The sequence below is a fragment of the Candidatus Limnocylindrales bacterium genome (assembly GCA_035559535.1).
Taxonomy (GTDB): Bacteria; Moduliflexota; Moduliflexia; order Moduliflexales; family JAUQPW01; genus JAUQPW01.
Genome location: DATMBG010000042.1, coordinates 57,672 through 140,062 on the forward strand (window position 1 = coordinate 57,672; position 82,391 = coordinate 140,062).

General features: G+C 48.1%; 73 protein-coding genes, 3 pseudogenes and 1 riboswitch (1 of these 77 only partly in view). Of the genes and pseudogenes, 41 read left to right on the forward strand and 35 right to left on the reverse strand.

The window, feature by feature from the left end:
- The 9 genes from VNM22_15225 to VNM22_15265 form a co-directional block, all read left to right on the forward strand.
- Positions 1-507: the 3' portion of a cytochrome c biogenesis protein CcdA gene (locus tag VNM22_15225; GenBank protein HWP48514.1), read on the forward strand. The gene continues 498 nt to the left of window position 1, outside the view; the window shows 507 of its 1,005 coding nt (coding positions 499-1,005); its start codon lies beyond the left edge, outside the window; it ends in the stop codon at positions 505-507.
- Complete coding sequence (locus VNM22_15230; GenBank protein HWP48515.1) at positions 488-691, forward strand: hypothetical protein; 204 nt, start codon at positions 488-490, stop codon at positions 689-691. The genes VNM22_15225 and VNM22_15230 overlap by 20 nt, the downstream gene beginning before the upstream one ends.
- Positions 688-945, forward strand: coding sequence for a thioredoxin family protein (locus VNM22_15235; protein HWP48516.1), 258 nt, complete (start codon positions 688-690; stop codon positions 943-945). Before VNM22_15230 ends, VNM22_15235 begins: the two co-directional genes overlap by 4 nt.
- The gene (locus tag VNM22_15240; GenBank protein ID HWP48517.1) at positions 942-1,256 is read left to right on the forward strand and encodes a heavy-metal-associated domain-containing protein; all 315 of its coding nucleotides are present in this window, start codon (positions 942-944) and stop codon (positions 1,254-1,256) included. The genes VNM22_15235 and VNM22_15240 overlap by 4 nt, the downstream gene beginning before the upstream one ends.
- Complete coding sequence (locus VNM22_15245) at positions 1,253-1,546, forward strand: hypothetical protein (protein HWP48518.1); 294 nt, start codon at positions 1,253-1,255, stop codon at positions 1,544-1,546. Before VNM22_15240 ends, VNM22_15245 begins: the two co-directional genes overlap by 4 nt.
- Positions 1,547-1,629: 83 nt before the next feature.
- Positions 1,630-2,235 carry a 6-bladed beta-propeller gene (locus VNM22_15250; protein ID HWP48519.1) on the forward strand — a complete coding sequence of 202 codons (606 nt, stop codon included), beginning with the start codon at positions 1,630-1,632 and terminating at the stop codon, positions 2,233-2,235.
- Positions 2,236-2,253: 18 nt separating this feature from the next.
- Positions 2,254-2,943, forward strand: a complete 690-nt coding sequence (locus VNM22_15255) for a cytochrome c biogenesis protein CcdA (GenBank protein ID HWP48520.1) — start codon at positions 2,254-2,256, stop codon at positions 2,941-2,943.
- Positions 2,944-3,417: 474 nt separating this feature from the next.
- Positions 3,418-4,521, forward strand: coding sequence for an ATP-binding protein (locus VNM22_15260; protein HWP48521.1), 1,104 nt, complete (start codon positions 3,418-3,420; stop codon positions 4,519-4,521).
- Positions 4,522-5,266: 745 nt separating this feature from the next.
- Positions 5,267-7,657: an EAL domain-containing protein gene (locus tag VNM22_15265; GenBank protein ID HWP48522.1), complete on the forward strand. Its 2,391-nt coding sequence runs from the start codon at positions 5,267-5,269 to the stop codon at positions 7,655-7,657.
- 10 nt (positions 7,658-7,667) lie between these two features.
- Here the strand turns inward: VNM22_15265 and VNM22_15270 are convergent, their stop codons facing one another.
- Entirely contained in the window at positions 7,668-9,794 is a 2,127-nt protein-coding gene (locus VNM22_15270) for a vitamin B12-dependent ribonucleotide reductase (protein ID HWP48523.1), read from the reverse strand.
- Positions 9,795-9,968: 174 nt separating this feature from the next.
- Positions 9,969-10,055, reverse strand: a riboswitch (cyclic di-GMP riboswitch).
- 685 nt (positions 10,056-10,740) lie between these two features.
- On the opposite strand from VNM22_15270, the gene VNM22_15275 reads away from it, so the two are divergent.
- The 3 genes from VNM22_15275 (at position 10,741) to VNM22_15285 (ending at position 15,019) form a co-directional block, all read left to right on the forward strand.
- Positions 10,741-11,547, forward strand: a complete 807-nt coding sequence (locus VNM22_15275) for a hypothetical protein (GenBank protein ID HWP48524.1) — start codon at positions 10,741-10,743, stop codon at positions 11,545-11,547.
- Positions 11,548-12,094: 547 nt separating this feature from the next.
- A complete protein-coding gene (locus VNM22_15280; GenBank protein ID HWP48525.1) occupies positions 12,095-12,535 on the forward strand; it encodes a glycine zipper 2TM domain-containing protein in 441 nt (146 codons plus the stop codon).
- A gap of 285 nt (positions 12,536-12,820) precedes the next feature.
- Positions 12,821-15,019, forward strand: coding sequence for a M1 family aminopeptidase (locus VNM22_15285; GenBank protein ID HWP48526.1), 2,199 nt, complete (start codon positions 12,821-12,823; stop codon positions 15,017-15,019).
- Between the two features lie 132 nt (positions 15,020-15,151).
- Here the strand turns inward: VNM22_15285 and VNM22_15290 are convergent, their stop codons facing one another.
- The 8 genes from VNM22_15290 to VNM22_15325 all read right to left on the reverse strand — a co-directional run bounded on the left by VNM22_15290 (position 15,152) and on the right by VNM22_15325 (position 23,742).
- Complete coding sequence (locus VNM22_15290) at positions 15,152-16,174, reverse strand: rod shape-determining protein (GenBank protein HWP48527.1); 1,023 nt, start codon at positions 16,172-16,174, stop codon at positions 15,152-15,154.
- Positions 16,175-16,546: 372 nt separating this feature from the next.
- Entirely contained in the window at positions 16,547-16,993 is a 447-nt protein-coding gene (locus tag VNM22_15295) for a response regulator (protein ID HWP48528.1), read from the reverse strand.
- 232 nt (positions 16,994-17,225) lie between these two features.
- Positions 17,226-18,173, reverse strand: coding sequence for an aldo/keto reductase (locus VNM22_15300; GenBank protein ID HWP48529.1), 948 nt, complete (start codon positions 18,171-18,173; stop codon positions 17,226-17,228).
- A gap of 110 nt (positions 18,174-18,283) precedes the next feature.
- The gene (locus VNM22_15305; GenBank protein ID HWP48530.1) at positions 18,284-19,420 is read right to left on the reverse strand and encodes a VWA domain-containing protein; all 1,137 of its coding nucleotides are present in this window, start codon (positions 19,418-19,420) and stop codon (positions 18,284-18,286) included.
- 63 nt (positions 19,421-19,483) lie between these two features.
- Positions 19,484-20,263 (reverse strand): hypothetical protein, encoded by a 780-nt coding sequence (locus VNM22_15310; GenBank protein ID HWP48531.1) that lies wholly within the window; start codon positions 20,261-20,263, stop codon positions 19,484-19,486.
- 93 nt (positions 20,264-20,356) lie between these two features.
- On the reverse strand, positions 20,357-21,646 hold the full coding sequence (locus VNM22_15315; GenBank protein HWP48532.1) for a vWA domain-containing protein: 1,290 nt from the start codon (positions 21,644-21,646) through the stop codon (positions 20,357-20,359).
- 18 nt (positions 21,647-21,664) lie between these two features.
- Positions 21,665-23,332 (reverse strand): hypothetical protein, encoded by a 1,668-nt coding sequence (locus VNM22_15320; GenBank protein ID HWP48533.1) that lies wholly within the window; start codon positions 23,330-23,332, stop codon positions 21,665-21,667.
- Entirely contained in the window at positions 23,329-23,742 is a 414-nt protein-coding gene (locus VNM22_15325; GenBank protein ID HWP48534.1) for a hypothetical protein, read from the reverse strand. The genes VNM22_15320 and VNM22_15325 overlap by 4 nt, the downstream gene beginning before the upstream one ends.
- Positions 23,743-24,051: 309 nt before the next feature.
- Between VNM22_15325 and VNM22_15330 the strand changes: the two genes are divergently transcribed.
- A complete protein-coding gene (locus tag VNM22_15330; GenBank protein ID HWP48535.1) occupies positions 24,052-24,765 on the forward strand; it encodes a PD-(D/E)XK nuclease family protein in 714 nt (237 codons plus the stop codon).
- Between the two features lie 792 nt (positions 24,766-25,557).
- Here VNM22_15330 and VNM22_15335 read toward each other — a convergent pair.
- From VNM22_15335 to tldD, 20 genes are all read right to left on the reverse strand, one after another.
- A complete protein-coding gene (locus tag VNM22_15335; GenBank protein HWP48536.1) occupies positions 25,558-26,688 on the reverse strand; it encodes an XdhC/CoxI family protein in 1,131 nt (376 codons plus the stop codon).
- A gap of 184 nt (positions 26,689-26,872) precedes the next feature.
- Positions 26,873-28,081 carry a nickel pincer cofactor biosynthesis protein LarC gene (gene larC, locus VNM22_15340; protein ID HWP48537.1) on the reverse strand — a complete coding sequence of 403 codons (1,209 nt, stop codon included), beginning with the start codon at positions 28,079-28,081 and terminating at the stop codon, positions 26,873-26,875.
- Positions 28,082-28,129: 48 nt separating this feature from the next.
- On the reverse strand, positions 28,130-28,540 hold the full coding sequence (locus tag VNM22_15345; GenBank protein ID HWP48538.1) for an NUDIX domain-containing protein: 411 nt from the start codon (positions 28,538-28,540) through the stop codon (positions 28,130-28,132).
- Between the two features lie 35 nt (positions 28,541-28,575).
- Complete coding sequence (locus VNM22_15350; GenBank protein ID HWP48539.1) at positions 28,576-29,685, reverse strand: Phenylacetic acid catabolic protein; 1,110 nt, start codon at positions 29,683-29,685, stop codon at positions 28,576-28,578.
- A 111-nt stretch (positions 29,686-29,796) separates the two neighbouring features.
- Positions 29,797-30,585 (reverse strand): enoyl-CoA hydratase-related protein, encoded by a 789-nt coding sequence (locus tag VNM22_15355; protein HWP48540.1) that lies wholly within the window; start codon positions 30,583-30,585, stop codon positions 29,797-29,799.
- Positions 30,586-30,670: 85 nt separating this feature from the next.
- Positions 30,671-31,441: an enoyl-CoA hydratase/isomerase family protein gene (locus VNM22_15360; protein HWP48541.1), complete on the reverse strand. Its 771-nt coding sequence runs from the start codon at positions 31,439-31,441 to the stop codon at positions 30,671-30,673.
- A gap of 153 nt (positions 31,442-31,594) precedes the next feature.
- The gene (locus tag VNM22_15365; GenBank protein HWP48542.1) at positions 31,595-31,948 is read right to left on the reverse strand and encodes an NADH-quinone oxidoreductase subunit A; all 354 of its coding nucleotides are present in this window, start codon (positions 31,946-31,948) and stop codon (positions 31,595-31,597) included.
- A 185-nt stretch (positions 31,949-32,133) separates the two neighbouring features.
- Positions 32,134-32,691 carry a cob(I)yrinic acid a,c-diamide adenosyltransferase gene (locus VNM22_15370; GenBank protein HWP48543.1) on the reverse strand — a complete coding sequence of 186 codons (558 nt, stop codon included), beginning with the start codon at positions 32,689-32,691 and terminating at the stop codon, positions 32,134-32,136.
- Entirely contained in the window at positions 32,688-33,581 is an 894-nt protein-coding gene (gene lipA / locus VNM22_15375) for a lipoyl synthase (protein ID HWP48544.1), read from the reverse strand. Before lipA ends, VNM22_15370 begins: the two co-directional genes overlap by 4 nt.
- 105 nt (positions 33,582-33,686) lie before the next feature.
- Positions 33,687-33,941 (reverse strand): hypothetical protein, encoded by a 255-nt coding sequence (locus VNM22_15380; protein HWP48545.1) that lies wholly within the window; start codon positions 33,939-33,941, stop codon positions 33,687-33,689.
- A gap of 21 nt (positions 33,942-33,962) precedes the next feature.
- Positions 33,963-34,439, reverse strand: coding sequence for a glycine/sarcosine/betaine reductase selenoprotein B family protein (locus VNM22_15385; protein ID HWP48546.1), 477 nt, complete (start codon positions 34,437-34,439; stop codon positions 33,963-33,965).
- 9 nt (positions 34,440-34,448) lie between these two features.
- Entirely contained in the window at positions 34,449-35,270 is an 822-nt protein-coding gene (locus VNM22_15390) for a PHP domain-containing protein (GenBank protein HWP48547.1), read from the reverse strand.
- A gap of 123 nt (positions 35,271-35,393) precedes the next feature.
- On the reverse strand, positions 35,394-36,851 hold the full coding sequence (locus tag VNM22_15395; protein HWP48548.1) for a pyruvate dehydrogenase complex dihydrolipoamide acetyltransferase: 1,458 nt from the start codon (positions 36,849-36,851) through the stop codon (positions 35,394-35,396).
- 83 nt (positions 36,852-36,934) lie between these two features.
- On the reverse strand, positions 36,935-37,966 hold the full coding sequence (locus tag VNM22_15400; protein ID HWP48549.1) for a pyruvate dehydrogenase complex E1 component subunit beta: 1,032 nt from the start codon (positions 37,964-37,966) through the stop codon (positions 36,935-36,937).
- Positions 37,967-37,990: 24 nt separating this feature from the next.
- Positions 37,991-38,944: a pyruvate dehydrogenase (acetyl-transferring) E1 component subunit alpha gene (gene pdhA, locus VNM22_15405; protein HWP48550.1), complete on the reverse strand. Its 954-nt coding sequence runs from the start codon at positions 38,942-38,944 to the stop codon at positions 37,991-37,993.
- Between the two features lie 262 nt (positions 38,945-39,206).
- On the reverse strand, positions 39,207-39,395 hold the full coding sequence (locus VNM22_15410) for a hypothetical protein (protein ID HWP48551.1): 189 nt from the start codon (positions 39,393-39,395) through the stop codon (positions 39,207-39,209).
- 769 nt (positions 39,396-40,164) lie between these two features.
- Positions 40,165-41,034 (reverse strand): RNA polymerase sigma factor RpoD/SigA, encoded by an 870-nt coding sequence (locus VNM22_15415; GenBank protein ID HWP48552.1) that lies wholly within the window; start codon positions 41,032-41,034, stop codon positions 40,165-40,167.
- 597 nt (positions 41,035-41,631) lie between these two features.
- A complete protein-coding gene (locus VNM22_15420) occupies positions 41,632-42,660 on the reverse strand; it encodes an alpha/beta hydrolase family protein (GenBank protein ID HWP48553.1) in 1,029 nt (342 codons plus the stop codon).
- Between the two features lie 81 nt (positions 42,661-42,741).
- Positions 42,742-44,079 (reverse strand): TldD/PmbA family protein, encoded by a 1,338-nt coding sequence (locus VNM22_15425; GenBank protein HWP48554.1) that lies wholly within the window; start codon positions 44,077-44,079, stop codon positions 42,742-42,744.
- 74 nt (positions 44,080-44,153) lie between these two features.
- Entirely contained in the window at positions 44,154-45,563 is a 1,410-nt protein-coding gene (gene tldD / locus VNM22_15430) for a metalloprotease TldD (GenBank protein ID HWP48555.1), read from the reverse strand.
- 303 nt (positions 45,564-45,866) lie between these two features.
- Here tldD and VNM22_15435 point away from each other — a divergent pair, with 303 nt between their 5' ends.
- From VNM22_15435 to murA, 5 genes are all read left to right on the forward strand, one after another.
- Entirely contained in the window at positions 45,867-46,289 is a 423-nt protein-coding gene (locus tag VNM22_15435; GenBank protein HWP48556.1) for a hypothetical protein, read from the forward strand.
- A gap of 146 nt (positions 46,290-46,435) precedes the next feature.
- A complete protein-coding gene (locus tag VNM22_15440; GenBank protein HWP48557.1) occupies positions 46,436-47,314 on the forward strand; it encodes a PD-(D/E)XK nuclease family protein in 879 nt (292 codons plus the stop codon).
- Between the two features lie 119 nt (positions 47,315-47,433).
- Positions 47,434-48,423, forward strand: coding sequence for a peptide chain release factor N(5)-glutamine methyltransferase (gene prmC / locus VNM22_15445; GenBank protein ID HWP48558.1), 990 nt, complete (start codon positions 47,434-47,436; stop codon positions 48,421-48,423).
- A gap of 10 nt (positions 48,424-48,433) precedes the next feature.
- Positions 48,434-49,327: an exonuclease domain-containing protein gene (locus tag VNM22_15450; GenBank protein HWP48559.1), complete on the forward strand. Its 894-nt coding sequence runs from the start codon at positions 48,434-48,436 to the stop codon at positions 49,325-49,327.
- 73 nt (positions 49,328-49,400) lie between these two features.
- The gene (murA, locus tag VNM22_15455) at positions 49,401-50,732 is read left to right on the forward strand and encodes a UDP-N-acetylglucosamine 1-carboxyvinyltransferase (GenBank protein HWP48560.1); all 1,332 of its coding nucleotides are present in this window, start codon (positions 49,401-49,403) and stop codon (positions 50,730-50,732) included.
- 504 nt (positions 50,733-51,236) lie between these two features.
- Here murA and ubiG read toward each other — a convergent pair.
- Positions 51,237-51,938, reverse strand: coding sequence for a bifunctional 2-polyprenyl-6-hydroxyphenol methylase/3-demethylubiquinol 3-O-methyltransferase UbiG (ubiG, locus tag VNM22_15460; GenBank protein HWP48561.1), 702 nt, complete (start codon positions 51,936-51,938; stop codon positions 51,237-51,239).
- 430 nt (positions 51,939-52,368) lie between these two features.
- Here ubiG and VNM22_15465 point away from each other — a divergent pair, with 430 nt between their 5' ends.
- Together VNM22_15465 and VNM22_15470 are read left to right on the forward strand one after the other, a co-directional pair.
- Positions 52,369-53,091, forward strand: coding sequence for a hypothetical protein (locus tag VNM22_15465; GenBank protein HWP48562.1), 723 nt, complete (start codon positions 52,369-52,371; stop codon positions 53,089-53,091).
- Between the two features lie 27 nt (positions 53,092-53,118).
- Positions 53,119-53,925, forward strand: a complete 807-nt coding sequence (locus VNM22_15470) for a class I SAM-dependent methyltransferase (GenBank protein ID HWP48563.1) — start codon at positions 53,119-53,121, stop codon at positions 53,923-53,925.
- Positions 53,926-54,005: 80 nt separating this feature from the next.
- Here VNM22_15470 and VNM22_15475 read toward each other — a convergent pair whose 3' ends face one another.
- Positions 54,006-55,601 carry a long-chain-fatty-acid--CoA ligase gene (locus VNM22_15475; GenBank protein HWP48564.1) on the reverse strand — a complete coding sequence of 532 codons (1,596 nt, stop codon included), beginning with the start codon at positions 55,599-55,601 and terminating at the stop codon, positions 54,006-54,008.
- A gap of 165 nt (positions 55,602-55,766) precedes the next feature.
- Positions 55,767-57,269, reverse strand: a complete 1,503-nt coding sequence (locus tag VNM22_15480; protein ID HWP48565.1) for a long-chain fatty acid--CoA ligase — start codon at positions 57,267-57,269, stop codon at positions 55,767-55,769.
- 269 nt (positions 57,270-57,538) lie between these two features.
- On the opposite strand from VNM22_15480, the gene VNM22_15485 reads away from it, so the two are divergent.
- From VNM22_15485 to VNM22_15540, 12 genes are all read left to right on the forward strand, one after another.
- Positions 57,539-58,495, forward strand: a complete 957-nt coding sequence (locus VNM22_15485) for a hypothetical protein (protein ID HWP48566.1) — start codon at positions 57,539-57,541, stop codon at positions 58,493-58,495.
- A 94-nt stretch (positions 58,496-58,589) separates the two neighbouring features.
- Positions 58,590-59,645, forward strand: a complete 1,056-nt coding sequence (gene waaF, locus VNM22_15490) for a lipopolysaccharide heptosyltransferase II (GenBank protein HWP48567.1) — start codon at positions 58,590-58,592, stop codon at positions 59,643-59,645.
- A 428-nt stretch (positions 59,646-60,073) separates the two neighbouring features.
- Entirely contained in the window at positions 60,074-61,213 is a 1,140-nt protein-coding gene (locus VNM22_15495; GenBank protein HWP48568.1) for a glycosyltransferase, read from the forward strand.
- Between the two features lie 117 nt (positions 61,214-61,330).
- Positions 61,331-62,146, forward strand: coding sequence for a glycosyltransferase family 2 protein (locus VNM22_15500; protein ID HWP48569.1), 816 nt, complete (start codon positions 61,331-61,333; stop codon positions 62,144-62,146).
- A 36-nt stretch (positions 62,147-62,182) separates the two neighbouring features.
- Positions 62,183-63,313: a glycosyltransferase family 4 protein gene (locus tag VNM22_15505; GenBank protein HWP48570.1), complete on the forward strand. Its 1,131-nt coding sequence runs from the start codon at positions 62,183-62,185 to the stop codon at positions 63,311-63,313.
- Positions 63,314-63,330: 17 nt separating this feature from the next.
- Positions 63,331-64,353 (forward strand): glycosyltransferase family 9 protein, encoded by a 1,023-nt coding sequence (locus VNM22_15510; protein ID HWP48571.1) that lies wholly within the window; start codon positions 63,331-63,333, stop codon positions 64,351-64,353.
- Positions 64,354-64,939: 586 nt separating this feature from the next.
- Positions 64,940-65,647 (forward strand): DUF169 domain-containing protein, encoded by a 708-nt coding sequence (locus tag VNM22_15515; protein HWP48572.1) that lies wholly within the window; start codon positions 64,940-64,942, stop codon positions 65,645-65,647.
- 248 nt (positions 65,648-65,895) lie between these two features.
- On the forward strand, positions 65,896-66,912 hold the full coding sequence (locus VNM22_15520; protein ID HWP48573.1) for a GntR family transcriptional regulator: 1,017 nt from the start codon (positions 65,896-65,898) through the stop codon (positions 66,910-66,912).
- Between the two features lie 312 nt (positions 66,913-67,224).
- Complete coding sequence (locus VNM22_15525; GenBank protein ID HWP48574.1) at positions 67,225-67,983, forward strand: EamA family transporter; 759 nt, start codon at positions 67,225-67,227, stop codon at positions 67,981-67,983.
- A 236-nt stretch (positions 67,984-68,219) separates the two neighbouring features.
- The gene (locus tag VNM22_15530; protein ID HWP48575.1) at positions 68,220-68,645 is read left to right on the forward strand and encodes a PaaI family thioesterase; all 426 of its coding nucleotides are present in this window, start codon (positions 68,220-68,222) and stop codon (positions 68,643-68,645) included.
- A 59-nt stretch (positions 68,646-68,704) separates the two neighbouring features.
- A complete protein-coding gene (locus VNM22_15535; protein ID HWP48576.1) occupies positions 68,705-69,490 on the forward strand; it encodes a methyltransferase domain-containing protein in 786 nt (261 codons plus the stop codon).
- 89 nt (positions 69,491-69,579) lie between these two features.
- Positions 69,580-69,858: a hypothetical protein gene (locus tag VNM22_15540; protein ID HWP48577.1), complete on the forward strand. Its 279-nt coding sequence runs from the start codon at positions 69,580-69,582 to the stop codon at positions 69,856-69,858.
- An 82-nt stretch (positions 69,859-69,940) separates the two neighbouring features.
- Here the strand turns inward: VNM22_15540 and VNM22_15545 are convergent, their stop codons facing one another.
- Both VNM22_15545 and VNM22_15550 read right to left on the reverse strand, forming a co-directional pair.
- Positions 69,941-70,228 (reverse strand): twin-arginine translocase TatA/TatE family subunit, encoded by a 288-nt coding sequence (locus VNM22_15545; protein ID HWP48578.1) that lies wholly within the window; start codon positions 70,226-70,228, stop codon positions 69,941-69,943.
- A 105-nt stretch (positions 70,229-70,333) separates the two neighbouring features.
- Entirely contained in the window at positions 70,334-70,699 is a 366-nt protein-coding gene (locus tag VNM22_15550) for a PH domain-containing protein (GenBank protein ID HWP48579.1), read from the reverse strand.
- A gap of 387 nt (positions 70,700-71,086) precedes the next feature.
- Here VNM22_15550 and ileS point away from each other — a divergent pair, with 387 nt between their 5' ends.
- The 5 genes and pseudogenes from ileS to VNM22_15575 all read left to right on the forward strand — a co-directional run bounded on the left by ileS (position 71,087) and on the right by VNM22_15575 (position 75,108).
- Positions 71,087-73,900: an isoleucine--tRNA ligase gene (gene ileS, locus VNM22_15555; GenBank protein ID HWP48580.1), complete on the forward strand. Its 2,814-nt coding sequence runs from the start codon at positions 71,087-71,089 to the stop codon at positions 73,898-73,900.
- Between the two features lie 60 nt (positions 73,901-73,960).
- Positions 73,961-74,431 carry a signal peptidase II gene (gene lspA / locus VNM22_15560; GenBank protein HWP48581.1) on the forward strand — a complete coding sequence of 157 codons (471 nt, stop codon included), beginning with the start codon at positions 73,961-73,963 and terminating at the stop codon, positions 74,429-74,431.
- A 14-nt stretch (positions 74,432-74,445) separates the two neighbouring features.
- Positions 74,446-74,646, forward strand: a complete 201-nt coding sequence (locus VNM22_15565) for a hypothetical protein (protein ID HWP48582.1) — start codon at positions 74,446-74,448, stop codon at positions 74,644-74,646.
- A gap of 21 nt (positions 74,647-74,667) precedes the next feature.
- Positions 74,668-74,919, forward strand: a pseudogene (locus VNM22_15570) (OsmC family protein).
- Between the two features lie 87 nt (positions 74,920-75,006).
- Positions 75,007-75,108: pseudogene (locus VNM22_15575) on the forward strand (integrase).
- 959 nt (positions 75,109-76,067) lie between these two features.
- Here VNM22_15575 and VNM22_15580 read toward each other — a convergent pair.
- Positions 76,068-76,421: a phage integrase N-terminal SAM-like domain-containing protein gene (locus VNM22_15580; protein HWP48583.1), complete on the reverse strand. Its 354-nt coding sequence runs from the start codon at positions 76,419-76,421 to the stop codon at positions 76,068-76,070.
- Positions 76,422-76,810: 389 nt separating this feature from the next.
- Here VNM22_15580 and VNM22_15585 point away from each other — a divergent pair, with 389 nt between their 5' ends.
- The 4 genes and pseudogenes from VNM22_15585 to VNM22_15600 all read left to right on the forward strand — a co-directional run.
- The gene (locus VNM22_15585; protein ID HWP48584.1) at positions 76,811-77,044 is read left to right on the forward strand and encodes a hypothetical protein; all 234 of its coding nucleotides are present in this window, start codon (positions 76,811-76,813) and stop codon (positions 77,042-77,044) included.
- 456 nt (positions 77,045-77,500) lie between these two features.
- A pseudogene (locus tag VNM22_15590) lies at positions 77,501-77,920 on the forward strand (type I restriction-modification system subunit M N-terminal domain-containing protein).
- 121 nt (positions 77,921-78,041) lie between these two features.
- Positions 78,042-81,026: a helicase-related protein gene (locus VNM22_15595; protein ID HWP48585.1), complete on the forward strand. Its 2,985-nt coding sequence runs from the start codon at positions 78,042-78,044 to the stop codon at positions 81,024-81,026.
- Positions 81,023-82,391, forward strand: a 1,369-nt coding sequence (locus VNM22_15600) for a hypothetical protein (protein ID HWP48586.1), incomplete at its 3' end; no start/stop codon positions are given. The genes VNM22_15595 and VNM22_15600, both read left to right, overlap by 4 nt.

Consider the following 82,391-nt stretch of genomic DNA (forward strand, 5'->3'; position numbering starts at 1 on the left):
GGGATCGGCTGCCCCAATCCGGCCTTCTATGTGTTGCTAACCTATATAGCTGGAATAGGAAACCTTATGACAGGAGGGATTCTTGGACTCATTCATGGTCTTGGCCGCGCCACACCTCTCCTGGCCATCTCGATCCTGGCCATTTGGGGAGTCAATTCCATGGGGTGGATCCTTAACAAGAAGGAGGCACTGCAACAACTGGTGGGGTGGGGGCTTATTGGTTTTGCCGCTCTCATCACCCCAAAACCCATCTTCGGCCATGCCTGGTGGGAAGAGTCTATTTTTCATAAAGTTTGGAATAGGGTAGTAATGATTATCGGTGGTGAGCAGATTGCCGAAAGCGCTTATGTGGAAAAGCAACTGGGCGATATGCCAGTTCATGACCCGTTGCTGCTCTATGGCCCCTGGATCTTTCTGGCCCTGCTAATTGTAATTCCAATCCTTTGGGGCTATGCTAAAAACCTTCAAAAGAAGGAGGTAAATAGGTATGTGGAAAAAACCGCTTAAGATTTTGGGTGTGATAGCACTGCTGGTTCTGATGCCGGTTCTGGTGCAGGCTCATGGCGATGACCAGGTAACGGTAAATAGCCTCTTCGGCCCACTCCTAGCCATTTTTACGATTTTCATCCTTGTCCCTCTAGGTAAGGTCGCTATTCGAGGGATCAAGAAGCAGAAGGAGGAGAGAATATGATTCATCTGAAACTACTGACCACCTCTGGTTGTTCTCGTTGCGACCGGGCCAAACAAGTTATCGAGAAGGTCTGGCCTGATTTTCCCGATGTGAAAGTGGAGATCATCAACCTCATAGATCACGCGGAGCTTGCTGTCCAGTATGGTGTCATGGTCTCCCCAGCCCTGGTTATCAATGAGAAGGTGGCCTTTGTGGGTGGAGTCAGCGAGAATCAGTTGAGAGAAAAACTCATGCAAGTCGGAGAGTACCCATGAAAGTCTTTTATGTGTCACTGACGGTGATATTCTTACTTGCCCTTGCTGTGACGATCTTGTTAAGATCGGGCTTCCTTTTGGCAGGAGAGGAAGAGATTATCCTGTCCGTTCCTGGCATCCCTGGCCCCTACTGTGCTTACGGCCTGGAAAAGCGGTTATTAGAGCTGGAGGGGGTTCAAAGGGTGGATTTGCTTTGGAAAGAAGAGAAAATCCGGGTGGTCGTTGCTCTGGGGAAGAGGGTGACTCTTGCCGAGATACGGGAAGCGATCCAGCGAGCTGACTATCCCTATCCTTACACTATCTCACCATGAAAAGATTTGGGATTCTTATAGCTCTGGCGATTGTTCTAGCAGTCCTTTTCTTTAGCCTGTTTCCGATAGATTCGCTTCGCTTACTACAAGTTATATCTCCCAAAGAGACGTATCGGGCTATCTTGCAGTGGGGCCAGGAAGGAGAAGGAGCAGGAAACTTTCGTCACCCTATGGGGCTTGCTTGGGAAGGCGGATTTCTTTACGTGGCTGATGCAGAAAACGGAGCGATTGAAAAGTTCCAAGACGACGGATCCTTTGTGCCCAATGGAAGGGTTTTAAAAGACCGGTAGCTGTAGCAGCGGTAGGAGATTTCGTTTATGTCGCCGATTTTCTCGCCGATCAAATTTCTAAGCTCCATAACGATGGTACCCTAATTGTTCAATGGGGGCAGCATGGAAAAGGCGATGGGGAATTTGACGCCCCTACTGGAGTCGCGGCAGACCACTACGGTCAGGTTTATGTGACCGATTTTTACAATCACCGGGTCCAGAAATTTACCGCTGATGGAAAATTCCTGCTCCAGTGGGGAAGCAACGGCCGTTGGAGTGGGAGATTCCATTACCCTACTGATGTGGCCGTCAATAACCAAGGCGAGGTCTTTGTGGTGGATGCCTACAACCACCGGATCCAGAAATTTACTCGAGATGGACACTATCTTACCAAATGGGGTGGGATCAGTTACGGCCTTTCAGGGAAATGGCCTGGCTGGTTTCGTCTGGCTAAGGCAGTGGCAATTGATCAGGAAGGCTATGTTTATGTGGCAGATGCCTTCAATCATCGGGTGCAGAAGTTTACGGGCCAGGGGAAACTGGTTAGCTGGTGGGGAGGACTTGGCAGTGACCTGGGCCAGATTCACTATGCGGCTGGAGTTGCTGTAGACACGCAGAGATCTGTCTTCGTGAGCGATTTCTTCAACAACCGAATTGAAAAATTTGTCTCAATGGTTCCAAAACAATCGAAAAAGAATATTATTCCTTAATACCTTTAAAGGATCATAATGCACGGAACTCTCATGGAAATCTGGAGCGGAACGTCCGCTGCGGGTAGTATCATACTGCCTTTCTTGCTAGGCCTTTTGGGTTTTATCGAGCCCTGCTCGCTAGGGGCCAATCTCATCTTCCTTCAATACCTGTTACCCTTTACCCAGCGTGCCCGGATCCTTCAAAGCTTGCTTTTTACACTGACCCGAGCACTTTTTTTAAGCCTTATCGGACTGCTTGCGGCTCTCCTAGGCCAACAGTTCATTGGGATTCAAAGCCATTACATCCTCTTTTTGGGCACGTTGTATATGGTTTTCGGTTTGATCATTTTAATGAAAGGCCCTGTATGGAGCTTCACATTACCTTTTCCACGTCTCTCTGAGAGTTCCATGACAACTCTGCTGGGAGGAGCCTTCGGTCTGGCGGTCCCGGCTTGTGCCAGTCCCCTGATCTTGGCCCTGCTTGGGAGGGCAGCTCTCTCGGGCCAGCTCTTGTTTGGGTTTTCAAGCCTCTTTGTCTTTGGTCTGGGACTGTCTCTTCCACTGGTGATAGCCGTCTACTCGGAAAAGGCCTGGGAAACAATGATACGTGTTGCCCGTCGTTATTCCTACAGCACGCAATATCTCATCGGAGGCATATTGGTTTTTGCTGGCTTCTACACCCTCTTCACCCGGAGTGGAAGCCTGCAAGCGATTCTACAAAAATAGGCTTCGTTCACGCGTTCTCAAAATTAGACATGATAAAGACAATAACTACTACCCTGTTACCTTAATTTTAACCTCATAGGGCTGCTTTCACTCCCCAGCTCCCCTCTCCGCCCCCACCCCTTCCCTCCCCGTGGTCGGGGAGGGAGAAGAGGGAGAGGGGCCGGGGGTGAGGACCACTTAAACGTTAAACAAAACTAAGTAAACAGTGTACTACTCACCCAACTGTTTAATTTGGGTTTAATACCAAATCTACTTGAATATTGTGCATTGTCACCCTGAGCGAAATGAAGGGTCTTGCCTCAGCCACGACAAGATTCTTCGCTATCGCTCAGAATGACACATGCAAGGTAATCATCTGAATTTGGTATAACAGACCGCTCCGACTGAACTTGCTACCATCAAGATTTCGGCGTAACGATCTCACAGTTTAAATGACAAATTTAATAAAGAGGAAACAAGTAGGAGGAATTTATTATGGAGATAACTCAAAAAGAAAATCGCGCTCCAAAAAACGAAACAATTGCCTGTGAAATCAAACTCCAGACCCTCTTTGAAGGAATCACGGACGGGCTTTTAATGGTGGGCCAAGATCATACCATTGAAGCGGTTAACCAGGGGTTTCTATCTCTGATGGGCAAGTCTGCCAATGATTTTATCCACCAGGATTGCCACCAACCCTTTCAAGGGGCTGAACCTTCTCAGGAACCATGCCCCGTATGTATAACCTTTGAGTCCGGGAAACCTGTCCACCTGGAACGGGTCGGAATCGCTGAAAAGGGACGGCGAATAGAGATGGAGATTTCCACGTTTCCTTTGAAAAATCCAGATGGAAAGGTCGTTCAAGCTATTGTCTATGTTAAAGATATCACCGAAAAGCGAACCCTTTACCGGCAGGTAGCTGAGGCAGAGCGGTTAACAGCCGTGGAGCAGATCTGTGCTACGGTAGCCCATGAATTGATGAATCCCCTGACTTCTGTCCTGCTCAATATAGAACTGCTGGAAGAGACCTTAACTGCTCCAGAGGTTCAGACCCAAGAGGCGAGGAAGAGTTTAGAAGTTATCAGATCTGAACTGGAACGTTTAGCCAGTATTGTAACCGAGTACCATGAGTTTACCCGGCTGCCGAAAACCAAACTGAAGCGTGGGAATATCAACACAATTTTAATGAAGCTTCTGGAGTTTTTAGCGTTAGAGCTCTATGAGAAAAGGATTTCAGTTCGGAAGGTCTTTGAGGCGGATTTACCAGAAGTACTCATAGATGTCAATCAGCTTCGGCAAGTTTTTCTTAATCTATTTCGAAATGCTATGGAAGCCATGCCCCAGGGAGGGCGGTTAGTTGTGACGACTCGAACGAGAGACGGAAAAGTTGAAATTGAGATAGTCGATACCGGGGTTGGCATTGACAAAGCAAATCTCGAGAGAATCTTTGAGCCCTTTTTTACCACCAAAGCCAAGGGGAGTGGGCTAGGGTTACCCTTGGTTCGGCAGATTCTTAAAGAGCATCGGGGAGAGATTGAGTGTATCAGTGAAAAGGGAGCCGGTACGACCTTTATCGTCTGGCTCCCTATAGCAAGATGAGTATTTTATCCGATAAAGATGGAAGCTATCTTCAGAGCGTTAAGGGGCGACAATGGGTGGTATTTTTCATCTACTCAGGTCAGTTTCATATACAGGGTCCAACCATCATTTAGATCGACTCGAACTACGCCATAATCTCCACAGTCTTTCCCCATTTGCCCTAAACCCCTGGATAAACTCAAGACAGGCTTGTCCACGTGTTTCTTTTCTTCTATAATCCCCTTTAGAATTCCTACCTAAACCCCTGGATAAACTCAAGACAGGCTTGTCCAAGGGTGAACATCGCACCAACCACAGCGTCCGACCAATAACCCATCTCAGTCGGAAATTGGCATCACCTCTTATACCAAATCAGTATTGAAATGGGGTATAAAGTAAGGACCGCCCCTCCCCAGGAGGCAACTTATTCAATCCGAGCTGTTTCAAATCATGGACTCCTTGAGAATTTAAGGTTAGAAAACCCTCTAAAGAGAATGAATCCCCTGGTTTTAGATTAGACAAACATAAATCAAAAAAGTTGAAAATCAATAAAAATTTTCAGGTGATTTTTTGATTGCATCTCTAAGGAATTTAAGATATACAGGTAGAGTTTGAAAGTTAATGAATGTTTTCCAAATTTGTTTGGAAAGGATATAAACCCAGCAATAGGGGAGAGAGTGATTAACCCATCTCAGAGAACAAAAGCTTAAAGGATCCGGGCGCTACCTGGAGAGAAGGATTTAATTCCCAAAATAAAAAAGATTCTATGTTAGAATTTTTGAAAAAGCTCCTGGCATTACCCCTAACCTCGATGGTGAGAACACTTGTTGTTTGGGGTTTTATTGATCTTTCGAAATTAGAAAAAGAGCTGAAAAGTGAACTCATCAAAGGATTGACCCTGATGACCCCGGATAATGCCCAATTGTACCATTCAATCCAGCAAGAGTTGGCCGAGCATAAGCGGACGGAAGAACAGTTACAACAACGCATTGAGCAACTTCAGAGTATTTACCATCTCAACAGTGCCACCAGCCGTGCAGAAGTTCTCGAAGAGATCTACACCGAAGCTCTGAACGCTTTGCAACGTACGTTGAAGGCGGATCGGGCTTCGGTGTTACTATTTGATCCGGATGGCATCATCCGCTTTAAAGCCTGGAGAGGACTTTCCGATAACTACCGAAAAGCTGGAGAAGGTCATTGTCCGTGGTCACGCCACGAAAAGAACCCACAGCCGATCCTGGTTCCTGATGTGGAAAAGGAGCCGAGTTTGCAGTCTCTCCGACCCGCCATTTTAAAGGAGGGCATCCGGGCTCTCGGTTTCATTCCCCTGGTGTATCAAGGTCAGTTGTTAGGGAAATTTATGATTTATTATAACACCCTGCATGAGTTCACCGATGAGGAAGTTCAGTTGGCGCAAACCATCGCCAGTCATATTGCCTTTGCCATAGAGCGCAAGCGGGCGGAGGATGCGTTGCGAGAGAGTGAAGAACGATATGCCCTTGCTGCCCGTGGGGCTAACGATGGACTGTGGGATTGGAATTTGAAAACTGGTGAGATCTATTACTCTCCCCGTTGGAAGTCGATGCTCGGTTATGAGGAAAACGAGATCAAAAATAGCCTCGAGGAGTGGTTTAGCCGGGTGCATCCTGAGGACATTGAAAATTTAAAGGCACGAATCGATTTACATCTGGAAGGCCTCACTCCCTTTGAAAACGAACATCGGATGAAACATAAGGACGGAACTTACCGCTGGATGCTAAGTCGAGGACTTGCAGTTCGAGATGCAGAAGGGAAGGCTTATCGCATGGCCGGTTCTCAGACCGATATTACCGACCGTAAGGTGGCCGAAATGCAACTCTTGCATGATGCGTTTCACGATGCCTTAACAGGCCTACCCAATCGAGCTCTGTTCATGAATCGCCTGGAGCATGCAACCGAGCGTTCAAAACGCCGTCAGAATTATCAGTTTGCGGTCCTCTTTCTGGACCTGGATCGCTTTAAGGTTGTTAATGATAGTCTGGGCCATCTGGCCGGAGATCAGCTCCTTGTTGAGATTGCTCGAAGGTTGGTGGAGTGTTTGCGCCCTGGAGATACCGTTGCCCGTCTGGGGGGAGATGAGTTTGCCATCCTTCTCGATGGGATCGAAAGTCTTAATGATGCCATTCGTGTTTCGGACAGGATCCAAAAAGAACTGATGTCCCCCTTCAATTTAAATGGACAGGAGGTCTGTACAACCACCAGCATAGGGATTGCGCTAAATACCATAGGGTATATCCAACCCGACGATCTTCTACGGGATGCCGATATTGCCATGTATCGGGCCAAAGCGCTGGGTAAGGCAAGGTATGCCGTGTTTGATGCCGGTATGCATACACGGGCTGTGGAACTCTTACACCTGGAGGCCAGCCTTCGACGAGCTATCGAACAGCAGGAGTTTCGACTTTATTACCAACCCATCCTATGTTTGAAAAGTGGTAAGATAACCGGAGTTGAGGCGCTCCTACGCTGGCAACACCCTCAGCGGGGTCTTATCTCTCCAGGGGAGTTTATCCCGGTTGCGGAAGAAACCGGATTGATTGTGGCCATCGGGGAATGGGTAATACAAACGGCATGCACACAAAGTAAAGCCTGGCAAGATATGGGCCTACCCCCACTCTTCGTGGCCATAAACCTGTCGGCTCGCCAGTTTCAGCATCAAAATTTGCTGGAGTTGATCAAAAAGATCCTTAAAGAGACGGGTATGGCTGCTCAAACCCTTAAACTGGAAATTACCGAAAGTATTGCCATGAGAGATCTCGATTTCAGCATCCCGATATTAAAAGAATTGAGTGCCATGGGAGTCCAGATCTTAATAGATGATTTTGGTACCTGTTATTCTTCACTGGGTTATTTAAACCGCTTTCCCATTAACGCCTTAAAAATTGATCAGTCTTTTGTGAAGGATATCCCAAACAATGCGGATAATGCGGCCATTATCAAAGCCATTATTGCCATGGCCCATAGTCTCAAGTTGAAAGTGATCGCCGAGGGAGTGGAAACCGAAGAACAGTTAACCTTTTTACGCTCGCAAGCCTGTGACGAGATCCAAGGTTACTTACTCAGCCACCCACTCCCTGCTGAGGTGTTTGCACGCCTGTACCCCACCTTTTCCCTCTAACCCTGGTTTCTCAACTCACCGAAGTACTCAGGGGTTGAGTCCGTTTGCAGCCATCTCGATATACCGCGACCGCTTTAAGCCCCATCTTCCAGGCCTCCATATATACCTGCCAGATGTCTTCAGGGGTCGCCTCCTGGGGCATATTAATGGTTTTGGACACTCCCCCCGACAAGAAAGGCTGAACGGCCCCTAACATCTTGAGATGACCGCTATAATGGATGGATCGGGTTCCTTTTGAGGGTTTGAACGCACAGTCAAAGACGGCAAGATGCTCCGGTTTTAGCCCCGGGGCTCCTTCAATGGTATCGTTCTGATCGATATACTCAACGATGGCGTGGATCTGCTCTGTAGAATAGCCCAACTTTTTCAAAGCCTCCGGAACCGTCCGGTTGACTATTTTGATTAAACCTCCCCCTGCCAGTTTTTTATATTTAACCAGACTGATATCCGGCTCCACCCCGGTGGTATCACAATCCATGTAAAATCCTATAGTCCCTGTAGGAGCTAAAAGGGTGACCTGGGCATTCCGATACCCATACCGCTGGCCCATGCGATAAGCATCCTCCCAAACCTGTTCGGCCACCTCTATTAAAGATCGAGATATCTCTAGGCGGTCTATTTTAGCCAGATAAGAAATGTGTTTTTTAATGACCTTTAACATGGGTTCCCGATTTACGGCATACTCCTGGAAGGGACCGAGTTCTCTGGCGATCATGGCAGAGGTTTTATAAGCCTGCCCACTCATGAGGGCTGTAATAGCTCCGGCATAAGCCCGGCCGGCATCGCTGTCATAGGGGAGACCCTCCGACATCAGAAGCGCTCCTAAATTGGCATATCCCAACCCCAGGGGACGAAATTTCTGGCTATTTCCCTGGATGGTTTGGGTGGGATAGCCGGAATTACCGACCAGGATCTCCATGGCGATGGTCATGATACTTACCACATGGCAGAACCCTGCTACATCCCAAGAACCTTCATGGCGAAATTTCATTAGGTTTAGAGACCCCAGAATACAGGCCGAATTATCCAAAAACATGAATTCACTACAGGAGTTGGAAGCCTGAATACGACCGGAAGCCGGACAGGTATGCCAGTCATTGATGGTGGTATCGAATTGTAAACCGGGATCCCCACAGATATAGGCTGAATCCACGATCCGCTTCATTAGATCTCGAGCTGAATAGGTATCCACAACCTCGCCGGTAGTCACGGCCCGGGTTTGCCATTTCTTATCCTGTAAGACAGCCCACATAAAATCATCTGTAACCCGAACGCTGTGGTTTGCGTTCTGAAAAGCCACCGTGTCATAGGCTCCACCGGACACATTAAATTCTCCGTTGTACCCGGCTTCGATGAGCGCCCAGGCTTTTTTCTCTTCATTGGCCTTGCAGTCGATAAATTCCAAAATATCCGGGTGATCTATATTCAAAATGGCCATCTTAGCGGCACGGCCTGTACGACCGCCACTTTTTATGATACCCGCCATGGTATCACACCCCCGCATGAAGGAAACCGGTCCACTGGATTTACCACCTCCGGAGAGCTTCTCCTTAGAGGAACGTAAGGTAGAGAAATTGGTCCCGGTACCCGATCCATATTTAAAAAGTATTCCCTCTGTTTTAATGAGATCTAAAACCGACTCCAGAGTATCCTCCACAGAGTTGATAAAAGATCCCGAACATTGGGGATGCTCTTCAATTCCTACGTTGAACCATACTGGGCTATTAAAAGCGGCTTTCTGATGAACTAAAATATGACAGAGTTCGTGGTAGAAGGTTTCGGCATCTTCACAGGAAGTAAAATACCCATCTTTAAGACCCCAATCCGTGATGGTTCGAGCAACACGATTAATCAAACTCTTGACACTCCGCTCTCGCCGGGGAGTTCCTAAAGCTCCATAAAAATATTTTCGTATGACTACATTGGTTGCCGTCTGAGACCAAAATTTCGGAACCTCCACCTCTCTCTGCTCAAAAATCGTTTCACCTTTTTCATCGGTAAAGCTGGCCACCCGGAGTTCCCATTCTACTTCCTCAAAGGGATGCACCTCCGGGGTGGTGTAAAATCTCTTTATCTTTAAGCCCCTGGTTTTCGTTGAAATCGATGGAACTTCTCTATTTTTCATGGTTTTCAACATGCTATGACCCTCCTGTTAAGGGACGGTCTGGGCCCTTCTTCCATTTCGAGAAGGAAAACTCGGACCCACTTATTTGCTAAAAAAATCAGGATCTGCTAAGGAAATTAGGAAGGCCAATAGGAAAGGAACAAGAGAAAGAGAGACGGAAGATCCTATTGTTGCTTCGCTATTTCCTTCGGCAACCCTTCTACCATAGTGTAAATAACACCTTAGGCAGTGGCTTTCCGTCCCGCTCTTTCGAGTGGTTTGGCTTTATCGAGAAATAACGTACGAATCTTGACAAAAACCTTTCCTCTGTCAAGAAACCCTTACAAGGAACCTATACTCAGGAAATGACTTGGTGCTAACGCAAGAACTATACCACATGATAAAATAAGTTTAATTAAGTTATTTTAGCCTCCCTAAGGAGAAAAAACCCAGGAGGTTGTCTTCTAAAAAACTGAAAATTCTTGCGGTTTTAAAACTTTATTTGTGGCAAAGAAACCACCGAATTTCTCCTGGAATCGGAATTAAAGTCCTATGCAGGAGAGGTAACCCCATCTATGAAAATTATTTCAACCTTCTTCAAAACAGGAAGTTAACGGGTCAGACCTACGATTTTAGGCTACAGGACAGGAAATATCATCGCCTCCTCCTCCTTGCCCCACTTTTCAGGGATAGTTTTCTTCTAACCTCCTTTCCTTGCAGGGAAGAGGAATCGAAGGGGTTAGATCCCAAAAGTCTTCCTCCTCTTCCGAAGTTTCTAGATGAAGGAGGGGTGAGATACAGACCGGTCTTTTAAAGTATCTCTGGACCGGTTTCCCTCAGGCTGTTGTACTTGTGACAAAGAACCCTTATATTAACATCAGGTGGGGAAGTTATCCGTTGGGGAATAGAAGGATTATAGGAAATCTGACGGGACTTTACCAACCTTTTAGATGGATCCTCAGGGTCAACAAACTGTTTTATGCAGGTTCATTTTTTAATCGAGAAAGGCTCCGGCCCCCTTAATGAAGATAATCTGGTCATAACCCAAAATATTTTTGGAGTCTTCGATGGCGTAACCAGCCTGGATAATTACAGAGATCCCCACGGGAATACAGGCGGATTGCTTGCTTCCCGTATTGCCAAAAGGGTTTTTGAAAAAGGGGGTAAACCCCTGGTCGATCTGGCCCTGGAAGCAAATTCTCTCCTCAGAGAGGAAATGCTCAAACATGGAATAGATCTTTCTAAAAAGGTCAGTTTATGGGGCACTACCGCAGCCGTGATCCAAATCAACCGGGATACCTTCGATTGGATACAAATCGGGGACAGTCCAATCCTGGTCCTTTACGATAAGAATTCCTACAAACTGCTTGTGGAGGACTACGACCATGATCGGGAGACCCTCATTCTCTGGAAAGAACTGGCAGATAAGAAGATCAAAAATATCCGGGAATTTCTTTTGGAACCCTTACAGAAAGCAAGGGAAAAAGCCAATGTTTCCTACGGTGTCCTTAACGGGGAAAGGGAGATGATCGGGTTCTTAAATCGAGGTACAGAAGATTTAGAAAATGTGAAACATATCCTTGTTTTTACCGATGGGTTGTTTATTCCCCAGGAGAACCCCCGGCATAAAGATCCTTTGGGTCTACTGGTAAGTCTCTTTTTAGAGGGGGGTCTAGAAAGGATAAGAGACTACGTAAGGGAAAGAGAAAAAAGCGATCCAGAATGTTGGAAATATCCGAGGTTTAAGCCCCACGATGATATAGCAGCTGTTTCGATTTCTTTTTAACAGGCTTGGAACGGTAGAACTTTGTCGCTGGTCCCGGTAATAGGTGATAAAAACAGTATTCTGGATGGTATGCTTCGCCGACTTAGAGGAGTCGGAGCCACCCCTTAACCTGGCCCTCTCCACCTGCATATCCCCAACTGATTTAATCAAGCCATCAAGGAATCTTACAGTGTAGCAGGAATGGCCGGCGGTGGAAGACCCTATTTGCTACAACCAGGCCGCCGGGGTTTTTCGGTCATTTAACATTGTCAAGTTAAATACCTTTGTTTCTTTAATGGAGAAACCCTTTAATAGAGAAACTCCAAATAATCCTACGAAAGGGTCATAACCCATTGGGTCGCCACAAGGCATAAAAATCACAAGGCGATTTTCGTTGGGATTCCGAAGATTTTTTCCTTTTCATTCGTATAAATGAGTATAAATAGATATATGGCCTTCAAGGTGAAGGGATCTGAATAGATTGTTTTGTGTATGGACCAACTCCTGGATGCTTATCCAGCTTTATATTCAGGAGGGGGAGTTGGTATCCCATAGGAGGAAAAACGAAATGAGAAAGGCAAGTTTAATTTGGTTAGTTACAGGTGCTTTACTCTGGGCTTCAGGGTGTACCGGATATAGTACCCAAACGGGAGCTGCTATCGGTGCCGGAGCCGGGGCCCTGGCCGGACAGGCCTTAGGTCATAATACCCGGAGTACTTTACTTGGTACAGCCTTAGGGGGGATAACCGGAGCTGTGGTGGGAAATGCCATAGATAAATACAATGAACAGAGGTATGGTCCCCCCCCTCATCCTACCTGGGGTCGCTCTGATTATAATACCGGCTACGGTCATTGGGTAACCGTTCCAGGTCAATGGGTCCAGGGGCAATGGGTTCCAGAACATCAGGTATGGGTTCCAGATTTACCGGGCTGGAATAGTTCTCCACAACTACCTCCGGTCCCCTTAAAGCAAGAGACTGTGATGAATAGATCCGGATACCCGGATTAGTAGAGTATGGCCATCTGCTTGTTAATACCGATTATCAAACGAGGACGTTTAACCTACTGAATCCTTCTTTTTTTCTCCCTTGACAAATTCCGTCCAGAGCAGGATGGTAAAAGTAATCTCCGGGCAGGAAACGAATTTGTTTTCAAAGCAGAAAAGGATTGATAGAGGGAATTACCTCCTCGACGGCAGGTGGTCCTACCCTCCTCCAGGTTAGATAGCAAACCTGCAGGAGAGGTCTGCCACCTGGCCGGGCTGATAAGATACTCGATGGGCTCCGGTTGGGGTATGAATCTTAGGTCTGGCTTCCTCCCAGGAAGGAAACTACGTGGTTTTAGGTCACCGCATAGCTGGATTTTAGACTGGATTCTGTTGTTTATCTTCCTGTTCTTCCCTCCCACTCCCCTCTTTGCCGGGGAGGAAGGGAAAGATGCCATCCCCCTTTTAATCCACCATCTAGAAGTTCGTCTGACTCCTGAGGATCACAGGCTTCAGGTCCAGGATACTCTTCAAGTCCGCATGAATTCCGGCTTGATAAACTCAGATCAAGGGATCCTCTCTTTTTTTATGAATGGGGCGCTGAAAATCCTGGAAATTTATCCAGAGAAGTCAGATCAAACCCTCACCTGGCATAGTTTTCCAAGGGATCATAGATCTCAGGAGATTCGATTGCAGATCCCTGCAGAGGCAAGAGAAACCTTTTCCTTTACCCTTCGTTACGAAGGAATCATCTATGACCCGATTCAGAAATCTCAGGATCTGAGCTTTATTACGGGAGACGAAACCACCGGATTAATCGGAGAAGAAGGAGTTTATTTATCGGAAGATACCCACTGGTATCCGGAAATACCCAAATCTTTATCTCTTTTTAACCTTGTGGTCACCATTCCGGAGCCCTGGGTTGTTGTTACCCAGGGAGAGTTAATCGCACGAGAGACCAGAGAAGGTTTATCTAAAAGTCAATGGCGATCTGAGATTCCTGCAGAAGCCCTTACCCTGGTTGCCGGGAAGTATCGGGTTCAGACCCGGAATTGGAATGGGGTGGTCATGTCGGCTTATTTTTCTCCGGAAAATGAATCTCTGGCCGACAAATTCCTTGGGGCCGCCGGAGAGTATATTCAGTTGTATTCTCAAATCCTGGGCCCCTATCCCTACAAAAAGTTCGATATAGTGGAGAATTTCTTTTCCAGCGGATATGGATTCCCCTCATTTACCCTGTTGGGAAAAGAAGTCATCCGACAAGGAGAACGGGCTTTGCAACCCGGTTATCTGGACCATGAGATCGTCCACTCCTGGCTGGGGAATTACGTATTCTACGATCCGGATAAAGGAAATTGGGTAGAGGCTTTGACTACCTATTGTGCCAATTATTACTATAAGGAGCTTAAACAAGGTGAAGAAGCAGCCTTTAGGTACCGAAAGAGGGCCAGCCAACAGTACAGTATACGGGTTACCCCGGAGAAAGAGTATCCAGTTCGGGCCTTCAAAGGAAAAACCGAAGATTACGAAAATGACATCGGCTATACCAAAGGATCTATGATCTTCCATCAACTCCGTCGATGGATAGGAGATGATTCTTTTTTTCTGGGCTTAAAGGAAATCATCCGACGATATGGTGGACACCGGGCCGACTGGGAAGATTTGCAAAAAGTTTTTGAAGAGATTTCCCACCAACCGCTGGATTGGTTCTTTCGCCAATGGTTAGATTTAAAGGGAGGTCCCGAACTGAAATTGGAAGATGTAAAATTAGAAGCCCTTCCCAAAGGCTATCGGATTACGGGTCAGGTGGTTCAACGCGGAGATGTTTACCGACTTCGACTTCCCATCCAGCTTCGTTTCGAAGAGGAAAGAAGAATTTTGCATCTGGATCTTACCGAGCGGGAGACTCCCTTTATCTATACGGTGGATCGGGCTCCCCTTGCTTTAATCCTGGATCCTGAATACCATGTTTTTCGTAAGATAGCTCCAGAAACTTTGATCCCCTGCCTCAATGCCCTTTTAGAAGATAAAGATAAACTTTTGATCTATCCGACCCAAGGAACAGCCGATGAAATCACTATTTATCGAGGTTTGGCAGAAATGGTCGCGACCCGAAAGGGGGGGAAAGTTCTGGCGGATACCACTCTAACCGGAGATTTATTGACCCAAAACTCTCTCTTTATCCTGGGTGATGCCCGGAAATCAGCCCCTGTCAAGGAATGGCTGACTCATCTTCCAGAAGGTTTTGAGCTAAAAGAAGATGCCTTCAGGCTGGGAGGTAAGGAATATAAAGGAGAAGAAATGGCCCTCCTGATAACCTGGCGCAATCCAAAAAATCCGATGAAATATCTGACCCTCTATTTTGGATTAGCCCCCGGTGCCCTTTCCCGGGCTCGATATCTGTTCTATTACGGTTGGGATAGTTACATAATTTTTGAGAAGGGCTACCCCATTCAACGGGATGATTGGCCGGAAGAGTCTCCCAATACCGTCTATTATTTCCGATAACCGGACAAAGGCGCCTTAAGCTGGCGCCTGTGGAGAATGAGTGAAGGAGAACTCATGGCCGATTTCAATGGGGAATCCGTATCAGGACCCCCTGAAAGGTAAAGGAATAGTGAATTTTTCCCGGGGAAGAGGTTAGCCCACGGATATTCGACTCAATAAGTCCATATTATCCAAAACCTTGCCGGTTCCAAGAGCTACAGAGGTCAGAGGATCCTCGGCCAGGATAATGGGTAAACCGGTTTCTTCCTGAAGTTGGATATCCAGGTTTCGAAGTAGGGAACCCCCTCCGGTTAATACGATCCCTTTGTCAATAATGTCTGCGGATAATTCGGGAGGGATATGCTCCAGGGTTGTTTTCACAGCTTCCACAATAGCCAGTACCGTCTCACTGAGTGCATCTCGGATCTCTTCACTTGAAAGGGTCAGGGTCTTGGGAATCCCTTCTATCAAATCTCGACCTCTAATTTTTGTAATTTCTTCTTTGTCCAGGGGATAAGCAGAACCCCAGGTCATTTTAATATACTCCGCCGTTCTTCCTCCAATGAGTAAACTGTGCTTTTTCTTAATATATTGAATAATCGCTTCATCCATTTCATCCCCGGCCACACGAATGGAACAGCTATGAACAATCCCTGCCATGGAAATAACCGCTACTTCTGTGGTCCCGCCTCCAATGTCCACAATCATATTCCCAGAAGGTTCTTCTATAGGTAAACCTACCCCCATAGCCGCAGCCATAGGCTCTTCAATCAGATAAACTTCGCTGGCCCCGACCTGAAGAATCGAGTCTTTTACGGCTTTTTTTTCGACTTCTGTAATTCCCGATGGAACTGCTACCACAATCCTGGGATGAATAAAGAAGTATTTTCGGTTGTAAACTTTTCTAATGAAGTAATCCAACATTTGTTGGGTAATTCTAAAATCCGAGATAACCCCGTCTTTTAAGGGTCGAATAACACTGACAGATCCCGGAACCTTACCCAGCATTTCTTTAGCTTCCTTACCAACCGCCAGGATTTTATTGGTCTTAAGATCAACCGCCACCACGGAGGGTTCATTGACCACAATGCCCCGTCCCTTCATATAAATCAACGTATTGGCTGTACCTAGATCAATGGCCAGGTCTTTAGAAAACCAACTTAAAGGTGGAATCATAAAGAATTCTCCTACAAAAAAGCCGATAGCAAATGCCTCCCAGAGATTTGCTATGACGACTCCTTCTCATACCCTCTAAAATCATCGGTATCCCTTTACCCTACCCTCTCACCCCACTTCCCGGCTCCTTGCTGGGGTAGGTCTTTTAGACCTAACCCCCTCCGACTCTCCTTCCCTGGGAGGGAAAGAAAGAGTTGGGAGGAAAGGCCATCCCCGAGTTCCCCTTCCCCGCGTTGGGAAGAGGTTAGGGGGTCAGGTGAGAAAAAACTACCCTCGAAAGCCTTCTGACTCCTCTCCGGAGACTTCAGAAAAGAAGGAGAGGCGACAGAGAAGGAAGAATAAGGACTCTGTTCCGAAAATGGCTCTTTTTATTTAACCCTGTTTCCGGCATTTTTGTAAGTGAGCCAATAATTCTTGCAAGATGAGAGGGGCTACAGGCTTTGTAAAGTGATAATCAAATCCTGCTTCCTGAGCTCGACGCCGATCTTCCTCCTGCCCATACCCCGTCACAGCTACCCGTACCGTCTTAGACAATTGGGTATCTTGTCGAAGCCATCGAGCGATTTGATAGCCATCCATTCCCGGTAAATCAATATCCAACAGGACAACTTCGGGTAGATAACTCAGGGCTACCTTCGTGGCTTCTAAACCATCATGGACTACCCGGACCTCATAGCCCCACAACTCCAATAAATCCCCCAGGGCGGTTGCGATATCTACATCATCCTCCACCACCAGTACACGGAAACGTTTCGCAGTGACCCTGGCTTCCTTTTCATTGAGGAGAATCTCTTTTTCGGTAGTTTCTTTTACCATCATAACCGGATCTCCTTTTCTATACCGGTGTCCCAAGCTGTCTGGGACCATCGTATAGAACCTCCTATTTTCAGGCCGGTACACCCCTTCTTCGGGTTTTTCTGTTCTAATTAACGTATGTTACTCTATAGCATAAACTTATTTTATGTCAATATAAAAGTTAATCTTATTGAGGAAATCGGAATCAGAATTGAAAGTCTTGTCTGGCCAAATTCGGCCAGACAAGGCCTCCTATTTAGGCCGGGATTTCTTCCCTGGAGGGAAAGCCATGTTGGATTCTTCCGATGGGACCCTCATGCACCAGGGTGGTCTTATAGAGTTCCAGATGACCATCGGCTGCATAAAGCCGACAGCGTGCCCGAACAGCCTCCATCTCCTCCGGGGTCATCGGCTTGAAACCACAAGCAATTTGCAGATTCTGGTGAAGTATTTCCAAAGAATTTATACCGCTGACCGTGGTGGCAACGGGAAGACTCATGGCATAGCGGAGCGCTTCGGCAACCGAAATGATTTTTTTGACCGCCGGTACGGTAAGTCGCCCGGTAAGGCTTTTCATACCAATGGCTCCGATACCCCGTCGATTGAGTTCCGGCAAAACCTGCTGTTCAAAACTACGAAAAGTTGCATCGAAACAATTAAGCGGGAGCTGACAGGTATCGAAAGGATAATTGTAGGAGAGCATTTTCAAATGGATGGCAGGATTTTTATGGCCTGTAAAGCCGACAAAACGAACTTTACCTTCACGTTTAGCCTGATCGAGGGCTTCGATGACCCCATCCCGAGCGAAATGCAGTTCCGGATCATTTTCATAAACAACCTCATGGATCTGCCACAGATCCAGATAATCCGTTCGGAGTCGGCGTAAAGATTGTTCCAGTTGCTGCAGGGCCGTTTTACGATCCCGTCCATGGGTACACACTTTGGTCATCAGAAAAACTTTATCCCGACGGCCCTGCAGACCTTTACCCATCCATTCTTCACTGCGACCGTCGTTATACTCCCAGGCATTATCCATGAAGGTTACTCCCATATCGACCGCTTCCTGGACGATACGGATAGCTTCTTCTTCGCTCTTTGCGATGCCCAGATGGAAACCCCCTAATCCCAAGGCTGAAACTTGAATCCCTGTCTTTCCTAAAGGTCGGCGAGGAATCTCACCGGAAAGTTTATAAGAACCGGTCATAGGATCATTCTCCTTAATTTTAAGGGTTGAGTTCGAACCATTCGATGCGCCTTAAGCAACCTTTACCTCTATCTTCCCAGGAAAGTCAAGAATTTTATACAGATTTTCTATCAGAGACGCCTGGAACGTCCGATGACTTTCCGAAGGGGAATTAAAATCCATCGACCGTAGCCGGCGAGGCAGGAAAAAACGCCCAGAAGAGGAACAAGAAACCAGGTACGAAGCGGGGTATATTCTTCGTAGGTGTCGTAACGGACTATTTTTCGTTGGGAAAGTATGATGGATTTCAAACTTGTGTAGAAGGTGGAACTCTCTTCCACGTAGTAATATGAACCTCCTCCGGCTACCGCCATCCGACGCAGGATCTCTTCATCCAATGAGGAAGTTTGGATAGAACTGGTAGGGTCGTCGGGGTTTGTTCGGTAGTAACTCACCACACGTCCCTTCTCATCCTGGGTCTTTACCAATAGCACCTCCTCGGCATGACGTACACCCAGGGCGTCTTCTTTTATTTTTCCTATTCCGACCGTATAGAGGAGAATACGAGGATTCTTGGTATGAAGGTCATTTATTCTGCGAATCGCTTCGAGGCGATTTTGCTCCGAACCCCCTTCCTTGCCCCCATCGGAGATTAAAATCCCCACATCCGTGGTATCGGAATCCGCAGGAAATCGCGAAAGAAGATCTTCCCACGCGACGATTGCGGCCTGAAGGCTTGTACCCGGTACATCGATGGTATTTTCGTCTACGGCCTGAATATAGGAGGTAATTTCGTAAGGACTCGTTGAGAAAAGAAAGGAGGTTGGAAATGCCGCACCGGCAAAGGGGATAACGGCCACCTGATAATTGCCACCGATTTCCTCATTGCTCCAGAGGAAATCCACCAGATCTTGAAGGGTTTTTTTGGCAACGGCAAGACGACTTGGCTCCAGATCCCGTGCATAAGCCATGGACAGGGAGGTATCCAGGAGAAAGGTGATACGGATGCCGGTAAAAACAGGTTTCTCCTGAATCTTTTTTTTCATGGGTTCGGCAAGGACCATCAGGAAGAGCAGATAGACTATACAGTATAAGATCCATCGGGTAACGACAACCCTTCTCTTCGGGAGGGTGGAACCTCTGAGATGCATCTGGATCCAGGGGTCTGCTAATACCTGCTCACGCTTCCGGTACGCGTACCAGGCACCCAGAAGAATCAAGGGGATCAGTATACTTCCCCACAGCCATTCAGGTTTTTGGAATATCACGCTCCAGGGCCCTTTTTCCCCGTCCTCCAACCCCGGGAAGGGGGAAAGGAAGCAAGAATTCGATTAATGGGTTCTTCCGGCAGGTACATCATTCATCTGGATTTTCTCATTGGGGCGTTGAGGCAACATTTTCAGGATGATCTGTCGTTGTTGCGTGCTATCTCCTGTGAGGGAACCGGCTTTCTCCAAAGCCTTTTGGTTTTGTTCCAAGAGTTCAAGGGCCGTCTGGGCATTGCGATCTTTTGGTAGGTAAGCGAGGACTTTCTTGAGTTTGCTCCGCGCAACTTCGGTGAAATCGGAGAGTTTGGTGGCATCCTCTCCGGCAAAGATAGATCTTTCCACAGCAAATAAGGCAAACCGGTACAACCACTGCGCGGTTAAGATGGGATCATCGAAAGTTTCAGGAAGAAGCGCTACAACCCCATCTGCTTTTGTTGCCATGTCCATGGCCTCATTTAAATATCTCTTGGCCTCGGGGTGATTTTTGCTGTAAAGGAGGAATTGTTGTGCTCTGGCGACCTTTTTTTCCATTTGGAGCATGTAGCTTTCTGCAAGTTTTGCCATAAGCAGATTCTTGATACGAGCCTGTTCTTTCTCCTCTATCACCCTAGAGAGTTTGGGGAATTGATCTTTCAGGATCGCTTCCCAGGCTTCAGGAGAAGAAGCTTTTTTCATCTCGTCATTTATTTCACGGATTAAGGCCTCTATTTCCTTTTGTTCCTCGACCACACGCCTTTGATATAAGGCTTCTTCACGGGCACGTTTCTGCATCGCCTGTTTTATCCAAAAGCCCTCGCCGAGAAAAAGTATTGTAAGAATGGTATAGATTATTAACCGTCCCATAAAAGGATTGTAATCCTGGGTCAGAAGTCCGGAGCCAGAACTTTCTCTTTCTTTGCTTTGATTTCCGGCTTTTGACCTCCGGCTATAAGGCTGTTATATCTCTCCGGTAAGTGAACGGGCAAAGGTATATTCTGCAATCCCCCAGCAGAGAAAAAAGACGAACCCTGCCAATATAAACCATCGACTATACGAAGCACGTTTTGGGATTTGTATAGTGGTGAAGTGATTGAGATGTTTTTCAAAAATTTCCTTTACTGCCTGTTCCATATTAACCAAGGGGTCGTCCTTTCGTACCAGAAGGAAATCCCCGCCGGTTTCTTGCGCTGCCAATTTAAGTTGGACAAGAAAATTTTCGATGGAGATAAAATAAATGGGAAGCTTTAAATAAGCCGCAAACTCCAATAATTTCCAGAGAGAGGGATCCCGGGTTTCGAAAGACTTCAGGTCGTCATAGACTGCGTCAGTAAAAATCAAGATGGTCCATTCCTGGATTTTCGGTTGGATAGAACTCATTTTTTTGCTAAGTTCAGGAGGAAGTACAAAGTGTCCGCTTTGAGGTCGCAAAGCTTTCCTGAGGAGATTCATTTCATCTTCTGTAAAAATAGATTCCCTGGCTACCCTTAGGGCCTGTTCTAAGCCTGTGGAAGGGACGAACGCGGAGCCTGTAGGAGGAAGAAGTGTTGGATTGGTCGACGGGGTATTTGGCTCTGAGGCATAGCGAAAGATGAGGTTTGAAAGGGCTGCATAGAAAGCGATATGAATGTTGGTGTCTCCTCCCAGAATCACCGGACTCCACTCGAAACGCTCGACCTGATCTCGGAGCCTTCGGTAATCGGTACTTGGAAAAAGAATCACGGCAGGGTCTCGGGCAAAGGCCATAAGGGAGATAAGCGGTTTCTTTTTTTGATAGGGAGAGAGGGCTGCTGCTTCGGTCATATCCACGAATTTCTTAAGGGCACGGCACATCCCTTTCATTCTTGGATATAGCTCGATTTCCTCTTCAGCCAGGCAGGTAATGGGTTTTACTCCGGGATAGACATTCAGGGTCTTGCGCTCAAACATGGAACCTGAGGAATCCACCAGCAGGAGTATGTTGGGAGTTTCCAGTTTTTCTTCAGTCCAGAAATAGCCATGGGTAATCTCCGCAAGGGCCAGGATCACCGATAGGTAGGTCAGGGTCTTAAAAACCGTTGGAAGTACGAAGTGGATCCGACTTTGCCATTGCCTGAGTCGTTCACGGAAGGTCAGGTACTCCGGCTTTACATGGAGGTGTGCTTTTTGAAGCGCATAACGACGTACCCTGAAGAGGAATTCAACCAAAACAACAGGTAAGAGTAATAACCATTCAGGGTGTGAGGCTTCATATCCAAATATTTCAAACATGGCTGGCTTCCTTCAAACCTAGGATCCCATTTTCAGACGCTTCAGGGACATAATCAAGGACTTGACATCGGAGGTTAATCGGGTCAGCGTCTCTTCTTGAAGGGTAAAATTCGGCCGGTAAACCTTCTCTAACTCCCTATAGATTGTTTTAAGGAGGTCACGTTCCTTTTCATCTAACCGACTGCCACAGTTTTCCATCACTTCGCCAAGTCCTGGGTGGGGGCTTAACTCACCGGGAAAGAGGTTTTTCAATGCCAGGGAGAGGGCCTCATAGACCTTTTCATAACTTTCGAGGGAAGGATGTTGCTGGGCTTCATTTAAAAGCTGCATACAGACCTCTTGCCAGGGTTTTTCAAGGGGTCCGCGAGGAATCTGTCGATTCCTCTGTTGCAAGAGGGTTCTCCCCCTTACCAGGCTGGCGATACCGAATAGACCTGCCAGGATAAACGAGGCATAGGAGAGTAAGACAGGTCTAAATGGGAGCTTGGCTATAAAGGGAATAGAATCCAGTCTGGAGGATGAGATAAAAGGAGCAGCGGGAAGGGGAGTAACCTGAATTTCAGGAACAGTCAGCAAAGTTGCCGGAGGAAATGAGGTTACAACTCCTGCAAGATGGGAAATTACAAAGAAGTTGGCAATATTGGTAGTAATCGTCTTTAACTCTCCATTCTCGGTAAAGTTAATAGGAGGCCCAGAAATTACCCACTTTCCAACGGAATCGGTACCTGTAGCCTGTACTTCAAAAAGGCGCAACTTCCAGGTCAGGGTTACGATCTCTCCAGATCCATTACGAACTCTGTTGACCTCGGGTTCTGGAGAAACCTCAAAATATCTGGCCTTACCTCCACTGACAGGTTTAGGAATAAACTCTGCACTTCCCAAAGGGGAAATCAGTTTAGGATCTATCTGAATCCGCTCTGGAGCAAAATTTTGAATGATCAAAGAAACCGTCCTGACCTCATCTAACTGCCCGGTTTCGGGAGTGACCTTAAGTTCCGCAATAACTGGGGGGTGAAGATAATGAAATCTGGGATAGGCACGACGTACCCATGAGTCGGTGGCGGCAAGATTTACAAGGCGTAAAAGCGTTAAGGGGGGTTTAATTTCCGAAAAAGAAATGTGAAAGGTACTGTTCTCGGATACGGTTACGGCTCCAACTGTAAAGTCACCATATTTTTTCAACTCTTGAAGGATATGCTCCTGTAAATCCTGGACTGAAAAGAATTCCTTGGGTTCGATCACCATCCCCGTCATTTCTGCTGCAATCCCATGGACCAGGTAGACGAACTCAGCACGGGCAACCTCAGAGGTGTTGATAAGATTTACAGCCTCTACGATCTTTGCCGGAGGAATCGTTTCCTCAAACTGGACAAACCATCGATTCGTCGGCATATTCCAGTTCATTTCCGGTTTATATTCACGAAGAGGAAACCCTGAAAGGGTTTTTGAGAGAAATTCCTCTTGTTTTTCCGGTAGTGCGTAAGAGAGTGTAAATTGAACAATGATTCTCGGTGCAAGCTCTAATGGCTCCCGCACGTTAACATCCTCGGTGTACGAATACATCTCCCCTAAACTGATGGCAGGATAAGCCTGACATTCCAGCCCGGCAAGCATCCAGAATGTAAACAAACTCAGCAGGCTAAGACCCATGGTGAAAAGAAGAAGGACTTGCTTTGGCATTCTCATGATGATATCTCCTCATGGGATTTTTGACCCTTCTGAGAGAGAGAATTATTTTTAAATCTACTCTCTTCTACGTTGGTGTCAAGGGTCTGACAGAATTTAATCTTATCCCTATTCAAGGACCTGGATTGGACTTTCTCCTTGACCTTCACCCCTATAGAATTTATCCTCTCAGAAAAAGAGATTAAAAGCAAGAGATTTCTTAAAATTTGTAACTGTAACAATTTAGTAGGTGTCACTTTTTCTGTCTGAACACCCCCCTGGCCCCCTCCAGGAGGGACTGATATGGGGTTGCTACTGCTGAAGTCCCCCCCTAGGAGGACCAGGGGAGTGTTTCTTTTTCCATCGGATTTGATCCTTCCGCTTTTGATAAGTTTATGAATCGCCATACGAGTTACATCCTGCAGATCCACCGCTTCTGTGACCTTCCTCAAATCGTCTTGAGATTCCATGAAAAAACGATCTACACCTATAAAGTAGATCAGTCAAGGAAATTTTTCACAAAAGCGCAAGAACGGGGTTGTAGGGGCATCTTCACACCTGCGTAATTTTTTTATTGACGACGCCAGATAAAGGTGTAAAACTCCCTCCTGAATTTTTACCACATATCCTCAGGCGGGTTTAAAACCCGTTCCTACGTTGGACTCAACCTAGACGTTTCTCTGACTCCGAACCCGCGACGGAAAGGACGTCGGGGGAGTCAGTGATACAGGGAGGATCACATGACCGGCCAGATTCGGATTCCGGCCAAGGAACTGGGAGAGCTGACCCTGCCGGATTTCTGCCCCTGCTGCTTCTGGATTAAGCTCCATCTGCCGGAAGGACTACCTTTTCAGATCTTCCCCGGAATTTTTAACTCCATCGATGCCTACACCAAACGCCTCATCCAGAAATGGTTCGACCAGTATGGAAGACCTCCTTCCTGGCTGTCCGATCTGGGAGATATCCACACATATCGGGAACCCCCCCATCATTCAAAGTTTCAGGTTTTTGATCCAGACACTTCCATACTGCTTACCGGAACCCCCGACGCCGTGTTTGTTCAGGCCGATGGATCCTATCTGATTGCAGACTACAAAACGGCCCGGTTTACTGGTACCCAGGATAAACTCTCTTCCAAATACGAGGTACAGCTTAACGCCTATGCCTACATCGGGGAACACTGCGGGCTTTCTCCGGTTTCAGGTCTGGCATTGATTTACCTGGAACCGGTGATCGACGTTAAGGGGGTAGACGAAGAGGATCCTGTAACGCCGGAGGGTTTTATTCTGGAGTTTTCGGCAAAGATTCTCCCGGTTCGGCTGGACTTCCAGAAGATTCCCCTGTTGGTCCGCAAAGTACGGGAGATTTATGATCAGGATCGCCCTCCCCGTGGGGTAGATGGATGTAAGAATTGTGAGTTACTCCGGCACCTGATGACCGTTGCTACAGCCTGATAGGTAGCAGGTTCAGAGATTTTTTAGAAAGATGGGCCATGGGGTGCTTATGTTAAGCGTGGTCAGAGTCCTTATGGGGTTTGGGACATATCAGGAAAGGTAAGGGGGGGTGTGAAGAGTGTTTCCTTAAATTTCCTGCCAAAGTTTATATCCACAGATAAATACCTGTTAATAATTTCCGGGCAAGGGTAACCGGCCGGTTACCCTTATTCAGTAAAATCTTCCAGATCACTTATTTTATCTCAAAAGACCGCATTTCGAAACATCTACGGTAGTACTTACAGAAGAATTGGTCGTTTTGTCGGTTGCTGTTATCTTAACCGGGGTCCTGGCGTATACATCGCAAGTGACCGGTGCCCCTATAAAGGTAAAGGTGCGGATGGACTTGAAGTCTCCCTCTTATAGAGACCGACTCTCCCTCACCCCCTTCCCCCTCTCCTGAAGCTTCAGGAAAGGGGGTGAGGTGGGGAAGGGGGGGGGAAGGCAGACGGTCGCGCTCTCAGCTGAGCCTTATCCGGGCGTGTAGGGAGGCAAGGGAGGAACCGTATTGTTTAGGATAGACTTCAATTTGAAAGCGGTATCCTTTGGAGGGAACTTCCGCAGATAAAAAGCTTCAAATTCCCTGTCGGTTGGGTTATCAAAGCTTCCTCAGAGAATATATACTTCCCCCGGCCCTCCATAACCCTTTGAGGATGGCATTTTTCGTGGATCCAATCCGGGCCTTCCTGATCAATCAATTGGAAAGCCTTCATAACCCTTTGAGAATGGTATTTTTCGTGGACTGTAGCCTTATTATTTAGACTCTTCTACCGTTCGCAGATGGTGGGTTCCACCCCGTCGAACCTGGATGAGTTCGGCGACAATACTCACGGCAATTTCCCCCGGATTATCGGCCCCAATATCAAGGCCAATGGGCGCATGAACTCGATCCAGTAACTCCCTGGGGATCCCTTTTCCTTGAAGTTTGTCCCACATGAGTTTAATTTTTCTTTTACTTCCGATCATTCCAATATATTTGGCCTGACTCCATACCACCTGTTCCATAATCTTTTCATCGTGCTGATGCCCTCGGGTTACAGCAACGATGTAGGAAGATTCATTAAATCCTGGGGTCAATTTTTTAGCTACCGTAGTAAAATCATCGATGATAATCTCATCCGCTTCCGGGAATCGCTCCTTGTTTCCAAACAGGGGGCGATCTTCTATAACGATCAACTTAAAACCGGCTATTTTGGCTACCTTGGCTATCTCCAGGGAAACATGCCCACCTCCGAACAAATATAAAACCGGCTGGGCCAGTAAGGACTCGATGAAAACCCTGAGGACGGTACCTGGGGTTGTATTGAGTTTTTTGGCTTCTTCCTCGGTTAATGTGAAGTTCATGATCTTGAGGATATCCTGACCGAGTATCTTTTGAGCTTCGACCCGTACTTCTTCTTCAATACGACCCCCTCCGAGGGTTCCAACGGTGGAACCATCTTTTCGGATGAGCATCTTGGAATGCTCTTTAACCAGGTCGTAGGTGGTATCGGAAATAATCGTTGCCAGGGCAACCGATTGATTCTCATCTCGAAGCCGTACAATCTCCTCAAAAACCTCATCCATCCGCCCCGGTACGATGGGTTCTGTGAAAAAGTCTACGGTACCTCCACAGTTCAACCCGCTTTCCCCGGCATGTTTTTCAGTTAAAATAAACCGGGAAACTTTGGAAATATCCTGCTTCATGACCTCTTTAGCTTCTGCCCAAACATCTGCCTCCATACATCCTCCACCCACCGTCCCTATGATGGTTCCATCCTGTAAAACCAGCATCTTAGATCGGGGACTCATGGGAAGAGAACCCTTGCTATTGATAATGGTAGAAAGCGCTGCCCGCTCCCCTCTGGCTTTAGCCCTTAAAATTTCCCTGAATACATCTTTCATAATTTACCTCTCTTGACGGGTTGTAAGGAAAAAAAGGTAACCCCCCTCCTTTACCCTCCCCGTGGACGGGGAGAGAAGAGGGTTAGTTCTTTCTCTATTTTTAGAGAATAGGCTCTTCCCAGGGAGGTGTCAAGCATTTTTCCAATTCCAGGTGGACCTCCCAGGGATAAAAAATTCCCTGAGACTATTCCAGACCATCGCCCTTTTTCTGAAGTATAGTGTAACTAATCTCATTATAAATTTCCTTGAGGGATTTTTCTTTATGGACTTCGGCAATCTTTTTACAGTCCTCGTACTCCGGGGTTGCACTAATGATACGGCCATTCCAGCGTGCTACCTTAACCTTTACTTTCCCGTAGGGGGTATTCCAGTCGACCAACTCCCGCTCTGCCTTCATACGCTCCATTTCCTGCCAACGAATCCCCAGAGTTGTGGTTTCTCGAAGGATGAGGGTAGAGATTTCCGGCAGGAGCGATGGAGTACAGATAACGGTTAATAAAGTCCCGGGTCGGCTCTTCTTCATGAGAACCGGAGTCAGATAAACATCCAGAGCTCCTGCTTTAAAGAGTTGGTCCATGACATACTCGTAAAACTGGGGATTCATATCGTCGATGTTCGTTTCAATAACGACCACCCGTTCCTGACTCCTTTCCTCCGGTCCCTCAGGAACTTTCTGCTCTTGCAATTCTCCTATACAAAGCCTTAGCACATTGGGAATCGGAAAATCCTTTGTCCCTGCCCCATATCCAATAGCTTGAAGGGTCATGGCTGGCGGATTTCCGAATTCCGAACCCAGGGTAGTTAAGATGGCTGCTCCGGTAGGCGTAACCAGTTCTCCCTCTATATCTGAAAAGAAAACCGGTTTACCTTTAAGTAAAGCCAGCGTAGCCGGCGCTGGAAGCGGAATACGGCCATGGGCACAATCTACAAAACCTCTTCCCAAGGTGAAACGAGAAACATAAATTTTCTCTATTCCAAGCCTGTATAATCCACAAACCGCTCCGACGATATCCACCATAGAGTCCACGGCACCGATTTCATGGAAGTGTACCTCTTCCACAGGCATTCGATGAATCTCGGCTTCTACCTGGGCAATACGCTGGAAAATTTGCCCGGCCCGATCCTTAAGAAAAGGCGCCAGGGTACTCCGGTTCAGAATCTCTAAAATATCGGATAAATGCCGGTGCTCTGGGTTTTCTTCGGCTTTTACTTCCACATGAGTTCCAGACAATCCCAGTTTCTGGACTTTCTTAACCGAAATTTGGTAACCGGAAAAAGGAAGCTTCTTGAGTTCTGCCTGAAGTTCTTCAAGAGGGAGACCTGCATCTAGAAGGGCTCCTAAAATCATGTTTCCACTGACTCCGGAAAAACAATCAAAATAGGCTATTTTCATAAGTTTTCCCAATATAAGCAAATCTGTTGCGCACGGCGCCTCTATCCCTTATAGGTCATTTTTAATTCGGAGAAAGAATTCTTTATCCTTCGGGTGTGTCAATAAATCCGCTACCTTATCTTTTTCAACCCACCTTGCTTCGGGGTTTTCTGAATCCTGGGGATTTAAAACTTCCTGGTCGGTCCGAAATAAAAACATATGAATTGTTTTAAGTTCGGTCGGATCTTCATCACCATTCAAACCGATCTTATACCGCCGATAACTGCCCAGATCCTTCACCAATTTTAAATTACCAACCCCAGATTCTTCATAAATTTCCCGTTTAGCAGCCGTTAGGGCATCTTCACTGTCTTCAATATGGCCTTTAGGTAAAGACCAGGAAGTTCCGTTCTGATTAACCACCAGGACCTGTCCCTTTGGGTTAATAACCACGCCACCGGCGCTCTGGGTTTGTTTCATAGTCTGACTTTCGGTAAGCACTTTAAAAGCGAAAGTTATTTCCTATCCATCGGGGTTATCCAGTCATTCTCCTTGAAGATTTCCTGGAGTTTTCGTTCATCTTCGGGAGAAGGTAAAACCTTTTGAAGATAAAGGGTATAATCTGCCTCGTTTAAAGGTTCTCCTTTAACAGTGTAAGTTTTCCCGGCGTAACCTCCAATTCTTCGGTTAAACTTCATATCTGGTACATAAAGTTTAGGTTTATCTTCAGGGATGAGTTTGTTGAGGTTATCGACGAGCCAGCTAATTTCCTTATGGAAAAGAGCCCGGGCCGCTTCATTGAGGTTATTCTTATCGGCGGGTTCTTTGGTTTCTCCTTCGTTGTATCGGGCTTTCAATCCAGATACATAGGCCCAGTGGGCTGAAGAAGAATGATCGGTGCCAAAAAGGTCATAAGCTGTTGGGATCCATTTGTTGAAATATTTTTGAATGATTTCTACCGGGATTTTACCCGCCATGAGAATTCTTCGCAACCCGGTATGGCCGGTTCCCAGGTGGTAGGATTCTTCTTTGAGCATGGCTTTGGTGCTCCGACCTAAGGGAGCGAATCCACAACGACTCAACATCTGGAGTTGAAACTTTCCGTCTCGATCGATAAATTCGGTATAGACAAAGAAATCCAGCCAGTTATTGACCTCTTCGTTAAAAGAACCCAGGAGGCGATTCCGTTTAAAGGCCCGCCGTTCCAAAAGTTTTCTGGCTTCCAATTTTCCTGAATCACCGAAATAGTTCACCAACAGATACGACATCTGGTACCCGTGGCGCATTTCTTCGGTCATGACCCGCAGGAGGCTCTGAAGATCTTCGTCGCTGGGTGCAGTCTGAACCAGATGCCGCTGCTGTTCTACCGAGGCAAACTCGGTATCTCCTTGATAGACAATGAGGGTTAGAAGGGCATCCCGAACTTGCTGATTGGGGATCTGAAGGACGGTCTCCCATTTCCGCTGTCCTGCAAAGTCTCCGAATTCAATCTCTGGAGAGTCAACTTCTACAAATTTGGTCTCAAATTTGTAATCTCCGATAAGCTTTGAATCGAACCCGATATCGTTTCGCCATTGGGCGAACATATCGATCCAATCATCGAAGGTAGAGATTTTTTTTATCATTTTTCTCCGGTTCGTTGTCCGTTGTTCCCTTTTTTCTCAAAAATCGGTTAAAACCAACCTTCCAACACTTTTATACCCTGAAAGTAGGGTAAAAAAACAACGGACAAAAACTTATTTCCCTTGAAATTTGGGTATCCGTTTTTCTACATAGGCACTCAATCCTTCCTTAGCATCTTCGGATTGGAAAAGTTGTTGTTGGAGTTCACGCTCCAGAGCCAGGGCTTCGGCAAAGGAAATTTCCAAACCGGATTGAACAGCCCGTTTAATGCGGCCTACTGCTTTACTGGCTTTGTTGGGGGGAACAAACTGTTGGGCATATTCCAGGACCTGCTTGAAGAAGTCTCCTTCTTCGAAAATATAATTAATCAAGCCCATTTCCAGGGCCTCCTCAAAGGAAAAGGTCCGACCTGTTACCATCAACTCTATGGCCCGTGATTTACCGATTAAACGAGCTAATCTTTGAGTTCCTCCGGTTCCGGGCAAAACTCCCAGGTTGATCTCCGGTAATCCGATTTTACCTCCGTCTTTCTTGGCGATCCGAATATCACAGGCCATGGCCACTTCAAGACCACCTCCAACGGTATGGCCATTCAGGGCAGCGATGACCAGTTTCGGTGTATGCTCGAGCCGATTCAATGTTTCATTGGCATGAAGACAGAAATTGTACTTAAATTGAGGCGATACCTCTGAAAGCATCTTAATATTTGCCCCGGCCGAGAAGAACTTTTCCCCTGCCCCACGGATTACCAGAACGTAAACCTGGTCATCAAATCGTGCGGCTAAAATGGCATCATCCAATTGCCGCATCATTTCATAGCTGTAAGTATTTGCCGGAGGATCGTTTAGCTCAATAATGGCTATCCCGTTCTCAACCCGATAATCAATCAATTTTTTTTCCATAAATTAGAAAACAAGAATCAGAAATCAGCATGTAGAGTAGCCCAGGGGTCTCCGACATCTGACTTCTAACCCTTATTTGCAAAGGTTATTGGTTCTTCCATATGGGTCGTCGTTTTTCCAGGAAGGCTTTTAATCCTTCTTCGGCGTCGTGGGTTTTCATCAGAGTATTCAGGTAGAGACCTTCAATGGAAGGTAAAGTTTCTTTCCAGGGAGATATGGCTCCGCACACAAGCGCCCGTTTAGCCAGTTTTAACCCCACAGCACTTTTATCGATTAAACGATTGATAAGATCCGTGGTTGCCTTTTCCAACTCCTCAAAGGGTACCACCTGGTTGATCAGACCTAATTCTCTGGCTTCATAGGCCGAGATAGGGTCTCCGGTCAGAAGTAGTTCGGAAGCTTTTTTATATCCTATTTGGTGGGGCAACAGAGCCGAAGCAACAGGAGCAAAGATCCCCAGTTTGATCTCTGGTTGTCCGAAAACAGCTTCTGAAGCAGCGATGGCCAGGTCACAACAGGCCACCAACTCACAACCACCTCCCAGGGCCATTCCGTTCACAACGGCCAACGTAACGGCCTCCACCTGACTAAGTGTCTCTACCACCCTATGAACCTTCTGGATCATGGCCTCAACTTTGTCGGGGAGGTGGTCCTTGATATCCACTCCTGCCGAAAAGGCTTTATTTCCACTTCCGGTTAAAATCAAAACCTTAAGTTGAGGGTTTCCCCGAGCCAGATCCAACGCGCTATGAAGCTCCTCCAGGGTCATTAAATCCAGAATATGAAGGGGTGGTCGATTCAAGACAATTCGGGCTACAGGAGGTTCTATTTCGAACTGGATACACTTAAAATCCATCTTTGACCTGAAGAACGGAAGAGCCAGAGAAGATAAGATTCTTTCCTTCCCCCCCTACTTCCATACTTCCACACTCCCATACTCCGTATTTACTTCTTGTATGTCGTTATCAAATCCAAAAATCCGAAACTTCCATACTTCCATACTCCGTATTTACTCCCACTCCAGAGCTCCTTTCTTCCAGGCATAAACGAGTCCGGCCACTAACATGAGGAGAAAGACGATCATCTCGACAAAACCAAATACACCCAGTTCACGAAACACCGTTGCCCAGGGAAAAAGGAAAATGATCTCAATATCGAAAAGGATAAAAAGTATGGCTACAATGTAGAATTTAACAGGGATCCGGACCACCGAGGTTTGAAGGGGTTGAACCCCACTTTCAAAGGGTTCCAGTTTGGCCTTGGTGAGTCTTTTGGGTCCTAAGATTGAGGTCAATAACAGAAGTCCTCCGGCAATAAGCGCGGAAAAGAGAGCCAGAATGAGGACAGGAATGTATGTATTCATCAGAAAGAGGTATAGGAGTGTGGAGGTGGGGGATATGGGGGTATGGGAGTGTGGGGGTGGAGGAGTATGGAAGTGTGGAGGCGTGGAAGTATGTGAGAATTTACCTCCATACCCCCTCCCTCCCTACTCCTATGCTCCCATGCTCTCACACTTCCATACCCCCCCACCTCCACACTCTTATTCCCTTAGGGTTCCCAGATCGTTTCCGGTTGACCGGCTCGTTGGTTAACCAGGCGAGCCAGGACGAAAAGCAAATCTGAAAGTCGGTTTAGATACTTAATGATTTCCTTATTGATGTCGTGGTTCTGTGCCAGGGTCACCACGCGACGCTCCGCCCGGCGGGAGACCGTTCTGGCAAAATGGAGGTAGGCCGCGCCGGGAGTCCCACCCGGTAAGATAAAGCGGGTCAAGGGAACCAGTTCCGCTTCGCATTGATCGATCCATTCTTCTAATCGGGTTATCTGTTCCGGTACAATACGGGGTATGGGTTTTCGAGCTTCCAGCTTTGGTTGGTTAAAGGGAGTTGCCAGATCCGCACCTACCTTAAATAGTTCCGATTGAATGTTCTCCAGGATATTTCGAATTTGGGTATCGGTTATAAAGGATACGGCCAGTCCCAAAACCGAATTAAGCTCATCTACGGTTCCGTAGGCTTCCACATAGGGGGAATCTTTCAGAACACGTTCCCCACCGAATAAACCTGTTTCCCCTTTATCTCCGGTTCGTGTGTAGATTTTCATCATGGGATTTTAATGTCCAACAACTCCCGGTGTTGGTTGACCTGCTCATCGGCATGATAGGAGCTTCTAACAAGAGGACCGGATTCCACATGCCGGAATCCCATCTCTTCCCCTCGAGCTTTTAGCATTTTGAACTCATCCGGGTGGTAGTATCGAACAACCGGGAGATGTTGTTGGGAGGGTTGGAGGTATTGACCTAAGGTTAAAATGTCACACTGCACCCCACGTAAATCTGACATCACCGCATAAACTTCTTCGATGGTTTCTCCGAGGCCCAGCATAATTCCAGTTTTGGTTACAAACCCCTGGGTTTTGGCCCTTCTTAACACCTCCAGGCTCTGTTGATAGTTCGCCTGAGGCCGAACTTTACGATATAATCGAGGAACCGTCTCGACGTTATGAGCTAAGATATCCGGCCTGGCCGCTAAAACGGTCATCAAAGCTTCTTCAGAGCCTTTAAAATCAGGTATCAAAACCTCAAGGGTGCAGGTCGGGTTTGCCTGTCGAACCCGGCGAATGGTCTCGGCCCAGATAGAAGAACCTCCATCCTTCAGTTCATCCCGATTAACCGAGGTTATCACCACATGCTTCAGTCCAAGTTTACGAATTGCCTCGGCGACCCGCCGGGGTTCGTCCCAGTCTACTCCCAGCGGTCGACCGGTCGGTACATCACAAAAACCGCAACTCCGGGTGCAAATATTCCCCAGAAGCATAAAGGTAGCAGTTCTCCGATTCCAACATTCCCCAATATTGGGACAGCTGGCACTCTCACAAACCGTGTGGAGCTTGTGGTCTCGAACCAGCTTTTTAAGCTCAAAGAAATTTTCACCTTGAGGCATCCGAACCTTGAGCCAGGGTGGATGCTTCCTTGCTTTAGGTGGACTTATTTCCATACTTTCTCAACCTTTAGTAGGTCAACCGTCACCGGTTGATAATCCATAAGTAACAATCAGCGATTAACAGTTTTTGTTTATTGTTCATTGCTGACTGTTTACCGCTTAGGATTCGTAGTATTCCGGGTACTCGCGTTCGGCAATTTTACCCGGTTCAATAGGGTTTATCAACAAATTCAGGGCATCTTTAATAACCTTCTTGTGAAGTTCCTTCTGTCCGGGTTTACCGACCGAGTGCCCTATTTTAAATCCCTTGGGACTAAGGGCCCTGGAAGGCCTTCCCATATGTGTCTGCTCTTTATCCGTTGTGATTAAAACCGATGGAATGGCCATCATTTCCAAAGCCCGCTGAATCGACACAACTGCGCGATGGCATAAAGGTCACCCGCCCGTCATCAGGGTAATATCGGCCCGGCTATTCTGGATCTGCTTGACAATTTCTGGAATGGTTTTCTCACGGACCTCTCTAAAAGCCTGGGTATAGCCCATGCTGATATGAATTTCAGAAACCGCACCGATAAATTTTTCCTGGGCCAGTTCTCTCAGGCGATCTATAGGGAAAACGCAGTTAATATCCTTATCTGCATCGGAATGGTCGTAGTGTCCGTGGGTGATCCTGAGATCTCGGCTTTCTACATTTCCTGGAATTATACGAAAACTTGTATCTCCATCTAAAATAAAAGGAGGCTGGTCTTTCAAATGCACACCGGCCGTACTGACCAGTGCCACTTTACTTTCTTCAAGCTTACCGGTAAAGGGTGTGTAAGGAATACACAAACGGGAGATTTCCATTTCTTTTAAAGTGGGTAGTAAGCAACAGGTTATAAACCTCTGCCCTTTGGCGCTTATCTTTTTAATATCCCTTGCTTAGCGCCCACCTGCCCTTTGCCTGAGTTTCTCAACAAAACTATAAGGGATCGCCCGCATACCCATGGGGGTACCGCCACCTCGCTCCCCGTGATAATCGGAACCTCCACTTTCCAGGAGATGGTATCTTTGGGCCAGTCTGGCATAATGTTGAGGATCTCCCGGGAAGTTTTGAGGAGGGATCGTTTCAATCCCATCCAGTCCTTTTTTTGCCAATTCCGGAATTATTCCATCCTGGTTATAGCAGCCGGGATGGGCCAATACCGAGACCCCTCCAATGGATTGAATCAAAGCTATTCCTTCTTCGGGACTTAGGGGATACTTTTCTGCAAAGATCGGTCCCTGATCTCCGAGATATTTTTGAAAGGCTTCTTCATAGGAGGTTACATAACCCTCCTCGACCAGGACCTCGGCGATATGCGGTCGGCCAACCACTCCAGATCCTGCTTTTGTCAGAACCGATTCGATTCGAATCGGAAGACCCTTCCGATTGAGTTGGGCAATCATTTTTTCTACCCTTCGGATCCTTCCGATTTTGAAAAGTTCCAGATAGTCCAGGAATTTCTGATCCTTATAATCGATAAAGTATCCGAGTATATGGATATCCTTACCTTGATAGGTAACACTCAGCTCTACCCCGGGTATTACCTCGATTCCCAGTTCCTTGGCAACAGCCATGGCCGGATCAATACCACTTACGGTATCATGGTCGGTGATGCTGATGGCCTTCAAATTAGCCAACTTGGCTCGTTTTACAACCTCCTCAGGCGTGGAAGTTCCGTCCGAATGGACGGTATGTACATGTAAATCTGCCAGTTCCAACAGGAAAGTATGGGAGTATGGAAGTAGGAGCGTGTGGGAGGTAGAGTCTCCCCTCCCCCTCCCCTACTTCCACACGTTTCGTGGACCTTTACCCACTGCCTATCACCCGGTGGTTTCCGTTTTTTACACGGCGAGCGTCATGGGATTTTCCAGAATTTTCTTCAATTCCTGTAAAAACTTGGCGGCGGTGGCGCCATCGGTAACCCGATGATCGCAGGATAGGGTCACTTTCATACGATGGCCGACTCGAATTTGGCCTTCCACCACCACCGGTTTTTCCTGGATCGAGCCGACGGCCAAGATAGCCCCTTCCGGGGGGTTAATAATTGCAGCAAAGTTCTCCACATCGTACATACCCAGATTGGAGATGGTAAAGGTACTACCGGTATATTCTTCGGGTTTTAATTTTTTCGATCGAGCCTTTTCGGCCAGATCTTTGGCTTCTCGGGCAATTTGCCCCAGGCTTTTAACCTCGCAATTTCGGATCACCGGGGTTATTAATCCATCTTCCAGAGCGACCGCTACACCGATATGGATTCCTTTATAAACTCTGATCTTATCGCCTGCAAAGGAAGCATTCAATTGGGGATATTTCATAAGGGCTTTGGCTACGGCTTTAATAATCAGGTCGTTAAAGCTGATTTTAAGGTCTTCTTCCAGCTCGTTGACTAATTTGCGAAATTCCATCGCCTTCCCCATATCGATTTCTGATGTGATATAAAAATGGGGGACAGGCCCTTTGCTTTCGGCCATTCGTCTGGCGATGGTTTTTCGCATCATAGTCAACTCTTTTTCTTCGAATTCCGCAGGTGCAGGGGCAACCGGTACTTCGGGGGTAACTTCTATTTTTCCAGGCACCCATCGCGGTGGACGTTCTGGCTCATAAGAAGGTATTTTTTCGGCCCTTTCCATAAACATCTCGATATCCCGTTTGATCACCCGACCCAGGGGGCCACTTCCCTTTATTTGAGAAAGATCGAGTCCTAAGTTCTTGGCCATTCTTCGAGCCATGGGGGAAGCTTTAACATGTTCTGGCTCTTCTTCCATTTCCGTCAGTTCTTCAGCACTTCCAACTTCAGGTTTTTTAGCGGCTTCCATCTCGTCCGCTCTTCCCCCCTTCATTACTTCGAGGTGGCGTTTTTTCTCCCGTTCCCCTTCTTTGATTTTTTCTGGCTCTTCAAATTCTTCGGCCTCTTTAACTTGTGTTCTTTTCTCCTGCCTGGTCTCTACCACCTCGGCAGGTTTTTCAATTTCTCCAGCACCTCTCCTCGGGGTAGGACTTTCAGCTTTTCCGGCTTCTTTCTGCCCTTCTCCTCCGGGAAGTAAGCTGGAGATATCCTCATGGGGTTCTGCAATAATTGCAATCAACTCCCCCACCGGAGCGGATTCCCCTTCCTTTTTAAGGATCTTTTTTAAAATCCCTGAGGCGTAGGCTTCCATTTCTAGATTGGCTTTATCTGTCTCGATCTCAGCGATGACGTCCCCGCTCTGAACTTTGTCCCCTTCTTTCTTCAGCCACTTGACAATCACCCCTTCCTGCATCGTATCGCTGAGTTTAGGCATTGTAACTTTACTTGCCATGTTTCTAGAGACCGGAGGCCGGAGGCTGGGGGTTTGTAAAGACTCCGATCCCCGACCTCAAGCCCCAAGTCTCAAGATATCTTTTAGTCAAAGTATAAGACCTTTTTGACGGCTTCTATAACCCTCGCTTTATTGGGTATAGTGGCCATTTCTAAATTCTTCGCATAGGGCATGGGAACGTTTCTCGCTGCTACCCGCTCGATGGGAGCATCAATATAGTCAAAAGCCTTACGGTAGATAATCTCCGCAATCTGAGCCCCAAATCCTCCAAATTCCCAACCTTCTTCAACAATCACCGCCCGGTTGGTTTTACGAACCGAGTTAAGAATTGTGGTTTCATCCAAGGGCCTCAAAGTCCGGGGATCTACAATTTCTACCTCAATACCCTCTTTAGCCAATTCTTCAGCCGCCTCCATAGCCAGGAGGACCATTTTGGAATAAGCTATAATGGTTACATCGCTCCCTTTTCTTTTGATATCGGCTTTTCCAAGGGGAATGGTGTATTCTCCTTCAGGAACTTCCCCTTTCGTACCGTATAACAACTCCCCTTCGATAAAAATAACGGGATTATCATCCCGGATGGCACTTTTAAGTAAGCCTTTGGCGTCCTTAGGGACACCCGGCATAACGACTTTGAGTCCCGGGACATAACAAAACCAGGTTTCCAGGGAGTGGGAATGCTGGGCTGCCAGTGAATGGGCAGCTCCTCCAGGGCCTCGGATCACCATGGGGATCTTAAACTGTCCTCCCGACATGTATCGAATCTTAGCCGCACTGTTTACAATCTGATCCATGGCCACGATAGAGAAATTAAAGGTCATCATTTCGATGACTGGTCTCAATCCTACCATAGCTGCACCGACTCCTACCCCGGTAAAGGCCTCTTCGGTGATAGGGGTGTCAATGACCCTTTTTTCTCCAAATTCTTCTAGTAAACCCTGGCTGACTTTATAGGCTCCTTGATAGAGACCTACCTCCTCTCCCATGAGAAAAACCCTTTCATCTCGACGCATTTCCTCTCGAAGAGCCTGGTTGAGTGCTTCTCGATAAGTTATAACCGGCATGTGGAAATACTCAGGCGTAAGGCGAAAGGTCAAGGAAACTTTTCCTTTCACCCTTCGCCTTGTCCCTTTCGCCTTTTAGGCGTAAACATCCTCATACAACCATTCTTCAGGTGGTTCCGGACTCTTTTCCGCAAACTCTACAGCTTCCTCCACGATGGCTTTAATCTCTTTTTCCATTTCTTCAAACTTCTCTTCGGAAAGAATCCCTTCCGCGATGAGTTTCTGCTTAAAGGTGACAATAGGATCTCGTTTCCTTTGTTCGTTAACTTCCTCTTTTGTTCGATATTGAGCAGGATCCGACATGGAATGTCCCCGGAAGCGGTAGGTTCTAACTTCCAGAAAAGTAGGTATTTTTTCATGTCGGGCCCGTTCTACGGCTTTACCAACCTTCTCCCAAACCTCTAATACGTTCATTCCATCCACAAGCTCGCCGGGAATATCGTAGGCTTTGGCCTTCAAGTACATCTCCGGACCGGCCATGGCACGGGTTACTGCAGTTCCCATTCCATAGAAGTTATTTTCACAGATGTAAATGACGGGAAGCTTCCACAAAGACGCTAAATTCAGAGATTCATGGAAAACTCCTGTATTTACAGCTCCATCTCCAAAAAAGCACAACACAACCTGATCCTTCCCCTCGTAGTTGATAGCAAAGCCAACGCCTGTAGCCAGAGGAATATGTCCTCCTACGATGGCATGTCCCCCCAGGAAGTTTCTTTCCGCATCAAAAAGATGCATGGATCCACCCTTTCCACGTGAAATTCCCGTGGCCTTTCCAAAGAGCTCGGCCATGATCTTTCGAGGTTCGGTTCCTATCGCCAAAGCATGTCCATGCTCCCGGTAAGAAGCTATCACATAATCATCCTTTCGAATGGCCGCAATAGCACCCACTGCTACCGCTTCTTGACCAATATAGAGATGGCAAAATCCACCAATTTTACCCATCATATACATCTCTGCGGCTTTTTCTTCAAACCGCCGGATGAGTAACATCTGACGATACATTTCAATTAATTTTTCACTGTCCATATGCGTTCTATGTTGCTAAGATTGAGGGTTGTTGGTGGGATGGTGTGGTAGGGGAGCGGTGGGGTAGTGTTCCCATCCCATAACCCCACAACCCCATAACCCCACAACCTCACTGACTACCCGCTACTGCCAGAACCGCATCCATAATCCTGGTATATCCTGGGCCGAGGCCTTATTTAAAGTACTCAATTTTTCTTGAATAATGACCTGATCTATCCATGTCCCTATCTAAAGGGACCACTCCTGATCTTTCTTACTTATTCTATGGGATATAGTTTAATTCAGAAACCTTTGTTAAATCAAGGAAGTAATCGGAGTTCAGAGCCTTTCTTCCCATGGGTAATCCTAAATCCATTCCACCGACTAAAGCCTTCACATGCCGGGGAGACATATCCGGCAGGGAGAAAATCTCTTGAATCCTGTTAGATCGCAGGTATTGAAAATTTTTCAATGGGAACTCCCTTCCTTATCCCCCTTCCGGGGTAAATTTTTTATAACCCAACCCCTTAACCCCCTAGGTGCCAGGCTAAGCTGAAAAGCCCATCAGGGGCCAACAGTGGGTAGCCTCCGGCGAAAATTCGGAAGATTCAGAAATTCAGAATTTTTTCAAGCTCCCCGGTAGTGTCCTGTTAAACAGGTCGCCTCGCTGGGACTTAGAGGAGGATAGAATCCTGCCTCCCCTGACTTACGCCAGGGGCTATCCACAGGTTGCCCCGCCGGGGCTAACCTTCTTATCCTGGTACCTAGACCCCCTAATCCCCTTCCCAATGCGGAAAGGGGAACACGGGGATGGCCCGAATCCCCACTCTCCCCTCCCCCTCCAGGGAAGGGAAGTCGAAGGGGTCAGGCTCAAAAAACCTATTCCAGAAAGCCCCTTATCCCAGGATCAACATAGGGTTAGTTCTCCATACCCTTGAACCTCGGGTCAGTATTTTATCTTATTTTTAATGGAAAAAAGGTCAATTATAATTTAACCTTTCAAGAGGTTGTGGGCCAATAAATTTTTAACCATAGGAAGGTGGGCGAAGAAGCAAAGTTTTATTTGCGGGAAATACAGGAAGTAGAGAAAGGAACAGGAAGGATCTGGCGTCGAACCCAGACCTGGTAGCAGGAATTACCTTATCCGGGATCGACTACCAGTTACATAACCCCCGAGGATTCTTTCCATAGACCTGATGAGAAAGATACGTATTTCCTCTCATACCTGTCGAAAGACAGGATCAGGTTTCTACTTTTTCTTTGACCTGATCCGGAACTTTGACCTTATACATCTTGCGAAGTCGCTGGATGGCCGCTTCCTTAATCTGTCGAACCCGTTCCCGGGAGATTCCCATCATTTTTCCGATTTCCCTTAATGTCATCGGTTCCTGACCCTCTAATCCAAAGTAAAGCTTGATCACCTGAGCCTCTCGCTCCCCTAATTTGGATAAAGAATGGTTGATAGACTCCCGGGTCATGCTTTCATCCACCATTTTATCGGGAAGATGCCCGTCTTCATCGGATATAAAATCTATGAAACTGCTATCCTCATCGGTTGTTAAAGGGGAGTTTAAAGAGAGGTGTGGCTGAAACATGGTAACCGCCTCTCGAACCAGTTCGGGATCTATACCCATGGCTTCCGCGACTTCTTCATCATCGGGTTCACGACCCAGCTCTTGGGTTAAAGCGTTTAACTTTTCATGGATCTTCGAAAAAGACCAGGCTCGCTTGATGGGAACCCGAACGATTTGAGATTGATCGGCGAGGGCTTTAAAGATACCTTGCTTAATCCACCAGACAGCATAGGAAATGAACCTGGCGTCTTTGGTTTGGTCGAATCTTTTAACCGCTTTAATGAGACCCATGTTCCCCTCGCTGATAAGGTCTGAAAGAGGTAATCCTAAATGTCTATATTTTTTGGCAATACTTACTACAAACCGTAAGTTAGAAGTAATGAGTTGATTCGCAGCTACTTGATCACCCCTTTTAATTCGCTCACTCAAATTAATTTCCTCTTCTCGACTCAGAAGAGGATAATGACTGATTTCCTTAAGATATTGGTCGAGTAGAGTGGTAGAACCCGGAGAACCAACAGCTAACTCATCTTTCATCACAACATAAGCTCCTTTGCCTATCCGATCAGTCCTCCCTACAGAGAAACTGATGATGCAAATTTCCTTAATAGGTTAATTTTTAACTTAAAAGCAAAAATAAAATTTAAATCTGAACTTTTATGATGCAGGAGCTATCTATTTGTGCTCAAATTTTCAGCAAAATTTTCTTCTCCCAATACGAAAACTTGGCAAGGTTACTCCAGCTTAGTTAACGTTTACGTAAATGTCAAGTTTTTTTAGAAATTTCTCTCCACATCTTGAGCACCAGCTGCCAACTTACCCAGGGTCGATGAGCCGATCCGAATCCAAAGATGTCTCTGTTCCTGCAAAAATAATCAAAACTTGTGCCACCCTTTTAAACCAGGGCCCGGAGGGGATAGATCTCCAGCAGGAACAAGCCTTCAGGTAAGGGAATTCACAAGGGCCAGGTCGGGGATGGAGGGTCTGATTCGGGCCAGCCTACAACCTGTCTCGAATTTACTAAAGAGCCGGGCTGTTTTATTTAGGATTCTAGAAAAACCAGAAATCAACTATTTCCAGGGGATCGCTCTGGAGAAGAAGGTTGGTCAAAATGTCAACCCTGCCTGTCAAAGTTTAACATTTTGTCAAGGCAATGAGGTTTTTTCTAAGATAACGAGCGATGATCCATCCATCGAGATACTTAAAGGGAAAAGTGCCGCTGGTATAATGGCCACAGGGAAGAAAAAATTTGTCATGGGGAATACCCAGTCGGTGGTATTCCTCGAAGAGTTGTTGAGCCAGGTAAGGGAGAAAGGTTAAATCGTATCTGGCGGAAATCAACAGACCGGCTTTAGAGAGGCCTTGCAATTTATGAACAAAGGGTAAGGGGCTGATCACAGACCAAAAGGTCCGCAGCTCCGGCAAAGAGACGTACCCTTCCAGGCCTTTACGAACATGTTGAGTGGTAATCCCCGTCCAAACCACGTCTGCAAAGTAACTGGATACATGATTAAAAGCTCCAACTCTAAGTCGGGTATCATGGCTAAAAGCGAGGAAAGCGATGCAGGACCCGATACTGGTTCCTGTAACCCCAAGATAGGAATAACCCTGTTGTTCCAGCCAATTTGCTGCTAATCGAACTTCCAAGACTGCCTGACGGCAGGCTTGAATGGTTCGTCCGATATTAGGGCTTACCAGGTAGTCGGCCCGTTGGAGATGGGCAGGTTTTCGTTTTTCGTGATAAGGTAACGTAAGTCGTAAAGCCGTCAATCCAAAGTAATTCAGTAACCGGCAAAGTCCCACATGACTTTCGGAATCTGCATTCCACTGAGGGATAACAATAACGGCTTTACCTTGGGAATTTACGGGAAAAAAGCGTGCATAGACCGTATTGTTAACCTGATGGGGAGTTTGAATGGGGCTGGGAAAAGTAAGCTCGTTCCCATGGAGGATGTATTCCTTAACCGGAGGAGGGGTATAAAAAGGGGTACTGTGGTTCAAGATTTTTGCAGCGTAAGCACGGAGATACTCTCTAGGGGAAAGCGATGGGAGGGAATCATTTCCATCGATCCATTCCAGACCCCACTCAAAGGGTAACACCCTACGATTTGTATCTTTTTGAGAACAGGCTATTTCCCGGGCGTGGATCCACTTCCGTATCATCTGTACGTACCCTGGGCTGTGGGTGGAGGATTAAGAGTCGCAGGTAGCCCCACGATCCTCCACCCACAGCCTGCCAGCTTTTCACCTGCCACTGATGGTCATTTCAGCAACTTTAAACGTGGGACTTGCAATAGCTCCCATAAACTCCAGATCATTTCCGACCATGGTGATATTTTTCATCATTTCTTCCATATTTCCGGCTACGGTAATCTCATGGACAGGGTAGGCTAACTCTCCGTTTTCAATCCAGATTCCATAGGCGCCGCGAGAGTAATCCCCGGTTACCATGTTCGCACCCATACCCATCATCCAGACAAGGTAGAGTCCATTTTTTACACTGGCGATGATTTCTTCCGGCGTATGGGGGCCGGTCTGAAGGAAGAAGTTGGTCGGTCCAATGGTCGGGGTACTGGAATAATCTCGTACGGCATTTCCTGTTGGAGAAGCCCCTACTTTACGAGCTGTGTAGGTATCATAGAAATACGTTTTCAGGGTTCCCTTTTCCAGGACGATTTTTCTCCGTGTGGGGACCCCTTCTCCATCAAAAGGTCGGGATCCCAATCCCCCCGGTAAAGTTCCGTCATCGATTAAAGTGACCAAATCCGAAGCCACCTTATGGCCCAGTTTTCCGGCTAAAAAGGAGGCTCTTTTATACACGGCATCCCCATTCAGGGCACCAAAAATAGCCTGCCAGAAAGAGGCACCGGCTTGGGGATCGAAGACCACGGGAACTTTTTGGGTTTTTACTTTTCGGGCATTGAGCATGCGTACAGTCCGATGTGCGGCTTTTCTTCCTATGGACTCCGGGCCGGCCAGATCCTTAAAAAACCGCTTATGGGACCACCACCAACCCACCTGTTTACGTCCCTGTTCCTCGGCGACGGTGGTACAGCTTAATTCCACAGAGGTGGTCGTATAACTGCTCAAGAATCCTCGAGAATTGGCTATTATAACGGTACCGATATGATCCCGGTACCTGCTTTCTTCGGTATTGTTAATCCGGGTATCGTAAGCAAAGGCAGCTTTTTCCATATCCCGGGCCATTTGGATTTTGGTTTCGTCCTCCACCTCTGCTAGATGTGGGTCAAAGAGATTTAATTCAGGGAGTTCTGTAACCTTCTCTTGGGGGAGTCCATGGTACTTATCGGGGGTACTCTCCCGGGCCAGAGCGAGGGTCTTTTTAACGAGATTTTCCAGAGCATCCGATGAGAAATCGGAAGTATAGCCAAATCCCAATCGACCTTCCACAAAAAGACGAAGACCCAACCCCTTGGAGGCTGCCCGTGTCAGGGTTTCTATGTCTCCCTGATGGATGTTTACCTCAAATCTGTCTCGATAGTGTAGATATACTTCAGACTCTGTAGCTCCCAGCTTTTGGGCCTGGGCTACCAGATCCTCTGCCAGATGTTTATAATCCATACAGAAACTTTAGGCTGCAGACCATGGGGTAGCTTTCTACTTTTCCACCCAGATTCACTGCCCAGGGTCCATGGCTACATGGCCGTTCCTCCTACGGTCATTTCTGAGATCTTCACCGTAGGCAATCCCACTCCCACGGGTTTTGACTGACCGTTTTTTCCACAGGTACCGATGCCGGTATCAAACTCCAAATCATTCCCTACCCTGGTGACTCGGGTCAGAACATCCGGGCCGTTTCCGATGAGGGTAGCCCCTCGAACCGGTCTGGTAATATGACCTCCTTCAATGAGATACCCTTCGCTTACTTGAAAGACAAAGTTTCCCGAGGTAATATCTACCTGGCCTCCTCCCAGGGTTTTGGCATAAAACCCCTTCTGAACGGATCGAATGATATCTTCCGGATCCTCTTCTCCGGCCAGCATAAAGGTATTGGTCATGCGAGGCATGGGGATATGGCGGAAGGATTCACGACGTCCATTCCCGGTTAATGGATGTTTCATCAAGCCAGCATTTAACCTGTCGTACATATAATCTTTTAAAATACCTTTTTCGATAAGTACCTTTCTTTGTCCGGGTATACCCTCATCGTCGATATGGATGCTCCCGCGTTTTCCGGCCAGAGTTGCATCGTCCACCACCGTGCAGAGTTCAGAGGCCACTTTTTGACCGATTTTACCGGTATAAAACGAGGTTTTCTTTCTGATGAAATCCCCCTCCAATCCGTGTCCAACCGCCTCATGTAAGAGAACTCCACTCCATCCGTGATTTAGGACAACCGTTTGAATTCCAGCCGGTGCCTCTGCAGCAGTCAGTTGCACGATCGCCTGGCGGGCTGCTTCCCGTGCAATGGTTTCCGGGGTAAACGTGGTATAAAAATCAAATCCAACCAGACCCCCTCCACCATAATAACCCCGCTGCCGAATCCCCTTATCTTCAGCCAGAGCCGTTACATTCAGGCGACAGATGGTTTGTTTATCCTCGGCCCAGAGCCCGTTGGAGTTGACAATGATAAGGTCTTTGGTGATATCTACAAAGCTGGCCATGACCTGAATAATACGTGGATCATAGGCCTTTGCAGTGGTGTTGGCACGCCAGAGAAGATCCGATTTCTTTTTCACCTCGACCCCATCCGGGGGAATCTTCACCAGGTAATAGGAAGGGCCTTCATGCTGAATTTTTGAAATATTCACAGGTCCTATATCCCGCTTCGGCGAATCGGCAATGAGGGCAGCCGTTTTGGCCGCTTTTTCCAGATTCTCGTAGGAAAAATCGTCGGAATAGGCATATCCTGTTTTCTCTCCGGATATCACCCGAATTCCTACCCCCTGGATGACCCCACTGCTGTCTTCCTTAATCTTATCCTCTTCTAAAGCAATGGTATTCAACACAGTGTGTTCTATGTAGATTTCCGCAAAGTTTCCACCTCTGGAAAGGGCTATTCCTAGTAACTTTTCTAACATCGTCTGGGGTAATCGATATTCCATGTTATCCTCCTTTTTTAAGATGCCAAAGCGCTATTATATTATATTACCCCAGAAGGGGAGGATGCTAGGGATTTCATAAATTCTGGTTCTGGATAAAGCCTGAGATTTTTCTTGAAAGGAAGGGAATCCTTTGATAAACTGAAAGCAAAATCCCGGCCCTGAATCCCCAGCAGGAGGGACCAATAAATCTGCTCATCTTAAGGAGGGAAAAAACCTTTAGGGAAAACATCCTCTATCAATTCCAGGTTGAAGGGTTTCATAAAGCTGTATCCCGTTCGCCCTGGGGGAGGAACTGTATCGTTTATGGCTTACTTGGATTCGAAAGAGATCTTAGATAGGTTTGTGGAAACCTATTTAGAAGAACAGCGCATGATTGCACAATTGAAGGAGCATACCCGGGAGATCCGATATGATTTTCTCCGCAAAAAGGCAGAAAAAATCGTAGAAGAAGATCTCATCCACACGAAATTTCTGGAAGAAAAAATTAAAGAGAGGGGTGGATCTTTACCTGCTGCGCCGGCAGTTGTGATAAGAGGTGGTTTTTTGCGGGATAAACTGGCCTGGGATCTCAGAGATAAGCAGATGTTAGAGGCCCGGTACATTGAGCTGGCTAACCAGATCCTGGATGAAGAGGAAGAGTTGGGAAAGGCCTTACGGAAAATAGCGAGGGAAGAAAAGGAGCATGAATCTTTATTGATGGAGATACTTATGAAGATAAACCCTTAACCGATTTGGGGTTTACCATAAATTTTTTCCTGCCGGTTTGACACTTTTTTCTTGCCAGTTTGACCGGATTTCGCCTAATATATCCTCAAATCTTTTTAGTGCCTTGAATTTTCCTGAACCCACTTCCTAAAAAAGGAGAAGAGGTTATGAAAATGACTGGACCCGCCGCTATTATGAGTAAAGTTATCGAAGAAACCCTTTCCCCAAAAGAAGATGAAGAAGAGAAGATCGGTTATATTCGTCCCTCCTCCCTGGCCAAGGGGTGTGTACTTTATGTGGCAATGGAATTGTTGAAAATGCCTAAGGAAGAGATCGATACCCGGGTCAAACGGATTTTAGAGGCCGGCACTTCGGGTCACCTTCGAATCGCCAGATATTTCTCTAAGATAACCGTTGCCAAAGAGTTACCCTTTATCGATGAAGAATACCGCATTAAAGGTCAATGCGACGCACTTATTTACATTTCACCGGATTTAGATGTGGAACAGAGTGGATTTTATGTGGTGGAAATTAAAACAACCAGTTCTGCCGAATTTGACAGGATTAAGGAAGCCGGACAGCCCAAAGAAGAACACGTCCTGCAATGTCTGATTTATATTTGGGGACTTACCCGCTATTATAAATCGATTCCGATCCGGGGAGGGATTATTTATTATGAAAACCGGGATACTCTGGACTATCACCTGTTTAATGTGGGATATGATGAGAGTCGGTTACTTCCTCTTTTGACCCAGGTCAAAGCGATGCTGCCGGATTTAATCATTGAGGGGAAACTTCCCATGGATGCCCATCTTCCTCTGGATCATTGGGGACATGAGTACTGTCCTTATCTTTCTATCTGTGAAGTCGGTCAGGAAGCCCTGAAACTCAAGAAAGAGAAAAAACCGGAAATTCCAGATCGGGTTCTGGCCGAGATCATTGGAATGCGGATTGTAAAAAAACAGCGTGCTAAGGAAGAAAAGGCTAAATCCCGCAAGACCCCCCGGACATTGGAAGAATTATCCTCTGAGTTTAACTGGGAGTAATAAGGAGGAGATAGACAAAAAAGTTACCTGGAGTTGGATGGGTTTTCCTTGCTTTTTGGTGGTAATTTAAATAAGATAATCTTTAAGGAAGCAGATGAGAAAGGTAGGATACGTAGGAAATGGCAGATGAAAAAACGAAAAAGCAGTGGACAATTCTAGAACTTATTCAATGGACCACCCATTACTTCCAGAGCAAAGGTATTCAAAGCCCTCGCTTAACTGCCGAGCTTTTATTAGCTTATACCTTAGGGGTTGAGCGTATCTCTCTTTATATCCACTATGATAAGCCTTTGAATTCCAGGGAATTAGCCGCATTTAAAGAAAATATTCAACGTCGGATCCGGAGAGAGCCCACTCAATACATCACCGGTAAACAGGAATTTTGGTCTATGACCTTCAAAGTCACTCCGGATGTTTTAATTCCACGTCCTGAAACCGAATTACTTGTGGAAACAGCTTTGAGGCTTTTTAAGCAGCCGGCTCAGACGGCAGATCCCTTGTCCGGCCCCCTTACCCTGGCCGATATAGGGACCGGAAGTGGTAATATTGCTATTGCCCTCGCAAAGGAATTGAAAAATTGTGTGATCTACGCCTCTGATATTTCTGAGAAAGCCCTGGAGGTTGCCCGATATAATGCAAAGAACCTTTTAGAAAATCCTGATCAGATTATCTTTCTGAAGGGAGATCTCTTACAACCCTTCGAAAAACCCGACTCAATTCAGGTCGAAGGGCTTGGGATACGATCCCCGTATCGGGAAGGGACCGGTTCTTCCGACAAGGTGAAATTTAACGGAATTCTCTGTAACCCTCCCTATATCTCAGAAAAAGATTATGCCAGATTAGCCCCGGAGGTGGGTCAGTATGAACCGAAGATAGCTTTGTTGGGAGGAAAAGACGGATTATCCTACTATCGTCGACTCTTTTCTACCTCGGCAGGACATCTTTTTACACCGGGGTATCTGATTCTAGAAATGGGATTTGGTCAGAAAGAGGCCATCCTGCAGATGATAGAGCGTACACCTGGGTTAACTTTGCAGGAAGTCGTAAAAGACTATGCCGGTATAGATCGGGTTGTTGTGGCTCGTAAGGTGGACGATGCCCGACCATGAAAGGGGAAAAATGAGATCCACGAATTATTCTAAAAGTCACGAAAAGCTCGAGGATATAACCTTCGTTATATTTGACTTTGAGACCACAGGTCTTTATCCCTTACAAGGAGATAAGATCTGTGAGATCGGGGCGGTTAAAACCATTGGTATGAAGACGGTGGATCAGTTCAGTCAACTGGTAAATCCGCTCCGCCCCATTCCTCAAGAAGCTTCCAAATTTAATGGTATTACAGACGCTGTGGTTCGAAAGGCCCCTGTTCTTGGGGAAGTCTTACCCAAATTTCTGGATTTTATCGATCCCGACGCGGTTTTGGTTGCCCATAATGTGCCGGTAGATCTCAGTTTTTTCATTGCAGCTTTGCAGGAACTGGAGCTGAAACCCCTCAAAAATCTTGTCATCGATACGCTGTATCTTTCCAGAAAACTCTACCCCCATTATCGCCATCACAATCTGGATGAGCTGAGGTATCGGTTTAAGCTGGGTTATTCAAATGTCCACCGTGGACTTGGAGATGCCCTGGCTACCCGGGACCTTCTCTGGATTTTATTAGACGATGTTATGGACACGGGAGATGATACGTTTCAAGGAGTCCTCCGATTCCACGGCCTTCCCTATCGGTTTCCCAAAATCAGGGATATGGTAGCCCACCTGTATTCTTCAGATCTCGCGGAAAAGCTAGAAACGGCTATGCTGAATCATCGGGCCCTGCTCTTGGAATATATTTCTCCAGGTCAGAGTACTTCCCGTTTGGTCGATCCCTATTTCCTCTTACAGTTGGGTAAGCACTGTTATTTGAGAGCTTATTGCCATCTACGGGGTAAAATGAGTACTTTTCGATTAGATCGGATTTTGAAAATGGAGCTGACCGATGTCATTTTTACCAAAGACCTAAGTCTCTATTAACGTAGAGTCCGTTGTCTTCTGTCGGGGAGTGGATTATCCATTTTATCCCAGACAACAGCCAACGGACAACCTTATGGATAAAATTCTGATCCGGGGGGGTAAATCTTTAAAAGGTGTTGTAGAACCCAGTGGGGCGAAAAATTCAGCATTACCCATTCTGGCCGCGACGTTACTGGCCGAAGGAGAAAGTTGTATAAGAAATATCCCCCGGCTGCGAGATATCGATACCTTCACTTATCTGTTAAAACACCTGGGAGCCCAGATCATCTATCGGGAGGCCGAGGTCGGTTCGGAGACCCAGATCCCTTCAGGAGATCCTCGCGACCCGGAGAGAAGACCCCCCTTGCCCTTACTTTACGTGGTTACAGATTCCGTAAATAACTTTGAAGCCCCTTATGATTTGGTACGAACCATGCGGGCTTCGGTTTTGGTACTGGGACCTTTGCTGGCCAGATTCGGAAGAGCTCGGGTTTCTTTACCGGGAGGATGTGCCATTGGAGCCCGTCCTATTAATCTACACCTCGAGGGGTTAAAACAACTCGGTGCAGAAATTACCTTACAACACGGTTATATAGAGGCTAAAGCCGGTCGATTAAAGGGTACCGATATCTATTTAGACCTTCCGACGGTTACCGGAACAGAAAATATCATGATGGCCGCAACTCTGGCAAAGGGTCGAACCGTAATTCAAAACGCAGCCAGAGAGCCCGAGGTAGTAGACCTGGCAGAGGCTTTAAATAAAATGGGGGCTCACATTTGGGGAGCCGGTACCCAAACCCTTGAAATAGAAGGTGTATCCCATCTTACCCGTTTGGATCATACCATCATGCCAGATCGTATCGAAACAGGAACGTTTTTAGTGGCCGCTGCCATTACCAATGGAGATATTGAGATTAAAAATTGCCGTCCTGAAGACCTCTCGGCTGTTATTGCCAAGCTTCAAGAAGCCGGGGTTTCCATTGACCAGCCCAGTCCAACCTCCCTGAGGGTAAAGCGGGACGGTGAAATTAAAGCTGTTAATGTTAAAACTCAGCCCTATCCGGGATTTCCTACGGATATGCAGGCTCAAATCATGGCCCTTATGTGCCTCGCTAAGGGTTCCAGCGTAATTACCGAAACCATTTTTGAAAATCGGTTCATGCATGTCCTGGAATTGCTTCGTATGGGGGCACAGATTCAAATCACAGGGAATACTGCCGTGGTACTCGGAGTTCCAAAGCTGAGCGGTGCTCCGGTCATGGCCACCGATCTCAGGGCCAGTGCTTCTCTGGTCTTGGCTGGACTCGCTGCCGAAGGGGAAACCCTTATCTCTCGAGTTTATCACTTAGATCGAGGATACGAACGAATCGAAGAAAAACTCTCCAGATTGGGAGCCGATATAACCCGAATAAAAGATAGAGGATGAAAATAACCCGGTTATTTATCCCAACCTTGAGTATTCCTTAGACTGAAGAGATTTACTATATCCGGCCTGCCAAGTGTCCAAAGACCGGGGTCTGGTGAAAATTAACTTTGAGTTTATTTAGTCCTTGCTTTTATTGCCTTCAACATAGAAACGAATCAATTGGCAATTTGTTTCTTTTAAAGATCCTGTAAAATTCGCCAGAATCCAGTTTTTAAGTTGTTTTCGCCAATTTCCCTACCTGTCAACGCATTACGGCAGGCAGTCGAAACACCAGGAGTAACAATCGTGTTTAGATTGTACCAGACCGGCGTGTGTGCTTCCCTTCCACCTGTGGTTCGACGTAACTCACCACGGGTGGAAGGAAGGTGAGACAGGAGAGGGATGTAGGGATAAGGGCAGACGGGTTGTTAAAAGTTAACTTTACCATGTTCTAGTAAGAGAGGGAAAGTATAATTCCTTTCTCTGATTATTCAGCAACTGCTCAATGTCGGTTATCCTTCCTCTTTAGGTTTTTACCCCATATCCGATATACAACATGGATAAGTCCTCCCGGGAAAGCTTAAACTGAACATCATCCCGGCGAAATAATCCCCGCCACAGGCTCATATTCGGAACAAGACCGTGGGTTTCCATATTCTGGATGCCCTGGGCTGCCATCAACTTTATTAATCTGGGGAGCGGAACCAGTTTTTTAAATTGATGGGTCCCTTTGGGAATAAAACCACAAAGATATTCACCGATAAATTTTAGAACCAGCAGAGATTTCAAGGTCTTATTGATTGTATCGTATAAGAAAAGTCCTTCGGGTTTTAAAACCCGGCTACTTTCTGCAATCACCCGATCCAAATCTTCTACATGCTCCAGAAAATCAGAGCTAACAATGGCATCAAAAACCCCGGAGGGGAAAGGAAGGTTTTCGGCCTTACTACAGACCAAGCAGGTTTTGGTGAGATGGGGTCGGGCAGCCTGAAGGGCACTGGGAAGTCGATCTAGGGCATAGAGTTCGATTCCTTCAACTTCCAGAGCTGAAGAAAGAATCCCACCCCCACATCCTAACTCGAGTACTTTTCGGCAGGAATGCCGTTTCAATACATGGAGAAAATAGGTGGATCGAGCCGGATTCATCCGGTGTAGTCCCCCCATGGGACCTTCCGGGTTCCACCACTCATCTTTTAGAGAATTGAATAATTCGAGATCTCGCTCCACTTTACAATGCCTTTAACCGTCAACTGTTCTATCCCTCTACTTTCCTGGGGTCCTTCTCTGGCCCTCAGGTAGGAGCAGGTTTCAAACTTATTCTTATTTTAAATACAAATGGGTTTTACAAAAATTCCAGAATCCTTATCAAGTTCCTCAAAGGATAACTCAAAATATAAATATATCAAAAGATTCTCCCGTGTCATGGGTTATTTATCCTAGATAGTCATTAATTTTATCTCGTAGAGAGGAAGGTACGTAAAAGTCCTTTTCCTTATAGTGAGCAGTGAGGGTTTATCCCTTTTCATTCTTAAAAACCTATTCCCATGAGGTCCCGGGGGTCCTTGGTCAGGATCACCTTGACAGGAGGTATCGTAATAAATACCTTAAAAGGAGGGGAGCTGTTAAAAATTTATTTACAAAGGAGGAGAATCCTACGATGAAAAAAATAATTCCCTTACTTGGGATGGGTATCTTTATGTGGATGGAGTGGGTGCCCCCTGAGATTTCGGAAGTATGGGCCCAGATGAGTTCGGCCCAGACGAACGGACAACGTGTATCACCGGTTATTCCTCCAAATCCTTCCTCTGTAACCCTTCAACCGTTGATTCCTGTGAATCCCTCTTCTCAACCCCTTCGACCCATTACCCCTTCCAGGCCGTCTGCCGTTCAACTTCAGCCGGTGATTCCTGCGAATCCCTCTTCGCCACCTCTTCAACCCGTTATACCTCAGACCCCGTCCGTTACTCGACTTCAGCCGGTGATTCCTGCGAGTCCCTCTTCGCCACCTCTTCAACCCGTTATACCTTCTGGACCTGCGTTGGTTCCAATTCAGCCGGTGATCCCGCAGATCCTGCAGCCGGTTCCAGGAATTCCGGTAGATTTCGGATTTTTATTAAGTCCCATACGAGGGAGCCTTTTTCAGGCAAGTACCAATTCCAGAAGCGGAAATATCGCAGTGGCGGGTCAACAAATTCAATCCGCACTGGCCGAATTAAATTTACTCCAACACCAGGTCCCGGCTGTAGCTCCTCAGGTTCAGCAGGCCCAAAGTAACTTGAGGGAAGCCTTACAACTCCTGGATCGAAACAGGCCCGATGAAGCCGTCCGGTCCATCCGACAAGCCGATGAGATTCTCACGTCTATTTTAAACCCGGATTAACAAAAAGATGGCAAACGGCGAATAGCGATGCCTACTTGCAATTCGCTATTCGCCATTGGCCTTTACAAGGCCGTGAACTCCTATCGATACTTATCCCAGATTTATGATCAATGGGAAAAACTCATGGGAGCTTCCTTTAGTATGCTGATTTTCCCTAAGCTCCAACAGGTCCTGGAAAGAACCCATCGCCCCATACAGAAAATGGTAGACCTGGCTTGCGGGACCGGAACCATGGCTATCGCCATGGCGAAAATGGGCGTGGAGGTAATCGGAATCGACCTTTCAGAAGGTATGCTGGAAAAAGCCAGGGCAAAGGCCAAAAAGGCCGGGCTCTCCATCCCCTTCTTCTGCCAGGATATGCGTTCCTTTAGCCTCACAGAAAAGGTTGACCTTGTAACCTCTTTTTACGATAGCCTCAATCATCTCCTGACTCCGGAAGATCTCCAACAAACCTTTGATGCAGTTGCCAGAAATCTCAATCCCGGGGGTCTGTTTATTTTCGATGTTAACAATAAAAATTGCTTTGAAAAATTGTGGCAGGGGACTTCGGTATTCCATCATGAAGAATTTACCCTCATCCTTGAGAATACCTTCGATGAGAAAAGCTTCCGGGCTCAGAGTCTTTCCACCATATTTCGTCGTAAGGATAAAGGACCTTTGTTCGAGAAGGCCACAGAACTTTGCGAGGAACGGTATTATCCCGATGAAGTTATTTATAACGGGCTAAATAGGGCGGGATTTAAAGTTTTGGAAAAGGAAGATTTTAATCCTTTTTGGGAGATTATTTCCATAGGGCCAGTGAAAGAGTTCTGGATATGTGAAAAGCAGCGTTAAGGGTCTGGAATCAAAGGCCGGCAGGGAAAGGAATCTGCTAAATCCCGGGTTATTCTGAATGCCGATTCCTGACCTTTCTTCTAAAATTCCTCTTCTCCGACTTCTTCTTTGGCCAGGGCATCTTGAGCTTTTTGGAGTTCCTCTTCCCGAAGGGCTTTTTTCAAGATTTTACCGGTTGGTGTTTTTGGCAGGGAAGTTCGGAACTCGAAGTATTTAGGGTTTTTGTACATGGCGATCTTTTCATGGCAGAATCGTCTGAACTCTTTTTCGGTCGCCGTGACCCCTTCCTTTAGGGTAATAAAGGCCTTCGGGACTTCCCCCCGCTGTTTATCGGGAACTCCAATAACTGCGCATTCGGCCACTTTGGGATGGGTATAGAGAACCTCTTCCACTTCCCGGGGGTACACGTTCATCCCTCGAACGATGAGCATGTCTTTTTTACGATCTACGATGTAGATGTATCCCTCCTCGTCGATCTTAACCAGGTCTCCGGTATGTAGCCATCCCTCCTGGAGGGTCTTGGCTGTTTCCTCAGGTTGATTATAATACCCCACCATAACCGTATCCCCTTTAACGAGTAACTCTCCTACCTTGTTGGGCGTCTCGATACTGTTTCCATCTTCATCTATGACCTTAATCTGGACCCCCTTGATGGGTAATCCTACGGATAGAGGTTTTCGCTTCCCATGGAGGGGATTGACGCTAACACCGGCCGAGGCCTCAGATAAACCGTAACCTTCCAACAGGGGAATTTTAAATTTTTTTTCAAATTGTTTTAGAACCTCCGCAGGAAGGGCTGCAGCGCCTGAAATACAAACCCGAATGGGATTAATCCAATGGAAGAACCTGGGAACTTTTGCAGTAACCAGGGCGTGGTAAACCGGAGGGATTCCTACTAAAACAGAAACCCTGGAGAACAAAATAGTATTCACAACCCGTTTGAAAGGTTTTACAGAGGTTAAAAGGATAACCCGAGCTCCTTGACTGAAAGTAGCCAGTGTACAGTTGATAAACGTGTAAGCGTGGAATAAGGGGAGAAAAACCAAAACACGATCCCGATGACTGATCCGGATGGCATCGATATTGGCATCAATAGCCGCCAAGAGGTTTTTATGGGAAAGCATGGCCCCTTTGGGTTTCCCTGTGGTACCCGATGTATAGTGGATCACAACCACATCTTCTTTTCTCACCCCAAATTTTTCTTCAAGCTCCAGAGGTTCTTTATCAAAGCGTTCAAGGGGAATAGCTCCCTCCACCCCATCTTTTCCGCCCACCATAAGGATAGATTTTAATTTCGGCAGATCGGATCGGATCGGCTTAACGAGTTCAAATAACTCGGGGCTGGTTACAAGGGTGGAAACCTCACAGTCATTCAAAATGAATTTGACCTCTTCGGAAGATAAAAAAGTGTTGATAGGTACGTTGATTCCACCCAGTTTAGAAACTGCAAAATAGGTGAAAATAAACTCCGGACAATTAGGAAGAAGAATCGCAACCTTATGACCGAATCGAACCCCCAGTTTATTTAAACCATTGGCAATCTGGTTGACCCTCTGGTTCATCAGCCGATAGGTAAACTTTTTTCCTTCAAAAATAAGACCCTTTCGCCGGGGATGTTCCGCAGCAATCTCCTCTAACATGGTCCCTAAAGTCATAGAGGGATCTTGAAGATTCATAGGTTTCTATCCCCGAAGGGTATGGGGGTATGGGGGTATGGGGGTATGGGAGTATGGGAGTATAAGTAATTATTCTCCCACACTCCCATACTCCCATACCCCCATACCCCCACACTTTCCCACTCCCATACCTTTCATAGCCCTTCGGGGAGGCTCTGTCTCTTTTCACCTGAGTTCTCTTTTGAGAATTTTACCTGTAGGCGTTTTGGGTAGAGATTTTCTGAACTCGATATAACGAGGTATCTTATATCTGGCCAGTTTTTCCATACAATATCGTCGGATTTCTCGTTCAGTCAGGGCAGCACCTTCTTTAAGGACGATAAAGGCTTTGGGTACCTCTCCGCGCTGTTCATCCTTTACCCCGATCACGGCACATTCTACTATCTGGGGATGGGAGAGCAGGACCTCTTCGATCTCCCTGGGGTATACGTTGATCCCTCGTACCAACAGCATATCCTTCTTTCGATCTAGAATGTAGAGATACCCATCTTCATCAAGCTTTCCTATATCTCCCGTTAATAACCAGCCATCTCGAAGGACACTTTGAGTTGCTTCAGGTAAGCGGTAATATCCAAGCATGACATTGGGGCCTTTAACGGCGATTTCTCCTTCCTGTCCCACCGGAAGATCATTTCCTTCTGCATCGACTATCTTGACCTGAACCTGGGGTATAGGCAGGCCTACCGAACCTACCTTTCGGACCCCTTCTAACGGGTTAACCGAAACAACCGGAGAGGCCTCCGATAAACCATAGCCTTCGAGCAACGGAGCTCCGAATTTCTTCTCTATCTTTTCAATGGTTGCCGCCGAGAGTGGAGCCGAACCCGAGATAAAAGCCCGAATGGCATGAAGATATTTAACAATCCAGGGTACTTTTCTCTCGGCCAGAATATTGAAAACCGCCGGAACCCCTACAAAAATGGTCACACGGTCCCATAAGATGCTCTTTTTTATTTCCTCCAAGGACTTTACCGATTCCAACAGGATGATTCTGGCTCCCCCATATATGGGGGCTAAAACACAAACCGTAAAGGTAAAGGCATGAAAAAGTGGTAAAAACAACAGGAACCTATCCCTATGGGAAAATTTAAATGCCCGGATGCAACTCTCGATATTTGAATACAGATTCTTATGGGACAACATAACTCCCTTGGGATGACCGGTTGTACCAGAGGTATAAATTAAAACGGCCAGATTCTCAGGATTTAGCTTTTTTCCCGGAGATACAGGGAGTTCAGCTTCCATTAACCTGTTCAACGAAAGAAATTCTTTCGAGTCGTCATCCATCAAGATTGTGTATTTTAATGACAACACCTGAGGTAGTATGGGTTGAAGGGTTTCTAAAAATTTTTTAGAAGTAATTATCGCCTTGAGCTGGCAATCATTCATAATATAGGCCAGCTCTACGCCGGTCAGAAAAGTGTTAAGAGGAACGACAACTCCTCCGGTTTTAAGAATGGCGAAATAGCTGATAATATATTCCGGCTTATTCTCAAGAAGTATACCAACCTTGTCCCCTTCCTGTACATCCCGTTTAAGAAGAGCCTGGCTTAATCGATTGACGGCTTCATCCAGTTGCTTAAAGGTTATTTTTTGCTTGCCGAATTTAATCGCTATGTGATGCGGGAATCTTTCGGCAGTTTCTTCCAACATCTGACCTAAGATCATGTTAACCTTTATATTTCTCCTGAAAAAGATTTATATTTGGTTATACCCTATAGCTAAGGAATTAAATTAAGATAAGATTAAATAGAGTTATTAACAAGAAGTCAAGGAGAAAATTTGAAAGGCCTGAGAACCTTCTTGTCCCTGAGGCATTTTGTTTTCTACTTGACAGATCCGGGTCGTTATTATATTCTGTTTCAAGACTATAGGGAGACAAGATTATCAAGATTATAGGGAGAAAGGTTTAACTATCGGGAAAGGGAGTTAACATCATGGGTATTTCTGCCGAAGATAAAGGTAAAGGAAAACGCATTATCATGCAGTTTTTTAAAACCATGGCTCACGTACAAAGAGCCCTTTTAGTCCTTTTTGAGAAGGACGAGTATCAGGGAATTCAACGTCTGTTGCTGTTGTTAAATCCTGAAAGTAAAGTGGAAATTGACTCGATTGACAACCTGCGCAGAGGGCTAAGCATGATTTTGCAACATATTTACTCCCTCCCCTTTGAGGATAAAGAAGGGCATTTTCTGGAATTGATGCGATGTAAATCCCATCAGGAAGTCCTCCAAAAAGAAAAAGCGGCTTTTATTGATTATTTTCTGGGCAATCAGCCCGTGTTCAAGAGTTATTTAAAACAAGTTGCCGTGGAGGATGGAAACTATTATGTTTTCAATCAAATTTGTAAAGAACTTCTCAACCGTCAGGAAGAAGTGAAAGACTTAAGGACTTTTAAAAGCAGCCTGAGGGATTTGCAGAATATATTGGCCAGGCGCATGGCTAATGGAAGTAGTGAGGAAGCTATTCTGGAGGATTTAAAAAAGAAAGTTAAAGAAGCCCCTGCTTCTGGATCTGTCTCGATTCCCAAACCAGGGTTCTCTGCCTTAGAACTCGTTCCCGACAATAAATCTCCCCATACCGGTGAAGAGGCCGGTAAATATAACTCTTCCCTGGTATCTGAACGTGCCCCATCGCTTTCCCTACAGCCTCCTTCTGAGGAAGAAAAACGCCGGGCCATAGAAACGATTCTGAATGGACCTAAGTATGAACCCCTTCGAAGGCTTCTACTTAAAACGGTTGTAGAAGATCCCCAATTTCATACTTTTCAAAGTTATCTCAATAATATCCTGCCTCCGCCAGAACGGATTGTGGCCAGAGATTTAGATTCCTTTTCTAAAGGTCTCCAGAGGATTAAAGAATTCAGAGATAATCTGGAAAGGGAGTTAAGTTAGAAGCGTCCTTGGGTTATGAAGTAATCGAGTTTTAACCCTGGCGAATCAAACCGGATTTCATCGGTAGATAAATCTTCTGGGGTTACCTGCAAGCATGTTTCACAAGATTTTAGTAGTACAGACGGCCTTTATCGGGGATGTTTTATTGACAACCCCCCTGCTAAAGGCTCTTCGTCAACTCTTCCCATATACTACCATCTCGGTCCTTGTTCGGCCCCCCTCCCAATCCTTACTTAAAAATAATCCCGATGTAGATGAAATTCTCATCTATGACAAGCGGGACTCCGATAAAGGAATCAAGGCTTTCTTTAGAGTTGTCAAAGAACTCCGGAAGTCCAATTTTAACCTGGCCTTATCGCCCCACCGCTCCTTACGAACCGCCTTGCTTTTATGGATGGCTGGAATTCCTAAACGAATCGGATTCAAAACCGGATTGGGTCAGTATTTGTATCACCATAGAGTTCCTTTTCGCTCCTATAAGCATGACATCGAACGTAATCTTTCTCTTTTGGCTCCTTTGACCTTGACTCCCAAGATTTTTTCCACAGAGATGGTCCTTCCTGTAATCCAGGAGGATCAGGAGGCTGCCGCCCAACTTCTGGAAAGGGCGGGTGTAGATTTAAAGAGAAAACCTCTTATTGGAATCAGCCCGGGTTCCATATGGCCGACCAAAAGATGGATTCCGGAGAAATTCTCGGAATTAATTCCCCGACTCATAGAAAATTACCGGGGAACCGTCCTTCTTTTAGGAAGCAAGGAAGACCTTGACCTTTGCAAGAAAATTTCTTCTCAATGTCGATTTAGCTCGGAGGATCAACGTCGTTGTCTGATCAATCTGGCCGGCCAGACAACGCTATCGGATTTGGCTGCAATCATCGACCGATGCGATCTCTTTATCACCAACGACAGCGGCCCGATGCATATTGCATCGGCAAGAAAGATTCCTACCGTCGCTATTTTTGGCTCTACGGTACCCTCTCAAGGCTACGCACCTTTACATAAAAAAGCCGTTGTGGTTGAAAAAACGCTTCCCTGCAGACCCTGTGGGGAGCACGGACGCAAGAAATGTCCCCAGGGTCATTTCCTCTGCATGAAAGCCATTACGGTAGAGGATGTTTTAGGAGCTGCCGAAAGTCTCCTGGGTATTTAAAAAGACAGGAAGATGGAGTAGGGGAGTGTGGGGTGTGGGAGTAGGGAGGTGTGGGAAGTAGGGGCGGAAGGCCTTCCGCCCCTACTTGGAGATCTGCCGGTTTTCCCTTTCCCCACTCCACCCCCTTCCCTCCCCGCCTGCGGGGAGGGAGAGAGGGGCCAGGGGGGTGTTGGGGTTAATAAAGTAATTCCTTCTGGTCTTATGCTGGTGCTTGAGTAGGGGCGGAAGGCCTTCCGCCCCTACTTAAAAAAGGCGGGCACAGTATAGGGAAAAAACCTGTTATCCCTATAAGAAAAGCTTGCATAAGGTCACCCCACTGCGGCTAACCTTCTTAACCCGCCTATGGAGTCAGGGGGTCAGGCGAGAAAAAATCTAACATAGGGGCGTACGGCCGTACGCCCCTACTCCCCGACCTTCATACTTCGGAGATGAATATCGCTCACATAACAACAGAGGTTTCATGGCGAGGTGGAGAGGTCCAATTGTTTTATTTGTCCCTGGGTCTGGCCCGAAAAGGTTACACCAACTTTCTCATCACCCCGCCTGGAAGTGCCCTGGCCGGGAGAGTTGAAGCTCTTGAAGAACCTTCCTTAAAGCCCCATCTGAAAATCATTACCCTTTCCATGAGGGGAGAATGGGATGTTCAGGCCGTCTTTCGGATGGCTCAAATTTTACGTCAAGAACAGGTTCACATCCTCCACATGCATACGGCCCATGCGGTAACTTTGGGTTCTCTGGCCGGTAAAATTGCCCGAATTCCCGTCTGTATCCTCTCCCGCAGGGTTCAATTTCCCCTTCGCTCCCGATTAAGCCGATTCAAGTATCAATGGGGTATCGACAAAATTATAGCCGTTTCCCATGAAGTCCGAAGTCAGCTTCTGAGAAGTGGAATCGAGGAAGATAAAATCATTGTAATCCCCAGTGGGGTCGATTTAGTCAGGTTTAATCCCCGGATCCTATCCGGCCGATTACATCTGGAACTCAAGCTTCCTGAAGATGCCTTACTGGTGGGTGTCATAGGATATCTCTCTCCCGAAAAAGGTCAATCTTTGCTGATTCAGGCCGTTCCCGAGATCTTGAAACAGATTCCAGAAGTCAAAGTTATCCTGGTGGGGGATGGTCCCTTGCGATCAGCCCTTCAAAGCCAGATCAATACCCTGGGTTTAAATCAAACCGTTTATTTGTTGGGATTCCGGTCGGATATTCCTGAAATTCTGGCAGATCTGGATATCCTTCTCTCAACCTCTTTCTCTGAAGGCTCTCCAGGCACTGTAAAGGAGGCCATGGCCCTGGGAAAACCGGTCATAGCCCTGGATACAGGTGGGGTCCGGGAACTTATTACCCATGGAGTTGAAGGAATCCTGATTCCTTATCGGGAAGCTGCAAAGGGAGGTTTTCATAAAGAACTCGTGGGGGAGCTAGCCGCTGCAGTTATTGCCTTGCTGAAGGATAGGAAGAAAAGACAACACATGGGCCAGGCCGCCGTCAAGAAAATCCAGGCCTACGGCATGGATAAGATGGTCGAAAGGACAGAAGCTCTTTACCTGGAAATTTTAAGAAAAAAGTAGGGACGTAAGGCCTTACGCCCCTACAAGAACACGGTAAAGTCACTGTAACCGTTACAACGGTAAATTCTTCCTTGACTTGTACGGGCGTACGGCTGTACGCCCGTACTTATTAAGTATATGTCCGCTTTATCTGTAACCCTCATCACCTATAACGAGGAAAATAAGATCGCCGACGCCCTGGAAAGTGTTAAGTGGGCAGATGAAATCGTTGTTGTCGATTCTTTCAGTACCGATCGTACCCTGGAGATTTGCAAACGTTATACCGATAAAGTCTATCAGATTCCCTGGCAGGGCTATGTAGTTCAAAAAAACCTGGCCCTGGAAAAGGCATCCCATGAATGGATTTTAAACCTGGATGCCGATGAGCGGGTCTCTCCGGAACTGGCAGAGGAAATAAAGAGGGCTTTACAAACCGATGAGTTTGACGGTTATTATATCCCGAGGCGGGTTTTTTACCTGGGAACCTGGATCCGATATGCCGGCTGGTACCCGGACTATAAACTGCGATTGTTTAAGAAGAGCCTGGCCAGGTGGGAAGGACCGGGCATCCATGAAAAGGTGGTATTAAAGGGAAGGGTCGGCTACTTGAAGGGAGACCTTTACCACTTTTCCTACGATAATTTAGCTCATCACGTCAACAAGATTAACCAGTTTACCACCATTGCCGCTGAACAGATCCGAAAACCCGTTCGAGGTCATACCATTTTTTTGAGGGCGCTTTTTGCTTTTTTCAAGAAATATTTCCTTAAAAGAGCTTTCTTAGAGGGAACCCGGGGCCTTATTATAAGTGGAATGTCCGCTTTTCAGGTATTTATTAAATATGCCAAGATGTGGGAACTCTCCCAAAATCCCAAAGGGCATGGGGACACGAAACCATGGGAACTCGGGAAAATTGATAAGGCGCGGGAGCAGGAGGACTTGGAAAGGCAATGAATTATCTTCCACCTCCCTGTCTTTAGTCCTAAGAAAATGAACCTTCTTCAGATCATCAATGTCCGCTGGTGGAACGCAGAAGCTTCCTATGCCTTGAATTTATCCAAAGGTCTTCGGGACCGGGGACATAAAGTAACCATCCTGGGCCTTCCCCATAGTCCGGTTATACGCCGGGCGGAGGAAGAAAATTTCCCGATCCTTACCTCCTTTGACCTGTGGGGTTTTAATCCCTATACGCTCTACAAGGGATTCCGCGGATTTTTGCGCTTCCTGAATCAGGAAAGATTCGATGTGATCAATGCCCACCGCTCGGAAGGATACTGCTTCGTTGCCCTGGCTGCTAAACTGGCTCAAAATAAACCGGCCCTGGTACGAACCCGGGGGGATATGCGTCCGGTCCGAAATAACCCCTTAAACCGATTCTTGTATGGAAAATGGACCGATAAGGTGATTACCTCTGGGGAAGTCATTCGAAGGAATCTATGCCGGGATCTCTTTCTTTCTGCTCATCAGGTTCAAACCATCTACGGGAGTGTAGATCTCCAAAGATTTCATCCTTTTTTAGATGGAAGGGTGAAAAGAAAAGAACTTACCCTTGAGGAAAACGTCAAACTTATCGGCATCATCGGAAGAGTAGGATACATCAAGGGGCATCAATATCTTATCGCAGCGGCTTCCAAGATTATTCAGATAGATCCTTCGGTCCGATTTTTATTGGCGATTAAGGAAGAAGATGAAGACATTGTGCGACTCAAAGACCTCATCGGGCAACTCCATCTTTCCCCTTATTTTATCCTGACAGGGTTTCATCCGGATATTGAGAAGGTCATGGCGGCATTGGATATAGGTATTGTAACTTCTATTGGATCAGAGGCCAATTGTCGGGTAGTTTTAGAGTTGATGGCATCGGGAAAGCCAATCGTAGCTACCCAGGTTGGAATTATTCCAGAGGTTATCGATAACGGCGTGAATGGAGTGCTGGTACCTCCTAAAAATTCAGAAGCCCTGGCCGAGGCCATCGGTTTTCTGTTAAAAAATCCGGAAAAAGCCCGCAGTTTAGCCCAAGAAGCCCGTAAAACCGCCGAACGTAGATTTAATATCCATCGCCTGGTAGAGGAAACCGAGGCGGTTTATCGGGAGGCTTTAAAGGTCAGGCTGGTAAGATAAGGACGAAAATTTCTAAAATGTTGGAAGCCCATAAAATACTCGTTATTCAACTTCGTCAGGTAGGAGATGTCCTTCTCACTACCCCCGCTTTGAGGGTCTTGCGGACCTACTATCCCCATAGCCATATAGCTTTTCTGACGGAAAGAGCTTCCGCTCCTCTGGTCAGGAATAACCCTCATCTGGATGAGGTGATTATAAGAAATCGCTACGGTTCCTGGCGGGAAGAACTTGAACTGATCCGTCAGATTCGCCGTCAGCAATACGATTTGGTCCTTGATTTCTTCAGAAATCCCCGAAGTGGCTGGCTTACGCTTCTCAGCGGAGCAAAATATCGGGTGGCCAGCTACCATCCTCTCAGGGCTTTTTTTTACAATATTACACCCAAAATTCAGGCCGGCAAAGGCTATGCCACTCTGGATAAGCTCGCCTTGTTAAAGGCCATCGGCCTGGAAGGAGATCTCACTCCGCCCTATCTGGAAGTACCCGAAGAAGCCAGGGCTTATATCGAGGAATTTCTCGCCGCTCAGGGCATCTCTAAGCCTGACTTGGTCATCACTATCAGTCCTACAAGCCGAAGGCAACATCGGAAATGGATACCGGAGAAATATGCCCAATTAGCCGACTGGCTTTCAGATACCTGTGGAGCTAAAATCATCTTTCTCTGGGGACCCGGAGAAAAAGAAGAAGTGGTATCGATCCTCAAAAAATGCCATCGTCCCCATATCCTGGCCTGTCCTACCGACCTTCTTCAACTGGCTGCTCTGTTGGATAAAAGCCGGCTTCATATCGGAAATGAATCGGCTCCCCGACATATCGCGGTAGCCAGAGGAACCCCCACGCTAACCATTCTGGGACCGACAAATGAAGCAAACTGGACCTACCCTTCGCCTTTCCATCGGGTGGTCTATGAATCCGTCTCCTGCCGACCCTGTGAAAAGAAAAGTTGTGCCTACCAGATGGAGTGTATGCGATATCTGACGGTAGAAAAGGTAGCCGAAGCCTGTAAAGAACTTCTTGAACAGATAAGGAGTGAAGACTAAGAGAGGGCTTCTCTACCTGCTGAAGGCTGAAGGAGTAGGGGCGTAAGGCCTTACGCCCCTACGTTCTTAAATCCCCAACTTGATGCAAAGGTCTGCGACCTTGCAGATTTATAATATTGGCATTTAGATAAAGTAGGGGCGTAAGGCCTTACGCCCCTACGTTCTTTAACCTTTCTCTTTATCCCCTAGATAAAAATTATGACCGAAAAGTTTTTATAGCACCTTGACAATCTACCGGCAGAAATATCTTTTTAATAAACTCCTTTTGAGGACCCCGGAGGGTACCCCATAGACATCAAACTAAGAGTAGGGGCATAAGGCCTTATGCCCCTACAATTTGTAAAGCTAATTTTGGGTTATTCTCCTTCACCCCAGACCCCTCCCCCCTCTTCCCCCGTGGACGGGGGGAAGGGGTGGGGGCGGAGAGGGGAGTGGAGAGTTGATCTGGAGACTTGCCGGCTCCTTGCTCCCCTTGTGGAAGCGGGACCGGGGGTGAGGGGAAAGAGTAGGGGCGTAAGGCCTTACGCCCCTACAAGAAATGGAACGCTTAGGGTGCCTGATGGAATAAAGAGATAGGAGGATAAAGATGAAGTATCGCGAAATAGCCGAAGAAATTTCTTCTCATCTGGAACTGGACATTCCTCCCATAGGCCTTTCGTTTGTCGAAACCCTACCGGATGGAATACCTGTATTTGACCGGGATACACCTTCTGCCTGTAGCTTCTGGCGAAAAGCGGAGTCCGCCATCTTCTATGCTCCGGCAGAAAAGCATTTTAACTGCCCGGTGGGTTCAAAGGTCATGGGATTTGATATGCCCGAAGCGATTCAAGAGGAACTTAAAGGATTTGTTCAGAAGATGTGCAATGCCGGCTATTTATCCCCGGAAGAAGCTGAAAAACTTCCTTCCATCAAGAAGAAAAAGAGTGGAATTGTCTACGGACCTTTGAAGGATTTCCCCCTGGAACCCGATTTAATCTTAATGTGGTTGACGCCACGCCAGGCCATGCTATGCGGCGAGGCTGCCGGAAATGTCCGTTGGACCTCAATTTCCCCCTCTGCTACCTTTGGACGACCGGCCTGTGCAGCTTTACCCATTGCATTTGAACAAGGACGATCTACCCTCTCCCTGGGTTGTATGGGTATGCGAACCTTTACCGAAATTCAAGAAGATAAAATCCTGGCGGTTCTCCCAGGGAAAAGGATTCAGGAATTTCTTGAAGCCCTGAAGGTCACCCTTGAAGCTAATCGGGTCATGAAAGCCTTCTACCAGGAACATAAAGCAAAGTTCTTGTAGGGGCGTAAGGCCTTACGCCCCTACAAGAACACGGAGCCTTACGCCCCTATAAGAACACGGAGTATAGAGGCTAAATAGCGATTCAAGAAGGAATACTCAGTTCCCTGAGAGCCGGTAGTTGAAGCAGGGGGAAGTTTCTTTCATTAAATTCTATTTTTTTCCTTGACGGAAATTTTCTTTGAAGCTATTATTGTTATAGTGTTCTATAACACTTTAAGTTCAAATTCCAGATTGGGGAATTTTTGGCCATGCAACTTTCCATTGATAAAAATAGCGGCTTCTCGATCAAGGCACAGCTTGCCGAGCAGATCAAATTCTTGATCAAGACTGGTAAACTGCAGCCCCATGAACGGCTTCCGACGGTTCGACAGCTGGCCGGCTTTCTAAGGATAAATCAGAATACCGTCTTTACCGTTTATAAAGAGTTGGAAAAGGAAAAGTTTCTTTATTGCTTACATGGTAAGGGGTGCTTTGTAGCCGAGCAGAAGGCCCGAACGGAGGAGAAAAACATGTCCGAGCTCCTGGAAATTTTGGAGGAGGCAATTGCCAAGGCAAAGGCGAAAGGGATTAGCCCAGAAGAGTTTGCTCTGGCCGCTTTCAGTAGAGCCCAGATGGAAGCCAGGAAGAAACCTCGTCCCCTCGAAGTTCATTTCATCGAGTGTAACCAGGCGGATTTGAAATTCTACAAAGAGCAACTGGAGAAGGAGGTTGGGATTGAAATTAAGACCTTTCTGGTAGATGAGGTAGAGCGGCAAATCAACACTGGATATTATCCTTCGAAGGATATAGATCTCGCGGTGACGACCTTCTTTCATTTGCATGAAATCAAGGAGCTCTTGAAAAATGCCCCCTTTGAGGTTATCGGAATTATGGCGGGTCCTCATATTAAAACGCTCATGGAGTTGTCCAGTTTACCGGAGAAAACCCGGCTTGGAATTGTGTGTATTAGCTGGCGTGGAGTTAAAAACATGGAGGGATCCATCCTTAACTCGGGACTTACCAACGTCATTCCGATTCCTTTTCCTATGACCGATCTGGCTTTATTTAAGGAGAAAATTCAACAGGTAGATACCGTTTTAACTTCCCAGGCCTGCTTTGAGAAAGTTAAAGCTCAATTACCTCCCCAGGTAAAATTGATCGTATATGACCGGGTGTTAGACCAGGGAGGAATCCAGATGCTGAAAGAGGCTATTGAGGAAATCCGGCAGAGGAAGCAGAAAGGGATTGAAAGTCAACAACCGGACTCTGGAAGCCAACCCGGGTAGGATATCCCGTTTCTATGTGACCCCTCTGGAAAAGGGGTCTGGATTACCAGACCTTCCTTTAGTTTCTAAGGGTTGTTTTCTTTTTCCAGCTTGTTCTAGTTTTTTAGAACATTAGAACTATATAACCTCGCAACAACCGGGTGGTTTTTCTTCGTAGGGGCGTAAGGCCTTACGCCCCTACAAAGTTTTGAAAAGTTAATCTAACTCAAGGCTATGAAGAAGGATAGGCGAAAGACTCATCATGCAGGCGTAAAGCGTTTAAACGTAAGTTCCTCTTCTGTTGGAGGGAAATCCCAAAAAGCTCTTCTCTTTATGGCATTTGCCCTGATTTATGTGGTTTGGGGATCGACCTATCTGGCCATGCGTTTTGCCATTGAAGCGATCCCACCTTTTCTCATGATAGGTATACGATTCTTGATTGCAGGGTCCATTCTTTACAACTGGGCCCGTTTTCAGAGTGCTTCTAAACCTACCCGCAAACATTGGGGGAACGCTACCATTATTGGAATCTTACTTCCGGCCTTTGGTACCGGTGGAGTAGCCTGGGCCGAACAATTTGTCCCTACCGGTTCTTGTAAGGGCGTAAGGCCTTACGCCCCTACTTTTATCCACCATGCCCATGTGGATGATTTTGATCGATGCCTTCCGACCGGGGGGACACGACCAAATCTACGGGTCCTGATCGGACTTATCGCCGGGTTTATCGGAGTCGCCCTTTTGATAGGTCCCGGAATCCTTACCGAAGAGGGTAAAAACATAGATCCCATGGGAGCGGTTGTTTTGATTGCCGCTGCCATTTCATGGGCGGAGGGTTCCATCTTCTCCCGCCATGCTATTCTCCAGCCGGTTCCTTTCCAGACAGCAGGGATGGAAATGCTTGTAGGAGGTATACTCATGACCACCCTGGGACTCCTCCTGGGAGAAGGTTCTCGTATCCATCTTACCACACTTTCTGCGCGTTCCCTGCTTTCACTTTTATATCTCATTGTATTCGGTTCTCTTATAACCTATGTGGCTTATATCTGGTTACTCAAGAAAACTTCTGTAGCGGCTGTACCCACCTATGCCTAGGTTAATCCCATGGTTGCCATTTTTCTTGGCTGATGGCTTGCCGAGGAGGCTATTGGGTTAAGAATACTTCTGGCGGCCGCCATTATCATAGGTTCCGTAGCCGTAATTATTGGACAACAGGAGCGCCCATCGCCTCGAACTTCCATATTCCCGCGTATACTCCGGATCCAGACCCGTCATGAGTTGAATGGTTAATGGATCTCAGAGGAAACTTTAAAGGAGGTAAAGCGAAAGCGATGACCCCGACCGTAACAAAACAGGAACTGGAGCAACTCTTGCTGGAAACCCCCTTTGCAAAAATTTATGGATTCAAAATCCATGAGATCGGAGAGGGTCTATGTACCGTTCAGGTGCCTTTTCAGGATATTTTCGAGCGCCCGGATAAAATCCTAAGTGGACCGGTATTCATGGCGGCAGCCGATGTGGCCATGTGGCTGGCCATTATGACCCAACTTGGAAGAACCCCCGGGCTGGTAACGGTTGAAATGAAAACGGCCTTTCTCCACGCAGCCAGACAGGAAGATTTTTTTTGTACGGCCAAAATCCTGAAACTGGGTAGACGCCTGGTTTATGGAGTTGCCGAGTGTTTAAACAAAGACGGTAAATTATTAACCCATCACACCCTGACCTATATCCGACCCGATTCCGGTTCCTATTTTTAGCCGGGATCGTTTGTCACTCTTGTACCGGTCGGATACCTACGGAAAGGGACGCTGATCTTATGAATCCCCATCAATTGATCCAGGAGGCGTTTAGCAAACAGGCAAGTCGTTTCGAGGAAAAAGGTCTCACCCTTGCAAACCCGGAATATCTACAATGGATGATTGCTCCCCTGACTTTACAAAGCAATTTCCGGGTACTGGATGTTGCAGCCGGAACAGGTCATCTCAGCCGTGCTATGGCACCCTACGTAGAACAGGTTGTGGCCCTTGATACAACCCCTGCGATGCTGGCGCAGGGAAAACATTCTTCCCGGCAGGCTAACTTAAAAAACATTTTCTTTCTGAGAGGCCTCGCAGAAACCTTACCCTTCCCGGATAATACCTTTGACAGGGTCGTCTGTCGTTTTGCCCTGCACCACTTTGTGAATCCCCGAATTCAGATCGATGAGATGGTTCGGGTCTGTCGCCCCCATGGAAAAGTAGGCGTTATTGACCTGGTATCCCCTGAAAATGACGTACAGGCCGCAAATTACAATCGTCTGGAACGGTTAAGAGATCCTTCCCATACCCGGGCCTTGACGGCAACCGAGCTGAACAACCTGCTACGGGAAGCCGGATTAACCGGGATCTATGCCGAATCCCGCAGGATCGAAGTGAATGTCCAGCGCTGGTTAGACCTGACAGATCCGGAGCCAGAAACCCGTCAGGTGATTTTAGAGGAACTCTCACGGGAAATCCAGAGTTCAGGATCAACCGGGATGGATCCCTTTATGCGGGATCAACAACTGATGTTCTTTCATACCTGGAGGGTCGTGGTCGGAATCAAAGGGGAAGAAGCCGGTTAATCTGGATAAAAGTCTGATCCCGTCTTTTAATTTTGTTTCCCTTAATTGTTCTAGTTTAATAGAACTTTAAAACAATGGAGGCCAAAATCATGGATAACTTTAATCTGTACCTTTCAAAGTTTATCGCAGCAGAAAAACCTTCTGAGTTAAAACCTATTCGGCAAAGGAGGACCCTCTTCCTCAAAAAGGAGGAATCGGTTTTACAATCCGATGATGAAGAAAACTTATGTTATGAGGGTAATGGGGTGCAGGGCCGGCCGATTCTGAGTGTTGCTTTTAACTGGAGATGGAAAAATGCCCTGGACCTATTCTTAATTATCCTGGCAAGTCTGGCTTTGGTAGGTGTTTTAGCTTTTTTAACCGGCTGATATCTTTCCCTGACAGAAGCGACGGGATTCCAGGCGAGGAACTTCTTCCTGGTAAAGAAGGTTCCGGTCTTCCATGGGGATCTTAGGAGCCCGGCATCCCATTGTTTTTAATTTCTTCCGGAGATTTAATTTCTGGGTTGCGTTCTGCAGGCAATGGAGGAGGCTCTTCTCTTTTAGGAGGTCTGTAAGGCCGATTGATTTCTTCTTGCATTTCGGCGGTGATGGTTTGTTTCATTTCCTCTGCAACCCGCTTAAATTCACCCAGAGTTCGCCCCAGCGTCCTCGCCACTTCTGGAAGCTTTTCAGGGCCTATCACCAATAGAGCAATGATAAAAATCAAGACTAATTCCGGTAAACCAATTCCAAACATAGTAGGAAGAAAAAGCAAGAACGTGGGAAAGAATATATTCTTTCTCTAGGTTCTTGATTCCTGAAATCTTTAAAGGGAATCTTACACTCCCTTTTTAAGGATATGTTAGTGCCCTCCTTCTTCTTCGATGATGATACGACGTTTTCGTTTTGCAAGATCTACTTGCTTCGAGATCATATCGGCTACTTTCGGTGCATCGGGAATAGATTTAAGCGTTAGCCTGGGTTCTGTCACATCTGAACTTATAACAATAATATCTCCAAGTCCGTACAATCTTTGAAGCAAGGATTGTCGAACGGTAATATCTGCAACTTTATAGAGGGGAATTCGGTTGTATTCTTTACTGAGCAGTCCGTTATTGATGAGCAGGTAGTCCTCGGTCAGGATGTATTTCGTAGATAGACTCGCCCAAATATTGAACCCCCAGAAGCTGGGTCTCAGCTCCAGGAGGGTTACCGTATCTTTTTCCATAAATTTACCTCTTTTTATGAAAAGATTCACGGATAAAACCTGGATAGTACCTGTAACAATTTAGTAGGGGTCACTTTTTCTCTCTGAACACCCCCCTGGCCCCCCTCCCCGTCCACGGGGAGGGCCGGAGAGGGGGAAAAGGTTTTACGTCCAAACCAAATCTTGGTATGTGATATGAATAACCTGGATAAACCCTATCACCAGGCTATAATAAATCTTACATACACAGATCCTGCGGGTCAAGCAGAAACTTCCAATTTTCTGGACTCTGGTCAAGACTTCGGTATAAAACTTGAGGATCTATCTTTACAGATGAGGAAGCAGACCTTATCTTATAAAGGATATAAACCAGAATTTAAATAGAAAAGAATTTAGGAGACTCAGAAAATGGATTATAAAAACACTTTAAATTTACCTAAAACCGATTTTCCCATGAAAGCCAATCTCCCGAAGCGGGAGCCTGAGATCCTTAAAGGTTGGGAAGAACAAAAACTTTACCAGCAAATCCGGCAGAAGTTTGCCGATAAAACCAAATATATTTTACATGATGGGCCCCCTTACGCCAACGGACATATTCATATTGGGACTGCCCTTAACAAGATCTTAAAGGATTTTGTGGTTAAATCTCACTCCATGATGGGCTATAATGCTGTGTACGTTCCGGGATGGGATTGCCACGGATTACCTATCGAACATCAAGTTGAGAAGACCCTGGGTGATAAGAAAAGCCAGATGGGCAAAGATGAAATACGTAAACTTTGTCGGCAGTATGCCCGTAAATTTATCGATATCCAACGAAATGAGTTTAAGCGCCTGGGAGTTCTGGGTGACTGGGAGCATCCCTATACGACCATGGATTACAGGTACGAGGCCGATACCATCCGGGAACTTGCTAAGTTTGTAGAAAAAGGGAGTGTTTACAAGGGCTTGAAGCCGGTTTACTGGTGTATCCATTGTGAAACTGCACTTGCTGAGGCCGAAGTGGAGTATTACGATCATGAGTCTCCTTCGGTTTATGTAAAATTTCCATTGGTATCGGACCCGGAACGTATCCTTCCGGTCCTAAAAGATAAAAAGACCTACATCCTTATCTGGACGACGACGCCCTGGACTTTACCGGCTAACCTGGCCATTGCGTTTCATCCGGAGTACACTTACACGGCCGTGCAGGTAAACGGAGAGGTTTATATTGTAGTCAAAGAATTGTTGGAAGAAACGCTGAAGAAGGCCGGAATCAAGGATTTCACGGTTCTTGGAACTTTCCCCGGGAAAGTAGTGGAAGGATTGGTTGCTAAACATCCCTTTATAGATCGAGAATCCAAATTAATCCTGGCCGATTATGTGACTCTGGATCAAGGAACCGGTTGTGTTCATACGGCCCCGGGTCATGGGCAAGAAGATTACGAAAGCGGCGTAAAATATGGATTAGAGATTTATACGCCGGTCGATAGTCAGGGACGGTTTACCTCGGATGTTCCGTTCTTTGCCGGGATGAATGTTTTTAAAGCCAATTCGGCCATTATTCAGAAAATGCGGGAAAATGGATCTTTACTGGCCGAGGAGAAACTGACGCATTCGTATCCCCATTGCTGGCGGTGTAAAAACCCGGTAATCTTCCGTTCTACTCCCCAGTGGTTTATTTCCATGGAAGTAGACAATTTACGCCAGAAATGCCTTGTGTGGATCCAGAAGGTAACCTGGATTCCTTCTTGGGGAGAGGAAAGGATTTCCAACATGATTGCCCATCGGCCTGACTGGTGTATTTCCCGGCAGCGGGCCTGGGGAGTTCCTATTGTAGCCTTCTATTGTAAAGCCTGTAATTATCTACTTCTGGACAAAAAGATCATAGACTTTGTTGCAGACAAGGTAGCTATCCATGGAGCGGATATTTACTTTACGGCTTCCGAGGAAGATCTTCTCCCCGAGGGAACATCCTGTCCTCGCTGTGGGGGGAAGGAATTTGTTAAAGAAACCGATATTCTGGACGTATGGTTTGATTCCGGGGTCAGTCAGGCAGCCGTATTGGCCGTTCGAGAGGATTTGGCCTGGCCGGCGGATATGTATCTGGAGGGGAGCGATCAGCACCGGGGATGGTTTCATAGTTCCCTGCTGGCGGCCGTAGGAACCCGGGGAGCCGCTCCTTACAAATCGGTCCTGACCCATGGTTTTGTGGTGGACGGTCAGGGAAGAAAGATGTCCAAATCCCTGGGTAACACCATTGCCCCACAGGATGTTATCAACAAGTACGGCGCAGAGATTCTCCGTTTATGGGTATCTGCCGAGGATTATCGGGATGATATTCGCATTTCCGATGAAATCTTGAAGCGACTGGCAGACGCTTATTTCCGGATTCGGAATACCTGTCGGTACCTGCTGGGAAATCTCTACGATTTTAATCCGAACCGGGATATGATCCCCTATGCCCAACTGGAAGAGTTAGATAAGTGGGCACTCCACAGGCTCCAAAAGTTGATCGAGCGGGTTCGAAAAGCCTTTGAAAAATTCGAGTTTCATATTTTCTTCCATGCCTTTCATAATTTCTGTGCAGTGGATATGAGTGCCCTTTATCTGGATATCTTGAAAGATCGACTTTATACCTCCAAGGCCAACTCCCCCCAACGTCGGGCGGCTCAAACGGTCCTGTGGGAAGTTTTAACGGCCATGGTTAAATTGATGGCTCCCATCCTTTCCTTTACGGCTGAAGAGGTCTGGCAGCATCTTATCAAGATCGACCCCGAACTCGGTCGAAGAGAAGGAGGAAGTGTCCATCTACAAACCCTCCCGGAGGTTAATCCTACCTATGTGAACGAACAACTGGCCACCAATTGGGATAAACTCCTGGAGATCCGGGGTGAAATCTCTAAGGCCCTGGAACAGGCCAGAAAAGAAAAATGGATTGGCCACTCCTTGGATGCCGCCGTGCACCTATACGTCTCCGAGGAACTTTATCGGTTCCTTCAAGCTTATGAAAAGCAACTGAGTACCCTCTCGATCGTTTCGGCAACCGTACTTTATGAGCCCACGGTTCAACCCCCAGGGGATGTTTTTACCAGTGAATATGTTAAAGGGCTCCGGGTCAAAATCACAAAAGCTGAAGGGGAGAAGTGTGAAAGATGCTGGCAGTACAGTCCCTATGTAGGAAAGAACCCGCAACATCCCACCCTTTGTGAGCGGTGCTCGGCGGTTGTATCGGATTTATAAGGTGACAGGCAAAAGCCTGTACTTCCCTAAAGGGACAGGCAGGACGCCTGCACTCCCAAGATGCCCAGATATTTGGCTGCCCTGCTTATCATAGCCCTGGTTGTGGGGCTGGATATTATAACGAAGTTTCTTATTGTCCAAAACCTGGTTTTGTACCGGTCTAACATCTCTGTTATTCCAAACTTTCTGGATATTGTGTACTATAAAAATACCGGGGCAGCCTTTGGGATTTTAGCCGGTTTTTCTTTTAGCCATTACTTCTTTCTGGCTATTTCGTTTATAGCTCTTGTGATGCTCTTCGTGGCGTTCAAATACGCTTCCAAAGAAGGAAAACTGGTTCAGATTGCCCTACCTCTCCTCATAGGCGGAACCTTGGGAAATTTAATCGACCGCATACGGTTGGGGGCCGTGATCGATTTTATCCTGGTTCACTGGTATGATAAATTCTACTGGCCTGCCTTTAATGTTGCCGATTCGGCCATCACCGTGGGGGTTGTTCTACTTATTTTAGAAATGCTCAGAAAAAAATAAAAGAAGGAGTCTTTATGGCAGAAGTAACTTATGTTTCCCATGTGAAGATTGAACGTAAGGTAGGTCCCTTACGGTTAGCCTATTTACCTGCTGAATCGGAGCCTGTACGCTTCGGGGTACACGGCGCAGTGGCCAGACATTATGGTATCAGCCCCGACGTTTCAGAACCCCATGCCACCACCCTGGATTATATTGTTGCCGCAACGGGTGGATGACTAACCGGTACCTTTGGAGGTGCGCTGGAAGCGCGCAAGATTGAGGCAAGTAATGGACGTTTAACAGCCGAAGTCAGGGGTGAAATCGAAACCGAGAATAAAGTACTGGTGATCAAGCGTATTCATGTGATTTATTACCTTAAGGCACCGGCCAGTGCCCGGGAGACCATCCAGCGGGTGCATGATTTTCATAAGGATTATTGTCCGGTTTACCGATCCCTGTACAAAGCCATTACCATCACGACCGAATATCGATTAGAAGAGCTGGTTTAAACTTTTTACCCCTTAGGTTAAACTCAAAGGGTTAAGGTTTCCCTACCAAAATGGAACTGTAGGGGTGCACGGCCGTGCGCCCCTACAGTCCTTGGCCACAAGGACGTGAGGACCACCATGATTTACACCCACGTCCTCCAGAAAGGCGCCATGGCCATTCGCAGCCCATTGGATTCACCTCCTCGATGAACCCGGTACAAGAGATCTCAATTAAAATGCTCTCTGAGTCCCCTTAAAGGATTCCGTTCAAATTCCAAACACCGGCTTAGCTCAACCCAGGATTCGTGGGGTAGGGAGCGAAGCGGAGCCACCCCACGAATCCTTTTACGTCAGGCATGCACGGACTCCTTCTTCCTTTGGGTCGAGATACCCAGCTTTCAAAGACTCACTTCGTCTGACTTACTCGGATCTTTGAAGTGCGTGCCCACTCTTGCGACTTCGTTTAGCTTAATCAATAGTTTTAGTGGCACCCTGCCGATGTGCCGCTCTCTTTGCTAGCTCTTCTCCCTCGATGCCAGTTATAAAGCTCAGCGTCATTGGGCTACACGAGTGTATGAACTTCGGGCCAGCTCCGCCTTCCTTGCTAATCGTTTTATAGGTTCCTTGGAATTTAACATATAGTACGGGCGCACGGCCGTGCGCCCGTACACGGTGCGGATGTCGTAGCCATTTGTAAGCAAGTGGGTGGCAAAGGAGTGGCGGAAGGTACGGGGGCTGACAGGCTTGGTGATGTGGGCATCGCGGGCCGCCTGGCGGATTGCCCTTTGCAGGCCGCTTTTATCCAGATGGTGGCGGCGTACGATACCCGTAGGAGGGTCTACATGATAGTAAGTCAAACGTCCTCGTTTGATGGTAGTTGGAGGGGAAGACATATTGCCATCTCCATTCCCGGTTGGCATGAGGGTACTTGCGCTCCAGGGCATAGGGTAGGTAGACGGCGCCATAGCCTTTAGCCAGATCCTCCTCGTGCAGGCGCTTCACGCGCTGCAGGTGTTCCTGGAGGGGGGGATGAGGCTGTCAGGTAACAGCGTCACCCGGTCCTGGTCACCTTTGCCGTCCCGAACGACGATGGCTCGTTGGGCAAAGTCAATGTCCTTCACCCGCAGTCTTAGGCATTCCATCAGGCGCAGGCCGGAGTCGTAGAGGAGTTAGGCCATCAGAAGGCGGGTGCCGGACAGGTGGTTGAGGACCCGGCGCACCTCCTCTTGGGTCAGGATAGTGGGCAACCGTTTCGGTTTTTTAGCGTGCAGGGCGTAAATTACGCCCAGGTCCTTTTTCAGCACCTCGCGGTAAAGGAACAGGAGGGCGCTGAGGGCTTGATTTTGTGTGGATGCGGCGACGTTTTCCTTCACCGCCAGATGGGTAAGGAAGGCTTCGACTTCGGTGCTACCCATTTCATTGGGGTGACGTTTGTTATAGAACAGAATATAGCGTCGGATCCAGTCCACGTAGGCGTTTTCGGTGCGGATGGAGTAGTGTTTGAGTCGCAGGGCATCACGCACCTGATGAGGAACTTTTTGGGTTTTGGTTCCATGGGGTTTCCTCAGTCTTGTTTAGTGGTGGTTTTTGTGCTCTACTGTTTAGCAAGTAAGGTAAATCAGGCCATATAGCAAGAGAATACCTTTGGGATTATTATACAAGAAAGTTTCCGCAAATGCAACTTGACAAAGATATAAAAAGATATAAATTATGCTCAATTATTATTAGACAAGAAGGTTTCCGCAAATGCAACCCTGAGGACGTTTTATGACGTCTTATATGGAATCTGTATAAGACGTCTCAGAAGGGAAAAGACGCGGATTCCGTATAGTCCATAGTTAGTCCGCCTTGCTTCATCCAACACGGGTGAGTACAATTCACGTAAGATATCATATTTGAAAGAGGTGTAACTATGGCGTCTACGGCAGCTATCAGGACAGTGACAAAAATGCTGGAATCCTTGCCGGAAGCGGTGCAAGAGCAGGTGGTCGAGCATCTGCGCGAGTATCTTGCAGACCTGCAGGACGAACTGGAGTGGGATCGCTTGTTTGAACGAACACAACCCCAGTTAGTGGCCGTTGCCCGTCGTGCGAAGCAAGAAATTGCCCAAGGGCACGCACAACCAATGGACTATGAGCGGTTATGAAGTTGGCCACTTTGCCATCTTTCTGGGCAGCCTATGAGTCTCTCAGCGAAGCCATCAAGCGCAGCGCCAGGAAAGCCTATCGTTTGTGAGCACAGAGTCCATTTCATCCTTCCCTGCATTTCAAGTGCATCAATCGCGAAGAGAATGTTTGGTCTGTAAGGGACGTGATTATCGCGCTTTGGGCTTCTTGAAGGTGACGCGGTGACATGGTTTTGGATTGGTGGTCACGATGAGTACGAACGTTTCGTCTTGTGATGGGAAGGAAAGCGGGCTAGCGGCACCGAGCTCAGCCGCTGCTCCCTCGGCTCGCTGCAGCAGAGCTCGGTGCCGTTAGACGCCCTACGCACAGATTGCCTGCAAGCACCAAGATGATGGAGCAAGAATGACGCGACGGAAAACGGGTAAGAAGAGTCCGGCCAGCAGCACCGCAGCCCCTTCGGCTTCGAGGCTCAGCTCTGGGCGGCGGTGAACGCCCTGCGGGGCTCCATGGACGCCGCCGAGTCCAAGCATGTCGTGTTCGGTCTGCTCTTGCTCACGTACATCTCAGACGCCTTCGAAGCCCACCACGCTAAGCTTGAAGTCGAGCGCAACGAGGGCGCCGACCCCGAGGACCCTGACGAGTGCCGGGCCGAAAACATCTTCTGGGTTTCGTTTGAGGCGTGCTGGTTGCACCTTCAGAAGAATACCCGCCACCCCACCATCGGCCAGCTCGTCAACCACCCCACGGCGAGAGCCGGGGGCTCCCGACGCCGGGAAGCACTGGTGGTCATCGAGCAAGACAATCCCTCCCTCAAGGGAGGGCTTTCCAAGGACGACGCCAGGTCTACGCTGGACACGACATCACGTGGCCAGCGGTGGGTCTTTCCGCTGACGTAGCGACTCACGCAGGCGAGGGAGTTGGCGAGTGAGGAGCGAGCGAGCAAGGGAAGAGAGATGTATGCGAATCAATTCCTATCAAGAGGCAGCTTTTTGCTATGATAGACACGGAAGGTGCACGATGTTAAACCCCGGCTCAATCGTCCGCTGTCGCAACCGCGAGTGGGTGCTGCTGCCCGCAGAAACGGACGACGTGTTCGTGCTCCGGCCCCTTACCGGCACCACCGACGACGTGGTCCGGGTGCACAAACACCTGGCAAATCTCGTTGGCTACGACCTGCCCTTCGAGCGCGTCACACCCGCGTCGTTCCCCCTGCCGACGGCCGCGGACGTGTCGGACGCGGCGAGCGCGCATCTCCTGTGGCAGGCGGCGCGGCTCGTGCTCCGCGAGGGCGCCACTCCCTTTCGCTCCCTGGGGCGCATTTCGATCCGCCCGCGGACCTACCAGTTCGTGCCGCTGCTCATGGCGCTGCGCCTCGACCCGGTGCGGCTCTTCATCGCCGACGACGTGGGCGTGGGCAAGACCATCGAAGCGTTGCTCATCGCGAGAGAGCTGCTCGATCGCGGCGAGATCCGTCGGTTCTGCGTGCTCTGCCCGCCGTACCTCTGCGAGCAGTGGGCGGCGGAAATGGCGCAGAAGTTCGACTTGGAGCCGGTAGTGATCCGGTCCGGGACCGTGAACCACCTGGAACGCCAGGTCCCGGCAGGGAGAAGTATCTACGAGCACTTCCCGGTCCAGGTGGCGAGCCTCGATTTCGTCAAGACCGACCGCAACCGGCACCAGTTCCTGCAGTTCTGCCCTGAACTCCTCATCGTGGACGAGGTGCACGGTGCCGCGGCAGCTCAGGGCCGCGCCCAGCAGGAGCGTCACGCGTTGCTGCGCGAAGTGGCTAAGAACGAAGACCGCCATCTGATCCTCCTCACGGCCACGCCGCACTCGGGGATTGAAGAGGCGTTTCGCTCGCTCCTGGGCCTGCTGCGCCCGGAGTTCGAGGGCTGGAATCTGACGGAACTCACCGAAGAGCAGCGGATCGAGCTGGCTCGCCATTTCGTGCAGCGCACGCGCCGCGACATCGAGCAAACCTGGGAGGCGGCCACCTGTTTCCCGAAGCGGGAGACAGCAGACGAGACCTACGCACTCCCCGATCCGTACCGCGAACTCTTCGAGCGTACCTACGCGTTTTGCTCCGAGATCGTGCGGACCGGCGAGGCCCTGGAGGAGCGCCAACGTCGGGTGCGCTACTGGGGAGCCCTGGCTCTGCTTCGTTGCGTGATGTCGAGCCCCGCCGCAGCGGCCGCCGCGATCGGCAACCGCGCCGGCGGACATCTCGGCGAGGAGGAAGAAGCCGAGTTTCGGCCGTTCGTGTTCGAGTCCGCGGATGAGCGAACGGACGACGAGGCGCCGACGCCGCCGATCGAAGCGACCGCTGACGTCGTCGGAGATACCGAGCGGCGCAGGTTGCGGGAGCTGGCTCGTTTGGCCGAGGGACTGCACGGGCCTGCGAGCGACACGAAGCTGGCACGTGCCATCGAGATCGTCCGGGACCTTTTGAAGCAGGGTTTCCACCCGATCCTGTGGTGCCGCTACGTGGCCACCGCCGAGTATCTGGAAAAGCACCTGCGGGAGGCGCTGGCTTCCGAGGTGCAGGTGGTGTGCGTCACCGGCCGGCTGGGAGACGAGGAGCGGCAGACGAAGATCGAAGCGATCGACCCCGAGCGGCCCAGGGTGCTCGTCGCCACGGACTGCCTCTCCGAGGGCGTCAACCTCCAGGAGAAGTTCACCGCGGTGGTCCATTACGACCTTCCCTGGAACCCGAACCGGCTCGAGCAGCGGGAAGGCCGCGTGGACCGCTACGGCCAGCCGGCCAAAAAGGTCAAAGCGATCCGCTTCTTCGGCCGGGACAACCCGGTCGACGGGGTGGTGATCGAAGTCCTGCTCGACAAAGCGCGCGAGATCCATCGCGCTCTGGGTACATACGTTCCGGTGCCCGAGGAGGGCGAGAGCGTGATGGAGGCGGTGCTGCAAGCGCTGTTTCTGCGCGAGCGCCGCCGTACGGGCACGCAGCTCGCGCTCGACCTCGGCGTTCCGCAAGTAGATAAATTCCACCGGCGCTGGGAACGGGACGCCGAGCGCGAGCGGATCAATCGCACGCGCTTCGCCCAGCGCGCGCTCAAGCCCGAGGAGGTGCAGCGCGAGCTCGAAGCCACCGACGCCGTCCTCGGCGATCCCGCGGCCGTGCGCGAGTTCGTTCTCGCCGCGGCGCAGCGGATCGGCCTCGCCATCCAGAAAGACACCAAGCGCCCCGGGGTGTGGCGTGTGCCCCTTTCCGCAGAAGCGCTCGCCACCGTCCCCGAACCGATTCGTTTTGTTCTCACACGCCACGCCCTACTCGCTGCTTGCCACTCGCCGAAATCCTGGCTCGTGAGCTTCGACTCGCCGACCCCGGAGGGGGCGGAATACCTGGGCCGCAACCACCGATTCGTCGCAACCCTGGCGCGGTTCCTCTTCGAGGAGGCACTGGTTGGGGCGCATAGCGAATGGCGAACGGCGAACAGAATCGTGTCTCGGTGCGGAGTCATACGCACCCGGTCAGTAGGGGCGCATGGCTGTGCGCCAGGGGTACACGACCATGCGCCAGGGGTACACGACCGTGCGCCCCTACTGACCACGATCCTGCTGCTCCGGGTGCGCTACCTGGTGGAACAACCTCAACTGCGGCCTCTCTTATCGGAGGAAGTGTTGGTGCTGGCTTTCTCGGGAGCAGACCCGGCCGACGCGGAATGGCTAGAACCCGGTGACGCCCTCGAGCTACTGGCCGAGACCAAGCCCGATGCCAACATTCCACTTGCCGAAAAGCGGGAGCTGGTGGAGCGAGCACTGCAAGGGATCGGCGACTGGCGAGCCGCGAACGGCGAGTGGGGGACGGACCATCCGCTCCAGAGTGCGATCCGGGATCGCGTGGCCCGGCGCGCTGCCGAGCTGACCGACGCCCACAAGCGGATCCGCCAGGCGGTGTCGCTGCGCGTGCGCGGGCTTGAGGTGAAGCCCCAGTTTCCCCCGGATCTCCTGGGAATCCTCGTCCTGCAACCGGTGGTGCAGCCATGACCATCTTTCCGGGTATTCGCATCGAAGGTGGCCTGCTCGGGCCGGACACGCTGGAGCAGGTTCTTGCCGGTGATCTTCCGGGGCAGAACCCCAAAGACTTCGGTCTCGATGGCGGGCGAAGCCTTACCGACGAGATTGCGAGTGTCTTCGCTGACGCGCGCGCCGAGTGGGAGGTGTTCCAGCGGCGGCTGGAACGGCTTGCCGCTGACGATCTCGCGACTTCCGTCACCCGCGACGCCTGGATGATCCCGTTTCTGAGTCTTCTGGGCTACGAGCTCCGGTACAACCCGCGCGCCTACGAGGTGGATGGCCTCACCTTCGCCATCTCCCATCGCGCTGGAGAAATGGAGGACGCTCCGCCAGTACACATCGTCGGCGCGCGGCAGGAGCTGGGCCGCGTCGCCCCGACGGGCCGGCCGCGGCTCGCGCCGCACTCGCTGGTGCAGGAGTTCCTCAACCGCAGCGAGCAGCTCTGGGGGATCGTCACCAACGGCCTCACCCTGCGCCTCCTGCGCGACAGCACCTACGTGCGCCGCCAGGCCTATGTCGAGTTCGACCTCGCGCAGATTCTCGAGGAGCAGCGCTTCCTCGACTTCTCCGTCCTCTTTCGCCTCCTCCACCGCTCGCGGCTACCGCGGTCAGTGGCCGACGCCCGGGACTGCCTTCTGGAGCGGTACTACCAGCGCGGCCTCGAGCAAGGCGGCCGGGTGCGGGAGCGGTTGCGCGACGGCGTCGAGGAATGCATCAAGCGCCTGGCGAACGGCTTCCTCGCGCACTCGGAGAACAGCGAGCTTCGGCAGCGTGTGGCGCTAGGAGCGAGTGGCGAATCGCGAGTGGCGAGTAGTGGACTACGGCCGCTCAGTCCGGAGGAACTCTACCAGCAACTGCTGCGCCTCGTGTACCGGCTCCTGTTTCTGTTGGTCTCCGAGGATCGTGGCCTGATCAGTGCCGAGCCCCTGTACCGCGAGCACTACGGCGTGGCGCGCCTGCGGCGGCTCCTCGACAGGCGCAGCGCCTACACCGAGCACGACGACATCTGGTGCAGCCTCAGGGTACTGTGGAAAGTACTCTGCGACGAAAATTACGCCGCGCTTTTGGGTGCGCCGCCGCTCAACGGCGAACTCTTCGAGCCTTGCCATCTCGACGCCTGCACCATCGCCAACCGCGATTTCCTCGAGGCGTTCTGGCATCTCGCGTATTACCGTGAGTCGCCTTCCGCGCCGCCGCGTCGGGTCAACTATGCTGCCCTCGACGTCGAGGAACTCGGCTCGGTGTACGAGAGCCTCCTGGACTACCACCCGGTGGTTGAGGCGAGTGGCGAGTGGCGAGTGGCGAGTGAAGGGCCAGTAGGGGCGCACGGCGGTG

What these genes read in the sequence shown, in the direction of transcription:
- VNM22_15475 (HWP48564.1), bottom strand. Translation starts at nt 55,601, where the DNA reads ATGAATCTTCAAGATCCCTCTATGACTTTAGGGACCATGTTAGAGGAG.
- VNM22_15370 (HWP48543.1), bottom strand. Translation starts at nt 32,691, where the DNA reads ATGATGAAAATCTACACACGAACCGGAGATAAAGGGGAAACAGGTTTA.
- VNM22_15345 (HWP48538.1), bottom strand. Translation starts at nt 28,540, where the DNA reads ATGAAACAAACCCAGAGCGCCGGTGGCGTGGTTATTAACCCAAAGGGA.
- VNM22_15440 (HWP48557.1), top strand. Translation starts at nt 46,436, where the DNA reads ATGAAAATGACTGGACCCGCCGCTATTATGAGTAAAGTTATCGAAGAA.
- VNM22_15235 (HWP48516.1), top strand. Translation starts at nt 688, where the DNA reads ATGATTCATCTGAAACTACTGACCACCTCTGGTTGTTCTCGTTGCGAC.
- VNM22_15470 (HWP48563.1), top strand. Translation starts at nt 53,119, where the DNA reads ATGCCTACTTGCAATTCGCTATTCGCCATTGGCCTTTACAAGGCCGTG.
- VNM22_15320 (HWP48533.1), bottom strand. Translation starts at nt 23,332, where the DNA reads ATGAGAATGCCAAAGCAAGTCCTTCTTCTTTTCACCATGGGTCTTAGC.
- waaF (HWP48567.1), top strand. Translation starts at nt 58,590, where the DNA reads ATGTTTCACAAGATTTTAGTAGTACAGACGGCCTTTATCGGGGATGTT.
- VNM22_15285 (HWP48526.1), top strand. Translation starts at nt 12,821, where the DNA reads ATGAATCTTAGGTCTGGCTTCCTCCCAGGAAGGAAACTACGTGGTTTT.
- VNM22_15255 (HWP48520.1), top strand. Translation starts at nt 2,254, where the DNA reads ATGCACGGAACTCTCATGGAAATCTGGAGCGGAACGTCCGCTGCGGGT.
- VNM22_15245 (HWP48518.1), top strand. Translation starts at nt 1,253, where the DNA reads ATGAAAAGATTTGGGATTCTTATAGCTCTGGCGATTGTTCTAGCAGTC.
- lipA (HWP48544.1), bottom strand. Translation starts at nt 33,581, where the DNA reads ATGGAAATAAGTCCACCTAAAGCAAGGAAGCATCCACCCTGGCTCAAG.
- VNM22_15420 (HWP48553.1), bottom strand. Translation starts at nt 42,660, where the DNA reads ATGATACGGAAGTGGATCCACGCCCGGGAAATAGCCTGTTCTCAAAAA.
- VNM22_15535 (HWP48576.1), top strand. Translation starts at nt 68,705, where the DNA reads ATGAATCCCCATCAATTGATCCAGGAGGCGTTTAGCAAACAGGCAAGT.
- VNM22_15280 (HWP48525.1), top strand. Translation starts at nt 12,095, where the DNA reads ATGAGAAAGGCAAGTTTAATTTGGTTAGTTACAGGTGCTTTACTCTGG.
- VNM22_15360 (HWP48541.1), bottom strand. Translation starts at nt 31,441, where the DNA reads ATGGATTTTAAGTGTATCCAGTTCGAAATAGAACCTCCTGTAGCCCGA.
- VNM22_15435 (HWP48556.1), top strand. Translation starts at nt 45,867, where the DNA reads ATGGCTTACTTGGATTCGAAAGAGATCTTAGATAGGTTTGTGGAAACC.
- VNM22_15415 (HWP48552.1), bottom strand. Translation starts at nt 41,034, where the DNA reads ATGAAAGATGAGTTAGCTGTTGGTTCTCCGGGTTCTACCACTCTACTC.
- VNM22_15540 (HWP48577.1), top strand. Translation starts at nt 69,580, where the DNA reads ATGGATAACTTTAATCTGTACCTTTCAAAGTTTATCGCAGCAGAAAAA.
- larC (HWP48537.1), bottom strand. Translation starts at nt 28,081, where the DNA reads ATGAAAATAGCCTATTTTGATTGTTTTTCCGGAGTCAGTGGAAACATG.
- VNM22_15270 (HWP48523.1), bottom strand. Translation starts at nt 9,794, where the DNA reads ATGTTGAAAACCATGAAAAATAGAGAAGTTCCATCGATTTCAACGAAA.
- VNM22_15355 (HWP48540.1), bottom strand. Translation starts at nt 30,585, where the DNA reads ATGGAAAAAAAATTGATTGATTATCGGGTTGAGAACGGGATAGCCATT.
- VNM22_15395 (HWP48548.1), bottom strand. Translation starts at nt 36,851, where the DNA reads ATGGCAAGTAAAGTTACAATGCCTAAACTCAGCGATACGATGCAGGAA.
- VNM22_15500 (HWP48569.1), top strand. Translation starts at nt 61,331, where the DNA reads ATGTCCGCTTTATCTGTAACCCTCATCACCTATAACGAGGAAAATAAG.
- VNM22_15530 (HWP48575.1), top strand. Translation starts at nt 68,220, where the DNA reads ATGACCCCGACCGTAACAAAACAGGAACTGGAGCAACTCTTGCTGGAA.
- VNM22_15330 (HWP48535.1), top strand. Translation starts at nt 24,052, where the DNA reads ATGACCGGCCAGATTCGGATTCCGGCCAAGGAACTGGGAGAGCTGACC.
- VNM22_15350 (HWP48539.1), bottom strand. Translation starts at nt 29,685, where the DNA reads ATGATAAAAAAAATCTCTACCTTCGATGATTGGATCGATATGTTCGCC.
- VNM22_15565 (HWP48582.1), top strand. Translation starts at nt 74,446, where the DNA reads ATGGCAGAAGTAACTTATGTTTCCCATGTGAAGATTGAACGTAAGGTA.
- VNM22_15520 (HWP48573.1), top strand. Translation starts at nt 65,896, where the DNA reads ATGCAACTTTCCATTGATAAAAATAGCGGCTTCTCGATCAAGGCACAG.
- VNM22_15545 (HWP48578.1), bottom strand. Translation starts at nt 70,228, where the DNA reads ATGTTTGGAATTGGTTTACCGGAATTAGTCTTGATTTTTATCATTGCT.
- tldD (HWP48555.1), bottom strand. Translation starts at nt 45,563, where the DNA reads ATGGAATATCGATTACCCCAGACGATGTTAGAAAAGTTACTAGGAATA.
- VNM22_15595 (HWP48585.1), top strand. Translation starts at nt 78,042, where the DNA reads ATGTTAAACCCCGGCTCAATCGTCCGCTGTCGCAACCGCGAGTGGGTG.
- lspA (HWP48581.1), top strand. Translation starts at nt 73,961, where the DNA reads ATGCCCAGATATTTGGCTGCCCTGCTTATCATAGCCCTGGTTGTGGGG.
- VNM22_15485 (HWP48566.1), top strand. Translation starts at nt 57,539, where the DNA reads ATGGGTATTTCTGCCGAAGATAAAGGTAAAGGAAAACGCATTATCATG.
- VNM22_15550 (HWP48579.1), bottom strand. Translation starts at nt 70,699, where the DNA reads ATGGAAAAAGATACGGTAACCCTCCTGGAGCTGAGACCCAGCTTCTGG.
- VNM22_15365 (HWP48542.1), bottom strand. Translation starts at nt 31,948, where the DNA reads ATGAATACATACATTCCTGTCCTCATTCTGGCTCTCTTTTCCGCGCTT.
- VNM22_15495 (HWP48568.1), top strand. Translation starts at nt 60,074, where the DNA reads ATGAATATCGCTCACATAACAACAGAGGTTTCATGGCGAGGTGGAGAG.
- VNM22_15505 (HWP48570.1), top strand. Translation starts at nt 62,183, where the DNA reads ATGAACCTTCTTCAGATCATCAATGTCCGCTGGTGGAACGCAGAAGCT.
- VNM22_15275 (HWP48524.1), top strand. Translation starts at nt 10,741, where the DNA reads ATGCAGGTTCATTTTTTAATCGAGAAAGGCTCCGGCCCCCTTAATGAA.
- VNM22_15230 (HWP48515.1), top strand. Translation starts at nt 488, where the DNA reads ATGTGGAAAAAACCGCTTAAGATTTTGGGTGTGATAGCACTGCTGGTT.
- VNM22_15265 (HWP48522.1), top strand. Translation starts at nt 5,267, where the DNA reads ATGTTAGAATTTTTGAAAAAGCTCCTGGCATTACCCCTAACCTCGATG.
- VNM22_15525 (HWP48574.1), top strand. Translation starts at nt 67,225, where the DNA reads ATGGCATTTGCCCTGATTTATGTGGTTTGGGGATCGACCTATCTGGCC.
- VNM22_15510 (HWP48571.1), top strand. Translation starts at nt 63,331, where the DNA reads ATGTTGGAAGCCCATAAAATACTCGTTATTCAACTTCGTCAGGTAGGA.
- VNM22_15315 (HWP48532.1), bottom strand. Translation starts at nt 21,646, where the DNA reads ATGTTTGAAATATTTGGATATGAAGCCTCACACCCTGAATGGTTATTA.
- VNM22_15290 (HWP48527.1), bottom strand. Translation starts at nt 16,174, where the DNA reads ATGATTCCACCTTTAAGTTGGTTTTCTAAAGACCTGGCCATTGATCTA.
- VNM22_15450 (HWP48559.1), top strand. Translation starts at nt 48,434, where the DNA reads ATGAGATCCACGAATTATTCTAAAAGTCACGAAAAGCTCGAGGATATA.
- VNM22_15585 (HWP48584.1), top strand. Translation starts at nt 76,811, where the DNA reads ATGGCGTCTACGGCAGCTATCAGGACAGTGACAAAAATGCTGGAATCC.
- prmC (HWP48558.1), top strand. Translation starts at nt 47,434, where the DNA reads ATGGCAGATGAAAAAACGAAAAAGCAGTGGACAATTCTAGAACTTATT.
- VNM22_15425 (HWP48554.1), bottom strand. Translation starts at nt 44,079, where the DNA reads ATGGATTATAAACATCTGGCAGAGGATCTGGTAGCCCAGGCCCAAAAG.
- VNM22_15465 (HWP48562.1), top strand. Translation starts at nt 52,369, where the DNA reads ATGAAAAAAATAATTCCCTTACTTGGGATGGGTATCTTTATGTGGATG.
- VNM22_15295 (HWP48528.1), bottom strand. Translation starts at nt 16,993, where the DNA reads ATGATGGTAAAAGAAACTACCGAAAAAGAGATTCTCCTCAATGAAAAG.
- VNM22_15335 (HWP48536.1), bottom strand. Translation starts at nt 26,688, where the DNA reads ATGAAAGATGTATTCAGGGAAATTTTAAGGGCTAAAGCCAGAGGGGAG.
- pdhA (HWP48550.1), bottom strand. Translation starts at nt 38,944, where the DNA reads ATGGACAGTGAAAAATTAATTGAAATGTATCGTCAGATGTTACTCATC.
- murA (HWP48560.1), top strand. Translation starts at nt 49,401, where the DNA reads ATGGATAAAATTCTGATCCGGGGGGGTAAATCTTTAAAAGGTGTTGTA.
- VNM22_15310 (HWP48531.1), bottom strand. Translation starts at nt 20,263, where the DNA reads ATGGGACGGTTAATAATCTATACCATTCTTACAATACTTTTTCTCGGC.
- VNM22_15480 (HWP48565.1), bottom strand. Translation starts at nt 57,269, where the DNA reads ATGATCTTAGGTCAGATGTTGGAAGAAACTGCCGAAAGATTCCCGCAT.
- VNM22_15260 (HWP48521.1), top strand. Translation starts at nt 3,418, where the DNA reads ATGGAGATAACTCAAAAAGAAAATCGCGCTCCAAAAAACGAAACAATT.
- VNM22_15240 (HWP48517.1), top strand. Translation starts at nt 942, where the DNA reads ATGAAAGTCTTTTATGTGTCACTGACGGTGATATTCTTACTTGCCCTT.
- VNM22_15515 (HWP48572.1), top strand. Translation starts at nt 64,940, where the DNA reads ATGAAGTATCGCGAAATAGCCGAAGAAATTTCTTCTCATCTGGAACTG.
- ileS (HWP48580.1), top strand. Translation starts at nt 71,087, where the DNA reads ATGGATTATAAAAACACTTTAAATTTACCTAAAACCGATTTTCCCATG.
- VNM22_15300 (HWP48529.1), bottom strand. Translation starts at nt 18,173, where the DNA reads ATGACCGGTTCTTATAAACTTTCCGGTGAGATTCCTCGCCGACCTTTA.